At 42.9% G+C, this 115,343-nt stretch carries 104 protein-coding genes and 2 pseudogenes (2 of these 106 cut by a window edge); 65 read left to right on the top strand and 41 right to left on the bottom strand.

Features of this window, described 5'->3' with window-relative positions:
• A protein-coding gene (serB, locus tag Vgang_RS09015; protein WP_105903239.1) for a phosphoserine phosphatase crosses the window boundary here: on the top strand, positions 1-983 show its 3' portion. It extends 1 nt beyond the left edge of the window; 983 of the gene's 984 nt are visible here — the last part of the coding sequence; its start codon straddles the left edge of the window (only 2 of its three bases are visible, at positions 1-2); it ends in the stop codon at positions 981-983.
• A 329-nt stretch (positions 984-1,312) separates the two neighbouring features.
• Positions 1,313-2,695 (top strand): DNA repair protein RadA, encoded by a 1,383-nt coding sequence (gene radA / locus Vgang_RS09010; RefSeq protein ID WP_105903238.1) that lies wholly within the window; start codon positions 1,313-1,315, stop codon positions 2,693-2,695.
• 448 nt (positions 2,696-3,143) lie between these two features.
• On the opposite strand, the gene mtgA is transcribed toward radA, so the two are convergent.
• Entirely contained in the window at positions 3,144-3,833 is a 690-nt protein-coding gene (mtgA, locus tag Vgang_RS09005) for a monofunctional biosynthetic peptidoglycan transglycosylase (protein WP_105903262.1), read from the bottom strand.
• 215 nt (positions 3,834-4,048) lie between these two features.
• On the opposite strand from mtgA, the gene fusA reads away from it, so the two are divergent.
• Positions 4,049-6,139, top strand: a complete 2,091-nt coding sequence (gene fusA / locus Vgang_RS09000) for an elongation factor G (protein ID WP_105903237.1) — start codon at positions 4,049-4,051, stop codon at positions 6,137-6,139.
• 546 nt (positions 6,140-6,685) lie between these two features.
• On the opposite strand, the gene Vgang_RS08995 is transcribed toward fusA, so the two are convergent.
• The 11 genes from Vgang_RS08995 to Vgang_RS08945 form a co-directional block, all read right to left on the bottom strand.
• On the bottom strand, positions 6,686-6,898 hold the full coding sequence (locus tag Vgang_RS08995; protein WP_105903236.1) for a VF530 family protein: 213 nt from the start codon (positions 6,896-6,898) through the stop codon (positions 6,686-6,688).
• A 126-nt stretch (positions 6,899-7,024) separates the two neighbouring features.
• Positions 7,025-8,719, bottom strand: coding sequence for an AMP-binding protein (locus Vgang_RS08990; protein ID WP_105903235.1), 1,695 nt, complete (start codon positions 8,717-8,719; stop codon positions 7,025-7,027).
• A gap of 155 nt (positions 8,720-8,874) precedes the next feature.
• The gene (gene chrA, locus Vgang_RS08985) at positions 8,875-10,080 is read right to left on the bottom strand and encodes a chromate efflux transporter (RefSeq protein ID WP_105903234.1); all 1,206 of its coding nucleotides are present in this window, start codon (positions 10,078-10,080) and stop codon (positions 8,875-8,877) included.
• Between the two features lie 342 nt (positions 10,081-10,422).
• A complete protein-coding gene (locus tag Vgang_RS08980) occupies positions 10,423-11,568 on the bottom strand; it encodes a glycerate kinase (protein ID WP_105903232.1) in 1,146 nt (381 codons plus the stop codon).
• 19 nt (positions 11,569-11,587) lie between these two features.
• Positions 11,588-12,949 (bottom strand): GntP family permease, encoded by a 1,362-nt coding sequence (locus Vgang_RS08975; protein WP_105903231.1) that lies wholly within the window; start codon positions 12,947-12,949, stop codon positions 11,588-11,590.
• 178 nt (positions 12,950-13,127) lie between these two features.
• The gene (locus Vgang_RS08970; protein WP_105903230.1) at positions 13,128-14,264 is read right to left on the bottom strand and encodes a sugar diacid recognition domain-containing protein; all 1,137 of its coding nucleotides are present in this window, start codon (positions 14,262-14,264) and stop codon (positions 13,128-13,130) included.
• 163 nt (positions 14,265-14,427) lie between these two features.
• On the bottom strand, positions 14,428-15,642 hold the full coding sequence (gene pncB, locus Vgang_RS08965) for a nicotinate phosphoribosyltransferase (RefSeq protein WP_105903229.1): 1,215 nt from the start codon (positions 15,640-15,642) through the stop codon (positions 14,428-14,430).
• A 332-nt stretch (positions 15,643-15,974) separates the two neighbouring features.
• Positions 15,975-17,006, bottom strand: coding sequence for a 2,3,4,5-tetrahydropyridine-2,6-dicarboxylate N-succinyltransferase (dapD, locus tag Vgang_RS08960; protein ID WP_105903228.1), 1,032 nt, complete (start codon positions 17,004-17,006; stop codon positions 15,975-15,977).
• Positions 17,007-17,164: 158 nt separating this feature from the next.
• Positions 17,165-17,761, bottom strand: coding sequence for an acetate uptake transporter (locus Vgang_RS08955; protein WP_105903227.1), 597 nt, complete (start codon positions 17,759-17,761; stop codon positions 17,165-17,167).
• Positions 17,762-17,935: 174 nt separating this feature from the next.
• Positions 17,936-18,238 carry a YebG family protein gene (locus Vgang_RS08950; protein WP_105903226.1) on the bottom strand — a complete coding sequence of 101 codons (303 nt, stop codon included), beginning with the start codon at positions 18,236-18,238 and terminating at the stop codon, positions 17,936-17,938.
• Positions 18,239-18,310: 72 nt separating this feature from the next.
• On the bottom strand, positions 18,311-19,222 hold the full coding sequence (locus Vgang_RS08945; RefSeq protein WP_105903225.1) for a LysR family transcriptional regulator: 912 nt from the start codon (positions 19,220-19,222) through the stop codon (positions 18,311-18,313).
• Positions 19,223-19,374: 152 nt separating this feature from the next.
• Here Vgang_RS08945 and recC point away from each other — a divergent pair, with 152 nt between their 5' ends.
• From recC to Vgang_RS08925, 4 genes are all read left to right on the top strand, one after another.
• The gene (recC, locus tag Vgang_RS08940) at positions 19,375-23,004 is read left to right on the top strand and encodes an exodeoxyribonuclease V subunit gamma (protein ID WP_105903224.1); all 3,630 of its coding nucleotides are present in this window, start codon (positions 19,375-19,377) and stop codon (positions 23,002-23,004) included.
• 343 nt (positions 23,005-23,347) lie between these two features.
• Entirely contained in the window at positions 23,348-26,980 is a 3,633-nt protein-coding gene (gene recB, locus Vgang_RS08935) for an exodeoxyribonuclease V subunit beta (protein WP_105903223.1), read from the top strand.
• 5 nt (positions 26,981-26,985) lie between these two features.
• The gene (recD, locus tag Vgang_RS08930) at positions 26,986-29,229 is read left to right on the top strand and encodes an exodeoxyribonuclease V subunit alpha (protein WP_105903261.1); all 2,244 of its coding nucleotides are present in this window, start codon (positions 26,986-26,988) and stop codon (positions 29,227-29,229) included.
• 13 nt (positions 29,230-29,242) lie between these two features.
• A complete protein-coding gene (locus tag Vgang_RS08925) occupies positions 29,243-29,707 on the top strand; it encodes a YhcH/YjgK/YiaL family protein (RefSeq protein ID WP_105903222.1) in 465 nt (154 codons plus the stop codon).
• 83 nt (positions 29,708-29,790) lie between these two features.
• On the opposite strand, the gene argA is transcribed toward Vgang_RS08925, so the two are convergent.
• The gene (gene argA, locus Vgang_RS08920) at positions 29,791-31,128 is read right to left on the bottom strand and encodes an amino-acid N-acetyltransferase (RefSeq protein ID WP_105903221.1); all 1,338 of its coding nucleotides are present in this window, start codon (positions 31,126-31,128) and stop codon (positions 29,791-29,793) included.
• A gap of 424 nt (positions 31,129-31,552) precedes the next feature.
• Between argA and mltA the strand changes: the two genes are divergently transcribed.
• From mltA to csdE, 3 genes are all read left to right on the top strand, one after another.
• Positions 31,553-32,617 carry a murein transglycosylase A gene (gene mltA, locus Vgang_RS08915; RefSeq protein ID WP_105903260.1) on the top strand — a complete coding sequence of 355 codons (1,065 nt, stop codon included), beginning with the start codon at positions 31,553-31,555 and terminating at the stop codon, positions 32,615-32,617.
• Positions 32,618-32,895: 278 nt separating this feature from the next.
• A complete protein-coding gene (gene tcdA / locus Vgang_RS08910; protein WP_105903220.1) occupies positions 32,896-33,723 on the top strand; it encodes a tRNA cyclic N6-threonylcarbamoyladenosine(37) synthase TcdA in 828 nt (275 codons plus the stop codon).
• 244 nt (positions 33,724-33,967) lie between these two features.
• On the top strand, positions 33,968-34,399 hold the full coding sequence (gene csdE / locus Vgang_RS08905; protein ID WP_105903219.1) for a cysteine desulfurase sulfur acceptor subunit CsdE: 432 nt from the start codon (positions 33,968-33,970) through the stop codon (positions 34,397-34,399).
• Here csdE and Vgang_RS08900 read toward each other — a convergent pair.
• The 7 genes from Vgang_RS08900 to Vgang_RS08870 all read right to left on the bottom strand — a co-directional run bounded on the left by Vgang_RS08900 (position 34,396) and on the right by Vgang_RS08870 (position 41,578).
• On the bottom strand, positions 34,396-35,625 hold the full coding sequence (locus tag Vgang_RS08900) for an aminotransferase class V-fold PLP-dependent enzyme (RefSeq protein WP_105903218.1): 1,230 nt from the start codon (positions 35,623-35,625) through the stop codon (positions 34,396-34,398). The genes csdE and Vgang_RS08900 overlap by 4 nt on opposite strands.
• Positions 35,626-35,700: 75 nt before the next feature.
• Positions 35,701-36,582, bottom strand: coding sequence for a 2-dehydropantoate 2-reductase (locus Vgang_RS08895; RefSeq protein WP_105903217.1), 882 nt, complete (start codon positions 36,580-36,582; stop codon positions 35,701-35,703).
• A 142-nt stretch (positions 36,583-36,724) separates the two neighbouring features.
• The gene (locus Vgang_RS08890; RefSeq protein WP_105903216.1) at positions 36,725-37,540 is read right to left on the bottom strand and encodes a nucleoside-specific channel-forming Tsx family protein; all 816 of its coding nucleotides are present in this window, start codon (positions 37,538-37,540) and stop codon (positions 36,725-36,727) included.
• Between the two features lie 273 nt (positions 37,541-37,813).
• Positions 37,814-39,157: an AmpG family muropeptide MFS transporter gene (locus tag Vgang_RS08885; RefSeq protein WP_105903215.1), complete on the bottom strand. Its 1,344-nt coding sequence runs from the start codon at positions 39,155-39,157 to the stop codon at positions 37,814-37,816.
• 132 nt (positions 39,158-39,289) lie between these two features.
• Positions 39,290-39,835, bottom strand: coding sequence for a peptidylprolyl isomerase (locus tag Vgang_RS08880; RefSeq protein ID WP_105903214.1), 546 nt, complete (start codon positions 39,833-39,835; stop codon positions 39,290-39,292).
• Entirely contained in the window at positions 39,835-40,410 is a 576-nt protein-coding gene (locus tag Vgang_RS08875; protein ID WP_105903213.1) for a YajG family lipoprotein, read from the bottom strand. The genes Vgang_RS08880 and Vgang_RS08875 overlap by 1 nt, the downstream gene beginning before the upstream one ends.
• A 4-nt stretch (positions 40,411-40,414) precedes the next feature.
• A complete protein-coding gene (locus Vgang_RS08870; RefSeq protein ID WP_105903212.1) occupies positions 40,415-41,578 on the bottom strand; it encodes a methyltransferase in 1,164 nt (387 codons plus the stop codon).
• Positions 41,579-41,745: 167 nt separating this feature from the next.
• Here Vgang_RS08870 and bolA point away from each other — a divergent pair, with 167 nt between their 5' ends.
• The 13 genes from bolA (at position 41,746) to Vgang_RS08805 (ending at position 56,860) form a co-directional block, all read left to right on the top strand.
• Positions 41,746-42,054: a transcriptional regulator BolA gene (gene bolA, locus Vgang_RS08865; protein ID WP_105903211.1), complete on the top strand. Its 309-nt coding sequence runs from the start codon at positions 41,746-41,748 to the stop codon at positions 42,052-42,054.
• A 390-nt stretch (positions 42,055-42,444) separates the two neighbouring features.
• Positions 42,445-43,785, top strand: coding sequence for a Na(+)-translocating NADH-quinone reductase subunit A (locus tag Vgang_RS08860; protein ID WP_105903259.1), 1,341 nt, complete (start codon positions 42,445-42,447; stop codon positions 43,783-43,785).
• A gap of 3 nt (positions 43,786-43,788) precedes the next feature.
• A complete protein-coding gene (locus Vgang_RS08855) occupies positions 43,789-45,033 on the top strand; it encodes an NADH:ubiquinone reductase (Na(+)-transporting) subunit B (RefSeq protein WP_105903210.1) in 1,245 nt (414 codons plus the stop codon).
• Positions 45,023-45,793, top strand: coding sequence for a Na(+)-translocating NADH-quinone reductase subunit C (locus tag Vgang_RS08850; RefSeq protein WP_105903209.1), 771 nt, complete (start codon positions 45,023-45,025; stop codon positions 45,791-45,793). Before Vgang_RS08855 ends, Vgang_RS08850 begins: the two co-directional genes overlap by 11 nt.
• Entirely contained in the window at positions 45,793-46,425 is a 633-nt protein-coding gene (locus tag Vgang_RS08845; protein WP_105903208.1) for an NADH:ubiquinone reductase (Na(+)-transporting) subunit D, read from the top strand. The genes Vgang_RS08850 and Vgang_RS08845 overlap by 1 nt, the downstream gene beginning before the upstream one ends.
• Positions 46,426-46,430: 5 nt before the next feature.
• The gene (gene nqrE, locus Vgang_RS08840; protein WP_105903207.1) at positions 46,431-47,027 is read left to right on the top strand and encodes an NADH:ubiquinone reductase (Na(+)-transporting) subunit E; all 597 of its coding nucleotides are present in this window, start codon (positions 46,431-46,433) and stop codon (positions 47,025-47,027) included.
• A gap of 28 nt (positions 47,028-47,055) precedes the next feature.
• Entirely contained in the window at positions 47,056-48,288 is a 1,233-nt protein-coding gene (gene nqrF / locus Vgang_RS08835) for an NADH:ubiquinone reductase (Na(+)-transporting) subunit F (protein WP_105903206.1), read from the top strand.
• A 238-nt stretch (positions 48,289-48,526) separates the two neighbouring features.
• A complete protein-coding gene (locus tag Vgang_RS08830) occupies positions 48,527-49,507 on the top strand; it encodes an FAD:protein FMN transferase (protein ID WP_105903205.1) in 981 nt (326 codons plus the stop codon).
• Between the two features lie 12 nt (positions 49,508-49,519).
• Entirely contained in the window at positions 49,520-49,753 is a 234-nt protein-coding gene (gene nqrM / locus Vgang_RS08825; protein WP_105903204.1) for a (Na+)-NQR maturation NqrM, read from the top strand.
• Positions 49,754-50,049: 296 nt separating this feature from the next.
• The gene (locus Vgang_RS08820) at positions 50,050-51,270 is read left to right on the top strand and encodes a hypothetical protein (protein ID WP_105903203.1); all 1,221 of its coding nucleotides are present in this window, start codon (positions 50,050-50,052) and stop codon (positions 51,268-51,270) included.
• 166 nt (positions 51,271-51,436) lie between these two features.
• The gene (locus Vgang_RS08815; protein ID WP_245879963.1) at positions 51,437-53,536 is read left to right on the top strand and encodes a hypothetical protein; all 2,100 of its coding nucleotides are present in this window, start codon (positions 51,437-51,439) and stop codon (positions 53,534-53,536) included.
• A gap of 11 nt (positions 53,537-53,547) precedes the next feature.
• The gene (locus tag Vgang_RS08810) at positions 53,548-56,331 is read left to right on the top strand and encodes a hypothetical protein (protein WP_105903258.1); all 2,784 of its coding nucleotides are present in this window, start codon (positions 53,548-53,550) and stop codon (positions 56,329-56,331) included.
• A complete protein-coding gene (locus Vgang_RS08805) occupies positions 56,318-56,860 on the top strand; it encodes a hypothetical protein (RefSeq protein ID WP_105903201.1) in 543 nt (180 codons plus the stop codon). The genes Vgang_RS08810 and Vgang_RS08805 overlap by 14 nt, the downstream gene beginning before the upstream one ends.
• A 108-nt stretch (positions 56,861-56,968) precedes the next feature.
• Here Vgang_RS08805 and Vgang_RS08800 read toward each other — a convergent pair whose 3' ends face one another.
• Complete coding sequence (locus tag Vgang_RS08800) at positions 56,969-57,175, bottom strand: helix-turn-helix domain-containing protein (protein WP_105903200.1); 207 nt, start codon at positions 57,173-57,175, stop codon at positions 56,969-56,971.
• Positions 57,176-57,267: 92 nt separating this feature from the next.
• Between Vgang_RS08800 and Vgang_RS08795 the strand changes: the two genes are divergently transcribed.
• The 4 genes and pseudogenes from Vgang_RS08795 to Vgang_RS08780 all read left to right on the top strand — a co-directional run.
• Positions 57,268-57,810, top strand: coding sequence for a hypothetical protein (locus Vgang_RS08795; RefSeq protein ID WP_105903199.1), 543 nt, complete (start codon positions 57,268-57,270; stop codon positions 57,808-57,810).
• A complete protein-coding gene (locus Vgang_RS08790; RefSeq protein ID WP_105903198.1) occupies positions 57,804-59,186 on the top strand; it encodes a DEAD/DEAH box helicase in 1,383 nt (460 codons plus the stop codon). The genes Vgang_RS08795 and Vgang_RS08790 overlap by 7 nt, the downstream gene beginning before the upstream one ends.
• A 43-nt stretch (positions 59,187-59,229) precedes the next feature.
• The gene (locus Vgang_RS08785) at positions 59,230-59,535 is read left to right on the top strand and encodes a hypothetical protein (RefSeq protein WP_105903197.1); all 306 of its coding nucleotides are present in this window, start codon (positions 59,230-59,232) and stop codon (positions 59,533-59,535) included.
• A 100-nt stretch (positions 59,536-59,635) separates the two neighbouring features.
• Positions 59,636-59,842 (top strand): annotated as a pseudogene (locus Vgang_RS08780) (transposase); the annotation flags it as partial.
• A 202-nt stretch (positions 59,843-60,044) separates the two neighbouring features.
• On the opposite strand, the gene Vgang_RS08775 reads toward Vgang_RS08780, so the two are convergent.
• The 3 genes from Vgang_RS08775 to Vgang_RS08765 all read right to left on the bottom strand — a co-directional run bounded on the left by Vgang_RS08775 (position 60,045) and on the right by Vgang_RS08765 (position 62,577).
• The gene (locus Vgang_RS08775; protein WP_105903196.1) at positions 60,045-60,839 is read right to left on the bottom strand and encodes an AraC family transcriptional regulator; all 795 of its coding nucleotides are present in this window, start codon (positions 60,837-60,839) and stop codon (positions 60,045-60,047) included.
• Positions 60,840-60,858: 19 nt separating this feature from the next.
• Positions 60,859-61,470, bottom strand: a complete 612-nt coding sequence (locus Vgang_RS08770) for a LysE family translocator (RefSeq protein WP_264923425.1) — start codon at positions 61,468-61,470, stop codon at positions 60,859-60,861.
• 222 nt (positions 61,471-61,692) lie between these two features.
• Positions 61,693-62,577 (bottom strand): DMT family transporter, encoded by an 885-nt coding sequence (locus tag Vgang_RS08765; RefSeq protein WP_211294134.1) that lies wholly within the window; start codon positions 62,575-62,577, stop codon positions 61,693-61,695.
• 108 nt (positions 62,578-62,685) lie between these two features.
• Here Vgang_RS08765 and Vgang_RS08760 point away from each other — a divergent pair, with 108 nt between their 5' ends.
• Entirely contained in the window at positions 62,686-64,020 is a 1,335-nt protein-coding gene (locus Vgang_RS08760) for an aminotransferase-like domain-containing protein (RefSeq protein ID WP_105903747.1), read from the top strand.
• Between the two features lie 486 nt (positions 64,021-64,506).
• Here Vgang_RS08760 and Vgang_RS08755 read toward each other — a convergent pair whose 3' ends face one another.
• Positions 64,507-65,265, bottom strand: coding sequence for a class I SAM-dependent methyltransferase (locus Vgang_RS08755; protein WP_105903746.1), 759 nt, complete (start codon positions 65,263-65,265; stop codon positions 64,507-64,509).
• A 96-nt stretch (positions 65,266-65,361) separates the two neighbouring features.
• Between Vgang_RS08755 and Vgang_RS08750 the strand changes: the two genes are divergently transcribed.
• From Vgang_RS08750 to Vgang_RS08740, 3 genes are all read left to right on the top strand, one after another.
• Positions 65,362-66,132, top strand: coding sequence for a helix-turn-helix transcriptional regulator (locus Vgang_RS08750; RefSeq protein ID WP_105903745.1), 771 nt, complete (start codon positions 65,362-65,364; stop codon positions 66,130-66,132).
• Between the two features lie 373 nt (positions 66,133-66,505).
• Entirely contained in the window at positions 66,506-67,039 is a 534-nt protein-coding gene (locus Vgang_RS08745; RefSeq protein ID WP_105903744.1) for a YbhB/YbcL family Raf kinase inhibitor-like protein, read from the top strand.
• 25 nt (positions 67,040-67,064) lie between these two features.
• Positions 67,065-67,847, top strand: coding sequence for an AraC family transcriptional regulator (locus Vgang_RS08740; RefSeq protein ID WP_105903749.1), 783 nt, complete (start codon positions 67,065-67,067; stop codon positions 67,845-67,847).
• 505 nt (positions 67,848-68,352) lie between these two features.
• Here the strand turns inward: Vgang_RS08740 and Vgang_RS08735 are convergent.
• On the bottom strand, positions 68,353-69,336 hold the full coding sequence (locus Vgang_RS08735) for an integron integrase (protein WP_105903798.1): 984 nt from the start codon (positions 69,334-69,336) through the stop codon (positions 68,353-68,355).
• Positions 69,337-69,688: 352 nt separating this feature from the next.
• Between Vgang_RS08735 and Vgang_RS08730 the strand changes: the two genes are divergently transcribed.
• The 7 genes from Vgang_RS08730 (at position 69,689) to Vgang_RS08695 (ending at position 73,672) form a co-directional block, all read left to right on the top strand.
• Positions 69,689-70,114 (top strand): SgcJ/EcaC family oxidoreductase, encoded by a 426-nt coding sequence (locus Vgang_RS08730; protein ID WP_105903782.1) that lies wholly within the window; start codon positions 69,689-69,691, stop codon positions 70,112-70,114.
• Positions 70,104-70,595: a RidA family protein gene (locus tag Vgang_RS08725; protein ID WP_245879979.1), complete on the top strand. Its 492-nt coding sequence runs from the start codon at positions 70,104-70,106 to the stop codon at positions 70,593-70,595. Before Vgang_RS08730 ends, Vgang_RS08725 begins: the two co-directional genes overlap by 11 nt.
• A gap of 145 nt (positions 70,596-70,740) precedes the next feature.
• A complete protein-coding gene (locus Vgang_RS08715; RefSeq protein ID WP_105903780.1) occupies positions 70,741-71,283 on the top strand; it encodes a DinB family protein in 543 nt (180 codons plus the stop codon).
• Between the two features lie 146 nt (positions 71,284-71,429).
• On the top strand, positions 71,430-72,065 hold the full coding sequence (locus Vgang_RS08710) for a LysE family translocator (protein WP_105903779.1): 636 nt from the start codon (positions 71,430-71,432) through the stop codon (positions 72,063-72,065).
• 137 nt (positions 72,066-72,202) lie between these two features.
• Positions 72,203-72,778, top strand: a complete 576-nt coding sequence (locus Vgang_RS08705) for a hypothetical protein (RefSeq protein ID WP_105903778.1) — start codon at positions 72,203-72,205, stop codon at positions 72,776-72,778.
• Positions 72,779-72,816: 38 nt separating this feature from the next.
• Positions 72,817-73,071, top strand: coding sequence for a hypothetical protein (locus Vgang_RS08700; RefSeq protein WP_105903777.1), 255 nt, complete (start codon positions 72,817-72,819; stop codon positions 73,069-73,071).
• A 127-nt stretch (positions 73,072-73,198) separates the two neighbouring features.
• The gene (locus Vgang_RS08695) at positions 73,199-73,672 is read left to right on the top strand and encodes an HAD family hydrolase (RefSeq protein WP_105903776.1); all 474 of its coding nucleotides are present in this window, start codon (positions 73,199-73,201) and stop codon (positions 73,670-73,672) included.
• 418 nt (positions 73,673-74,090) lie between these two features.
• On the opposite strand, the gene Vgang_RS08690 is transcribed toward Vgang_RS08695, so the two are convergent.
• Entirely contained in the window at positions 74,091-75,245 is a 1,155-nt protein-coding gene (locus Vgang_RS08690) for an IS110 family RNA-guided transposase (RefSeq protein ID WP_105903794.1), read from the bottom strand.
• A 123-nt stretch (positions 75,246-75,368) separates the two neighbouring features.
• Here Vgang_RS08690 and Vgang_RS08685 point away from each other — a divergent pair, with 123 nt between their 5' ends.
• The 7 genes from Vgang_RS08685 (at position 75,369) to Vgang_RS08650 (ending at position 79,664) form a co-directional block, all read left to right on the top strand.
• Positions 75,369-76,046: a class I SAM-dependent methyltransferase gene (locus Vgang_RS08685; protein WP_105903769.1), complete on the top strand. Its 678-nt coding sequence runs from the start codon at positions 75,369-75,371 to the stop codon at positions 76,044-76,046.
• Positions 76,047-76,162: 116 nt separating this feature from the next.
• On the top strand, positions 76,163-76,522 hold the full coding sequence (locus Vgang_RS08680) for a hypothetical protein (protein WP_105903770.1): 360 nt from the start codon (positions 76,163-76,165) through the stop codon (positions 76,520-76,522).
• A 96-nt stretch (positions 76,523-76,618) separates the two neighbouring features.
• Complete coding sequence (locus Vgang_RS08675; protein ID WP_100691932.1) at positions 76,619-76,837, top strand: DUF6500 family protein; 219 nt, start codon at positions 76,619-76,621, stop codon at positions 76,835-76,837.
• A gap of 156 nt (positions 76,838-76,993) precedes the next feature.
• Positions 76,994-77,629 (top strand): LysE family translocator, encoded by a 636-nt coding sequence (locus Vgang_RS08670; protein WP_105903771.1) that lies wholly within the window; start codon positions 76,994-76,996, stop codon positions 77,627-77,629.
• Positions 77,630-77,710: 81 nt separating this feature from the next.
• Positions 77,711-78,418: an FMN-binding negative transcriptional regulator gene (locus tag Vgang_RS08665; RefSeq protein WP_319952073.1), complete on the top strand. Its 708-nt coding sequence runs from the start codon at positions 77,711-77,713 to the stop codon at positions 78,416-78,418.
• 154 nt (positions 78,419-78,572) lie between these two features.
• Positions 78,573-78,989: a GNAT family N-acetyltransferase gene (locus Vgang_RS08660; RefSeq protein WP_170066868.1), complete on the top strand. Its 417-nt coding sequence runs from the start codon at positions 78,573-78,575 to the stop codon at positions 78,987-78,989.
• Positions 78,990-79,145: 156 nt separating this feature from the next.
• Entirely contained in the window at positions 79,146-79,664 is a 519-nt protein-coding gene (locus tag Vgang_RS08650) for a DinB family protein (protein ID WP_319952090.1), read from the top strand.
• 418 nt (positions 79,665-80,082) lie between these two features.
• On the opposite strand, the gene Vgang_RS08645 is transcribed toward Vgang_RS08650, so the two are convergent.
• Positions 80,083-81,237 carry an IS110 family RNA-guided transposase gene (locus Vgang_RS08645; protein WP_105903794.1) on the bottom strand — a complete coding sequence of 385 codons (1,155 nt, stop codon included), beginning with the start codon at positions 81,235-81,237 and terminating at the stop codon, positions 80,083-80,085.
• Between the two features lie 144 nt (positions 81,238-81,381).
• Here Vgang_RS08645 and Vgang_RS08640 point away from each other — a divergent pair, with 144 nt between their 5' ends.
• The 7 genes from Vgang_RS08640 to ltrA all read left to right on the top strand — a co-directional run bounded on the left by Vgang_RS08640 (position 81,382) and on the right by ltrA (position 86,678).
• Positions 81,382-81,687, top strand: coding sequence for an NIPSNAP family protein (locus Vgang_RS08640; protein WP_105903785.1), 306 nt, complete (start codon positions 81,382-81,384; stop codon positions 81,685-81,687).
• A gap of 137 nt (positions 81,688-81,824) precedes the next feature.
• On the top strand, positions 81,825-82,250 hold the full coding sequence (locus Vgang_RS08635) for a nuclear transport factor 2 family protein (protein ID WP_105903786.1): 426 nt from the start codon (positions 81,825-81,827) through the stop codon (positions 82,248-82,250).
• Between the two features lie 40 nt (positions 82,251-82,290).
• Positions 82,291-82,830 (top strand): GNAT family N-acetyltransferase, encoded by a 540-nt coding sequence (locus tag Vgang_RS08630; protein WP_105903787.1) that lies wholly within the window; start codon positions 82,291-82,293, stop codon positions 82,828-82,830.
• Between the two features lie 103 nt (positions 82,831-82,933).
• Complete coding sequence (locus Vgang_RS08625) at positions 82,934-83,284, top strand: VOC family protein (protein WP_105903788.1); 351 nt, start codon at positions 82,934-82,936, stop codon at positions 83,282-83,284.
• A gap of 93 nt (positions 83,285-83,377) precedes the next feature.
• A complete protein-coding gene (locus Vgang_RS08620; RefSeq protein WP_157946062.1) occupies positions 83,378-83,893 on the top strand; it encodes a DUF1993 domain-containing protein in 516 nt (171 codons plus the stop codon).
• Between the two features lie 119 nt (positions 83,894-84,012).
• The gene (locus Vgang_RS08615) at positions 84,013-84,420 is read left to right on the top strand and encodes a GNAT family N-acetyltransferase (RefSeq protein WP_105903790.1); all 408 of its coding nucleotides are present in this window, start codon (positions 84,013-84,015) and stop codon (positions 84,418-84,420) included.
• Between the two features lie 785 nt (positions 84,421-85,205).
• A complete protein-coding gene (ltrA, locus tag Vgang_RS08610) occupies positions 85,206-86,678 on the top strand; it encodes a group II intron reverse transcriptase/maturase (RefSeq protein WP_105903793.1) in 1,473 nt (490 codons plus the stop codon).
• A gap of 121 nt (positions 86,679-86,799) precedes the next feature.
• Here the strand turns inward: ltrA and pdxR are convergent, their stop codons facing one another.
• A complete protein-coding gene (gene pdxR / locus Vgang_RS08605; protein ID WP_105900935.1) occupies positions 86,800-88,176 on the bottom strand; it encodes a MocR-like pyridoxine biosynthesis transcription factor PdxR in 1,377 nt (458 codons plus the stop codon).
• A gap of 153 nt (positions 88,177-88,329) precedes the next feature.
• Between pdxR and Vgang_RS08600 the strand changes: the two genes are divergently transcribed.
• From Vgang_RS08600 to dinB (Vgang_RS08575), 6 genes and pseudogenes are all read left to right on the top strand, one after another.
• Entirely contained in the window at positions 88,330-88,932 is a 603-nt protein-coding gene (locus tag Vgang_RS08600) for an FMN-dependent NADH-azoreductase (RefSeq protein WP_105900936.1), read from the top strand.
• Between the two features lie 106 nt (positions 88,933-89,038).
• On the top strand, positions 89,039-90,103 hold the full coding sequence (locus tag Vgang_RS08595; protein ID WP_105900937.1) for a redoxin domain-containing protein: 1,065 nt from the start codon (positions 89,039-89,041) through the stop codon (positions 90,101-90,103).
• A gap of 80 nt (positions 90,104-90,183) precedes the next feature.
• Positions 90,184-92,352 (top strand): protein-disulfide reductase DsbD family protein, encoded by a 2,169-nt coding sequence (locus tag Vgang_RS08590; RefSeq protein WP_105900938.1) that lies wholly within the window; start codon positions 90,184-90,186, stop codon positions 92,350-92,352.
• A 289-nt stretch (positions 92,353-92,641) separates the two neighbouring features.
• Positions 92,642-93,558, top strand: a pseudogene (locus tag Vgang_RS08585) (IS3 family transposase); the annotation flags it as partial.
• A 216-nt stretch (positions 93,559-93,774) separates the two neighbouring features.
• Positions 93,775-94,836, top strand: coding sequence for a DNA polymerase IV (gene dinB / locus Vgang_RS08580; RefSeq protein ID WP_105900939.1), 1,062 nt, complete (start codon positions 93,775-93,777; stop codon positions 94,834-94,836).
• A gap of 169 nt (positions 94,837-95,005) precedes the next feature.
• Entirely contained in the window at positions 95,006-96,007 is a 1,002-nt protein-coding gene (gene dinB, locus Vgang_RS08575; RefSeq protein ID WP_105900940.1) for a DNA polymerase IV, read from the top strand.
• 72 nt (positions 96,008-96,079) lie between these two features.
• Here dinB (Vgang_RS08575) and pepD read toward each other — a convergent pair whose 3' ends face one another.
• Positions 96,080-97,759 (bottom strand): aminoacyl-histidine dipeptidase, encoded by a 1,680-nt coding sequence (gene pepD, locus Vgang_RS08570; RefSeq protein ID WP_406708262.1) that lies wholly within the window; start codon positions 97,757-97,759, stop codon positions 96,080-96,082.
• A gap of 866 nt (positions 97,760-98,625) precedes the next feature.
• Here pepD and Vgang_RS08565 point away from each other — a divergent pair.
• The 7 genes from Vgang_RS08565 to Vgang_RS08535 all read left to right on the top strand — a co-directional run bounded on the left by Vgang_RS08565 (position 98,626) and on the right by Vgang_RS08535 (position 105,268).
• Complete coding sequence (locus tag Vgang_RS08565) at positions 98,626-99,921, top strand: NCS2 family permease (protein ID WP_105900941.1); 1,296 nt, start codon at positions 98,626-98,628, stop codon at positions 99,919-99,921.
• Between the two features lie 52 nt (positions 99,922-99,973).
• Positions 99,974-100,438 carry a xanthine phosphoribosyltransferase gene (gene gpt / locus Vgang_RS08560; protein WP_105900942.1) on the top strand — a complete coding sequence of 155 codons (465 nt, stop codon included), beginning with the start codon at positions 99,974-99,976 and terminating at the stop codon, positions 100,436-100,438.
• Positions 100,439-100,609: 171 nt separating this feature from the next.
• Complete coding sequence (locus Vgang_RS08555; RefSeq protein WP_105900943.1) at positions 100,610-100,885, top strand: GNAT family N-acetyltransferase; 276 nt, start codon at positions 100,610-100,612, stop codon at positions 100,883-100,885.
• A gap of 58 nt (positions 100,886-100,943) precedes the next feature.
• Positions 100,944-102,188 (top strand): esterase FrsA, encoded by a 1,245-nt coding sequence (gene frsA / locus Vgang_RS08550; RefSeq protein WP_105900944.1) that lies wholly within the window; start codon positions 100,944-100,946, stop codon positions 102,186-102,188.
• An 88-nt stretch (positions 102,189-102,276) separates the two neighbouring features.
• Positions 102,277-102,663 carry a sigma factor-binding protein Crl gene (gene crl / locus Vgang_RS08545; RefSeq protein ID WP_105900945.1) on the top strand — a complete coding sequence of 129 codons (387 nt, stop codon included), beginning with the start codon at positions 102,277-102,279 and terminating at the stop codon, positions 102,661-102,663.
• Positions 102,664-102,858: 195 nt separating this feature from the next.
• Entirely contained in the window at positions 102,859-103,992 is a 1,134-nt protein-coding gene (gene proB / locus Vgang_RS08540; RefSeq protein WP_105900983.1) for a glutamate 5-kinase, read from the top strand.
• A gap of 25 nt (positions 103,993-104,017) precedes the next feature.
• Positions 104,018-105,268: a glutamate-5-semialdehyde dehydrogenase gene (locus Vgang_RS08535; RefSeq protein WP_105900946.1), complete on the top strand. Its 1,251-nt coding sequence runs from the start codon at positions 104,018-104,020 to the stop codon at positions 105,266-105,268.
• A 190-nt stretch (positions 105,269-105,458) separates the two neighbouring features.
• On the opposite strand, the gene lipA is transcribed toward Vgang_RS08535, so the two are convergent.
• The 11 genes from lipA to Vgang_RS08480 form a co-directional block, all read right to left on the bottom strand.
• Complete coding sequence (gene lipA / locus Vgang_RS08530; RefSeq protein ID WP_105900947.1) at positions 105,459-106,424, bottom strand: lipoyl synthase; 966 nt, start codon at positions 106,422-106,424, stop codon at positions 105,459-105,461.
• A gap of 87 nt (positions 106,425-106,511) precedes the next feature.
• Positions 106,512-107,207, bottom strand: a complete 696-nt coding sequence (gene lipB / locus Vgang_RS08525; RefSeq protein ID WP_105900948.1) for a lipoyl(octanoyl) transferase LipB — start codon at positions 107,205-107,207, stop codon at positions 106,512-106,514.
• A gap of 162 nt (positions 107,208-107,369) precedes the next feature.
• A complete protein-coding gene (gene ybeD / locus Vgang_RS08520; protein WP_105900949.1) occupies positions 107,370-107,639 on the bottom strand; it encodes a DUF493 family protein YbeD in 270 nt (89 codons plus the stop codon).
• A 273-nt stretch (positions 107,640-107,912) separates the two neighbouring features.
• Entirely contained in the window at positions 107,913-109,100 is a 1,188-nt protein-coding gene (locus tag Vgang_RS08515) for a serine hydrolase (protein WP_105900950.1), read from the bottom strand.
• 154 nt (positions 109,101-109,254) lie between these two features.
• Positions 109,255-110,040, bottom strand: coding sequence for a septal ring lytic transglycosylase RlpA family protein (locus tag Vgang_RS08510; RefSeq protein WP_105900951.1), 786 nt, complete (start codon positions 110,038-110,040; stop codon positions 109,255-109,257).
• A gap of 4 nt (positions 110,041-110,044) precedes the next feature.
• Positions 110,045-111,166 carry a rod shape-determining protein RodA gene (rodA, locus tag Vgang_RS08505; protein WP_105900952.1) on the bottom strand — a complete coding sequence of 374 codons (1,122 nt, stop codon included), beginning with the start codon at positions 111,164-111,166 and terminating at the stop codon, positions 110,045-110,047.
• A gap of 1 nt (position 111,167) precedes the next feature.
• On the bottom strand, positions 111,168-113,069 hold the full coding sequence (mrdA, locus tag Vgang_RS08500; protein WP_105900953.1) for a penicillin-binding protein 2: 1,902 nt from the start codon (positions 113,067-113,069) through the stop codon (positions 111,168-111,170).
• Positions 113,070-113,075: 6 nt separating this feature from the next.
• Positions 113,076-113,546, bottom strand: a complete 471-nt coding sequence (gene rlmH / locus Vgang_RS08495; protein WP_105900954.1) for a 23S rRNA (pseudouridine(1915)-N(3))-methyltransferase RlmH — start codon at positions 113,544-113,546, stop codon at positions 113,076-113,078.
• 68 nt (positions 113,547-113,614) lie between these two features.
• A complete protein-coding gene (gene rsfS, locus Vgang_RS08490; RefSeq protein ID WP_105900955.1) occupies positions 113,615-113,932 on the bottom strand; it encodes a ribosome silencing factor in 318 nt (105 codons plus the stop codon).
• A 202-nt stretch (positions 113,933-114,134) separates the two neighbouring features.
• Positions 114,135-115,169: a DNA polymerase III subunit delta gene (gene holA / locus Vgang_RS08485; protein ID WP_105900956.1), complete on the bottom strand. Its 1,035-nt coding sequence runs from the start codon at positions 115,167-115,169 to the stop codon at positions 114,135-114,137.
• Positions 115,170-115,174: 5 nt separating this feature from the next.
• Positions 115,175-115,343 carry the final stretch of an LPS-assembly lipoprotein LptE gene (locus Vgang_RS08480; RefSeq protein ID WP_406708261.1) on the bottom strand. The gene runs 521 nt beyond the window's last position, so only the last 169 of its 690 coding nucleotides appear in the window; the start codon falls outside the window, past its right edge — the gene reads right to left on this strand; the stop codon is at positions 115,175-115,177.

The raw sequence follows: 115,343 nt of genomic DNA, 5'->3' as shown, positions 1-115,343 counted from the left end.
TGGACGTGGTAAAACCCTTAAACATTCAGCGCAGTATGTCGCTCATCAAGCGATTGCCTGAATCTCATTTGTATTCCAGTTTAGACAAGCAAAAAGCACAGTGGATTGTATTTGGTGAGCATCTTTCTGTCGGCCTTTTTGACCGTATTGATGTGTTTACTGGTCGCTTTAATCCGGTTCTTGATTCATGGAAAGTCGGCCAATATGAAGTGGCACTCATGGGGGGGGATTTGTTCCCAGAGTTAGTCGAGTTTATTCATGCTTTAGGCGTAGATTGCGCTTCGATTAGCGTACTTCCCGAGCTCACTAAACCAGGTTTGATCGTGATGGACATGGATTCCACCGCCATTCAAATTGAGTGTATTGACGAGATCGCGAAATTAGCGGGCGTAGGTGAGATGGTGTCTGAAATTACCGAACGTGCGATGCAAGGTGAACTCGATTTTGAACAAAGTTTACGTCAACGCGTCGGCGCATTAGCTGGTGCGGATGAAGCCATTTTAGCGCAAGTACGTGAAAATCTTCCTTTAATGCCTGATTTAGCGCAGTTAGTGAAAACGCTGCAACAGTTTGGTTGGAAAACGGCTATTGCATCCGGTGGGTTTACTTACTTCTCAGATTATTTAAAAGATACCCTTGGTTTAGATCATGCCCAATCCAATACACTTGAAATTGTAGATGGTAAATTAACCGGTAAGGTGTTGGGCGAGGTGGTGTCGGCTGAAACTAAAGCGGATATTTTGGTGACCTTAGCCGATGAATACGATGTCGAGCCTCACAATACTATTGCTGTCGGTGATGGCGCCAATGACTTAGTCATGATGGCGACTGCCGGTTTAGGGGTTGCGTTTCATGCCAAACCCAAAGTAGAACAAAAAGCACAAACCGCGATCCGTTATGCTGGTCTTGGTGGCGTGTTGTGTATATTATCCGCCGCGCTTGTGCAGCAAAAGCGTGTTGGGTGGAAGGCGATTCCGCAGTAACAGCAAAAGATTTGTGTCGAGAAGCGTGTTTCGTGTTGCGAGATTCGTGTGTCGAGGACGCTTCGCTCGGGAGTCGAAAAGCGGGATCGTTGTTCGGGTTTTGGGCGTTTCACTACCTATAGTTCGGAAAAAGAGTTTTCAATATATGGAACAGGTTATTTAATCTTTTTCGAGACACGAGACACGAGACACGAGACACGAGACACGAGACACGAGACACGAGACACGAGACACGAGACACAAGAAGCTCTGCGGCCGATCAATCGAGTCACGCATAACCACTTATATCCAATTAACCGATATCTTCAACTAACTTAGGTACCTTCTTCATGGCAACAAAAGCAAAACGAGCGTATGTCTGTAATGACTGTGGAGCGGATTTTCCACGTTGGCAAGGGCAGTGTAATGCTTGTGGTGCTTGGAATACCATTACTGAAGTGCGCTTAGCGGCTTCACCTCAAGTGGCACGTAACGAGCGCTTGTCTGGTTATGCCGGGTCCGTGACTGATGCCAAAGTGCAAAACTTATCAGAAATTGATTTGCAAGAAGTACCGCGTTTTTCTACCGGTTTTAAAGAGTTCGACCGCGTCCTCGGCGGCGGCATTGTTCCCGGTGCGGCGGTTTTGATTGGTGGTAATCCAGGTGCAGGTAAAAGTACCTTGCTGCTTCAAACGGTGTGTCGCCTTGCCGAGCAAATGCCTACGTTATATGTCACTGGTGAAGAATCATTGCAACAAGTGGCAATGCGCGCGTCACGTTTAGGTTTGCCGAAAGACCACCTCAAAATGCTGTCAGAAACCAACGTGGATAAAATTTGCCAAATTGCCGAAAATGAAAAGCCAAAGATCATGGTGATTGATTCTATCCAAGTGATGCATGTGGCGGATGTCCAATCGTCACCAGGCAGTGTGTCGCAAGTGCGTGAATCGGCCACTACGTTAACTCGTTATGCTAAGCAAAATAATGTGGCTGTGTTTTTAGTTGGACACGTCACCAAAGATGGTACGTTGGCGGGCCCGAAAGTGCTGGAACATATTATCGACTGCTCGGTATTGCTCGATGGCAGTGCCGATAGCCGCTTTAGAACATTGCGTAGCCATAAAAACCGTTTTGGTGCAGTCAATGAACTCGGCGTATTTGCCATGACGGGGCAAGGCTTAAAAGAAGTCAGTAACCCATCGGCGATATTTTTATCTCGCGGCGATGAAGAAACCTCAGGCAGTTCAGTGATGGTGGTGTGGGAAGGTACTCGTCCGTTGCTGGTGGAGATCCAAGCATTAGTAGATTACTCACAATTATCCAACCCAAGACGCGTTGCTGTCGGGCTTGAACAAAACCGTTTATCGATGCTTCTTGCGGTATTACACAAACACGGCGGCTTACAAATGGCCGACCAAGATGTGTTCGTTAACGTCGTTGGTGGTGTCAAAGTGGCGGAAACCAGTGCCGACTTAGCGTTATTAATGGCGTTGTTGTCGAGCTTTAAAGACAAGCCACTCCCCAAAGATGTGGTGGTGTTTGGCGAGGTCGGTCTTGCTGGTGAGATCCGCCCAGTACCAAGCGGTCAAGAGCGTTTAATGGAAGCCTACAAGCACGGCTTTAAGAAAGCGATTGTTCCAGCGGCCAACATGCCAAAAGGTGGCATTGCCGGCATGCAAATTCATGGGGTGAAGAAGTTATCTGAAGCCATCGATGCGTTTGATGAGGTGTAGTTTCGATGCCCGGACGCTACGCTAATCGTTGCTCGTAACTCGATGTGTTCTTTCGATAAACGAGCAGCGTAGAGCCCGAAACACGATAGACGAACTTTATCAATCCATCTCTTTCAAATACCTTAATCCAACCGATTTATCTGGGTTTCAATCCAGTCGATACGCTTTTTCGATAAACGAGCAGCGTAGCGTCCGAAACACGATAGACGAGTTCTATCATCCATCTCCTTCAAATACCTTAACCCAACCGATTCATCAGGATTTCAATCCAGTCGATACGCTTTTTCGATAAACGAGCAGCGTAGCGTCCGAAACACGATAGACGAACTTTATCAATCCATCTCTTTCAAATACCTTAACCCAACCGATTTATCTGGGTTTCAATCCAGTCGATACGCTTTTTCGATAAACGAGCAGCGTAGCGCCCGAAACACGATAGACGAACCTATCAATCCATCTTCTTCAAATAACCCAGCCCCAATTGATTCATTTGTGTTTCGATCCAATCCACTCGTTGCCAGACATAAGGGGTCGGGCGGTCGACATGGAATTTATATGGGTTAGGTAATACGGCCGCTAAACGGGCAGCCTGTGACATCGATAAGCGGTTAGCCGATATGCCGTAATAATGTTGACTGGCAGCTTGTACTCCATAAATCCCCGGGCCAAATTCCACGATATTCAAATAAATTTCTAAGATGCGTTTTTTCCCCCACTCAAACTCAACCAATAAACTTAAGTAAGCTTCGATTGCTTTACGGAAGATATCTTGCCCCGACCAAAGAAATAAATTTTTCACGGTTTGTTGAGTAAGGGTGCTTGCACCACGAAAGCGTTCGCCGGAGATCATATCGGCGACGGCTTTTTGGGTGGAAACAAAATCAATGCCGTGATGAGTTGGGAAGCGTTGATCTTCTGAAGCGATCACCGCAAGTTGCATATAGGGCGAAATCTTGTCTAAGTTTACCCAGTTGGCTTTGGTATATTGGCGATATTGTTCAGGTGGAAACCACTCGCGTTGCAGTTGCCAACTCCAAACAATGGGATTGATGTATTTCAGTGGGAAGGTCAACACAACGGACATGACGCCAAAGAAAAGTAACGTCTTAAAGATCCATTTTTTTAGCCGTTTGCCCATTTTCATCCTTTTCCATGTGCAATGAGAAACACCAGAATAGAGCTAACACCGTAAAAATGCGAGAGATTGGCGATAAGAGGCCGAAAAAATGACGTAAATATTGCGTTTGGCCGAGGGAAAAAGATTTTTTATCCAAATGCGCACAGGGGATATCAGTCTTGACAGATTGTGTTATACTCTGCGCGAACTTTATATCCTATTAATAGAGTAAGACAATGACTGACTTATCAAAATACAGAAACATTGGTATTTTTGCCCACGTTGATGCGGGTAAAACGACCACGACTGAACGTATCCTTAAGCTAACAGGTACTATCCATAAAAGTGGTGAGACGCACGATGGCGAATCAACAACTGACTTTATGGAGCAGGAAGCTGAGCGTGGTATTACAATCCAATCGGCAGCGGTAAGTTGTTTCTGGAAAGACCACCGTTTCAACGTTATCGACACCCCGGGACACGTTGACTTTACAGTAGAAGTATATCGTTCTCTTAAAGTTCTTGATGGTGGTATCGGTGTATTCTGTGGTTCTGGTGGTGTTGAACCACAATCAGAAACTAACTGGCGTTACGCGAACGAATCTGAAGTTGCACGTATCATTTTCGTAAACAAACTGGACCGTATGGGTGCAGATTTCTACCGCGTTACTGACCAAGTACGTAAAGTACTAGGCGCAACACCTTTAATCATGACTCTACCAATCGGTATCGAAGATGAGTTTAAAGGCGTAGTTGACGTTCTTGAGCGTAAAGCTTACATCTGGGACGAAACTGGTCAGCCTGAGAACTACTCAATTGAAGAAATTCCAGCAGACATGGTTGACGATGTTGAACAATACCGTGAAGAGCTAATCGAAACAGCTGTTGAGCAAGACGACGAACTAATGATGGCATACATGGAAGGTGAAGAGCCTTCAATCGAGCAAGTGAAAGCATGTATCCGTAAAGGTACTCGTGACCTAGCGTTCTTCCCAACATACTGTGGTTCAGCGTTTAAAAACAAAGGTATGCAACTAGTACTTGATGCTGTTGTTGATTACCTACCTTCTCCAACTGAAGTTGATCCTCAACCTCTAATGGACGAAGAAGGCAACGAAACTGGCGAACACGCTATCGTTTCTGCTGACGAATCTTTCAAAGCGCTAGCATTCAAAATCATGGATGACCGCTTCGGTGCACTAACTTTCGTTCGTATTTACTCTGGTAAACTGAACAAAGGTGACACCATCCTGAACTCGTTCACTGGTAAAACTGAGCGTGTTGGCCGTATGGTTGAGATGCAAGCAAACGATCGTAAAGAACTGACTTACGCACAAGCGGGTGACATCATCGCTATCGTTGGTATGAAGAACGTTCAAACTGGTCACACTCTATGTGATCCTAAGACTCCTGTAACTCTAGAACCAATGGTATTCCCAACGCCAGTAATCTCGATTGCTGTACAGCCTAAAGATAAAGGCGGTTCTGAGAAAATGGGTATCGCGATTGGTAAAATGGTTGCAGAAGATCCATCTTTCCAAGTTGAAACTGATGAAGAAACTGGCGAAACCATCCTTAAAGGTATGGGTGAGCTTCACCTAGACATCAAAGTGGACATCTTGAAGCGTACTTACGGTGTAGACCTAATCGTTGGTCAACCACAAGTTGCTTACCGTGAAACTATTACTCAACAAGTTGAAGATAGCTACACACACAAGAAACAGTCTGGTGGTTCTGGTCAGTTCGGTAAGATCGATTATCGTATCAAGCCTGGTGAAGTTGGTTCTGGCTTCAAGTTCACATCAACCGTTGTTGGTGGTAACGTACCTAAAGAATTCTGGCCTGCAATCGAAAAAGGTTTTGCTGGCATGATGGATAACGGTGTTCTAGCTGGCTTCCCAGTACTAGATGTTGAAGTTGAACTATTCGACGGTGGCTTCCACGCAGTTGACTCATCTGCAGTAGCATTTGAAATCGCAGCGAAAGGTGCATTCCGTCAATCTATGCCTAAAGCAGGCGCTCAACTTCTTGAACCAATCATGAAAGTTGACGTATTCACTCCAGAAGATCACGTTGGTGACGTAATCGGTGACCTTAACCGTCGTCGTGGTATGATCAAAGACCAAGAAGCTGGCGTTACAGGCGTTCGCATCAAGGCTGACGTACCGCTTTCTGAAATGTTCGGTTACATCGGTTCTCTACGTACAATGACTTCTGGTCGTGGTCAGTTCTCTATGGAGTTCGCACACTACGCACCATGTCCAATGAACGTTGCAGAGCAAGTAATTGCTGACGTTAAAGCTCGTAAAGAAGCTGACAAGAAGTAATTCTTCTTAGCTGATTAAAAGCTTGATAAAAACCCGCTAGCGATAGCGGGTTTTTTTATTTTTTAAGACAGTAGAAGTGCTCAGGAAAATAGGATTTGAGTCTCGGTTTTCGGGCGTTTCACTGCTCGTGACTCGAAAAGCGGGTTCGGGGTTCGAGGACGCTTTGCTCGAGAGCCGAAAAGCAGAGCACAGAAATAATAAAATGCGTCATCCTTGAGGCGATGAAGGAGCTATCAGGGATCTAGTGATATCGTGTTCGGTGCTCGGGCGTTTCACTGCTCGTGATTCGAAAACCGGTTACTAGCTTTTATTATCTAGGAAAAGCCGATTCGGGAGGCGAAGCTGCTTTGCTCGAGAGCCGAAAAGCAAAGCACGGAAATAACAAAACTCGTCATCCTGAAAAGCGACGTAGGAGCGCAGTTCAGGATCTCCTAAAGGGAATGTCGGTTAAAAATGTAGAAATATTATTAACATAAGTCGCGCTCATTTTAAACTTTTCTCGCAACTCGCAACTCGCAACTCGCAACTCGCAACTCGCAACAGCGCTTACTTTTTCAAATCAATATAAATCTTCTCAACCTTGGTTCTTGCCCACTCAGTTTTACGCAAAAATTTTAGGCTAGATTTAATGCTTGGATCACTCTTAAAACAGTTGATGTTCACCATCTGGCTGAGCTTTTCCCAACCATAATGTTCAACCAGTTCAGTGAGAAGTTTTTCGAGTGTAATACCGTGTAGCGGGTTATTGGCCTGGCTCATGAGATACCTAATCAAAAAGAATTTGTGCTGAGTATAGCGGAATAACTTTGCAGAAGATAAAAATAAGGCTCAACGATGAAAAATATCGATGAGCCTAAGGGGGCTAGAATTGACTCTATGCGGCTCTTACTCCTCCCAAACCACTAACTGATCTTTTGGCCAGTTAGCACCAGTATCGTGGTATTTTTTCTCCAGTACATGACGTTTGATTTTTAGGGTCGGGGTGAGGATGCCGTTTTCAATGCTCCACGGTTCTTTGATCATCAACACGCCTTTGATTTTTTCATGTGATTCTAAATCGGCATTGATTTGATTGATGATTTTGACCGTTTTTCTTTCATAGCGTGCGCGATCAAAATTCTTAAATTGATGTGGCACCACCAATAAAATCGGTGCAGGTAAACCCAGACCAATCAAACACATCATCTCAACGCGTGAATATTCAAAGATCTTTTTCTCAATTGGCACCGGGGAAACAAACTTACCTTTGGCGGTTTTAAAGGAGTCTTTCTTACGCCCTTCAATCGATAGATAGCCCTCATCATCCAAGCTACCAATATCGCCAGTATGTAGCCAGCCCTCGGAGTCAAAGGACTCTTGAGTGGCTTCATCGTTCTTGTAGTAACCAGAGAACATACCTTGGCTACGCACCATAATTTCTTGGTCTTCAGCAATTTTTAACTCAATACCCGGCCCCGCGTTACCAACGGTGCCGATTTTATCTTGCCGGAATGGGTAATTGATCGTGCTGTAGGCGAAGGTTTCTGTCATGCCCCAAGCTTCAGTAATGTTCATACCAACGCTGTGATACCAACGTAGTAATGAAGGTGAAATAGGTGCAGAGCCACAGCCTAAAACGCGCGCTTTATCTAAGCCAAGGCCTGAGATGATTTTTTTCTTCACAATACCACTAATAAAAGGGATCGAGAGCAAAATATTGAGCTTACGTTGCGGAATTTTATCTAAGATGCGTTGCTGGAATAGGGTCCATAGACGCGGCACAGAGATAAACAAAGTCGGTTGGTGGGCTTTCACATCGTCGATAAAGGTATCTAAGCTTTCAGCAAAACTGGTTGGTACACCGCCAATGATGGAGGTGCCGAGTATATATACACGTTCGGTTATGTGCGCTAAAGGTAGATAAGAAAATAAGCGATCTTCTTCTTGTAAACCAATATGCTCAACAATTCTTGCTGAACTCCAAGCAAATGCGCCATAAGTCAGCATTGCGCCTTTTGGTAAGCCAGACGTGCCAGAGGTATACACCAGCGACATCAGGGTATTGTCGTTGTGCTCTGGGCGCTCTTCGCTTGGTGGATGGCTAGAGACTAATTCTGCGTATTGATGCTGACACTCAGGGACTTTGGCGTAAGGTAAGGCAATTGAAATGAGCTGGCTATGTTTGGCTAGCACTTCTTCTGCGGCGGCATTGTCATCTAATTTACCCACAATGATGGCTTTCGCTTCACTGTGTACCACACAATGCTCAACGGTGTCGCTGCCTGCGGTTGGGAAAATAGGCACGCTGATGTAGTCACCGAGCATCATCGCCAAATCGCAAATAAACCACTCGGCGCAGTTTTTGGAGAGGAGCGCGACTTTATCTTTTGGTTGTAAGCCTAAGCTACGTAAAGCCGAAACCAATCGCAATGCTTGATCTGCCACTTCAAAAAAAGTGAACGACTTGATTTGGCGGTTGATTGGCTGAGTAAGATACACCTCATTCGGGCGCTCTTCAGCCCACTTTAAAATCATCTGGTGCGGATAGGGGGCATTAGCCGTGGCCGAATCGTTGGTCGGTTTTAGATTTAATTCCGTCATAATCTCGCCTTAATTTGTTTTGAATAACAATTTATTAACACTATTAGGCAAGTGTGGGGTAGACCACAATACGACTAAGGTCCAACCAGTTTAATTGTGTGAGCTAAGGCATCCATTCGATTGTAAGCAGATTTGTCTACAGGGAATTTAATAATTCAAAACGACATTAGAACGCCCAATAACGCAAATAAAGCCACTAGACCGACAATGGGTAGGCGAAAATTCCTGATGATCAGTAAGCCGAGCAATACCGCGACAAAATCAACATTGTAGTGGACGGCGCTGATAAAAATGGGTTGATAAAGCGCAGCCAGTAGTAAACCGACTACCGCTGCATTCACCGCCGAGACCATTGGCATGACGGACGGTTTTTGCATCAAACTCTGCCATTGATGAATAAAGCCTATCACTAATAAAAATCCTGGTAAGAAGATCGCGATGGTTGCTACTAATGCCCCAATTATTGGGCTGTTCGGCAGAAGTGCGTAGCCCAAAAAAGTGGCAAAGGTAAACATTGGCCCAGGCATGGCTTGCGCTGCTGCATAACCGGTGAGAAAAGTGTCGCTCGATAACTGTTGGCCTATGCTGGATTGCAATAGCGGCAGAACCACATGTCCACCACCAAACACTAGGCTACCCGTTAAGTAGAAGTCTTTGAAGATGCCGATGATTCCATTGGACTGCGGAACAAACAGCACCAATATAAATAGAATGCTAAAAAGGATAACCGCTGTTTTTGCTGTGAGTGAAAAGGGCGCAGTATTGATTGTGGTCGATGAAGCGTCTGATGAACTTTGTGGAGTTTGTGAGTGTGCTGGACTTTGTGAGTGCATTAGGCTTTGCGAGTGCAGGATTCGGCATAACAGGGCGGCAATCATGAGGCAAAGGATCTGGCTGATTGCCGAGGGCCATAATAAACAAACGCAAGCGGTCATCACGCAAAGCACACGGTGCAATCTGGATTGGCAAAATTGCTTAAACATGGTCAAAGTTGCATCACAAACCACGACCACTGCCAACAATTTTAAACCATAAATGATGCCTTGCATCCATGTGGTACTGAACAGATTTTGGCTGACAGAAGCCAGAATGATCATCAATAGGATAGATGGCAGAGTAAAGCCTAAAAAAGCGATAAAGCCACCAATCAAGCCGTACCTTTGATAACCAATGGCAAACCCAATTTGGCTTGAGCCGGGGCCGGGTAAACATTGACTTAATGCAATTAATTGAGCGTATTGCGCTTCGCTCATCCAATTGAGTTTTTCAACAAAGGTTTTGCGGAAGTAGCCGATATGCGCAGCAGGGCCACCAAAGCTAACCCAGCCGAGGACAAAGAAGATTTTGAACAGTTCGAGCATGACGTCAAAATGATAACGAAAAGGTTAGGGTATATTGGCTATAGTTTATGACAGTAGGATGACGAAGGTTCTCGTTACTCGATTATCGGTCGCTGCGCTGCTCGTTTCTCGGAAAAGATTAGCGGAAATGACTGCATTCTGGCTGGTCATCTCGGAAACGAGAGACGAGTTATCCGGGATCTATATTCAGCGCGCTGTAAATAGATTCCTGCTCTCGCTAATGCTCGGCAGGAATGGCGTATTTATTGGATAGGGAATGCTCCGGGTTAGGGGCTGCACTACTCGTTTATCGAAAAAGCACGAGAGCGGTTCGAACAATGAATACCGAGAAACGAACCCCGTTTAATTTTTCATGCCTAACTTTATCGTTCTCGCCACATTCTCTGCCAAGTTCGCCATGTTGATATCCGCTTCGGCAAACGCGGTCGCGAGGTCAAAAGGTCTTGGAATCGCGGCAAATACGGCATCAATTCCGTGGTCATAAACCGCTTGGTAGTTGTCTCCGACACAACCAGCCAGTGCAATAACGGGTAAATCGAATTTTTTAGCGGCCTTGGCAATGCCAACCGGCGTTTTACCGTGCGCGCTTTGCCAATCAATTCGACCTTCGCCAGTGATGACCAAATCGGCATCTTGTAAGTGTTGGTCAATCGAAAGGGTTTCAAGCACAATCTGAATGCCCGGTTTTAAATTAGCGTTGGTAAATCCTAAAAACGCAGCGCCAAGTCCACCTGCTGCACCTGCGCCTGGGATATCTTTCACCTGTTTGCCAAGTTGGCTATCCATTAAATCGGCAAAGTGGCTCAGCGCGTTATCTAAAATGACGGTGTCTTCTTCGGTCGCGCCTTTTTGTTTGCCAAACGTCGCAGTTGCCCCATGCTCACCACATAATGGGTTATCGACATCACAAGCGATAACGATGTCACATTGCTGTAATTTCGGGTTAATGTCGTGGGTCATGATGGATTCAATTTGCGTTAAGCCAATGCCGTTGCCGGAAATTTCATGGCTATTACTATCAAGAAATTTCACCCCCAGTGCTTCCAACATCCCCATGCCACCGTCGTTGGTGGCACTCCCCCCAAGGCCAATAATGAGTTTAGTCGCACCTTCTTGTAACGCATGAGCAATTAACTCACCCGTGCCGTAGCTGGTGGTTTGTTTCGGATCGCGTTTTTCTGGTGGCACATGATGCAAACCGCTGGCCGCTGCCATTTCAATCACAGCCGTATGACTTAACTTGCCACCCAGTCGGCCATAAAACGCATCAACGGACTGCCCTAAAGGCCCTGTTACTTGGCGCTCAATAATGTCGCCTTGAGTGGCATCGACCAAAGATTGCACCGTGCCTTCACCGCCATCCGCCAACGGAATATGCACATACTCCGCCTGCGGCCAAACACGTTTGAGGCCAGTTTCCATCGCCTGACAGACTTGTTTTGCGGTTAAACTTTCCTTAAAGGAATCCGGTGCAATAATGATTTTCATAACAGGACCTCGGTTAGGGTTAAAGTAAAATTAAGCTTAGCAGGTACACCATGATCATGGCGGTGATGCCTTGTACTAAGGTCGCCATTGTTTGAGCGCGATATGCGAGCCCAACACTCATGCGGCTAAACTGAGATACCACCCAGAAGAAGCTGTCATTCGCGTGTGATACCGTCATTGCGCCAGCACCAATGGCCATTACGGTAAGTACGCGACCCATTTCTGAGTCTAAGCCTAGTTGTGCTAATAATGGTGCGACTAGAGCGGAGGTTGTTACGAGTGCCACAGTTGATGAACCTTGTGCTGATTTGAGCGCGGCTGCCACGATAAATGGCATAAAAATACCGACACCAAGGCCAGACAATGTGGTACCTAAATAATCACCTAATGGTGTGGCTTTAAGTACCGCACCAAATGCACCACCTGCGCCGGTAATCAGCAAAATAGGTGCAGCGGCAACAATACCTTGACTGATGCGTTCGCTAAACTCGGTCATTTTGTCATCGGATTTTAATAGTCGAATCGCCAATAACAAACCAATAAATAAAGCGGTTAAAGGCTGACCTAAGAAGGAGAGAACGGCTTGTAGACTTTCTGTACCAAATGGATGGCTAGGGAAGTTCGCAATTGATGCCAAACAGATCAAAACAATCGGCACTAAGATAGGCGCGAAGGCTTGCCCCGCACTTGGTAGCTTACCGTAAGACGCTTTTAATGCCTGCCAGTCTTGATTGACTTCATCAAGTTGATCGTCTGCGGTGATGCCGTCTGGTTCTACTTGGCTAAAACGGCTTGCCCATAACATACCCGCAATGGCAGCAACCGCGGCAACAAAAATACCGACACCAATCACTAGGCCTAGATTCGATTCTAACCCTAGATTACCTGCCGCTGCGATTGGACCAGGCGTTGGCGGCACAAAGGTGTGAGTGGCATATAAGCCGGTTGCTAAGGCGACACTCATTGCCACACTTGAGGTTTGCATCCGTTTGGCGAGTGATTCTTTGAGCGAGTTTAAGATAACAAAGCCAGAATCACAGAACACAGGAATCGATACCAGGTATCCAATGATCGACATAGTTAATGTTGGGAATTTTTGCCCAAGGCACTTAATCACAGTATCGGCCATAGTGATCGCGGCACCGCTTTTTTCTAAGATCACACCAATGATGGTACCCAGTACAATCACTAAGCCGATGTAACCTAGAATGCCACCAAAGCCTGATGCTATGGTTTTAGCAATAGAATCCGCTGGTAAGCCGTAAGCAAATGCGGCAATAAACGCGGAAATCAGTAAAGCAAGAAATGGGTGGATTTTGAATTTAGTTGTCGCAATGACAATAAAGGCAATGGCTGCCAGTAGGATTAATATCAGACTCATCGTAGGGTAACTCCATGTTTTAATTATTATTGCTATGAGTCTATCGGTGTGCCCGATTTGTTTTATGGACTCATAGCAACAATAGTATTGATGAGTTTGTGCCTAATTACCTTATCCATATCGCCAAATTTTTCTGATTAAATTAACGTCGATTTTGTGCATAAGTACAAAAATGAGGCTAATTTGTGATCTGACATCCAATATAGAGTTCAACCAATCCGTTGAAGTTATGCGGTGAAATCTGCGTGATTTGTTCGATTTTATTCAATCGATAGCGCAGCGTATTTCTGTGGATATACAAGCTATTTGCACAATCAGTAAGATTGCCTTGGTGCTCAAATAAGCGATGTAGTGTTTTGAGAAGTTGACCATTTTTATCGTGATGTTTGAGCTGAGCGATGGCTGATGATAATTGTGCACCTTGCCAATTTTTTTGTAATGGTGACAACAAAACCGCCATGCGCATATCTTGGTATAAATATTTTATCTGTTTCGGTAAATGCTGCTTGCCGAGTTCCAGTACTTGTTTGGCACTTTGGAAAGATAAGGGAATATCCGTCGGGGAAGGGAAGTATTCACCGAGTGCAATGTGCAGCTTGCGAATGCCTTGGTGAGCTAAGTTTTCAATTAACTGATCGATGCGGCGACTTTCTTTTTCGTGATCCCATCGATCGCTTTTGTGCTGGCAAGGTTTTAATACCAAAATTTGATTCATCGCGACAACCGCCACTAGATTGTTACGCTGTGGGTATTCCAGCATATCGACAATTTGGCGCAGGTGATCCATTTGTTTGCTCGGTGAGTCCTCTTGCAATTCAATCAGTACGGCCACTCGCGGCTGGTGAATGTCTATCGAAAGGCGCTGCGCCCAGCTTTGCAACTCTTGCTCACTTAATTCGTTATTAACCCAGCCGGATAAAAACTCTTCGATATGTCTTTTATCCCATTGCAGCTGCTCAATCAGTAATGAGCGCTCGATGATCATTTCCGACGTCATTTTGACTAATTGTGCAAGGTGACGAATGCTGCCGGGATCACCTGTGATCCCAACCACGCCAATCAATTGGTCATTATGTTTTAGTAGTAGGTTGATACCGGGTTTGACGCCTTTGAGCGATTGACTGCTTTGTGCGGTGATTTCAACCGTATCGCCATGTTGAATAGCCAGTAGAGCGCCATCGTGCAGATGACCAATTCGCTGAGGATCACCACTGCTGATAATGATGCCACGATCGTTCATCACATTGATGTTGGTATCAATGATAGCCATGGTGCGATCGACAATTTGCTGCGCAAGTTGAGTATCTAAATACATAAAAAACCGACTAAGAAGTGATGTTAATTAACCTCAACTGCGTTATTGAGTGACTTCTAGTTATCCGCAGCTGAGGTTAATAACACTAACCTAGTCGGTATTTTTGTTCAGGCTTTCATTAATAAATTGTGAGAATGCACAAAATCTAATGTGTTTGTACAGGTTAAGACGCCAGATGAAAGGCTTGTTTGAGTTGTCGTAAATAATCTTCATCTCGACACATGCTTTTACCAGGTTCATCGGAAATTTTTGCAACTGGTTTGCCTTGGCAAGCAGTGAGCTTTAACACGATATTGAGGCTCTCAACGCCCGGTATATCACAGGTTAATTTAGTCCCGATGCCAAAACTGGTTTGAATGCGATGGGCAAAGTGTTGGTATATCTCTAAGGCATTTTCGAGTGATAAGCCGTCTGAAAATACCAGCAATTTTGTTTGAGGGTCGATTCCAAGTTGTTGGTAGTGCGCGATGGCTTTCTCGCCCCACACAATCGGGTCACCACTGTCATGACGTAAACCGACAAAAGTGTTGGCCAAGGCTGGGGTGAAGTCGCGCAAAAACGCATCCATATTGATGCAGTCGGTCAGTGCGATGCCGAGAGAATCTGGGTATTCCTTGAGCCAAGTATGCAGCGCCAATTGTTGTGAATCGGCCAGTTCACCAGACAATTGTTGATGCGCTTGAAACCATTCATGAGCTTGCGTGCCTACGGGTTTCAAGCCTTTTTTAAATGCTAGGTAATAGTTCGATGTGCCATCAAATTGCGGGAAATGTGCCATCAACTTATCGACAATACTTTCTTGCACTGCTTTCGAAAAACGGCGACGAGTACCAAAATCAATCAATGAGAAAGCAGACATATCCAGTTTTGATGATAAGGCATCCACTTTAGCCAGCTTGCGATGAAGGTGCTGACTCGCTTGCTCTGCCGTGGCTTGTGGGTAGCGAGCTTGGCCACGAATTTCACTGATGATCGCCAACAATGGCACTTCCCATAAAATCACATCCAACCATTTACCGCGTAAAGTGATCTGCAATTGATCGCCATCGTTTCTTATTTCAATGGTGTCTTTCTTGAACTGAAAACCCGCTAAGTACTCGATGTAGTCGGTTTTGAAAAAGGGTAGGCTGGTTAAATAGGCCAACTCTTCTTTTTGAAAATTCAGTTGGCAAAGTAAATCGACCTGATCTTGAATCGCTTCAAAATAAGGGCGCAGATCTTCTTCACTTCGACAATGAAACTCGGCTTCAACTTCTACATTTGGGTATTGATGAAATACCGCTTGTTGCATGTGAAGTTTGTAAGCGTCGGTATCCAGTAAAGAAGTGATGATCGCGGTTGTCTGAATGTTGTGATTGGTTTGAGAAGATAAGGTCATAAATCTTGTTGGCAAGTAAGCAATCCGGGTAGTGTACCCGATTTTAGCTTGATTGGAAAAGCATCACAGATTGGGTGTTAATGTGCAGCGTTTAAAGTATTTGGCCTATAATGATCCAAAAGTTTTTAGAACATAGTAGATCTTCCTTATTAGAGATATAAAAAATCCCGACAAAGTGACGGGATTTCAATAGGTTAATCTGTACAGCTTTTTTATCTTGTTAGCTTATGATGCTTTTTACTTACCATAACCCTAAAGCGTTTTAAGCTTTTCTATGTGGTTGGTGCGAGTGGATGCAGTCAACAACGTTGTAAGCTCAAATACGCAGATAATTAGTTGTTTGAGTGCAACTCGCTGTTCAGTTCAACCGCTGATTTGTTGGTTAAGCACTCAATCTTGCCTGTTACCGAATTGCGACGGAATAGAAGATCTGGCTTACCTGCAAGGTCACGCGCTTTCACGACTTCTACTTCTTTACCCGCAGAATCCAGCATAGTGACTTTGGTGCCAGCTGTGATGTAAAGACCTGACTCAACCGTACAACGGTCACCCATTGGGAAGCCAAGACCTGCGTTAGCACCAAGTAGGCTGTTCTCACCAATAGAGATCACGACTTTACCGCCACCAGAAAGCGTACCCATGATAGACGCACCACCACCGATGTCAGAACCTTCGCCGACCATAACGCCAGCAGAAATACGGCCTTCAACCATGCTTACACCAGCTGTGCCCGCGTTGAAATTGATGAAACCTTCATGCATCACGGTTGTGCCTTCGCCCACATGCGCACCAAGACGAACGCGAGAAGTGTCTGCAATGCGAACACCCGTTGGAACAATGTAATCCACCATTTTCGGGAATTTATCAACACAATCGACCGTTAACGTTTCACCATTTAAGCGCGCTTCGATTTGACGCTCTGCTAATTCCGGTAGATCGATCGGGCCTTGGTTAGTCCAGGCAATGTTGTGCAGCAAACCAAAGATGCCATCTAATACGATGCCGTGTGGTTTCACTAAACGATGAGAGATTAATTGCAGTTTAAGGAAACCTTCCGCTACCGAACTTGGTTGTTCGTCACTCGCCAATACAACCAACACTAGCGGTTGAGAAGATTGCGCTGCTTTTTCTGCGAAAGAGGCATTAGCGACATCGGCGTTTGCCGCAAATGCAGTGGCTAATTCACCAGCAAGTTTTGCGTCGATTTCGATGGCTTGGTTGCCTTCAGAGTAGCCAGTAACTTGAGCCACAGCAGACACTAAGCTATCTGATGGGTTCAAAACAGGATGCGGGAAAAAGGCTTCGATGATTTTACCATCACGATTTTTGGTTGCGGTGCCAAAGGCAAGTGCAAAATTAGCCATGTAAACATTCTCTCCATGTAAAATTAGCGGGGCAAATAATCAAACCATTTACCCTGTGAGTATCAAAGATGGTTTCAATCATAATGATTGCTTGCTTGAGTGAAAAGGTTTGAAGTGAAAATAATGTCGAAACAAGACAATTTATACGCCAACTAGGCTTAAGTTCTCGCTTTAAGGTTAAGTTGAGGTGATGAATCATTCACACGCTTTCCTATCGGTAATAGTGAATAGCCGAGTTCGTGATTAAGAATTTTTGCCACCGCTAAATAAAAAGCACTGAGGCCGCAGGTAATGCCGATAAGGCTTGAAAACGTATTGAGAATTGGCATAGGCAAGAATTGTTGTACAGCAAGTAAGTAATAAAGCATTGAGAGCGAAAGAAAAATAATGAAATCAACGTGACTTAATCGTTGCGCGATGATGGTCATCAACGTGGTGAAAATCGCCCACAGTAAGAAGTAACACCCAAGCGCACTGACGGGGGCGGCAATTGGAAATCCAAGTATGGGAAAGAGCGCGATTCCCACAAAGGACAACCAGTAAAGTCCGTAAGCGCAAAATGTGATACCGGAGAAACTGCGTCCCTGTTTGTATTCAAGCAGACCGACAACGAGTTGAGTGGCACCGCCAAAAATTAGCGCCATAGAAATGAGAAGGGCATTAGAAGGAACAAGGCCAAGGCTATGCAAATTAACCAAAATAGCGGTGAGGCTAAAACCGAACAATCCTAATGGGCTGTAATCAATGCGATTCATATTCGTAGAGAACTAATGAGAAATAAAATAACTAATAGCACCGAATATTCAGAGAGTAAATATTTTGTATTTATAATTGTATACAATTTGTGGCGGACACAAAAAAACTGAAGATGGTTCTCCAGTTTTTACAAGGTTAGGCTAAAGATGGTTAAATGCCTTTAATTTTGGTCATTACGCCGCTTCTTCGGAGTCAGACTCTTCAACCGCTTTTGGTGCCGCTTTCTTCGCTTTTTTCTCAGTAGGGCGACGTTTAGCCCCTAACGCATAAAGCACTTCATCTTTGTTTTGAGCAAGGAACATGGATAGCTCTTCTTTTTGCTCATCATTTTCAATCAGTTTGCTTGTTTCTAACAAAGTGAATAGCTCGTCCGCCATATCCAACATTTTGTCATAAGCGTCAGCTTCAGCCTTGGAAGTAAAAGTCATCTTTTCTTCTCCGTTGCGTTCCACCACGTACTTGACGATTACAGCCATGGTTACCCTCTATAAAATCTGCAATAAATTAACTGGGTTTTTATACAGTTCTTATCGTGAGTTGTCCAGTGTTTACGGCTTAGATTGTAACGAGTCGAGCATTTTCCAATCACTACAAAATGACATAAAGGTTTTCAGTAATGGGCTTTGGTATTTTTCTTTATGTACCAGAAGCCAAAAGCGGCGTTTCATATCGAGTGGAATGTCGAGCATCACGACGCGCTTATCTAAAATCGCGGATTGAGCCGCAAGGCGTGATAAACAAGCGAGTCCTAGATTCGCAGCGGTGGCATTGATGATGGCTTCAGTGGTATTGAGTTGAAAGGCTTCATTCCAAATCTCAATACGAGGGGCGACGGTGCGTAGGAAAAATTCACGGCTGCCCGATCCCGCTTCACGCAATAGCCATTGGCTGTTTTCCAAATCACCCGCGCGGATTTGTCCGTGATTGGCGAGCGGGTGCGTCGGCGCACAAATCACACACATTTCATCTTGATTCCAAGGTTGCATGAGCAAATTATCAGACTGAATTTTGCCTTCAATCAGACCGATATCGAGTTCGTAATCCGCCAGTTTTTGACAAATTAAACTGGTATTAGAAATGAACAAGCTCTGTTGATGGTGATTGGTGTTTTGACGAAAATCACGCAGAAGATAAGGCACAACTTGATTGCCGATCGTGTCACTGGCACCAATTTTGAGCTGGCCATTGAGCGCTTGATTGGATTGAAATAAGTTGCTGATGTCTTCGCTGCGGTGTAACAGTTCATCGGCAAGGGGTAATAAACGTTTGCCTTCTTGGTTTAAGATCAAACGATTATTAACACGGTCAAACAAAGCGTGGCCGAGCTGTTTTTCTAATTCACCTAATGACAAACTGACCGCGGCTTTGGAAAGGAACAGTTTCTCTGCTGATGCCGTTAACGTCTTGTGTTGAGTAATGGCGGTAAAGACTTTCAGTTGCCTTAAAGTGATGTTGCTCATTGTTCTCTCACTATTCTCGTATTTTGTCTATATTAACCTATGTTTGATTAGTAGAAAGTTTGATGGTTTAAAATCTCTAAAACCAGACACTTATTCTAACCTGGCACTTATGCTAATCTGGCGACATTCGATCCCAGTTGCGTGAGTGCTTTGTGTTTACTGTCTATCATTCCAATCAAGTTGACGTTTTAAAGTCATTACTCGTTGAGTTAATTCGCTTAAACCCGCTGGAAAACCCATTTCAATCTGAGCAAATCTTGGTGCAAAGTCCAGGTATGTCGCAATGGTTGAAAATGGAATTAGCCAAAGAATTTGGTGTGGCTGCCAATTTGGATTTTCCGTTGCCTGCAACGTTTATTTGGGAACTGTTTACAAAAGTATTGCCGGATGTGCCGAAGCGCAGTGCTTTTAACAAAGAAGCCATGACTTGGAAGTTGATGCAAATCTTGCCTACGCAACTCGACTTACCTGAATTTTCACCTTTGAAGCGCTATTTAGATGGCGATGATGATCAATCCAAACGCTATCAATTATCTGAAAAAATTGCCGATATTTTTGATGGCTATTTAGTGTATCGTCCAGAATGGATTGCCGCCTGGGAAGCCGGGCAAGAGGTTGAAGAATTAAATGGCGAGCATCCTTGGCAACCGATTTTGTGGCAAGCCTTGTACGATCAAACCGTTTCTATGGGGCAATCGCCATACCACCGCGCGAATTTATATGACGAATTCATTGATACTTTGCAGCATTACGTTGGCGATTTAGCAGGCCAGGCGCAGCTGCCGAGTCGTCTCTTTATTTTTGGCATCACTGCTTTGCCTCCCCGTTATATGGATGCGTTGCGCGCTTTGGGTGAACATATCGAAGTACATTTGATGTTTACCAACCCGTCACGCTATTACTGGGGCGATGTGCGTGACCGCAAATACCTCGCTAAATTGGCGGCCAAATCGCGCCGTATTATGCACACAGAAAACACAAGCGAATGGCTGAAGGGCAGCATTGAGCAAAATGAATTCACGGAAGCCCAAATTCTCAATAACGCCGATTTGCATACCCAAGATGCGGTAGGAAACAGTTTATTAGCTTCAATGGGCAAGCTAGGGCGCGACAATTTGTACTTGTTGTCACAACTTGAAGTCAGTGATATTGACGCCTTTGCAGATGGTTACGATGACTCGCTGCTGCATGCGATTCAACAAGATATTTTGGAGTTGCGTGAGCATCAAAATGATCGGCTTTCAGTGATAACCAGTTCTTATAAACCTGTGATTCGTGCCGATGATCGTTCGTTGCAATTGCATATCTGTCATAGTCCAATGCGCGAAGTGGAAGTATTACACGATCGTTTGTTGGCTATGTTTGAAGCCGATCCTGAGCTCAAACCTCGCGATGTGATTGTGATGGTGGCTGACATCAACGCCTACAGTCATGCTATTCATGCTGTTTTTGGACAAACCACTTCCGATCAACGCTTTATTCCGTATTCCATTTCTGATCGCAGTGTGGATCAAGAAAACCCTATTTTGCAGGCATTTATGCGCTTAATGGCATTGCCACAGCGTCGTTGCCAAGCCTCTGAATTGCTCGAATTACTTGAAGTGCCAGCGGTAATGCAACGTTTTGGTATTAATGAAAAAGAGTTTGAACGAGCGGCGCAATGGGTACAAGAAGTGGGTATCCGCTGGGGCTTGGACGAACAAACTGCGCAGCAATTTGACTTGCCGAGCCACAAGCAAAACACTTGGCTGTTTGGTATTGAACGCATGTTGCTTGGCTTTGCTATGCCAGATTCTGCAGGCTTATATCACCATGGCGAAACCATTATTGCTGCCTATGACGAAGTGCAGGGAATGGATGCAGAATTGGCGGGTAAATTAGCCAGTTTTGTCCGTTGTTTGCAGCGTTATCGAGACCGATTGTCTAACGCACAAAAATTTGCCACATGGCAGCGCTATTTGCTGGAAATGCTGGATGAGTTCTTCTTGGTCGAGTTAGAAGGCGAAGCCGTGCTCAGCACCATTCGAGAAAGTGTGGAGCAACTGAGCCAGCAATTGTTGGATGCTGGCTTTGAGCTAGAGGCTGAAATTTCACCTCAAGTGTTAGAACAATATCTACAAAATCATTTGTCCAATGCACGGGTAAGCCAACGCTTTTTAGCCGGCCAAGTGAATTTCTGTACCTTAATGCCTATGCGCTCGATCCCCTTTAAAACCGTATGCTTACTGGGTATGAACGATGGTTTATATCCAAGAAGTGTCGCGCCAGAAGGCTTTGACTTAATTAATGGCAGAACACGCCCCGGTGATCGTTCTCGTCGCGATGATGATCGTTATTTATTCTTGGAAGCCTTGTTATCGGCGCAGCAATCACTCTATATCAGCTACGTCGGACGTTCGATTCAAGATAACAGTGTCAAAGAACCATCAGTTTTAGTGGCGGAATTATTGGAATATTGCCAACAAAATTACGCTTTAGAAGGGGGGCAGGACAAGCCGAGTGATGAATCAGGGCAAGCATTAGTCGCGGCATTGAGCCAAGTGCATCCATTAGTGCCATTCAGTGCCAGCGCATTTGATGGACAAAATGCCGCTTTAGCCAGTTATGCCAAAGAGTGGTTGCCGGCCGCCAAGCAAGCGAATCAAGCGGTTCTCGAATCAAACCCAGCGGAATTTATTCAACCTCTGCCTTCTTATTTACAGCAACTTGAACCAGAAGCGCCGGGGCAATATGGCTTGGAGCTCTCAGAGTTACTGCGTTTTTGGCGTTTGCCGGTAAAATATTTCTTCAATCAACGGCTCAAAACTTATTTAGATATTCATCCTGTTTCGTTGGCGAAAATGGATGATGAGCCTTTTGCTGTGAACAATTTAGACAGTTATTGGTTTGGTGAAAACCTGCTTGCGCAGTGGCAGCAATCTGGGCAAGACAGTGGGCACTTGTCGCTCGAATCGTTTGAGCAATGTGCGCAAGATTATTTGCAGCGTCAGCAAGCACAAGGGCAACTGCCAATGGCCAGTTTTGCTGACATTGCCGCGGAGAGCTTACTCGCGAGTACCAAGCCGATGGCCGAAGCCTTGTTGCCTTATTTATCTGAGCCTAAAGCTGATGTAGAAATTGACCTTGCGCTCGATATTCAATTAGATGGGCAATCTCACGTTATTCACCTTGTGGGCTGGCTTGGAGGGCAATATCAATCAGGCATGGTGCGGTATCGCAGTGGCGGTTTGCATAGCCGATATTTGCTCGGTTATTGGATTGAACACCTGTGCTTAAATGCCTGTAACCTAAAAGTAAGCGCTTTAAATGAGAATGAGCCAACTATAAACAGCTCAGGGATAACCACGCATTTGTTTGGTCGCAGTAAAGGTAAGTTGGAGCAGCTTGAATTTCAGCCGCTTTCTGCTGACGTTGCGAAGCAATATCTACAAACTTTTGTGCAGGCTTATTACCAAGGTATGGATTCCCCTTTGTGGTTTGTGCCTAAGACCGGCTTTGCGGCGATGGAAAAAGGGTTTGATAAGCCGGGTTTTGCTCCTGAGGCGCAGTGGGTTGGTTTTGAGCAAGAAGAAAACAAACAAATCGCCTTGCTCGCTATGCAAAAAGCCTTTATCGGTGATGGATTTTATGTCGACGGCGAAGGGCAAGATGTCTATGTGCAGCGCGTCTGGAAACAATGGACAGAGGAGCTAGCAGACGATTTATTGAGTAAATCTGAAGACTTGCTCAAGCCTTTATTTGATCATTGCCAGGCTATTTCTGAAGCAATAAGAGAAAGGTAAAAGGCAAAAGAAAAGCCGCCAGCAAGTCATTATATGTGTAGGGCGCTTGCTGTGCGGCGGAGAGTTGAGGTAACAGTTTTTTGTTTCAGCCTACTTTGAGGTTTTGTCCTTGTCCTAGGTTTCCTGTTTCAAGGTTTAAGGTTGTGTACAAAACCGAGTAGATCGTTATTAGATTTATGTTTGCATTAAGCCTTTGACTTAGAGTCGGATAATAGGTCGACAAAGTGTAAAAAAATGTGAATCAATTCTCACTCTGTTATTTACAGACGTTGAACTGGCACCAAATGACGCAAAGTGAGAATAAGCTCACGAAATAGTTACGGTATAAATTGGAATAAGATTGATGGCGCAATCACTAAATAGCATGACGTTTCCACTGCATGGAGCACGTTTAATCGAAGCCTCGGCGGGTACGGGAAAGACCTTCACCATTGCCGCGTTATATTTACGTTTACTACTCGGGCATGGTAAGGAGGGGGCGGCTCATCCAGTCCCACTGACGGTTGATCAAATCTTGGTGGTGACATTTACCGAAGCGGCAACGGCTGAATTACGTGGTCGTATTCGTCAACGAATTCACGAAGCCCGCATTGCTTTTGCTCGTGGTGAAACGGATGATCCTGTTTTACAGCCCTTACTGGCCGACACGCCCGATAAACAGTTTGCGATTGAAACGCTTTTGCAAGCGGAGCGCCAAATGGATGAAGCCGCCATCTTCACCATTCATGGTTTTTGTCAACGCATGCTTACGCAAAATGCGTTTGAATCCGGCAGTCGTTTTCAAAATGAATTTATTACCGATGAGAGCCAACTTAAACTGCAAGTGGTAAGTGATTATTGGCGTCGTCATTTTTATCCTCTGCCAACGGTGCTGGCTAAGCAAATTCAATCCATTTGGAGCACACCAGAACAACTTGCTCATGAAATTGGCACTTACCTTTCAGGACCCGCTTTACATTTTCCCAGCATTAATTTGAATGTGGATTTGGTTGATGAATTCCATCAACATCTTGAGCGGATTGAAAAGGTTAAAAAGCTCTGGAATCAAGACAAAAATCAGCTATTCAGTTTGATTGATGGTTCTGGCATTAAGCGTAATCCGTATAATAAAACACGTTTACCAGCTTGGTTAGATGAAGTGCACCAATGGGCAGAGCAAAGCGCGCGAGATGGCAACCTATGCGACAAGCTGATTCGATTTGCACAAAGCACTTTAAATACAGCAACGGACACCAAAAAAGGTGAAGTGGCTCAGCATCCTGCTTTTGTGGCGATAGATGAATTACTGGATAACCAGCCTGAGTTTGATTTGTTGTTTAAATATCGTGCCATTGTGGGGTGTCGTGAGTTATTAGCTCAAGCCAAACAGCGTCAGGCGCAATTATCGTTTGATGATTTGTTGAGCCAGCTGGATCAAGCCATTATTGACGATCAAGATGGCTTACTTACCGAGCGAATTCGCAATTTGTATCCAGTGGCCATGATCGATGAATTCCAGGATACCGATCCGCAGCAATATCATATTTTCCGTGAAATTTACTTAAACCAACCACAAACAGGCTGGTTTATGATTGGCGATCCGAAGCAGGCGATTTATGGCTTCCGTGGTGCCGATATCTTTACCTATATTCAAGCGAGAAATGAAGTCACAGAGCATTACACCTTAGGCACTAACTGGCGTTCAAGCCAAGCGGTGATTGAAGGGGTTAATGGCATATTCAAGTTTGATAAACGCCCATTTTTGTATGATTCCGATATTCCGTTCCTGCCGGTTGCCGCCAGTCCTAACGCAGAGAACATGCACTGGGTGGTGAACGGCGAAACACAACCGGCTATCGGGTTATGGTATTACCAAGATAACCCAGCTGAGCCTGTTTCAGTCACTGATTATAACCAAACCATGGCCAGACAAACGGCCTGTCAGATTCATCATATTTTGACCTCAGCCCAGCAAGGGCAAGCGCAATTTATCGATAAAAAAGGTGCGGCTCATGAAATCCAAGCCAGTGATATTGCGGTATTAGTACGTACTGGCCGAGAAGGGAAATGGATCAAAGATGCCCTGTCTCAGTATGGTATTGCCAGTGTGTATTTGTCTAATCGCGACAGTGTGTTTGATAGCGAGATTGCGGCCGATGTGCTGCGTTTACTCATGGCGTGTGTGAATCCAACCGATGAATATGCCTTGCGTGCGATCCTTGCCAGTGACTTATTGGCGCTAGACGCACAGCAATTAGATCAATTCAATCACGATGAAATCGCATGGGAAAATGCGGTGAATGAATTTGAAAGCTATCAGCAATTGTGGCAACAGCGTGGTGTATTGCCGATGATCCGTGAAGTGATTGGTAAGCGCCATATTGCTGAGCGTTGGTTGTTGGAAAGTCATGGTGAACGAAAGTTGACCGACTTGCTGCACCTGTCTGAATTACTCCAACAAGCGAGCTTAACCTTAGAGGGTGATAATGCCTTGATTCGTTGGCTTGCCGATAATCTTGAACAGCACGATGGAGAGTTGGCGGAACAAACGCAACGCTTAGAGTCGGAAAGAAACCTTGTTCAAATCATCACCATTCATAAATCCAAAGGTTTGGAATATGACTTGGTCTTCTTGCCGTTTGCCAATAATTTTAAAGCGGCCAAGGTGGCTAAGTACAATTTAAAGAGCAAAGATGATGAGTCAGAGCTGCAACAGACGATTTTGGATTTATCTAAACCAGATGATGGTATGGCTTTGGCTGAAAAAGAACGTTTAGCCGAAGACTTACGTTTGCTCTATGTGGCGCTTACTCGTGCCGTATACGGCTGCATTATCGGTCTTGCGCCATTGAAAAAAGGCAATAGCAAGAAAGATGAATCGACCGCACATTTATCGGCTATCGGCGCGATTTTGCAACACCATGAACCGAAAGCCAGCGCTGAACTATTGAAAAGTTGTAAAAAGTTAACTCAACTTACTCCGAGTGTCGCGCTGATGCCATTTGCAGAGGAACCAAGTGCACGTTATGTGCCTACTGAGCAGCAATCAGTCGAATTGAATGCCAAAGCGTTTACCGGGCGTATTGATCGCAATTGGCGTATGACCAGTTATTCGAGCTTAGTGAAGCAATCTCATCACGCTGAACAGGTTGTGTTTGATGCGGCGGTAGACGTGGAAAAACCGCTCGATTCCGATGCGCTTGATGACATCAACATCAATATGGATTTGGAGACTGAAATGGTTGCCGATCCTTGGTCTATGTTTGAATTTCCTCGCGGCGCACGCCCGGGTACTTTTTTGCATACGATTTTTGAACAAATTGAATTTACCGAGCCTGCCGACAGCGATAACAATACCCGTATTATTGAAAATCTCTTGCAACGTGAACAATACGATTTGCAATGGCTGCCAGCGATTCAAGCCATGATCACGCAAGTGATGACGACCGTATTAGATGGTGGCTCCTTGCGCTTGGGGAATAAAGGCCCTGACCAGCGTTTGGTTGAAATGGAGTTTTTATTACCCGTGGAATCGTTGGCACCGAGTCAATTGAACCCGTTGCTACAAAGCCATGATGAATTGTCACAGTTAGCGGCAGGGCTGGACTTCTACCCGGTAAAGGGCATGTTGAAAGGTTTTATCGATTTGGTGTTTGAACATCAAGGCAAATATTACATTCTGGACTGGAAATCGAATCATCTCGGCCACAGTGTGGAAGATTATCACCCAGATAAATTAAGCCAAGCCATGCTCGAACACCGCTATGATTTTCAATATCAGATCTATGCGTTGGCACTGCATCGCTTCTTAAAAAGCCGACTCGCCAATTACGATTATCAGCAGCATTTTGGTGGAGTTTATTATCTCTTTTTACGTGGATTCGCGACATCTAAGCCGGAAGTGAAAGCGGTTAAAGAGGGGAACTATGGTGTATTTCATGCCAAACCAAGCCAAGCATTTTTGCAGCAATTTGATTTGTTACTAGAGGGGATGTGAGCCAAATGAATTCACTTAATATTCATGATAGGGAACACCCGTCTCAAACGTTGGCTTGTTTGCAGCAGTTGGAAAAATTGGGAGTAATACGAGCCATTGATGTTCAGTTTGCTTGGTTTATCCATCAACAGGTTTCTTCTCATTATTCGGGCGATATGGCGTTACTGGCGTGCTTGCTAAGTAGTGAGTTAGGGCGCGGTCATATCTGTTTGAATCTTGAACAATTAGAGGTTGAACACGCTTTATCGCTAGGTTTCTTATTGCGCCAGCATGCCGAAAAACTGAGTCCATTCTCAGCGTTATTGGATGCTTGGGCGCAAAAAAATTGGCTTGAGACTGCTCAGCAATATGCCAAGCAAGATGATTCGATTGTTGCTCATCAAGCGTTGGATCATAACTCACCATTAGCCCCCTTACCGATGACTCTGGAGGGAAACCGACTCTATCTCACTCGCTATTGGTATTATGAACAACAGGTTGCAAAAGGCTTGGCTGAACGAGCGAAGACTTTGCCAATGACGTCTACCTCCATTCAAGCAGCAAAAGCGACGTTAGATAATTTGTTTGCTCGTGATTACACCTATTTATGGCAAGCGCTACAAACAGGGCAATATCACCATTTGGCACAGCGACAATGCTTAGTCTGTGAAATGTTAGATGTGGAAGAAACAGACCAACTGGATTGGCCTCGTATTGACCAAGCACTAATGAGCGCTGAAACGGTGGCTGATCTGGCTCAGTTAGATGAATTAGTGCCAATGTCTGTGTGTTTGAATTGGCAAAAAGTGGCGGCATCAGTGGCGCTTACTCGTCAATTTGCGGTGATTTCTGGTGGGCCGGGAACAGGGAAAACGACCACAGTTGCCAAGTTGTTAGCCGCATTCATAGTGCAAGCCCAGCAAGAAGCCGTGGGACAAGCGGCTCCAGTGATTAAGCTGGTGGCGCCAACCGGTAAAGCGGCTGCGCGGTTAACTGAATCGATTGGTTTAGCGATTGCCCAGCTCCCTGTTAGTGATGAGGTGAAAGCCTTGATGCCTGCCCAATCGAGCACTATCCATCGCTTACTTGGCGCACGCCCGAATACGGTGGAATATAAGCATCATCGTGGGAATCCATTGCATTTGGATATTTTGGTGGTTGATGAAGCCTCGATGGTCGATTTACCTATGATGTTCCGATTACTTCAAGCGTTGCCGAAACAGGCGCGTTTGATTTTACTCGGCGATAAAGACCAATTAGCCTCAGTGGAAGCGGGCGCTATTTTGGGGGATTTATGCCAATTTTCTTCGATTGGATATCAACCAGAATTTCATCAATTGCTCACGAAGATGACAGGTTTTCAGACTCTGCCGAAAGTGGCGTCTAAATCTCAAGGTCTTCGAGTGGCTGACAGTTTGTGCATGCTACAAAAAAGTTATCGATTCCATGCGCGTTCAGGTGTGGGGCAATTAGCGAAAGCGATCAATTCAGGCAAATCTCAAGAAGTTGAACAGGTGTGGCAGCAAGGCTTTGCTGATATCCAGCTGCATTCCATCCCATCACGTCTGGAGATGGGGCATGGTGCCAATATTCAAGATACTCATACTGCGATTGCTCGAATGATGGAGCAAGCGTATCAGCCATATTGTGCTTTATTGCCGTCTCATACCAAATCGCAGACCACGCAGTTGGCTTCGATGACCGTCGTTGAGATGGAGCAAAAAGCACGAACGATTTTACACGCTTTTTCTCGTGCACGCTTGCTGTGTGCGGTGCGAGAAGGTGAATTTGGCGTTGAGAGAATGAATCAATTGATAGAAAAAACATTGAGCGCCAATCACTCGATTGATCCTCAAGAAAATGTCAATTGGTACATTGGGCGTCCAGTCATGGTTACTCAAAATGACAGCGCACAAGGTTTGCATAATGGCGATATTGGCATCTGCCTGCAGGATCAAAGTGATGATGACGGGCATTATCGAGTGTATTTTGAAATGCCCGATGGCCGAATTAAAGGTGTGTTACCGAGCCGAGTGCCTCAGCATGAATTGGCGTTTGCCATGACGATTCATAAATCACAAGGCAGTGAATTCAGCCATACAGTGATGGTTCTACCGAATCAGATGAATCAAATTTTAACCAGAGAGCTGATTTATACCGGGGTAACTCGTGCCAAAGATAAACTTGATCTATTTGCAAATCCTTCAATTTTGGCGCAAGGTGTTGGCATAAAAACCCTACGTTCTAGCGGGTTAAGTGAAAAGTTATAAACAAAGGTGAACTATGTTTTTTGGTAATACTGAACGCTTGGAATGGAGCTCGATTCTTCCTGAGTCTTTTATTGGCTACATTCAACAAGCATTAAAAATTGCGCAAGATAATCAAGAAAATGGTCGTTATGATATTGATGGCGATAAGGTTTTTTGTTTTTTAATGACACCTGAAACCGAATACGCAGACGCGCGAAAAACAGAAATTCATCGTGATTACTTAGATATCCAAATCATTTTAGAAGGGGAAGAAACGTTCGGTTATTCGATCGAAACCCCACAAGCCTTGTTGGATAAACCAGAATATGAGAACGATGTATTGCTGTTTAATGAAGTAAGTAACGAAAGTTTTATTTCATTACGTGCGGGTGATTTTATTATTTTCTACCCAGGTGAAGCTCACCGCCCACAATGCGCCACTCGTGAGCCAATGCAGGTAAGAAAGGCAGTGGTTAAGGTGCATAGGGATTTGATATAGCACGTTACGCGGAAAATACGTGTCTCGTTACTCGATAGGTTAAGTGAAACCTCGAGTAACGAGACACGAGAATCCGAGACTCGCTAAACCTTCAACACCAATATCTTCGACTTACGTTGATAGTTATACAACCCGCGCTTTTCCATTGGTAGTGACTCTACGCCCACTTCTTCAAAACCTTGCTCTCTAAACCAGTGTAGGCTGTGAGTTGTCAGTACGAATAATTTACTGATACCCATGGTTTTGGCTTTTTGTCTCATGTGATTCAGTAGCATGACACCACGATCACCATCACGGTAGTCAGGGTGGATGGCTACACACGCCATTTCAGCCATTTTATCGTCGATATACGGATAAAGTGCCGCGCAGCCAATGATTAAGCGATCTTTTTCTATGATGGTGAACTTGTTGATTTCTTGTTCGAGTTGCTCACGCGATCGACGAACTAAAATGCCTTGTTCTTCTAATGGCTGAATCAAGTCTAAAATGCCGCCAATATCATGGATTTCAGCATTACGCGTTTGCTCCGCACTGGCCATCACTACTTGTGTGCCGATACCGTCAAACGAGAATAACTCTTGCAGTAATGCGCCATCTTCTTTGTAACTCACCAAATGGCAACGTGGAACGCCCGCTCGGCAAGCAGTCAATGCGCCACGTAAAAAGCGATAGGTACCGCTGGTATAACCGCTTTCGGTGTCTTGTTTGTCTTGGATTTGTTGTAATAATTTTTCCGCGCAGGTGGGGAATAACTCAGGAATGACGCGGCCATCTTCGGCCAATATGCCCTGCTCAGAACAAAAGCCAATCAGTTTGTAGGCTTTTAAACGAATGGCGGTTTGAGTGGCAACATCTTCATACATCAAATTAAAACTTTCACCGGTCACCGAGCTTGCGATTGGGCCAACGACCACAATAGAACCCATGTCGAGCATGCGATTAATGGCTTCACTATCAATGCGACGTACTTTACCGCTGTGACAGTAATCGACACCATCATCGACACCCAGCGGTTGAGCAATAATGAAATTGCCGCTGACTACGTTCAACTGAGTGCCTTGCATTGGTGTGTTGTTTAGGCTCATCGACAAACGTGCTGTCAGCGCTAATTGCAAACGACCAGCAGCTTGCATGGCGAGGTTTAATGCTGATTCATTGGTGACTCGAATGCCTTTGTGATAGTGCGATTCACAATGATTATTATACAGGTTGTCGTTGATCTGCGGCCTTGCGCCATACACCAAAACAATGCGTACACCTAGGCTGTGCAGCAACGCAATATCATTGATGATGTTATCAAAATTGGGGTCGGTGAAGACTTCACCACCGAGCATAATCACCATGGTTTTACCACGATGAGCATTGACATAAGGGGCGGATTGGCGAAAACCTTTTACTAAAGCTGTACTACGCAATTTCACGTTCCTTTCCTTGGAATGGATTGGTGGTTTTTTATGTTGAAATAATGACTAAAAATTCATTCTATGGCAATCGATATTTTTTATAAACTAAGTGAATATACCCACGTAATCTCAATACGGGAGTTTCAGCAAGATTAAAACACGTTTTAGGCAAGGCAAATTGAAGTCACTTGAATATAAAGTGAAATTTTTATGGATTTGTTGCAACGCTGACATATCGTCGCCACACTCGAGTATGTTGTGTGTTATTAAATATGTTTCAAAGCATGGTTTATGTCTTGTGTGACAACAGGATTTTTGTCATTCTTCGCTTTGATTTTACTATTTCAAATGGATGATTTCAGTGTTCAATTCCCGTGTTTTTTCTCACTCTCCGGTTTCTTTACCAGTGTTTTCTATTAAGCCATTTTTGACTCGTTCACTGATGCTCGCTTCTGCTGTTGTTCTTTTTGGTTGCGCGCAGCCGACGGAGCGAGGTCAGCAATATTTAGATGGCAAACTTGATACGACTTTAGAGCATACCGATCGTGCTGAAAGTGATGCCCCACGAGACTTTAATACTTTTGCCGCACAAGCTGAGAAAGTAGAAGAAAAATCGCCATCTTTAAAAGCGAAATATCAGAATTTATATGCGCAGTTAAATGTGTGGGCGCAGGAGAGTGGCGATCCTAAAGACTTAGCAAAATATGGTGTTGATATTGAACAGCTCGCGGGCGCTGATAAAAAAGGCAATATTTTATTCACGGGTTACTTTTCTCCTGTGATTGAAATGCGCCATACGCCGGATCATTTATTCAAATATCCAGTTTATGCTAAACCAGAATGTGGCTCTGTATGTCCAACCCGCGCTCAAATTTACGCTGGTGCATTAAAGGGTAAAGGGCTTGAGCTTGGCTATGCCTCTAACATGATTGATCCATTCTTGATGGAAGTTCAGGGGAGTGGATTTGTGCATTATGCCGATAACGATGAATTGGACTATTTTGCTTATTCAGGTAAGAACAACCATCCTTATGTCAGCATTGGCCGCATTTTGATAGAGCGAGGCTTAATTCCTAAAGAAAAAATGTCGATGAAAGCCATCAAAGAATGGGTGGCGGAAAACGATCCTGAAACGGTGAAAGAATTGCTGGAGCAAAACCCATCGTATGTATTTTTCCAACGTCAGCCGGGTGCCGAAGTGGTAGGCTCTGCGGGTATTCCACTGTTACCAATGGCCTCAGTAGCTGGCGATCGCAGTATTTTCCCAATGGGAACACCAATTCTAGCGGAAGTACCTTTATTAGATGCGCACGGTAAATGGACGGGCGTGCATGTACTTAAACTGTTAATTGTGCTTGATACTGGCGGTGCAGTAAAAGGTGGTCACTTAGATTTGTATCACGGCATGGGGGCTCGCGCAGGTATTGCCGCAGGTCACTATCGTCACTTTGGCCGTGTGTGGAAGTTAGGTTTGACCGCGCCACCAATGCAGATTCCGGGGAATTAGTAGCGCGTTACGAGTCGTGGGGACGCTGACGCTCGAGATCCGAAAAGCGGTTAGGTAGATCGATGCTCGGGCGTTTCACTGCTCGTTGCTCGAAAAACAAGATCGTCACTCAAATTAGAGCATCCTAAGTATAGTGACGCTCTTTTTATCTTTTTCTAGTAACGAGAAGCGCAGCGAGCCGAGCAACGAGTCACGTTTCGTTTCTATATAACGTATCCTAGCGACGTGAAACGCGATCGGCTATAATGCGCCTCTTTTGAATTTTGCGGTAACTTTCCATGAAAACACTTCCTCCTGCATCTGCACTTGCTCCTGCATCTGATAGCTATGATCAACGTTTTGGTGGCACGCGTCGCTTATACGGACATAGCGAAGTTGAGATCTTGCGTGCCGCGCATGTTTGTGTGGTCGGCATTGGTGGTGTCGGTTCGTGGGCGGTGGAAGCGTTAGCGCGTACTGGTGTTGGTGAATTAACCTTGATTGATATGGATGATGTGTGCGTGACCAACATCAACCGTCAAATTCATGCGTTAAACGGAACGGTTGGGCAAAGCAAAATTGAAGTGATGGCCGAGCGTGTTGCTTTGATTAATCCTGAATGCAAAGTGAACTTGATTGATGATTTCATTACGCCAGATAACGTGCGTGACTACATCAGTAAAGAGTTTGATTACGTGCTCGATGCGATTGATAGCATTAAACCGAAAGCGGCATTATTGGCTTATTGCCGCAGTAATAAGATCAAAGTGATCACAACCGGTGGGGCTGGCGGCCAAACCGATCCGACGCAAATTCAAATTGCCGATTTAACCAAAACCATTCAAGACCCTTTGGCGAAAAAGCTCAAAGATACGTTGCGTCGTCATCATAATTTCAGCAAAAATCCACAACGTAAATTTGGTATTGATTGTGTGTTCTCAACGGAACAGCTTAAATACCCACAAGCCGACGGCTCGGTGTGTGGCGTGAAATCTACAGCCGAAGGCCCTAAGCGTATGGATTGTGCCAGCGGTTTTGGTGCAGCAACGGTGGTGACGGCGACCTTTGGGTTTGTGGCAGTATCGCGAATTGTTGAGAAGTTGATTCAGAAGTATAAGGTTTCCTAGTTTCTAGGGGGGCGTTTCTCGAAAGCTCGGGCGCTTCGCTGCTCGTGGCTTGAAAGAGCTAAAACCTACGGGAAATGAAAGTTATCATTTAAAAACACAATATTTATCGTCATCCTGAAAAGCGACGAAGGAGCGCAGTTCAGGATCTCCTACCTCGATTTGAGACTTAAAGTGCTGTAGGAGATTCCAAACAGTTCGTGCCTCACTTTTGGAATGACGGTCTGTAAAATACGAGGTCGAATTTATGTCCCATCCCTTTGGTAATACCATCACAGCGCAAGATATCATCGAGACCATGTCTGGCTTTACAAGCTGGGAGGAGCGTTATCGTCAGGTGATCATGTGGGGTAAACAATTACCGAAAATGGAGGAAGCATTAAAACAGGAGCAGTTATTGGTCTCTGGCTGTGAAAGTAAGGTGTGGCTAGTATCGGAATTTGATGGCGAGCACTGGCACTTTCAAGCTGATTCTGATGCGCGCATTGTGCGAGGTTTAATTGCGCTAGTGCTGGCAGCCTTTGAAGGGCAAACAACTCAAGTGATTCGTGATTTTGATGAGCAAGCCTATTTCGATCAGCTTGGCCTAATCAATCATTTAAGCCCATCACGCGGTAATGGGCTGAAAGCGATTGTTGAACAAATTAAGCAAGCCGCCGAAGCGAAAAATAAAGACTAGAGCAAATCTATCGCTTTAGCTAACGCAGTTAAAAACGCTTCAATATCTTGTGTGTTGTTATAAATCCCTAACGAGACCCGTACAGTGCCATTAATTCCTAAGGCATCCATCAATGGATGAGCGCAATGATGTCCAGAACGTACGGCAATATTCTGTTGGTCAAGCAAGGTTGCAACATCGTTATGATGAATCCCCTCGCCATCGAGTTCGACAATAAAACTCACCACGTTCGCATTAGCTTGTAAACCAATAAGTTTAACGCCATCAATTTGACGTAACCCTTCCACTAACAGCGAATGTAATTGATGGTAATGCGCCTCGATTTGTTGAGGATCGAACTCTTGTAGCCAATCAATGGCGGTAGCAAGCGCAATTGCCCCGGCCACATTAGGGGTGCCCGCTTCAAACTTACCAGGCAGCCCAGTAAATGAGGTTTTCTCAAAGCTGACTTTGTCTACCATTTTTCCGCCACCATGCCATACAGGCATCGCGTTGAGTAAGGCTTGTTTGCCATACAACACACCGATACCGGTTGGCGCATACAATTTATGGCCAGAGAAAATATAAAAGTCGCAATCGAGTGCCTGAACATCCACTTTTTCATGCACGATGCCTTGCGCGCCGTCAATGACAACAATGGCATCCACTTGATGGGCGAGTTGAATAATATCCTCAATAGGCTGGCGAGTAGCGGTGACATTAGTGATATGCGCTGCGGCAACAATTTTGCACTTGTTGGTCAGAAGATTTTGATAAGCCGTCATATCCCATTGGCAATTTTGCGTCATAGGGACTTTGATGAGTTTCGCGCCTGTCTGCTCTGCCACTATTTGCCACGGCACAATGTTGGCGTGATGTTCCATTTCACCCACTAGAATTTCATCGCCTGCTTGTAGTGTGCTGCGTGCATAAGTTTGCGCGATTAAGTTGATGGCTTCGGTAGCACCGCGGGTCCAGATGATTTCTTTACTGGATTGAGCATGAATAAATTGCTGTACACAGTCGCGCGCAGCTTCAAATTGCGTTGTGGCATTGGCGGTTAAGCTATGACTTCCCCGGTGTACATTGGCATTTTGTTTGGCGTAATAGTCACTAATCGCATCGATCACACACTGCGGCTTTTGCGTTGTCGCGGCGCTATCAAGGTAAACTAACGGCGAATCATTATGAATAAAAGGGAACTGCTGGCGAACAGCCTGAATGTCAAAGTGAGTCGGATAAGACATTAAATAAACCTTGCTATGCCAATGAAGTGGGCGAAGTATAAAACATATTAGAATGGGCTTAAACGTTTCTCGGCCCTAGACTTCCAATCGTTTAATTTGTTGATACAAGCGTTGGTGATTGGGTACTTCTATTCCATATTGCTGCGCTTTTTTGAGTAAGAAGCCAGTAATAAAGTCGATTTCCGTAGGACGCTGGTGGTGTACATCTTGATACATTGAAGAATAATTCTGAGCTGTCGCTGTAATCACTTGGCGGATAAATGCTGTCAGCTCATCAAGATCTGAAGTTTGCCCATCGGCGCGCATCACTTGATGACATTCTTGAATTAAGGCACGTAATTGATCTTGATATTGCGCTTGTGCGATTTCTCCATTTTTACACTGGTACAGGGCTGTCATTGGGTTGATCACACAATTAACAGCAAGCTTTTTCCATAGGGCTGCTTGAATGTTGTCATCCCAATTCACATTCGGAAGTGCGGCATTAAGTTGAGTAAGAATGCTTTCCGAGAGTGGTTTGCAATGGTGGTGATGCGGCCCAATCAAAGTGTTGCCGTAACCGGTGTGATGAACCTGAGTTGAACTCGATTTGAATGCCGCCTGTGTTGTGGTGGCAAGGTAGAGTGGTAACGCCTGCCACTTAGTTTCCAATATGTCTACCGCTCCCATACCGTTATGCAGAAAAATAACAGGCACAGCAGGGTTTAGGAGAGAAAATAATGGCTCGACAGCAGTAGCTACTTGTGTGGATTTTACTGTGATAAGAACAACATCACAGCTTGCCAGTTGCTCGGGTTGATTGGCACTTAGTTTGATTGCTGGCTGTACATCAAGTTGTAATGTTAGTTGAGTTTGTGATGGAGCACGGGTAAAGCAAATAACCTGATGACCATGTTGCTGTAATTGGGTTGCCCATAATGAACCAATGGCACCGACGCCAACAATTGCTACTTTCATACTGAACCGTTTCTATATTGCTAAAATGCGAAGGTTAGCATAACGCAAAAAACAAAATGGTGCAGATTGAAGCTCAATCTGCACCATTGTATTTGAATCAAAGTAACGATTCGAATCAAAGCAACTTATGCGTTGCGAGTGATTAGAATTTGTAAGTTACGTCGAAGTAGTGGGATACACCTGTTGATTCTAGTGCATCGCTATCTTTAATGCCGTATACGTTGTAGTAAGCTTTTAAGCCGTAACCGACTGCAAAGCGCTCATTATGCCAGTAAAGGCCGTTGAACATTGCACCACCATTTGATGCCGTTGCGTACTCATCTTTCATGCCAAATTGGTAATCAATGTAGCCTTGGTATGCGATGAAGCTACCGTTGCTGAATGAGTAGAAAGGCTTGAACCAGTTAGTCGAAATTTGGTAACCATTCCAGTCATTTTTGTTTGAATCGTAAGTCGCGTATAGGTTTAAGCCCATTTTGCCAAACCAAGGCATATTGATGTCAGAACCTAGACCAATTTTTTGAGTGTTAACACCAAAAGTCGTGTCACGGCCACCATCCCATTCAAATAGTGATGCTACATATAGCTCTTGCACAGGGCCGAATGAAAGATCGTAACCCGTCATAGCATCGATAGACATACGAGGCGCAAATTTCATGAAGATCTTGTCTTTTTGACCATTTGCTTTATCGGTATCGTCAGCATCATCGTTGCTTAATAGGTTGAATACATCTACGTAACCGTATAAGTCGAAAATTCCTGAGCGACCACCAAATTCCATCTCTAAATAATCGTGAGCGTTTGAACCTGTGCTGGCTTCTGGTTTTTCACCAACAGAATACATTAGGTTAAAGTTTACGAACTTATAGTCGTTCTTGTGGATGTCGTCTGAGTAGTCCGCAGCTAATACTGGCGCCGAAGCAGCAACAAGACTAAGAGCTAAAAGTGTTTTACGCATGAGTTGGGGCTCTCTTTTTATCTAAATTTAAAATGTATTTACACCGATTATCGATGTGGGCTTTCAAAGTGGTGCAGATAATATCTGTTCCCCTCTCATTTGTAAGTGACAAAACCTGCAAACTGTAAAATAAATTGTGATGGTAATCACGTTAATGAGATCTTTGATGGAACTTGTTACTAAAAACTGTATAGATTTTTGAGTTTAGAGCAAAAAACACCCAAGGCAACCGCTTGCCTTGGGTGTTTTTTATGCGAATGGATTTAGTGAGGATTACTCTTGGTTTCGCGCTTTTTCGAGTAAATTGTGGAAATAGTGACGCAGTGAGTACAACATGATCAAGCTTGGGATCACCATTAAGGCGGTAATCACGAAGAATAATGGCCAGCTGTTGAGGCTATCGGCAAGTTCACCGCTGAAAGAAGCAAGGGTGGTGCGGCCAAAGTTGCCTAACGAGGCAAGTAGTGCATATTGGGTGGCGGAAAATGCCTGTCCGGTGAGCACGGTTAGGAAAGACACAAATGCGACGGTCGAAAAGGCGGTGGTGAAGTTGTCGACTAATACGGTAGCAAGCAGGAGATGTTCATTCGGGCCAACTGAGGCAATCCAAGCAAACATCAAGTTACTGCTCGCCATCGCAATGCCACCCATCATCAAGCCTTTAACGATACCAAAGCGCACGTTAAACATACTGCCCACAAAGGTAAATAGCATAGTTGCACCCCAACCAATTAATTTGGAGTATTCGCCAATTTGCTCGTTACTAAAGCCAATCTCTTTGTAAAACACAATCGACATTCGACCTAAGAATGCTTCACCGATTTTGAATAAGAAGACAAACAATAACAGTGTGACGGCGACCCCAACCCCGTTGCGACGGAAAAAGTCTAAGAAGGGTTCAACCACGGTCACGGTAAGCCAAGCGGCGACTTTGGAGTTGACCACTTTTGCATGACGTTTTTCAGCTTGTTGCTGTAATTCATCGCGATGAGTTTCAGGTTCACCGGTCAGCAAAGTGAACAACATTAATAAAACAATGACCACTGTCATCCCGTAATACACGGTGTTCCAGCCATAAGCATCGGCATTGGAAAATGCCAGGTAGCCAGGTAACGAATAACCCGTCCACCAACCGATCACGGCCATGGCTGACGCTTGTGGTAGTTTGCTGTTGTTACTTTTAGGAAAGGTATCAATACGAAAAGCATCAATGGCGATATCTTGTGTGGCTGAAGCGGTCGAAATGGCGAGCGCTAAAGCAGAAATAAGAATCAAATTATTTGCAGGGTGTAAACTCGCTAACAAAAACGTGCAGGCCAACATGATGGCTTGGCATAACAAAATCCAACTGCGGCGCTGACCTAGCCACGCATGCAGCAGGGGGATTTTGACTCGGTCAATCAATGGTGCCCACAGAAAGTTAATCGCATAAACCGCAAACACGGCGCCAAAATAACCAATGGTTGAACGAGTGAGACCGGCATCCGCAAGCCAGCCTGACATATTTGAGCCGATTAATACCCAAGGAAAGCCGCTAGAACAACCTAACATGAATACCCACAGTAGACGTTTATCTAGGTAGGTTTGTATGGTTGCCTTCCAGGTCATAGAGGCCATGAATTTACTCCTTGGTAACAATCGATAGTTGGGGTTCAGTCTGTTGGCTATAAAACTCAGCCATCACTTACTCAGTCATCATAAGCGATGGCTGAGTAAGTGATGAGCAAAGTCGATGAGCGTAAAGAGGCTTTACTTCTGCACGGTTACTTTGGTGATCATGATAGGAGTGACGGGCACATCTTTCATCATACCCATGGATTGGGTTGGCTTACGGGCCATAGCGCGCACTACATCAAAGCCTTTGGTGACTTTACCAAATACCGCATAACCGGCTGGGTTACGTGAATAATTGAGAAAGTCATTATCGGTTAGGTTAATGAAAAACTGACGCGTTGCAGAGTTTGGGTTATTGGTGCGAGCCATGGCAATAGTCGCGGTTAAGTTTTCTAGACCATTACTGGCTTCGTTACGGATCGGTGCATAAGACGAGCGTTCGTTCATGTCTTTATCAAAACCGCCACCTTGCGCCATAAATCCAGGGATAACACGGTGGAACTGTGTGCCGACATAGCTACCGTCGTTAACGTATTTCATAAAGTTTTCGACCGTAACTGGCGCTTGTTGCTGATTCAGTTCAATGGTAAAACTGCCTAAGGTGGTTTCAAATTCTACGGTAGGTGCCGCAAAGCTGGTGGCACTAAAAAGCATTAATAGGCCGAATAAGATTTTTTTCATTAGAAGTTACTCTTCATGTACTTAGTTAATTCAGTGTCTTTTGCAATTGTGGTTAATACGCGGCTTGAAACGCGGTTAATCACTTCTTCGATATCTGTTTTATCGGCATTGAAAGAGCCAGATTTTGTGCCAGAGCCGGTATAAGTACGAACAAACTTACCGTTTGGTGTTTCTGCTGTGATTTTAAGAGTCACTTTGCCTTCGATATCATATTTCATCGGAGTTTGCGTGACGGTGGCTAGGGCATCAACAACTTGTAGGTTAACAATGTTGTTGCTGTTTTTTGTCATGGTAAAACCTTGAGAGAAAAACTGCTGATATACCGCTGTTTCATAAGCCTTACGTACGTTTTGTTTCGCATGCATTGGCTGAACTTGTTCTTCGCCTTCTTGTTTGATCACAGCAATAAACTGGGCATTGCGGACATCTTGACTTGTTAGTGTGAACGCTAATCCGTCAGCGACTTTACTTGAGCTTAATGTGGAAGAAGGGGTGAGATTAATCAAATCAGTTTGAGAAACGCTAGCACAAGCCGTTAATACTAATGCGGCACAGAGCATAATCAGCTTTTTCATACTTTTAGTCCTTTTGTGTTTTCTTGTTTAAGTCGTTGTTTTTGACTGCTTCAATAATGACAAATTTATTATTTTCAGCAACGATTGTCACTTGCTGTGAACCAAATAACCGAGCTAATTTTCTCGGATATTCTAAGTGTCGATTGCCTACGACCAATAATTTGCCGTTATGGTTCAATGCATCTTTTGCATCACAGAACATTTGCCAAGCAATATGATCGGTGATGGTGTTGTTTTGGTGAAAAGGTGGATTACACAATATCAAGTAGCTGCTGTTGTCTTTCATGCCATCAAGGCAGTTATTGGCGATGACTTGAATGTTCCGTTCTGTTCCAAGATTGCGCTCTAAATTTTTCTTCGCCGATGCCACCGCCATAAAACTTTCGTCCACACTGGTAATGCGAGCATGTGGGTTAAGTTGTCCCGCTTTGACAGATAACACTCCATTGCCACAGCCCAAATCGATAATGTGACGCAGCTCAGGATCGACTGGAATGTGTTTGAGCATGAAACGTGCGCCTAAATCTAGGCCCTCACCTGAATACACATTGGCGTAATTGGAAAGGTAAATATCTTCTTCATCCACCTTCCATTCACATTCTGGTGCAACTGGAATAATGGCCTCACAATCGGGAGTTGAAAAGACTAAGCGATGTTTTTTCCAAGCCAACGAAGTGGTTGTCGTACCGAGATACTTTTCAAATAGATTTAAAGTCGAAGTATGGATTTCTTTGGTCTTATTTACCCCAATAACTTGGATGCCATTTTTTAACGCCCCTCTAAGCATTGATAGCTGCCAAGTAAGTAAGCGATTACTTTTAGGGATCTGCATTAATACCAAGTCGATATTATCTGGGATGTCATCTAGGCAATTGAGAAAGGTGACTTTTCCGCAACGGTTACGTTGTAAATTCTTGAGTGTGCCTTTGTGTGAAATGAATGAGTCACTCATCATGGTCACGTTGTGATCTTGCGAAAACCAACAAGATAGGGCACCAAAGTTGTCATTCAAAATTAATATATTGAGACCAGAAGGTAAGCCTAATTCAGTGATATGGTTAATGAGATATTCATCACCGGCATCCCAAGCTTGCAGTGTTTCATTTGCACGTTTAGGAAAGCGTGACAAAGTTAAGGTTCGGTCATGTAAGGTTAATTCGGTTTTCATGTTTTATCTTTATTCTTGCTTACAGAGATTTTTGTATTGCGCATTTAGGCGCTATTGTCGCAGAAGGTGTCACAACAAGATAGTTATCTCTATAGATAAACGCACCCTATTGAGTTTGTCGCACTTTTCATGCATTTTGGTTTGATTACATAAAAAGGAGCAAGTCTATGATCCAAGATTTAATCGAAAGGAAATTGCAGTCTGCATTTACTCCCATCCATCTTGAAGTGCTAAACGAAAGCTATATGCACAATGTGCCGCCGGGATCGGAAAGTCACTTTAAAGTGGTATTAGTCAGCGAATCTTTTGAAGGCAAGAGACTGATTGCAAGACATCGAGCGATCAATGAAGTGTTGGCTGATGAACTTGAAAATCATATTCATGCACTATCGATACATACATACACAGAAGTGGAGTGGAATGAGATTAATGGTGCATTTCCATCTTCACCCAAATGTGCGGGCGGTGGACAGTAATCGATGGATACATATTGCAACAAAATGATTACTCGCAGTTAAAATCATTAAAAAAAATGTGGTTAAGTGTGTTATCATCTTGATCAATTCATTACGATTCATGTTTTATAGAATTGTGCTGCGCCTCAAAGATATCAATTTTTTGTATTTAAACCCCCTAACTTCACGTTAAAAAATGCCTGAATCCGGCTAATCAGAATGGCAAGAGATTCTAAAAAGATGTTAGAATACGCCACCTAGAAAAGCTTATTGATTAATTTAGGCCTTTTTAAATGGATGTTACGTTCTCGATTTTTCCAACAAATCTAGAGCGAACACAAAAAAGTCGTGTCTTTAAGTTACGCAATTAAAAGAATCTTATTTTCCCTAAATAAAGTAGTGCAAGTGCGTATGATTACAATAAAAAAGGGCTTGGATCTTCCTATCTCAGGAGCTCCTGCTCAGGTGATTAATGACGGTAAGCCCGTCAAAACTGTCGCCTTGCTTGGCGAAGAGTACGTGGGTATGCGTCCAACTATGCATGTTCGCGTTGATGATGAAGTGAAAAAAGGTCAAATTCTTTTTGAAGATAAAAAGAACCCTGGCGTGAAATACACTTCACCAGCATGTGGTAAAGTTATCGAGGTTAACCGTGGTGCTAAGCGTGTGCTTCAATCTGTTGTGATTGAAGTAAGCGGCGATGACCAAGTAACTTTCGAAAGCTACACAGCTGACCAACTGGCAACACTTGATCGCGAAGTGATTAAGTCGCAGCTGGTTGAATCAGGTATGTGGACTGCATTGCGAACTCGTCCGTTCAGCAAGGTTCCTGCTATCGACTCAACCACTCAGGCCATTTTCGTTACTGCGATGGATACCAATCCGTTAGCAGCTGATCCTGCTGTGATTATTAATGAGCAAGCGGAAGCATTCAAAGCCGGTCTAGACCTACTTTCAGCTTTAACTGAAGGCAAGGTTTATGTATGTAAAGCTTCTGTTGAACTACCAAAGTCATCTCAAGCGAATGTTGAAGAACATGTGTTTGCTGGTGTACACCCTGCAGGTCTTGCAGGTACACACATGCATCACCTGTATCCTGTCAATTTAGAAAATGTAGCTTGGAGTATTAATTACCAAGATGTGATTGCATTTGGTCAATTGTTCCTAACAGGTGAAATCTTTACTGACCGTGTTGTTGCGTTAGCAGGTCCTGCAGTTAAAGAACCTCGTTTAGTTCGTACTCAAATGGGTGCTAACTTGGATGCGGTAACTGAAGGTGAAGTGTTACCAGGTGAAGTGCGTGTTATTTCTGGTTCAGTTTTAACCGGTACTCATGCAAATGGTCCTCATGCTTACCTTGGCCGTTACCATTCACAAGTTTCAGTGCTACATGAAGGTCGAGAAAAAGAGTTATTTGGCTGGGCAATGCCTGGCTCACATAAGTTCTCTGTGACTCGTTCTTTCCTTAGCCACTTCTTCCCAAGTCGCGTATTTAATATGACGACTACCACCAATGGTAGTGATCGTTCTATGGTGCCAATCGGTAACTATGAGCGTGTAATGCCACTTGATATTGAGCCAACACTGTTGCTACGTGACTTATGCGCGGGCGATTCTGACAGTGCTCAGCGTCTAGGCGTATTAGAGCTAGATGAAGAAGATTTGGCGTTATGTACCTTTGTATGTCCAGGTAAATATGAATATGGCGAGTTACTTCGCGATTGCCTAGACAAGATCGAGAAGGAAGGTTAATTCATGGGCCTTAAGAAATTTATAGAAGATATTGAACCGCATTTTGAACCAGGCGGGAAACATGAGCGTTGGTTTGCTTTGTATGAAGCAGCTGCAACGCTTTTCTATACGCCTGGTACAGTAACAAAAGGTCGTTCACATGTACGTGATAGCGTGGATTTAAAACGCATCATGATCATGGTATGGCTAGCGGTATTCCCGGCTATGTTCTGGGGTATGTACAACACGGGTCATCAAGCGATTGTTGCTTTAAACCATATGTATTCTGGTGATCAGCTTGCGTCTGTCATTGCAGGTGATTGGCATTACTGGTTTACCGAAATGCTGGGCGGGACGATTTCTGCTGATGCAGGTTGGGGCAGTATGATGCTGCTTGGTGCGACTTACTTCCTACCTATCTATGCTGTGGTTTTCGCAGTGGGTGGTTTCTGGGAAGTTCTGTTCTGTATGATCCGTAAACACGAAGTCAACGAAGGTTTCTTTGTAACCTCAATCTTGTTTGCGCTTATCGTTCCACCAACACTACCTCTATGGCAAGCGGCACTAGGTATTACCTTCGGTGTTGTAGTTGCTAAAGAAATCTTTGGTGGTACCGGTCGTAACTTCTTGAACCCTGCACTTGCCGGTCGTGCATTCTTGTTCTTCGCATACCCAGCGCAAATTTCTGGTGATGTGGTATGGACAGCTGCAGACGGCTTCTCTGGTGCAACGGCATTAAGCCAATGGGCGCAAGGTGGCCACGGTGCATTAGTGAACACGGTTACTGGTCACTCTATCACTTGGATGGATGCGTTCATCGGTAATATCCCTGGCTCAATGGGTGAAGTATCGACACTTGCACTTATTCTTGGTGGTTTGATGATCGTATACATGCGCATAGCGTCTTGGCGTATCATCGCAGGTGTTATGATCGGTATGGCTGCAGTATCGACATTGTTTAACTTGATTGGTTCTGATACCAACGCAATGTTTGCTATGCCATGGTACTGGCACCTTGTGTTAGGTGGTTTTGCATTCGGTATGATCTTCATGGCAACCGATCCAGTATCGGCTTCATTTACCAATAAAGGTAAGTGGGCATACGGTGCATTGATCGGTGTAATGTGTGTGCTTATCCGTGTGGTAAACCCAGCTTACCCTGAGGGTATGATGCTAGCGATCCTATTTGCTAACTTATTTGCACCTCTATTCGATTACTTTGTCGTTGAGAAGAACGTCAAGAGGAGACAAGCTCGCTATGGCAAATAAAGACTCCATTAAAGGTACGCTAGTTACCGTTATTGCACTGAGCCTTGTGTGTTCAGTTGTGGTATCAACGGCAGCGGTACTATTAAAACCAAAACAAGTAGCGAATGCTAAACTTGATGTTCAGAGCAACATCGTAGCGGTTGCTGGTTTTGATGCTAAGAACGCTCAAGATGTTCAAACCATCTATAAAGAAAACATCGAACCACGTTTGATTGACTTTAATACTGGTGAATTTGTTGAAGGTGATGCGAGTAAATACGATATGCGTGCGGCGTCTAAAGATCCTGCGCAATCGACTAAACTGTCACCTGAGCAAGATATCGCTAAGATTTTGCGTCGTCCAAATAAAGGTCTTGTTTACTTAGTCAAAGACGGTGACAACGTTAAAGAAGTGATTCTTCCAATTAACGGTACTGGTCTTTGGTCAATGATGTACGCTTTCGTAGCGGTACAAACTGACGGTAATACAGTTAATGGTATTACTTACTATGAACAAGGTGAAACCCCTGGACTTGGTGGTGAAGTTGAGAATCCTAAATGGAAATCTCAATTCGTAGGCAAAAAGTTATTTGATGAAAATAATAAGCCAGCAATCAAGATCGTAAAAGGTGGTGCACCACAAGGTTCTGAGCATGGTGTTGATGGTCTTTCTGGCGCAACGCTAACCAGTAATGGTGTTCAACATCAATTTGATTTCTGGTTAGGCGATATGGGTTACGGACCATTCCTTGCAAAACTACGTGCAGGAGAACTTAACTAATGGCTAGCGTAAAAGAATTTAAAAAAGCGGTTATTGCTCCGATTTTCGACAATAACCCAATCGCGCTGCAAGTATTGGGCGTATGTTCTGCTCTAGCAGTAACAACTAAGTTAGAAACCGCGTTTGTAATGACGTTGGCCGTAATGTTTGTAACGGCTTTCTCTAACTTCTTCGTATCTTTGATGCGTAATAACATTCCTAGTAGTGTTCGTATCATCGTACAAATGGCGATCATTGCATCGTTAGTAATCGTGGTAGACCAAGTACTTCGTGCTTATTTCTATGATATTTCAAAGCAACTTTCAGTATTCGTTGGTTTGATCATTACTAACTGTATCGTAATGGGCCGTGCTGAAGCATTTGCAATGAAAGAAGCACCGATCCCATCATTCATCGATGGTATCGTGAATGGTCTAGGCTACGGTTTTGTGCTTATTGTTGTTGGTTTCTTCCGCGAGTTGCTAGGCTCAGGTCGTCTTTTTGGTATGCAAGTATTGCCTTTAATTTCAGATGGCGGTTGGTATCAACCAAACGGTCTGATGTTATTAGCACCGTCTGCATTCTTCCTAATTGGTTTCTTGATTTGGATTATCCGTACTGTGAAACCAGAACAAGTAGAAGCTAAGGAGTAATCGCAGTGGAACATTATATTAGCTTACTGGTTCGTTCGATTTTCATTGAGAACATGGCACTGTCTTTCTTCTTAGGCATGTGTACGTTCCTGGCGGTATCGAAAAAAGTAAAAACCTCAATCGGTCTAGGTGTTGCGGTTGTTGTGGTACTGACTGTTGCAGTTCCAGTAAACAACTTAGTTTATACCTACTTATTGAAAGAAGATGCTTTAGTGCAAGGTGTGGATTTAAGCTTCCTTAACTTCATTACCTTTATCGGTGTTATTGCTGCATTAGTACAAATTTTGGAAATGGTACTCGACCGTTTCTTCCCACCTTTGTACAACGCACTTGGTATTTTCTTGCCGTTGATCACGGTTAACTGTGCCATCTTTGGTGGCGTGTCGTTCATGGTTCAACGTGACTATAACTTCGCAGAGTCAATCGTCTACGGCTTCGGTTCAGGTTTAGGTTGGATGCTCGCCATTGTTGCGTTAGCAGGTATCCGTGAAAAGATGAAGTATTCTGATGTGCCTCCAGGTCTACGTGGCCTAGGTATCACATTCATCACAGCGGGTCTTATGGCGTTAGGCTTTATGTCTTTCTCTGGTATTCAACTGTAGGGTAAACGCCCAAAATAAGGAATAAACAATGGATACAAATGTTATTCTCCTTGGCGTCGGAATGTTTACTCTGATCGTTCTAGCGTTAGTTTTGGTGATTTTGTTCGCTAAATCTAAACTAGTTCCAGAAGGTGACATTACGATTTCTGTAAATGGCGATCCTGAGAAAGCCATTATTACAAGCGCGGGTAGCAAACTACTAGGTGCACTTTCAGCTTCAGGCATTTTTGTGTCTTCAGCTTGTGGTGGCGGTGGTTCATGTGGCCAATGTCGCGTAAAGATCAAATCTGGCGGTGGTGATATTCTACCAACAGAATTGGATCACATTACTAAAGGTGAAGCTCGTGAAGGTGAACGTCTTGCTTGTCAAGTGAACGTGAAAACCGACATGGAGATTGAATTGCCTGAAGAAATCTTTGGTGTGAAAAAATGGGAATGTGAAGTTATTTCTAATAATAACGAAGCGACCTTCATCAAAGAGTTTAAGATTGCGATCCCAGATGGTGAATCTGTACCATTCCGTGCAGGTGGTTATATTCAGATTGAAGCTCCACCCCATCATATTAAATACTCAGATTTCGATATTCCTGAGGAATACCGTGAAGATTGGGAGAAGTTTAACTTGTTCCGCTACGAGTCAAAAGTGGAAGAAGAAACCATCCGTGCTTACTCGATGGCTAACTACCCAGAGGAAGAAGGCATTATTATGCTAAACGTGCGTATCGCTACGCCGCCGCCTAATAATCCAGATGTACCACCAGGTATCATGTCTTCTTACATTTGGTCATTGAAACCAGGTGATAAGTGTACGATTTCAGGTCCATTCGGTGAATTCTTCGCGAAAGAAACCGATGCAGAAATGGTATTCGTTGGTGGTGGTGCAGGTATGGCTCCTATGCGTTCTCATATCTTCGACCAACTTAAGCGTCTGAAGTCTAAGCGTAAGATGAGCTTCTGGTATGGTGCTCGTTCTAAGCGTGAAATGTTCTATGTTGAAGATTTCGATGGCCTAGCGGCAGAAAATGATAACTTCGAATGGCACTGTGCATTGTCTGATCCACTTCCAGAAGATAACTGGGAAGGTAAGACTGGCTTTATTCACAACGTTCTTTATGAAAGCTACTTGAAAGATCATGAAGCACCAGAAGATTGTGAATACTACATGTGTGGTCCACCGATGATGAACGCAGCCGTTATCGGAATGTTGAAAGACCTTGGTGTAGAAGACGAAAACATCCTATTGGATGACTTTGGTGGCTAATCACTAAGTTACTGATAAAAATGGCTGACTTATCTAAGTCAGCCATTCTTTTTTAAAATAGACAGAGATTGAAGAATTATTGAGTCATAGATTCTGGCGATGTAATTAAGTCAAGTTACTAAATTGCTCGTGTTTATTACCAATCATTTTCGTTATATCGCAAAGGAGTAAGCAAGTGCAGAGAAAAGCCGTTCAACTTGCTAGGTCGTTCAAAATTGGGGTTCTAGGATTTGCCACTATGATGTTCTTGGCAGCCTGTTCTAAGCCCGCAGAACAAGTTCATATTTCCGGTCCTACGATGGGCACGGGCTATAATGTGAAGTACATCGTTCAAAAAGGCCAACCGACCCCTGAAACTTTACAAGCTGAGATCGATAAAGTGCTGGAGAAGGTGAATGATGAAATGTCGACTTATCGTCCAGATTCAGAGTTAAGCCGCTTTAACCAGCATAAGAGCAGTGAGCCGTTTGTAGTTTCAAAGGACACCGCGACTGTAGTTCGTGAAGCGTTGCGTATTAACAAGCTCACCGAAGGCGCAATGGACGTTACTGTTGGACCTATTGTGAATTTATGGGGCTTTGGACCAGAAGATCGCCCCGATGTCGTTCCAACACCAGAAAAATTAGCGGAACGACGTGCAATTACAGGTATTGAGCATCTTAGTGAAACCGGTGATGCGCTGATTAAAGATATTCCTGAACTGTATGTCGATCTTTCTAGTATTGCGAAAGGCCGTGGTACGGATGAAGTGGCAGATTACCTTGAGTCTATTGGCATTCACAATTACATGGTAGAAGTCGGCGGCGAAATTCGTGTGAAAGGGAAAAACCGTGATGGTGTGCGTTGGCGAATTGCGGTAGAAAAACCGGTTGTTGATCAGCGTTCTGTTGAAAATATCATTGAACCGGGTGATATGGCTATCGCGACTTCAGGGGATTATCGTAATTACTTTGAAGAAGATGGCGTACGCTATTCACATATCATTAATCCGAAAACCGGCACACCAATTAATAATAAGGTCGTGTCTGTGACGGTTTTGGATCCATCCAGTATGACTGCTGACGGCTTATCAACAGGTTTGATGGTTCTCGGTGAGGAAGAAGGGCTACGTATCGCCAACCTTCACAATATTCCTGTATTGTATATTGTGAAAACAGAAAATGGCTTTGAAGAATTCAGTTCAAATGCGTTTAAACCGTATTTGAAAGACAAACAATAATCGGGGTGCTTTATGGCAACTTTTGGTATTACATTTTTAATTTTTGTGGCTGTGATTGCTGCGATGTCAGTGGGCTACATCTTTCAAAAGAAAGTGGTCAAAGGCAGCTGTGGCGGTCTTGGTGCCGTTGGTGTCGATAAAGTGTGTAACTGCCCGGAACCTTGTGATGCGCGTAAAAAACGTGAAGCAAAAGCGGCGTTACGTGCTGAAAAATTAGCAAAATGGGAAGACAAACGCATTATGTAAGCGTGGTTAGACCTAGTGAATATAAGTACCTTAGTCTTCGGATTAAGGTATTTTTTTATCTAGAGAAAACGTATTACTTGGTATAAGGGTAATTTAGCGCTATCATTTAACTGTGTTTTTATACAGTATTGTTGTGCATTTTTTTGTGCGGTGTTGGTTTATGACTGAGCGTAAAATTATTCATGTTGATATGGATTGTTTCTTAACTCGCAGGTGTTAATTTTTGGAAAAATTTGTAAGTTAAATAATGCCTACTATATTTAAACCTTAAGGTGATAATGTTTGGGTGAAAATGTATGCAGCGCATTTGCGATAAGTTACATAACGGTCATTGGATTTATCTTTATGATGACGATGTTCCTATTCTTCTGCCTTGTCTCTATTGTCGATACACGCATGTGACTGGCCTTTCGGTCATCCATGAAAAAAAACGTGTTGAAGTTACTGGTGTCTTTGAGTTCTTACTCAAAGAGGTGGAAATTGGAGGTTATGCTCAATACGAACGTGGTCAACAACTTGGCCTGTTCTTAGAGTGGGTAGAGGAATACGGCCACCCTTCAGTTACCCTTGCTTGGCACACAGCCCTTCCAGCCGAGTTTATTAATGAATACATTAATGAATATCTAATTGTAAAACTGCAAAAAAGTGAAGTAGTCGTCCACAAGGCTATAAACTCTCTGCGTAGCTATTACAATTGGCTGACCCATTTTTTTGATAATAACTATAAGAAAATATTTGTGTTTGCTGAATATAGGGCGTTAGCAAGATCGAACAACAAATCTACCCTCATTGTTAAATACCTTCTTCCTGCAACAAGGGAGCTTCTTTATAGGCATACTGATAGTTTGTTAGAGGAAATCGTTCTTAGAAATGGTGGTGAACTCGGCTGTCGAACCTCCGAAAATAAAGGGTTTTACCTAGATGATTTTCAGGCTGATGGCAAAAAGCGCGAGGGCTTGCGGAGTTTATTTAATAAACTGAGAGAATCACCGGATAAAGAAGAGTTTGAGTATCACCTTCCATCATTTGTTGCGAAATACGGTTCCGCACGAACACTCTATATATCTCGTGCACATCTGTTATTGATGGGGCGTTACTATAATACAGAACGTCCAGAATCAGTTTCAAATCATTTACTTGTTTCTAATTCAACTAATCACACGAAAGGCGAAGTTATTAGCAAAAGGTATGGAAGTGCCACTTTTTCTAAGACACTCAAAAAGCTGTTGAAGGTGATGAGTGAAAATCCAGAGGCTTACACAGGTTACCAAACGTTAGATGAGGCAAATGTTTACCATCATTTAAGGCATTCGTTTGGGACTGATATATTTTATGACTTATGTGTTGCTGCCAAAAAGAATTTCGAGTCAATTACGACAGAATCAAGAGTTTACATTGAAACCGCTCGGCGTCTTGGTCACAAGGTCGACGGTAAGCATGGTAACCAAACAACAAAAATTTATATCCATGCTTGTGGGGAGCGAGAAGCATTGCTGAGGGATGTTGTAAGTGCGTAACAGTGACTTAAACAATCTTCAACGACCACTAAGAAGCGCGGAAATCGAAAATTTACTTGCAGACGAGTTCAAGTCAAATAAAGCAATAATACCACTAGAGCAGCCGTATAGTACGACGTCTCTTTTCGTACCTCAAAGTTGTAACAACTCTGAGTATACTATAACTATGACGGACTGGTCTCAGTTAGATAAGGTTGTGATCTACAAGGCGGTGATTGCTGCATATAACTATGCTTTCTTTGATAAAGAAGCTTCAATAAGTTCCAAAGAAATTTTTTCAAAAGGGGCTCGTTTTTTTATTGAGTGGTTGAATGAATACCCTATTGAAAATCGTTATGAAATTTTGAAGCGGTATGAAGCTTATCGTATGGATAAACTGGGGAATCATGGTGGCAATAGCCCGTTAAATTCGGTCATGACAGTTTTGAACTACGCGATAGAATCGGCTGATTTTCGAGTTGAGGTTAGCTTAGATGATTACGAATATATAAGGGAGTTGAGAAAAACGAAGGTAAGTCCAAACCTAAATAAATCTCAGAAATCAATTGCCAGTTATTTTGGTGAGCTAGACTGGTTAAGACGCGATGATATTGGAGTTGGTAAAGATATCTATTCCGCGCTTGCTTCGCCTAAGTTAGCGGTAAATTCTCTGAACTTGACTGCTGCAACTGTGATTCTGGAATTGAACAAATATAAATTCGCGTTAAGTGTCTTGATTCAAAAGGCTCTTCCTGAATTGTCGCAATGGTTATGGGCTGATTTTTCATCTTTAACAAGATCAAAAAAACAAGAATATATGGGTAATATCCTATATCACACCATCAGTACATACCATCAAAATGGTGATAATTCGAAATTATCAATAGGCGCTTTAGATATGTTGCTGTTATCCGGAGCTTCTAGCGAAAAGGCTTATTCTTTGTTGTTAGAAACACTAACCTCTCAAGAGGCGTGTGATGCCGTATTCCTAAATAAGGTAGTTAACAAACGGAAGGTTAACTGTGAGGTTTGCAGGTCCAATGTCACAGTTAATAGAAGCTGTTTGTTTTCACTGGAAATATTGCGTTCTTTATCGCATGGTGAGGTACAGGCAATCACTGATGTGGAAAACATGATGTTTGGCTGGTTAATGGCGAGCCTGACAGTTCAGCCTTACGATATTCCAAAATTGACTCCCGAATCCTTTAGAAAAATTCGTGTGGGGGGACGAGTCACTCAGATTGAGTGTGAGTATTTCAAAGGGCGAGCTAGAGTTTTTCATACCACTCGCTCTCTTTCCTCTAGAGAAGTTGAGGGGCAGGCATTGCTGTCTTATCTCGATGGAATGCCAAAGGAAGCACAACTATACACTCAAGTTGAGCAAACTATTTCTATAGGAATGCGCTCACTTACAGGCAAGTTCAGATTATTACTTCAGTGTGATGGTATTAATACCGCTTTAAGAGTGACGCATAGCAAAAATAATACCCCCTTTATCCTACCTTCTGTGTACTGTTCACTGATAAAACATGGTCTTCATTCGGAGAATGTCATTGAAAACCCGAAAAAAGCCCCGTTGAAGGAGAGGATTGAACTAGTCGGGAAATCTGAGTCCCCCTGTCAAAAGTCGCTATTTGGTCTACAAGCGATTAAAAATAGCGCAGTTCATGCGTTTAGTGACCCTTATACCTACCATTATCTGACTAATCGTAATTCGCATACCAATAGAACAGAAAAAATCAATTATCTCACGGAGGATAACGAGGAGTGGATGAATAGCGCCGGACGTATTACGCGAGAAGTGATGTTCGACTTGATCCAAAACGTTTTCACTTTGGACTTCAATCAAGAGAAGGGCGAAGAGCAGAAAAAAGAGGTCGCAGCATTTAACAGTGAGTTTATGACTGTATCTGAGGGTATTTCATACAAGAGTGAAGAAATGAGTGCAAGGCTGCGCTTTGTTACAGGACGTGCCCAAGGCAAGGTGAATGAGGTTGGGGTCCTCGCCTTAAGTGATAAAATTGATGAGCCTCTAGCCCCAATTTATGTCTTAGATAGTCCGTTAACCGTGCTCAGGATGCTCAACTACCTTCATGAGTTTAAAAAGAACTATAAAAAACTGCTCTCAACCAACCCTGACTTACTTTTTAAAACGGTGATGCCAACGGTCGAGTGGATGGAGGTCACATTAGGAAAAATGAGTAAGCACTCTCAGAAGATTGGTAGAAAGCAATTTGATGAAATGATTAAAAATGGCGTGGTGATTAGCGTCTTTCATTCATTATGATAGGGGGGGGAATGGTATTAACAGTATTAAACAATCAGATTGATTCATTATGGCATGACCAGAATCAGAAGTTGCTGGCGAACCAGTTCTTCATGAGTAAACGTGGAGATTATTATGCTGATGTATGGTATTTTTCCGATGGAAAAAGAATCACTCCAATTGACTTTTCAGTTTTCGATTTACCAATTTTTAACCTTGATTCCCCCGCCATCTTTAAAAAGAACGAAAGTGAATGTGTATTGAGTAGTAAAGAGTATGCAAAACTGTTTTGTTCAGGTGTGTTGACACCGAAAAGCTCACAATCTGTACAGCCTGCTTATCAAATGGTGATGCAAATTTTTGCTTACCTTAAAGAGAACCATGAAATAGCGCTGAGAGTATCTTCTCTCGATAACTTCTGGACGTCGTTCATGGCGAGATCAATCAATGAAAATGGTTTCTTTAATCGAGTATCGGCACCTTCGTATCTAGGTTCCATTAGACCGGTGAAATTACCAAAATTGAGGAACCAATTATTGGCCATTGGTGTTGTTGGAGTGATTGAACAGAATCTTACACAGAAGAAGGTTGAAAAGAGCTTAGATGAGGTGTGTCAATCGCAATACTGCATGACGTTGACTGAGTTTAAAAAGGGAGGTAGTTACAACTTTTTAGGGTTAGAACTAGGGCAGTATTATGTGGATTACTTGAACCATGTTTACCAGACTAATTTTCTTTATACCGTAGTATGTAAAAAAGCAATCAGTGAGGTGGTCGAGGTAATAGACAAGGCTGAAATCTCGGATTCCGCATCGAGACATCGACTTATCAAAGCTATGTTTACTGGCGTCTTAGGTGGTGACTTGGATATGTCACGGATTACAACCAATGGTATCTATCATCAAGAGCTAAAGGCTTTAACAGAGAAAGCGCTTGTTGCCAGTTATGGTAAACACTTCGAAGCGATTTGCTCATTGAGAGATAAAAATATTGAATCGTTAGTGATAGAGCTAGGTTTAAGCGCTCGATTTGATGCTGTTGAGGTTATTCGAGTTCTGATGTTGAAAAAATATCTGGGGCTACAGGGACACAAATCGGCAGACGACGTTTGGAATGGTTATCTGTCTTCACTAGATAAATCATTTATTGATAATCAGTTGTTAAGTTCGATTAGTGTGGAGGATGTTTACGCCAAGATGCAATTTAAAGTGAACCAGCAAAGACTAACTGATAAGGAATGCCTGACCGAAATTCAGCAGTGGGCTACAGGGTTGATGGCGACCTCAGTCTTTAAGACCTATAAATCGCTTAAGTTTTTGCTAAATACGCAACTTCACGCTATGACGGCTCTTGTAGTCGCATGGACAGGGTATAGAGAATCTGAGTACGGGTTTCCCTTGAGCGCCATAAGGGCAGAGCCAAATCTGGATATTCTAGATAATGCCTATGTTCCTTTTCGATTCAAGTTAAAATGGCTCGTTCCGAAAACTAATGGCGGCACAAAAATCGACAGGGAAGTGACCTCACAATGCTATCAGGTTGCGGCGCAGCTAAATGAATTATTTGGACATGAACATGATGAACCCTGTCTTTACGCCCATAAAAGCTCAAGGAAGAAAGAAAAAACCTATCAATCAGAAATGTACATAGAAAACAGAGTTACGGCAAATTGGGTGGGGTTTGTCAATAATTATCAGCCCTTCAAGGAGATTGTTCGATTAAATGGGCTGCTACACAAGAGTGGCGAGTTGACGTGCTTAGAACAAAAGGAGGTTGATGCTTTATCATTGAAGTATCCAGTTGGCAGCGCACGCTATCGACATCTATTATCTTCGGTAAAGGAAGTAAGAAGAGACTGGCTTCGTTTGTCCCATACATCTTTTGCTGGAAGTGATGCCCAACAAAAATTTAAACAATCTATAGTGGCGTACTCTCAAGGTAACCCAGTTCAGAATGATGAGCACCAAGCAATTATCGATAGGTATTTATCGAGTGAAACGAAGGAATTGCTTCAGTCAGGTACGGTAAACTTTGAAGATCTTAAAACTATGCGAGATATAAACTCTGAGGTATTGGAAGGAGTACGTTTCCCATCGCCTCACGCCTTTCGCCATATTTGGGCAGAGGCAGTATTAACTCGCTATCAGGGCGATGTAGGCGCTGTCATACGTCACCAATTTTGCCACTTGGATAACTCGTTCTTCATGGCGTACTTGCGAGATAAGGATGCCAGAGGTCTGGTAGCATCTGCAAAACAACGCTATTTAAACTCAATTATTGAACTGCTAATTATTGAATCGGAACAGTTTGATGAGCAACACTCAGGAGGGTTCTCTCGGTTTGTCAAAAAGGCCACCCGGCTGACTCAGGTTAAAACTGAGAGTGAGTTACGAGCGTTGCGAGAAAGTATTGCTGGACGAATCATCGAAATCCAGTCCAGTCGGTTTGCAGTGTGTATTCCCCGTGATGGTGGGGAAAGTCGTGCTAAGTGCGCCAAAATGGGGAGTTTAAATCCACAGGATGCAAAGCTTGAATTTTGTTTAGATTGTATCAACGCGTGGATTACAAAAGGGCATATCCGAGGTATTTGGCAAACGATTCAACCAATGGTTAAAGAGGCAATGCAACCTAACGGGATTGGATTTTTACTGGAATCACATCTTCCAGCTTTGACGTCTAGTTGGAGGCGAATCAAAGAGCTCAGAAGTAGTCGAAACGGAGAGAGTGTAGATAAAATACTGTCAGCCATAGAGGAAGCCGTTGATTCAATACAACACAAAATGGCAGTGGAGGCAGAACAATATGGCTACGAATGAACTTGATGAACTATTCACTGGTGATTTCCTTGATTCGTTGGATGGTGATTCAACGGTTGATCAGAGTACTACGCCCTCTTGGGTGGTTGATGATAAGGAGCATACCACTTACAGAGCTTACCATGCGATCCTTGAACTGAAGGTACAAGCTGAGGCTGCAATTAAGGATTTTGGTGAGGTCGAAACCAAAAAAACGCCGAAATTCTACCAGTTGAAGAAGTCTAATGTTAAAAAAAAGGTGGGCGTTTCAGCACAAAGTATTTTTAATACCTCATCTTTCAGTTCTCATATTCGAGCTTTTTTTGATGAGGTTAACGATGAGCTTCTAACGTTGCATCAAGTCGAACAAAAGAAGCAATTACAACGAAAAAAAACTGGTCTCAGAAGGAAAAAGAAAGAGGCGGTAGTTGTGAGCCACCAAAGTCTTGAAAAGAAATACAACACCCTTAAATTACTCACAACTAAAGAAGTGCTAGACCTGTCAATTGAGAGAATGCCAATTGACCTTAAAGCAAATCTGGGCTTTTAAACAAAATCACACACGAGCAATAATTATTATATTATCGACGTAAACTAATAAACTAAATGATATCGCTTAATGTTTACTTCCATTCAATAAACCATGGGGTTACTGCTATTAAGGCAATAAATCTCGCACATCGCAATCAAGAATACTTGCCAACTGGTAGGCTTTTTCCAGGGTTATATTAACCTCTCCTCTTTCGATTCGACCGACATAACTTCGGTCGATGTCTGCTGAATTAGCAAGTCTATCTTGAGATAGACCTTTGTCTTTACGCATTGCTCGTAAGTTTTCTCCGAATTTGATTGCTAGGTCTTTCATTTCTATGGATTCTCAAAATGAAAGACTATCCTGTATTGCGGATCATATAACCACGGATTATAATCCGCATTTTGGTTTAACTTTGAACTCTTATGACGAATAAAACAGTACTTAATGAATATATCTATACCCTACTCATAGAAAAGGGACTTGATGGGTTGACGGTACCCTGTTTACGGGATGAACTATTAAAAATAACTGGAAAGTTCAAAGACGTCGTAGAAGCACGTAAATTTCTTTATCGCAATCTATTACTGTTAGAGCAAAAAGGATTGCTTCAGACCAAAGGTCAAGGACGCAATAAAACCTATCACAAGTCAGAAATGTTCAAGGCGACTGAATTTAAGCCCAAAAAACGAAAGTCACAAAAGATAAAAGCGGTAACAAGTAGCCGTGATAAAACTCTTAGTCTTGATGAGCTTGTTCTGGAAAGACGAAAATATGAAGCTGAATTAGCGATAGCTTTAGCTGAGATTGAGGAATTTCAACTATTGTCTGAAAGGTTACCCTCACAGAAATCATCATTGTTAAGACTCTCAGAAGAAACCAGAGAAAAGTCTGTCAGATATCTTGCCAAGATTAATGTGCTTAATCAGGCTATCAAACTTACTAATAATGGAAAATCAGAATGTTAAGGCTATGGCAAGAAGAGTGTGTTGAACTGGCTTTAGAAAAATATCTCGCTGGACATTCACATTTTCAGGTTCAGGCCACTCCTGGGGCTGGAAAAACGGTAACCGCTGCCGAAATCGCTAAAAGGTTGTACGACTTAGACAAAATAGACCTAGTCCTCTGTTTTTCTCCATCATTAACGATTGCTGAAGGTATCAAAAATACCTTTTCATGGCGATTGGGATGCTCTTTTACCGGAGGGCTCGGTTCAATAGGTGCATCGTTTACTTATCAGAGCATGAAATACCTTAGAGATAGCTTTTGGGAAACGATAAAAAAACACCGTGTACTGGTCGTGTTTGATGAGATTCACCATTGTTCAGGTGATGAAGTTGAAAATGCCAATGTATGGGGAGAGCAGGTTCTGAGACAGATTCAAGGAATTGCTGCGTTTACATTGTCCCTATCAGGCACTCCCTGGCGGTCAGATTTACTGCCAATTACATTAGCACAGTATTCTGACGTAGAAGGCCGTATCCAGTGTGATTACCAATATGGTTTAAAGCAAGCGATTATAGATAAGGTCTGTCGCTCACCTAAAATTGTATTAATCGATAACGATCATCTGTCTATTTTGGAAAGCGGACAATCGAAGTCATTTTCGTCCATTCCTGACCTTTTAAAACAGTCAGCAACTCCTTATCAAAGCATTTTGCAGAATGTTGATGCAATGACTTATGTACTTGGTCTTGGTTGCAAAAAACTTGCAGAAATACGTATAGATAACCCTAATGCCGGTGGTCTGGTTGTTGCTTCATCTGTCGGACATGCAATCGAAATTCAGAAAGTTTTGGCTGAGACATATGAGCAAAGCACAGAGATAGTCACTTACTATCATGAAAATCCATTAGAGAAAATCAATGGGTATCGGAACGGAACGACTCAATGGATTATCAGTGTCGGAATGATTAGTGAAGGGACGGATATTCCGCGCCTACAAGTTTGTTGCCATTTAAGTTATGTGAAGACAGAACTTTATTTCAGACAAGTCTTAGGACGAATTTTGAGAACTAATGAATCCTCGAATCAGCAGGCATGGTTGTACACATTTGCTGAAGAAAGTCTGGTGAGTTTTGCAGAGCATATCGAACAAGATATTCCGGACTCATGTTTGTATATTAAGCCAGATAATTTGCAAGATAGACATCAAGTTTCTGTTTCGTCAGATCGAGCTTATTTCTCTGATCAACAAAAAAGAAAAACTGATATTGGGAAAATACAGCTTAGTTGGGATAAAGAACGTTCGGAACAACAGTCAACCATATCTGCGTACTCAGCTTCTTCTGGGCAGTTGAACTTAGGAAATTTCAGAGAGCGTGTAATCGCTGCATTTCTGTAATAAATATTTTTAATATTAGACAATACGTTAGCGAGGTCTTGATATGTTCTATATCGGTGTTAGCCATTACTATGCGACGGGTGAAGGCGTCACAATTTATGTAGCTAGCGGTAACGAAGAATCAATATGTGCAGCCATTCCAGAGTATTTTCATCAAGGACTCACAATTTTACCCCCCTCTGAGTGGCTAAAAGCCGCCGCCGAGGACTGTGAGGATGTATACCACCAATCGGATGCGAAAGTTCTTAAGAATTATTTGCCAATATTATGGAAGCAAATTGAGGAAAGAGCTCTAGAAAGAGTATGTCATCTGGATTTTTTCATGAAGCACTATTTTAACTATGCCTAATAAGGACTAAGTGGTTTCAGTGAAGTGTAAACATCCCCTAAAATAGGTGCATTTCCATTTAGAGTTCTCGCGTTTAAACTGACTTAAACGGAGAACCATTATGAAAAAGTCACGTTATACAGAATCACAAATCGTTAAGATCTTAAAAGAAGTGGAAACCGGCCGGAAAGTATCGGACGTTTGCCGTGAATACGGTATTGCTGACGCCACTTATTATAATTGGAAATCGAAATACGGTGGCATGGAAAGCTCTGATATCAAGCGGCTAAAAGAGCTTGAGGAAGAAAACCGCAGATTAAAGCAGATGTGAGAGAGTAATAAAGTCTAATACCAAGTAATAAAGATTCATACTGAGTATTAAAGTATCATACTAAAATGGCAGCGATCGCAGTCGATACGCTGCCATTCCTAAATCAAAAATGCCCCAAACTGTGCTAGAGCATACAGCTACAGTGTTTCCACAAAGATGTCTTTGACTTAATTTTAGTTATCGGAAAATGACATTTTCCTTATTTTCTGTATTCGGCAGGAGTGGCCGCAACGAGTCTCTTAAAGTTGCGATGAAAATGACTTTGGTCATTGAAACCAAGTTCACTCGCAACAGCCGCAATATCTTGTCCTTTTTTCAACAACGCTTTAGCTTCATTAATTCGCATAGAGACTTGCATTGCATGAGGAGTTATCCCGTACGACTTTCTAAATGCGTGGATGAGGTGGTATTCACTTAACCCAGAGTTTCGAGCAATATCTTTGACTGAAATGCATTTTTTGAAGTTATCACAAATATAATTATACGCCTTTACAATATTTATTCTTGGTATCGGTTTGTTTAGTGCGCCTGTGTTGGTCTCATGGAATAAACGGGAGAAGAACATAATGCATTCTTCCTCTATTCTCATGTTCTCGGTGTTGGCGATAATGGAGCTTGCTAGGGATTGAAACTGCCTGTAGAGCTCAGGGTCGTCAGTATGTATTTGAGAAAATGGAATAAAGTTTTTTGACGGGTTATCTACCGTCATTGTTTGAATGTAACCTAACCATTTCGGGCATACGTAAAGCATTTTATAACTCCAATCCGTATCTAGTGCTGGATTACATGAATGAACATCCAGTGGATTCACGATGACAAGAGAACCCACACCAATCTGCGTCTCGGTATTGGTGTTAAAATAGACGCTATGTCCTCCATCTACTGAACCAATAGAAAATTCGTCATGAGTATGCTTGCCGTAGCACGCCTTAGTACCTGTGGAGCAGCGTAGTTCAACAGGTACTACGCTTGAACGATAGAACTGTGGCTTCACTTTATTAACTGGCTCTTTTTTAGCTAGACGTAAAAAAAGTATATAGAACAGTTGTCGCTAGTAATAGTCCCATAGAAAGGTTGAATAGCCTCAACTGTGAAGGAGTTTCTAACACTGTACGAATAGTAACTCCAAGTAGCGCCCAAACAGAAATCGACGCATAACAGATAACAAAAAATATTGCGCAAAACTGGAGTAGCACGGTTAATTTTAAATCTTGGCCAGTATAAAAAACCGAAATGCCAGCGAGAGAAACAATCCATGCTTTTGGGTTGAGCCACTGGCACATCATACCCTGTAAAAATGAAGGGGCAGCACTGTTTAACTCAGTATCTTCATTTTTTGTTGTCGGTTTTTGGCTAGCCACTTTATAGGCAAGGTACAAAAGAAAACTTCCACCTAAAAATGTCATGCTTTCCGACAGATAAGGGATCTGGGTGATGAATTTAGACAACCCAAAGCCCAATAAGAAGAGAATAGAAACAAACCCGAAAGTCGCTCCAGTAATATGCGGCATTGTACGTACATAACCATGATTTGCTCCAGTTACGGTTGCCAATATGTTGACTGGGCCAGGAGAGATCGAAGTGCTCAAGGCGAAGGTCCCCATTGCTATAAGTAATGTCGTCATTACGTAGTCCATTTGTATATTTTAGTTACACAATAACGATTCATTGAGCGTGATGATTGTACAAAATTGTTGTTTTTACGAGACGAAGCGATTCAGACAGACTAGGCTCCGAACTGAGCGACCTTCCCATACCAATTTATCTAATGTTCAAAATAGGATCTGCTGACAATATTTAGCCCGATGTGGGCTAAATATTAAATTTGTTATAGGGAAATACCACTATCAGGCGAATTTGCGAGACCCAATTACACACAGAATTACCCCGAGAGTGATAAGTATCATTACAGGACTGACACTTTCATGCAGTAGCATTGCTGACAACCCCAACCCAAAGAATGGTTGTAAAAGCTGTAATTGACCGACAGAAGCAATACCTCCAATAGCTAATCCCTTGTACCAGAAGATAAAGCCAATCAACATACTGAACAGTGAAACATAGCACAGCGAGAACCAAGCTGTATTACCAATACTTTTGAACGATTCTGGCATCGTTAATAAAGAGGCAATCAACATAAAAGGTAAAGATATAATCAGTGCCCAGCTGATTACCTGCCATCCCCCCAGAACACGTGTCAGTCTAGCGCCCTCAGCATATCCTAATCCGCAGGCAATGATGGCTGAAAGCATTAGCAAATCACCGACAGGTGAAATAGACGTGCCCTGAGATAGAGCGAATCCTATAACCAGTGCACTGCCTATTACAGAGAATATCCAGAAAGCTTTTTGGGGCTTCTCACCACCACGTAAAACACCAAAAATAGCAGTTGTAAGTGGAAGGAGACCCAAGAATACAATTGAATGTGCGGATGTGACATGTTGTAACGCCATAGCAGTGAGCAGAGGAAACCCAACCACTACGCCTAGTGATACGACTATTAGAGACAACATTTGTGACGTATGAGGGCGCTGTTGTCGAAACCCGAAGATTAGAATCGTCGCAAGGAGACCTGCAATGGATGCTCGCAGGAAGGTCAAGAAAAATGGATTTATGTCGATTACGGCGAGCTTTGTTGCTGGTAACGAACCACTAAAAATGATCACTCCCAATAATCCGTTTAGCCAACCAGAAACCGAACCAAGATTTGCTTTATATGTATTTAAATTCACCACTAGACCTCACTTTTTATACAGATAGCTCGTAGACTTGAGCGCTAAGTAGGCTGATGGTAATCTCAGTAATTCATTACAATCAAATTATTGTCATGGATACAATTAATGAAAGCTAGGTACAAAAACATTGTTGATAAGCTAGCTGAACTCATCCGTTCGGGAGAAATACCGGCGGGAAGCCGGCTACCAACTCATAGAAAACTTGCTGCTCAGGAACACATATCTCTAGCTACGGCAACGAGGGTATACAGTGAGCTAGAAATTATGGGCTTAGTTAGTGGAGAAACTGGGCGGGGAACGTTCGTCAGAGAGATATCTTTGCCCTATGGTCATGGTATCGATCAGCATGCAGTAGCAACAGATGTCCTTGACCTAAATTTTAATTACCCATCTTTACCGGGGCAGGGAGAACTGTTACGCGATGCTCTTAGAGAAGTATCTTCAGTTGGTGATATTGAATCACTTTTGCGGTACCAACCTCATGCGGGCAAGCTAGCGGAACGAGAAATTATTGCTGAGCACTTATCGAGCCAAGGACTACAGCCATCTGTAGAGAATGTGATAATAGTTAATGGAGCACAGCATGGATTGACTATCTCAGTAATGGGGCTGCTAAAGCCCGGAAATGTAGTGGCTGTGGATGCGTTAACCTATCCGGGGTTTAAAGCATTGGCAGAATTGTATCATCTCGAACTAGTCGCAATACCAACTCTTGCTAATGGCCCAGATTTCAACACCTTAAAACAAATGTGTATAAAAAGGCATGTTAAAGCGATATACACCATGCCGACACTACATAATCCACTAGGTTGGGTACTAAGTCATAAACAAAGAGTAGAGTTAGCAGAGATTGCTCGGGAACATGATCTCTTAATAATCGAAGATACTCCATATGCCTATTTATCCCTCAAGCCACGACGACCGATTGCGTTCTTTGCTCCTGAGCGTACCGTCTATGTGACTGGATACTCAAAGAATGTAGCAACAGGTCTTAGAGTTGGTGCTGTTGTCTGTCCTGACTCCTATAGAGAAGCACTTGAAAGAGCTGTCAGAGCAACCACATGGAATACTCCTTCAGTGATGACCAAATTAGTATGCAATTGGATAAAAGATGGAACAGTGGCTCGTTTAGAAGAGTTGAAGAGACGTGATGCAAGAAAACGACAAACTATACTCAGAGACAGCCTAGGAGATATTCCATGCATTTCCCATCCTGCATCATATTTTGCCTGGATTCCTTTACCGGAAGAGGCAAGAGCTGAGCGGATAGTGAAGGAACTGATGAATATCAACATTTCCGTGTCTACCGCAGAGCCTTTTAGTGCGTCTCAGTCTGTCACCCAAGCTATTAGAATAGCACTTGGTTCAGTTTCTATAGATGAACTACGTATTGCGCTTAGTAAAGTTCGAGAAGCTATCGAATTTGAGCTAGCGAGATAGTCAAAGACAATAATTAGCTATCTACAATATTGTTCGAAAACACTTCATGGCGGGCACTTCTAGCTTAGAAATGCCCCATTCGAAGTTACGCTTGATTAAGGCACTAATTCAGAAAGCTGCTTTTTGGATTACTTTTATTCATTTTTGAACGAAATAAGAAACAAGTAAAAACTAGCCCTTCTTAACTCTCAATAACCTAAGTTCGAATCAGTTAAAACATGACAAAGCAAGAGTGAGTGGGTAACTCACTCTACTTTAAAGGGGTACCCAAAACCTAAAAACGATTAGCTAGATAGTAAATGTAAAGTGAGTTGAGCAATTATCAATGGGTTGCCTGAAACTCAGTGTATTGTTTAAGTATCAATCAACATAGGGTAGCCATGTCTTCTCACTGAATTAAGCAACAAAGCCACTGTGATTTGGAATGGATTTAAAAAACGAAGACATCGCACATTCAATCTGTGCGATGTACTTGGCCTCATTTAGTTATTGCGCGACCCAGAACATCGACTGCAATGTAAAATCTCCTTTATCCGTCACCTTAAAGTAATCACGAACCGTATTGCTTGCTGACCCCATTAACGAATGAATTGCGACAACACGCTCTTCAGGTGTCTGCATTCGTTCAATCCAAGATTGGAAATCTAGAACAATGGGAAACTGATCACCACTAACCACATTAAAACCCGCCATCGACAGACCATAAGCCCATTGAGACACCGAAAAATCACGAACATGAGAGGGATCTCGGATTACTTCTATTGTCTGTAACCAACTGTCAAGCAAAGGGTGATCAGATGAAATAATATCAATCACAATAAACGTCCCTCCAGGCTTTAAAACCCGCCGGCATTCACATAAAGCTTTTTGCCAATCAACCCAATGATGAGCACTATAACGCGTCACAACATAATCGAAGGAATCATCAACAAAAGGAAGTGACTCAACACTTCCTTGCTGTGTTGAAACACTCAAACCGCGTCGGCTCGATTCATCCTGTACAACATCCAACATAGACTGCGATAAATCAAATGCCACTATTTCACCAACTTGAGCAGCCAACTGAAAACTAACATGCCCCCCACCACATCCCATATCTAAAACCCTGGCCTCAGGATTCTGGCCAACCAATGCAACGAGTTTTTGTAAATCGATCCCATTAGCATGCACAGCACTCTTTAAATAAGCGTCTGCTTGCGGATTAAATTGATTTTGAATGAGTTCGTTCTGTTCATAAGTAGGCATGCGTTTTCCTCTAGTTAGCAAACATATGATGATTTTTATCCTATATCATCTAAAGAGCTCTACCAGATCAGTAAAGATCATGGTATAAAAAGTAACATGCAAGATTTGACACATAGACTCGGACAATTCATACGTGCGCACAGGGAGCAGCTACCTGCTCCCAATTGCTCAGCAGGCAAGCGACGCACACCAGGACTACGTAGGGAAGAATTAGCCCAGGCGGCTGGTATCAGTACGACATTAGTGACATGGCTCGAGCAGGGTCGCCATCAAACAGCATCTCCGGTCACTTTGGCCCGACTTGCTCAGGCACTCCAGCTCAATAAAGCTGAACGTGGAACTCTATTCGAATTGGCTGAAAAACGCGATCCATATATAAATGATGTACTAGAATCTGAGGTTCCGGCTACAATTTCCGCGCTTGTAGAACAATTCTCAGGTCCTTGTTATATTTTGGATGCTCGCTGGAATGCAAAATGTTGGAATTCCCCTGCCGAGCAACTATTTCTAGGCTGGCTAGACTCAAAAGATAGTGAACACAACCTACTTCGTTATACTTTTCTATCGGCTAAAGCAAAACAGCTTATAACTAACTGGTCATCACGAGCACAAAGACTGATCGCAGAATTCAGAGTCGACTTCAACCGCATCGCCAATGATGGAAAAGCACAGCAATTAATTGAAGAATTATGTGAGCAGAGTCCTTTGTTTAAAGAGTGTTGGCACCAACAGAATGTTAGTTATCGAGATGGGGGAAAACGCTATTTTACGCATCCTACATTAGGAGAATGCTGTTTTGAGCAAACTACCTTACTGATAGCCTCTGCCCCGCAAATAAAACTCGTCTGCCTGACCCTAATCACATAATCCACAACGGCCTATAGTCAGAATATGAGGTCTAGAAGGTCCATACAGTATTTTGGTAAATACACGTAGGCCAACAGTCATACCCTGAGACTAAACCGCATTTTTGGACAAAGGTGCATTTGCCCTGCTCGGCTCAGTGTTATCACTAAGCGATTCGGTAGTACCGGGATGAGGTCAAACAAGCTCGTCAATAGGCACACTTGTGCTATGTAATACCGCAATATCTATCAAACAATCATTCGTATAAACTGTTTACTAAAAACTATAAGTATCAATAAATCATTGAAAAAACATTTTATGATACTTATTGATCGTCCAATTTTTGGTAAGAGGCATATAATTATGCCCCGAACTAAAGAAAAGGAACACTTCAATGAAAGTAATCAGTACGTCGATATTGGCACTAAGCTTGACAACGCTGGGATCAGCACAAGCCTTTGAATTAAAAAGTAAAGACATTCAAGAAGGTTACCCTATGGCTAAGACCTTTGAATATAATAGCTGGGGTTGTAGCGGTGATAACCAGTCACCTCAACTAAGCTGGAAAGACGTACCATCAGGCACTAAGAGCTTTGCAATCACAGTTTACGATCCAGACGCCCCCACTGGTAGCGGCTTTTGGCATTGGGTTGCATTCAATATTCCAGCTTCTGTCCACCAACTACCGAGAGGGGTAAATATTAAAAATTTAGGTGGTATCGAATCTCGTATCGATTATGGTTCCACTGGCTTTGGTGGTGTCTGTCCTCCTAAAGGGCATGGTATGCACCGTTATCAATTTACTGTGTGGGCATTGCCTACAGAAAAACTGGAATTAAGCGAAAATACGACAGCGGCCGTGGTCGGCTTTACGCTAAACAGCATCGCTTTAGGCAAATCCAAGTTAACCGCTACTTATACACGTTAAGCCAAGGTAACAAAGAGGGGGAATGATGAACCAACAGTATCAAGTTACGATATTCCGAGCAGAGCAACTTCAAAAGCTCAGAAACGTAAAACTTCCTTCCCCAAGCATTATTCAAATTATGACTGGTAGTAAACGTCTATTTTGGAGGGAATCGACCATCGACGTTTCCCATTCAGAATTGTTACTGTGTGAGGCTTGCGAGTCATTGAGCTTTGAGAACCTACCACAAAAAGGGAATTTCCTTTCCAGAGTGTTCAGTTTCTATAGCCTACCGAATGACTCAAAAATTGAGCTAAGTAAAAGTAACAGTGGTGCCAAACAGCCACCCATAGTAGAAGCTAGTGACGCGTTACAAGTTACCCTTAATGCACTTTTCTCATTCAACCAACAAAGTATGAGTCAGGAGACCCAATATTATTGGGTACAGGGGCTTTATCAACAATTGGCGGAGCATGGCGTATTACATTGTCTGTTCACTGATACCAATACGACATTTAGTCAGAAATTAAGCCACTATCTAGCGAAAAATCCAAGTGAAGAACATTGTCTGGACACGGTGGCACAGCACTTTGCTATTAGCCGTTCAACAATGATTAGAAAACTTAAGCAAGAGGATACGCAGTATAGAGAAGTGCTGGCAGAAGTCCGATTAAATCATGCATTAAACTTAATGCAGACAGGCCACAATAACGTCGCAATGCTGGCTCTTTCATGTGGCTATCAATCCGAAGGACGTTTTAGCCAACGATTTAAAGGCAAATTTGGACTAACACCAAGTGATTATATTAAAACTTTGTCTATTCAATGAATTATTCACTCAGAAGGATACATACAAGTCTCTTTCTCTAAAAATCGAAATGCACCTAAAAATACTTATAGTGTTAATAACTACTACGGTTTGACTATTACTATTTTCATATACTTTGTCGCATTATAAAAAATAGGTCAACTAGTATCTAATTTGCAGAATGCATGAGTTGTATGTCATATCTTTCAGCATCAAACTCGTTTTTATCTAGTAGATGACACCTGTTACCAAGTGTCGTCCCTCTAAGATGTATGGACTCCCTCCCCTCGGGGAACTACGGTTGAAGTTGACCAAAACCTAATGTGAGAGAGTAATAAAGTCTCATACCAAGTAATAAAGATTCATACTTAGTATTAAAGTATCATACTAAAATGGCAGCGATCGCAATCGATACGCTGCCATTCCTAAATCGAAAATGCCCCAAAGCAATTTAGATTGTTTACTCCACTCAAGTATCTGTTCCAAATAAGCCCTAATTTTTGTTATGTTTGGTTCATGGCAAGGATCATTGGTTTTCCTTATAGTTTTCAATAAAGATTTTATTTAGTGGGCTTACAGTACCCGCAAAATGTTCGCCAATAACATGGGTATAGATTTGTGTCGTCGCTACATCTGAATGTCCTAATAGCTCTTGGACTGTACGAATATCTTGCCCCGAGCGCAGCAGTTCGGTAGCGAAGCTATGACGGAAGGTATGGCATGTTATTCGTTTATTAAAGATTTTAGCCTGTTGCACCGCTCGTTTGAGAGCCTTTCTTGGTGCAGAATCGTGTAAATGATGCCGACAAAGCTGATTAGTCAGTGGGTGCCGACAGATGCTTAAAGAAGGAAAGATAAACATCCAAGCAATTTGTTTAAAAGCGTTCGGGTACTTTTTACCAAGGGCGTGTGGAAGCGAGGGACCGATGCCTTGTTTGATATCTTCTTCTTGTATTTTTGACGCTTTCTGAATTTGCAATTGAAGAGAACCAATTAACGTTGGGCTAAGTAAAGTTACGCGATCTTTTTTCCCTTTCCCATCTCGCACGGTTAAAGATAGGTTTTGTAAATCAAGATCTTGAACTCTAATTCTCAAACACTCATTAACTCTAAGTCCAGAACCATACAACAGAGAAAAAATGATGTGATTAACACCAGAAAGGTGTGACAGTATCAGTTGGACTTCATTTGGCGTAAGTACGCTCGGAACCTTGCGCTGCTTTTTAGCATAAGTAAAACCTAGATCACCAAGCGGTCTTTGTAAAAACTGGTTGTAAAGGAACGCAATCGCATTAAGCGCGACTTTTTGAGTGTTGATAGCGACGTGTTGTTCATTAGCAAGATAAGACAGATAGGCTGTTACCTCAGTCGTTCCCATATCTTGAGGATGCTTTAGCTTATTAAAGCGAATGAAGTATTTTATCCAGTATATATAGGCCTTTTCTGTTTTGAGGCTATAGCCTCGCATTCGCATGTGTCTACGGATTTCTTCAATGAATTTGCTTGCCATTTCCCACCTCCCAAAACTGTTTTTTTATACAGTTTATTGGTGTTAGAAGGAGTTTGAGTATGAAAAATGGCTTGTTTTATCAGGAGTAGTGGCTCATTTTGTCGGCAGAGCAATTAGTAAGTCGTTGTTAATAGGTAAGTTGAATCAAGAACTCCCCAAGATAACATGCCACGTAAAAAGTGATAACAGGCCGGCTCGTTTTTATGTGAAGGTAAAATAATAAAATTTATGTATATTCTTTATTTTTTAATGGTTTATGTTAGATTGATTGTAAGTTAGGTTGGAGGGAAAACGAGCCGGCCTGTTATTAAGAATGTTAGGCTGCCATGCGGCGCGACAAGAGTTCAAGTATATGAGTAAGATAAATAAGCCAGAAGATATTCCAGTTGCATTTCAGGAGGCATGGAATGTCCACGATATGAACGCACTTGGTAACTTATTTAATGAAGAAGCGACTTTTGTGAATCGCTTTGGGCACTATGTTCGCGGTGTTAATGAAATAGTGAACCTCCACGTTCCCATTCACGAAACTATCTACAGCGACTCAACGCTAAAGAACGAATTAATTGATGTTTCTCATATTGCTACTGGAGTTGCAGTAATACATTTCTGGAGTCGTTTGGCTGCAGGTGTCGCTCATCCAGCAGGTCCTCATGAAGTCGATACATTAATTCTCGCAGTAATAACAAAGCAAAATGAAAGTTGGCTTATACAAGCACTTGAAAATGTTACTCTTACAAATCCAAGAACCGGCGAGGTCGTTTTGCGTGAAAATTAAAATGCCTAACAAGGCGGTCAAAATCCGTTCCGCTTCGCTCCACTGGACGCGCCTGTCGGCGCGCCTTTTACCGCGGCGTTATGGCTTAGAGGGAAATATGAAAAAATCGATAGTACCAGATGAATTTAGGCATTACTTTGATGATTGGCATTTCTCGCCAGTAATTGAAGCTGATGGCACTGTATATTTGTCAGGCGTTACTGCTGCTAGGAAGGGTAAGCAAATAAGTACGAACCCAGAAGAACAGTTCCATGACGCTTTTTATAAGCTCGGGGTTTACCTTAATGCGGCAGGGTTAACTTACGACCATATCCTCGAAATGACGACATTCCACATTGACTTAAAGAAGCACATAGACGTGTTTTCAAAAGTAAAAGATGAATATGTTAAAAAACCTTATCCTGCTTGGTCAGCTATTGGAGTGTCAGAATTTATCCCAGAGAACGCACTTGTTGAAATGAGAATAGTGGCTAAACGTTAGCATCGCCATAACAAACTGTTCAAGAGGGATTCGCAACGCGTGGCATTTTCACTATGCGTTGGTTTTAGTGTTTAAGGTGGTATGCGGCGACTTCGGTATTGCGTTGCTCACCCCTTAACAGGGCGTTATGTACTTTGGAGGTCAAATGGATTTATCCTCAAATTTCAGGATGTTGGCGCTGTACAATCAGCGAATGAATAAGCAGTTACTTGATGTTTGCAGTAAGCTGACGCATGAGCAGTTGCATCAAAATACTAGCTCATTTTTCCCGACAATTATGGATCACTGGAATCATATCTTGTTCGGTGACTTAATCATGCTTCAGCGTCTTGTAGCAAATGAGTTGGTATCAGTTGAACCTACAGTGCTAGAGAAGTTACCCGTTTCTAAGTCTGTTTCTGATACTTTCGCTTCAAATCTGAATGAACTCGTTGGATTACGAGAACTTGTAGACTCAATCTATATTGAAATCACTAATCAGTTTTGTGCCGGTAGTTGTAACCAAGTAGTCAGGTATACGACAACCGAAGGGCAGGTGATTGAACGTACGGTTGGTGAGTTTTGCCAACATATTTTCAATCATCAAACGCACCACAGAGGTCAGTTAACCTGTTTGTTAAGTCAGTTTGGTTTAGATTTTGGTTGTACAGACCTACCTATGATCGTGCCAGAGGGAGCAAGTACATAACAAGGCGTTTAAGACGGATTCACAACGCGTGGCATTTTCGGTTTGCTTTGAATTTAGTGTTTACGGCACAATGTTTTAGGTTTGGTGGTCGCGTTGTTCACCACTTAACGCGGCGTTATATTTTTTATTGAGTAAAGGAGTATTCAATGAGCTTAGAAACTTGGGCTATGTTTTTTCTAGCCTATCTAGTTGTGACCTTATCCCCCGGGCCAAATGTACTATTGGTAGTTAAGAATAGTGTTCAATATGGATTTTGGTCAGCATTATCAGCTGTCTTCGGTAACCTCTTCTGTCAGCTAATTATCGTTGGGTTGGTTGCGATAGGTGTTGGAGAAATACTAGCTCGTTTGCCTATATGGTTTACTATCATGAAATGTGTGGGTGGCTTTTACTTGATTTACCTTGGCATCAAGAGTTTTAGGCAAGCGAGAAAAAGTAGTTTTGAGTTAACAAAGTCAAAATCTATAAGTACTAAAATGAGTTCACAGCTCCTATTTAAAGAAGCCTTTCTTATCTCTGCTAGCAACCCCAAAACGATGATTTTTTTGTCTGCATTCCTACCACAGTTTTTGGATACCAATCATCCTTATGTCGAGCAATTTGCAATAATGTATCTGTCAATTTGCTCTATTGTGCTGGGTGTTCATTTAAGTTACGCATTCATTGCTCGCTATGTAGGACAAAAACTCAGCACTAAAAACTTCGAAGGTAAGTTGGCAAAAATGACTGGAGGTTTGTTTATTGGCATGGGTAGTGGAGTACTTTTAAGCTCAAAGTCTTAAATATAACAAAACATTTAAGAGGGACACAAAACCTTTAGCATTTTTAGTTTAAAATCGGTTTTAGTGATTACGGTGGCACAATTTAGTTTTGTGGTATTTTGTGCCCCTTAATGTGAAGTTAGCATACAAGGTGAAACATGGATGATTTTTTAGCCAAAATATATCTCGAACAAGCTAAGCAAGAGTGCGAGAGATGCTTTCATTCCATTCAAATAATGAACGCAATCACCCAAAGAAAAATAGATGACGATTTCTTTCAGCATGCTCTTGATCTGATCCATCATGCTGCCGCCGTTTCTCGTATTTTTTGGCCACCTGGTGGAAGAAATAAACAAAGCACGAAGCGAGCTCACCGCAGAGGTCAGGCGCTTAGAGATATGCTTCAGCTTCAAAGTGGCCATCCAGTTCAAAATCGTTCTCTACGAGACCACTTTGAACATTTCGATGAGCGTTTAGATGATTGGGCAGAAAACAGCAAAAATAGAAATATAGTTCATCGTCTTTTTGGGCCTCGGTCAGCTATTGGTGGTGACTCTATACAAGACTCTGACATCATTCACCATTTCGATCCTGCTACAAACATATTTGGCTTCAGGGGTGAGCACTACAATATCCAAGAGCTCGCTACTGGACTTGATGAAATTTATCAGAAGACAGTAGCAAAAATTGAAGCACTCGATGCTAACAAAGCATTTCAGCGGACAAGCCGCTGAATGCGGCGTTATGCGACAAGAAGAAGGAAATTAAATAGATGCAGTACCTAGAGGTAAATGTTAAGACAGCGATAATCGTTCATGGATATGATGAAAACAATAATGAAATTGCAGAAGCGGTGAATGAAGAGAAGTACGTAACAAAGCTGGTTGCAATAGAGAGGCTGCAGTCGGTTAGTGAGCAGTATCTTTTAGTTACTGGGTCGCATGGCCGTGTGATGTACTGGGAGTATGACGAGTCAATCGACTCCATCCGGAAAAAACTGGAAGCGGTCGGTGCACCTGTCGCATAACAAGCAGCGGCAGAGCGACAGCCAACGCTACGCACCTTTTGTGTTACTCGCTATCGCTCAAACATTAATACAAAATGCGCTCCGCGCTGGCTGCGCCTGCGCTGAGCGTTATGTACATGGAGGGAAAATGAGCAAAGTGTACTTATTCGATTGGGGCGATACGCTGATGGTCGACTTCCCAGATCAAGTAGGGAAAATGTGTGATTGGGAAAGTATACAAGCTGTGAACGGTGCTCTGGAAACTCTAGCAATACTGTCGAAACACCATCAAATTTATGTTGCTACTAATGCTGCCGACTCAACAGAAACTGATATCAAATTGGCTTTCGACCGAGTAGGTTTGTCACCTTTTATCTCAGGTTACTTTTGCAAAGCTAACCTTGGTATTGGTAAAGGCGATCCGGACTTCTTTCATCGTATTATCGACACCTTAAACGTTGACCCCAAATCAGTGGTAATGATAGGTGACTCATACGACAAAGATATTGAGCCAGCAGTCATAGCAGGTATTGAAGCAATCTGGTTTAATCCTATGGGCAAGGTTGTTAAGAAAGGCCGCGAAGAAAAAGAAGTCAGGCAGTTGTTGGAACTTTGTACATAACAAGCATTTAAGTGTGATTCCCAACGCTTGGCATTTTCAGGTCAAGGTTGGGTTCTGTGTTTACGGCGCAATACTTTAGTTTGAGGGGCAGCGTTGCTCACACCTTAATGCGGCGTTGGTATGACTCCCACTGTCAAGTAGAGCGCAAAAATTCTACCCAGTTATTTTGGGCATTTTTCTTTAAAAAAGAGATAGTGTTAACGCATTGCTCAAGCAAGTACTTTCGTCGGTTATCATGCTGGTATTCGTAGATTACTCACTCTAAAGTGAGCAGAGCTTACCTTACTTATTCCGTCGTGGCACCTGTCTGCAGTCTATGCTCGTGGTTCAATAGCCGTTAGGCTATTGCCATCCTAACGCCGTCGGAGTTTATGCCACACCCGATGCTTAATGCGTTGCGCTAACACTAATTTATTATTCATACTGGTAACCTTGATATTCTTTGGCGTGGATCAATCGGTATGATTACCACCTCCCGAGCAATCGCCCAAATAAATGCGACCATTTCACGGGCTATCGCTGTGACGACGACACTGCGGTGCTTTCCTAAAAACATTAATCGTTGGTAGCGCCGACATAACCGAAGCTGAGCTTGCCAAGCAATATCAATAATTTCTTTTGATAAGTCTTCTTGTCGTATTTGCAGCTCTGCTGAGATATTGGGTTTGTGTTTATAAGTATGTGCACTTTCAACTAATAATCGTCGAGCTCGTTTATTGCCACATTTTGTAATACTGCCTTGTCTTCGTTTTTGTCCACTAGAGTGCTCAGATGGGACAAGCCCAAGGTAGGACATGAGCTTTCTCGGGTGGTCAAAACGCCTTAAATCCCCCAGTTCAGCGATGGTTCCTAATGCCACGAGTAAACGAACGCCTCTCATCGCTTGAATCGCTTTTACAACAGGGTAGTAACGCCAGTTTTTAACTTGATATAGCAGCTCATTATCGAGCCTTTGTAATCGTTGCATTCGTTCCGAGATGATTTGAATCATCTCTTGCAGCACAATTTGTTGGCTGTGATGAGGGAGCACTAATTCTGTTAACCATCTTAAATGTTTTTTAGACCAGTTATCTTTGACCGTTGCCGTAATATTATTTCGTAGTAAGAAGCCTTTGAGTTGGAATTTGGCATCTTTTAAATCTTTCATTGCCGTTTCTCGTGCGCGAGATAAATCACGTATAGCTTCATCTTCTGCTTCAGGTACATAGATGGCATTGAGTTCATCTGCTCGAAAAAGGCGCGCTAATTTGGCGGCATCTCTTTTATCGGTTTTGATTTTATCGCCAGGCGCTTTGGGGATTAAAGATGGCGCAACAATGTAGCATTGGTGTCCAATGCTTGTGAGCAATCGATAAATCCAATATCCACAAGGACCAGCTTCGTAAATGAAATTCAGGGTAGCTTTAGGAAATTGGGATTGGAGTGTTTGGCTGAGTTTTATAAATGCTGATTTAGTTGATTGAATACGACTGTACGATGAAGGGGCTTCTCCACGTTTATCTTTTAAAAGTGCGACTTGGGTGAAGGATTTATGGGTATCTAACCCAATAAAAATAGTGCTATCGTTATTCATGCTAGCCTCCTAATTTAGTTCTTTAGCAAACTAATTATGGCTCTGGCTTAGCTAACCCACGATATTGGAGGCTAGCACCTTCATGGGAGTCATTATGTCTATACAGACTAAGGAGAGTCAGATTTGAAGTTAACCAATGTAGTCCCGTGGGGCCGATCTTTTGAAGAGTATCAGGCGATGTTCGGATTATCCGAGAGTGACCTGAAAAAGCGTATCCTTGGTTGCGGTGATGGCCCCGCAAGCTTCAATGTAGAGGCAACAGGCCGTGGGTGCCAAGTCACTTCCTGTGATCCGGTTTACCAGTTTCAGGTCAACGAAATACGTCGCCGGATTGATGAAGTGTACCCGGAAATCATGACTAAGATGCGGCAGGACGCAGACAAGTATATTTGGGAGTCACTGAGTAGCGTCGAGCATCTTGGCGAGATCCGTATGAATGCCATGTCGAGGTTCCTTGGCGACTTTGAGGCGGGGTGTCAGCAAGGGCGTTATGTATCAGCGTCTTTGCCTTCGCTGCCGTTTTCCGACTCTGAGTTCGATTTGGCACTCTGCTCCCACTATCTTTTTCTATACAGCGACCATGTGGATGGGGCAACTCACCTCGCATCAATGCGGGAGCTATGTAGAGTGGCGACCGAAGTCCGTGTCTTTCCAGTTGTATCCTTAGACGGAGAGGTCTCGAAGCATTTGGATCAGGTAATGACCGCATTATCTGCCGATGGGATTGATGTCTCATTGCAGCCTGTTAGTTACCGGTTTCAAAAAGGTGCTACTGATATGTTGGTGGTAAAGTCCGTATAACCAGTGGCTGTTGGCGGACGCGCCTACGCTGCGCTCCGGCACGCCGCAAAGCCAAGCGTTAGCTGTACGAAACCTCAGCCTCGGAAAGTGCTGAAAATCCAATCAAGGAGAAAATTATGCAAGAAATAATCAAAAAAACCTTTGGCGGCCTTTCCGCTCAATACTATATCCGCCAATTATTCTTTGGATCCCTATTTGCAGCCCTGATAATTTATGTAGTAATCAACGGTGGAAAGCCTATTCAATTCAGCATGATTGCGCTGCTTGCAATCAACACACTTCTTTATCCTTACTCGCGTTTTGTCTATGAGAGCGTTGTCGGCTTTATCATGGGAAATAACGTGTTCTTTGTAAATGCCATACTCATGATCATCGTGAAAATATTTACAATGCTGCTTTGCTGGAGCTTTGCAATATTTATTGCCCCTATTGGGCTAGCCTACCTTTACTACCACCACAGCAAAACCGCCAGCTAACAACTGGCTCAAATCGTTCGCTTCGCTCACTGGGACGGGCTAAAGCCCGCCCCTTAGCCAAACGTTATGTGATCAGCCCAACGAAGGAATACTGCTTTGCGGAAAGAACTTAGAGAAAAGATTATCGAAGTATGTGATCTAAAAATAGAGAAAAAAGGCGCGGCGGTGGGGCTTTCGTTTTACGCATTTTTTAAGAACAAAAACGATCAGCCGGAGGTTCTCATGGAAGCGGCTCGGTGGTGGATAGAAACTCACAAATTGGATCACTTCGAAAAAGCAATAAAGATCAAAGATATGGTCAAAGCCGGTGTTTAGCTTTGGCTTCACATCACATAACAAACGGCTGTTGTCACCCCTTCGGGGCTGGGACGGCCTTTTCGCCGCTGCGCGGCTACAAGTCCGCCCCAAAGCCGGGCGTTAGCCGTCTTTATCGACATTGAAGTCAATCAATAAAAAAGGAATTTAATTTATATGGAATTACATAATATATTGACATTTATTATAGTCGCTACGTTGTTAGTGATTTCGCCTGGACCAAATGGCTTTCTTATTGCTAAAACTGTTTCACTTTCTGGTCGTAAAGCAGGGTTTGCGAATGTTTGGGGCTTCGTAACTGCCTTTTATGTTCATGGAACACTATCAATATTTGGTATTTCAGTCTTCTTGCTTCATTGTACGGAAGCGTTTTACATATTGAAAATAGTCGGCGCAGCCTATCTGGTGTGGTTAGGAATAAAATCCTTATGTAATGTATCGAAAGTCAGCGAGATAAAACAGAATAGCAATGGTGAAAATTCTCAAAAAGAGATGTCAGTTCGTAAAGCGTATATCGAGGGGTTTTTAACTAATGTATTAAATCCCAAAGTATCTATTTTTTATTTGGCCGCTTTCCCTCAGTTTTTAACGGTGAATGATAGCGCATATAATGCTTATGCTTTGGTGAGTGCGCATGCAACAATTAATTTTGTATGGTTTTCGGCGATGGTAATGTTGCTATCAAGCGTTAAAAAGGCAACGAGTAATATTAAATTTAGAAAATGGCTGAATTCAATAACAGGTGTGATTTTTATTAGTTTTGGCGCTAAATTGGCATTCTTAAAGCCATAAAATCCGGCTAACAAGTTGTTAAAGTGGGACTTGCAACGCGTGGCATTTATAGTATGCAGTGAGTTCAGTGTTTAAGGTGTTGTGCAGACAGTCATTTATTGCGTTGCTGCGCCCCTTAACAAAGCGTTAGCATTCAAGGAGAGAAATTTGTATATTCCAAGGAAGTTTAAACAGGAAAATATTGAAGAACTCGTGGGGTTGATACGCGAATATCCATTCGCAACAATCATTACTTTATCTGAGTCGGGGATTGATGCTAATCATCTTCCGTTATGTCTGATGGAATTGGATGGGGAATTATATTTAAAAGGGCATATAGCTAAGGCTAACTCACTTTGGCAAACCACGGAGCCACTATCCGAAGCACTAGTGATTTTTAATGGCCCCAACACCTATATATCCCCGAACAATTATCCGACTAAGAAAGAAAATGGTAAGGCTGTTCCCACGTGGAATTATGTTGTTGTACATGTGAAAGGAAAAATACGGTTCATTCATGATCCTCAGTGGATAGTTGGAATTCTTGAGCAGTTAACTTCCGAGCATGAGAGAGAGCAGGTAATTCCGTGGTCGATGTCGGACGCTCCTGAATCATATATTCAGAATATGCTATCAGCGGTAGTTGGTATTGAAATTGCCATAGACTCCCTCAGTGGTAAGTGGAAGTTGAGTCAGAACCAGTCAGAGATAAATCAAAAAGGTGTTGTCGATGGTCTATCATCGAAAAGTGATACCAATTCGCAAACCATCGCTTCAATGATGTGCGCTAATCTTCAGCAAAAATGCTAACAAACGCCTCAAGAGGGACTGTCAACGCGCGGCGTGTCCAGTCCCATTGAGCCGAAGTGGTTACGGTTGTTGTGTTTGAGTTTTGTGTTAATGCATTGCCAGCCCCTTAGGCGGGCGTTATGTGCTCAGAGGAAAATCGGTAGTGATAAGAGAAATGGATATCTCAGATTACTCGCAAGTAATAGGCTTGTGGTCAACAACAGAAGCGATGTTGTTACGAGATGCAGATTCAAAGGAAAACATAGGTAAGTACCTAAAACGCAATCCAAACCTTAGCTTCGTTGCATTGGATGGTGACGATATTATAGGTGCTATTTTAGTTGGGACTGATGGTCGTCGAGGTTATGTGCAGCATCTGGCTGTTGATTCGACTTTTCGAGGTAAAGGTGTTGGTGCAAAGCTCATATCGTCAGCAGTGGAAGCTCTATCGAAAGCAGGCATAGCCAAAACGCATCTATTTGTCGCAAATGATAACATTAATGCGCAGTCTTTCTACGAAAAACTAGGTTGGTTTCCTCGCGACGAAGTTCGTATGTTTTCTTTCAATTCTTCTAACAGTGGCAACGTTTAGTACGCACATAACAAACTGCTCAAGAGGGATTCGCAACGCGTGGCATTTTTACTATGCGTTGGTTTTAGTGTTTAAGGTGTTATGCGGTGGCGTCTGTATTGCGTTGCTCACACCTTAACAGGGCGTTAGGTGCAGCTTGAGCTCTTCAGCTCTCAAATGAACAACAATGGAGAAAAAATGGACTTTTCTAAGGCATTTCAATATAAAAAGTGGGCAAATAACGAATTGCTTGATATTGGAGAACAACAGTTCTCAATACTTCCAGAAAGTGATGCTACCTTTTTCGTTAGAATCTTAAACCATACAACAGTCGTTGATAGTCTCTTCATCAGTCGAATTATGGGTGAGCCTGAAAAATATAGTGGTGACAATACCGTTGAGACTCCAACAATATCGGAGCTTCGAGAGACAATGAATCAAAACGACTCATGGTTAGTTCAGTATGTGTGCGCTGCAACCAAAGAAGATCTAAAAAGAGTTGTTTCATTTAAGTTTATTGATGGTGACACAGGGCAGATGTCAATCGAAGAGATTCTGCTCCATTTGTTAACTCATGGCAGTAACCACCGTGGTATGGCATCTAGGGTACTAGCAGAAAACAATCTAGAGCGTCCTAAAGACACATTTACACGCTATCTTCATCAATTAGAGCCTTCAAGAAGAGTTGGGGGCTAGCACCTAACAAACATTTAAGAGTGATTCACCACGCTTGGCATTTTTGGGTTTAGTTTAGTGTTTACGGTGTCCAAATTGAGTGTCGTGGTAGCGTGGCTCACACCTTAATTGGGCGTTGGTATGACTCCCACTGTCAAGTAGAGCGCAAAAATTCTACCCAGTTATTTTGGGCATTTTTCTTTAAAAAAGAGATAGTGTTAACGCATTGCTCAAGCAAGTACTTTCGTCGGTTATCATGCTGGTATTCGTAGATTACTCACTCTAAAGTGAGCAGAGCTTACCTTACTTATTCCGTCGTGGCACCTGTCTGCAGTCTATGCTCGTGGTTCAATAGCCGTTAGGCTATTGCCATCCTAACGCCGTCGGAGTTTATGCCACACCCGATGCTTAATGCGTTGCGCTAACACTAATTTATTATTCATACTGGTAACCTTGATATTCTTTGGCGTGGATCAATCGGTATGATTACCACCTCCCGAGCAATCGCCCAAATAAATGCGACCATTTCACGGGCTATCGCTGTGACGACGACACTGCGGTGCTTTCCTAAAAACATTAATCGTTGGTAGCGCCGACATAACCGAAGCTGAGCTTGCCAAGCAATATCAATAATTTCTTTTGATAAGTCTTCTTGTCGTATTTGCAGCTCTGCTGAGATATTGGGTTTGTGTTTATAAGTATGTGCACTTTCAACTAATAATCGTCGAGCTCGTTTATTGCCACATTTTGTAATACTGCCTTGTCTTCGTTTTTGTCCACTAGAGTGCTCAGATGGGACAAGCCCAAGGTAGGACATGAGCTTTCTCGGGTGGTCAAAACGCCTTAAATCCCCCAGTTCAGCGATGGTTCCTAATGCCACGAGTAAACGAACGCCTCTCATCGCTTGAATCGCTTTTACAACAGGGTAGTAACGCCAGTTTTTAACTTGATATAGCAGCTCATTATCGAGCCTTTGTAATCGTTGCATTCGTTCCGAGATGATTTGAATCATCTCTTGCAGCACAATTTGTTGGCTGTGATGAGGGAGCACTAATTCTGTTAACCATCTTAAATGTTTTTTAGACCAGTTATCTTTGACCGTTGCCGTAATATTATTTCGTAGTAAGAAGCCTTTGAGTTGGAATTTGGCATCTTTTAAATCTTTCATTGCCGTTTCTCGTGCGCGAGATAAATCACGTATAGCTTCATCTTCTGCTTCAGGTACATAGATGGCATTGAGTTCATCTGCTCGAAAAAGGCGCGCTAATTTGGCGGCATCTCTTTTATCGGTTTTGATTTTATCGCCAGGCGCTTTGGGGATTAAAGATGGCGCAACAATGTAGCATTGGTGTCCAATGCTTGTGAGCAATCGATAAATCCAATATCCACAAGGACCAGCTTCGTAAATGAAATTCAGGGTAGCTTTAGGAAATTGGGATTGGAGTGTTTGGCTGAGTTTTATAAATGCTGATTTAGTTGATTGAATACGACTGTACGATGAAGGGGCTTCTCCACGTTTATCTTTTAAAAGTGCGACTTGGGTGAAGGATTTATGGGTATCTAACCCAATAAAAATAGTGCTATCGTTATTCATGCTAGCCTCCTAATTTAGTTCTTTAGCAAACTAATTATGGCTCTGGCTTAGCTAACCCACGATATTGGAGGCTAGCACCTTCATGGGAGTCATTATGTCTATGCGTAGATCACAAAGTTAAGTAATTAGAAGGAATTAATATTTATGATCACTTGCTATGTCAGGTATGTAATAGATCCAAAGAAGGCTAAAGAGTTCGAAGAATACGCGAAAATGTGGATTCCACTTGTTGAGAAATTTGGTGGTCAACATAATGGCTACTTTCTTCCATCCGAAGGCGCAAACAATGTAGCTTTGGCACTTTTTACGTTTGAAAGTTTGTCAGCTTATGAAGACTATCGCAATAAGTCTCTAAATGATCCTGAATGTATTAAAGCTTTCGAATTTGCTGATAAAGTGGACTGCATTGTTAGCTATGAGCGTAGCTTTTTTAGACCTGTGCTTGGCTAAACAAACTACGCATAACAAAAGCGTTCAAGAGCGATTCCGCAACGCGTGCCAGTTTCGCTTCGCTCAAGTTTGGCACACATCGCGTCACGCCTTAACGTGGCGTTATGCGTCAGAGTAATATGGATGTAAGAATAATTATGGAAAAAGACGATTTAGTTGAGCTAGTAGTTAAGTATTTCGAGAAAGTAGATGCGGGTGATCCTAGTTATCTGGATCTATTTTCAGAGGATGTTGATTTTTTCTTTCCTAAATTTGGACAGGCGAAAGGAAAGAATGCCTTAGTGGAGTTTGGCAATAGAATTGGTAGCTCATTGAACAGTATCTGGCACGACATAAACGGTTTTCAAATAACAACAGCTGGAAACAAGGTTATTGTTGAAGGACAGGAAGGAGGTGTAATGAGTGACGGTACTTCCTGGCCAGACAACAATGTGTCCACTGGTCGTTTTTGTAGTGTATTTGAGTTTAGTGGAAAATTAATAAGTCGTATGTACGTGTATGTAGATCCTGATTTTCCGAGCAGAGATTTACAAAGAATTTCTGTGCTGTCAGATGGAAAGTAACGCATAACAAACTGTTTATGTGCTTATGAGGAAAATCGACATGGAAGTGGTTGAGGCCAATCCTGATTTGGCTCCAATATTAGTGAGTTATGCGAAAGAATGCTTAGATTCGGGTATCCCAAAATATTCGGGTGTAGAGCAAAATCCAACAGCTTATTTGTCAGGTTTGATCGAACGTTCTAAGGCAACTTCCGAGTTACCAAACGGATATTTACCCAGCACAACTTACTACTGTGTATCGAACTCTGAAATTTTAGGCGCAATCCGAGTTCGCAAAGGTACTAATGCCAACGTAGAAAATGTCATTGGTCATGTCGGCTACGAAACTAGACCGTCAGCTCGTGGTAAGGGTGTAGCCTCATTTCTGCTTGCTTGGGTGCGAGATCACGTTGTCTCTGACTCAGTCATTGTTACTTGCTCAATTGACAATCCCGCATCTCAAAAGGTCATCGAAAACTGTGGTGGTGAATATCTCGGTAACTACACAGATGACAGTGAGGGTACGGTAAGGCGTTACCGTCTAGCACGCACATACAAAGCGTTTAAGAGGGATTCTCAACGCTTGGCAGTTTTGGTTTAAAGTTTAGCTTTTGTGTTTATGGCACAATAGTTTAGGTTGAGTGGCATCGCGTTGTTTACCCTTTAACGCGGCGTTAGAACACAATAGACACTTTGGAGGCACAGTGAAAGTTCGCCGGATTGTTACCAACATCGACAGCAAGGAACTGAACAAGGCCGAGGCGTTCTACGGGGGCTTCTTGGGCTTGAATCTCTTAATGGATCACGGCTGGATTAAAACCTTCGGCTCCAACGAAGAAATGGCTTTGCAAGTCAGCGTGGCTTCCGAAGGCGGTTCCGGCACGGCTGTACCCGATCTGTCTATCGAGGTTGATGATCTGTCTTCCGCACTTCAAAAGGCCGAGGAGCTTGGCATCCCCGTAGAGTATGGCCCGGCAATCGAACCGTGGGGAGTGCGTCGCTTTTACGTGCGAGATCCGTTTGGCAAACTGGTCAACATCCTTCAACACCAGTAGCCCCGCTGCTGGGCTTGTGTTCTAACAAGTCAATGCAGCGGACGCGGTACCCGCGCCGCTGATTTCTGTCGTTAGGTGTGAATAGGAGTAGTAGTGAGAAATAAGCACATAGAAATTTTCGTTGGTTATATTGATCTATTGTCGGCTACCGTTGAAAAAATAGAGGCACACTTTGGAGGTGATGAAAGTATTCTCGAAGCGCGTCTAATCGAAGATATGTTTCCGCTGTACATTCAAGCGGAGATCGTAGCAAGTTTCGCCTTAAGATCGTGCTGTCCAATTGCTGGCGTGGAAGTCGTATCGTTTGTGAAACTCGAGAAGTCTTTCTCAAACTTGAAGGCTCAACTACAGGACACAGTTGAATACTTGAACAGTTTGGACTCAGTAGAAAATAATCTAGAGGTAGTAATCCAAGATATGGCTGGCCCAGCCCCAGTATCTATGAATGCAGGGGATTTTTTAGTACGGTTTGCATACCCAAACTTTTACTTTCATTTAAGTATGGTATACGCGATAGCTCGTTCTAAAGGGGTTAAATTAACCAAAGGAGATTTCGACGGGCTTCACCAGTATCCGCCAGGATTTTCATTTGAGGGTGGCGGCACCTAACAAGGCTATCAAATTGACGGCTTTTCCGTCGCTTGTTTTGTGGTTAAACGCTACGCTACCACAAAACAATCAACTCCAAAGCCGCAATTTATAGCGGCGTTATGTGACAGGAGGTCAAAATGAGCTTAGAAGTACAATTTGAGAAAGGACTTGAACAAGATGAAGTTGTGTCTTTGTATCAAGCCAATGGTTGGTCATCTGCTGAAGTTCCAGAAAAGCTGATACCTGCTTTAAACAACTCTGATAGCTTAGTAACAGCCAGACTCGATGGTGTTTTGGTCGGTGTTGGTAATGCTATATCTGATGGATTTTTAGTAGTCTATTATCCTCACATGTTGGTTCATCCAGATTTTCATGGTCAGGGTATCGGCAGAAAAATGATGGAGCTAATGCAAACCAAATATGGTTCTTTTCATCAACAAATGCTCACAGCGGATGGTGAGGCTGTAGATTTCTATAAGTCTTTAGGTTTTGAGCGAGCAGGCAAAACAGAGCCTATGTGGGTTTATGCAGGAAATGACCACTAAGGTGCATAAAGTCACATAACAAAGCATTTAAGAGTGATTCAGCACGCTTGGCATTTTTGGTTTGGGTTAAATTCAGTATTTACGGTGGTAAAATTAAACATCGTGGTCACGTGCTTCACACCTTAATGCGGCGTTACTTTCCCATACTTCAGTTAATCCGTTACCTCCTAATTTACTAAAATATATAACTCGTTTTTGTCCGTGCGACCTGAAGTCGTATGAAGCGTTGTTCACCACGATAAGAGTGAACCATCTGTATCACCAGATGACCCTAGGATTCTGAATAAAGCAGCGAATCCGACAATGTAACGAAACTCGGTTGTTAGACTGAGTGGGAACTGAATCGTGAGAGAACGTTCCTCCTGATAACCACAAATCGGGTAAGTGCTAGGGTGTCAGTATGATGAACGTAAGTGAATCCATGTAAGGCGCGTTATACGATGAAGCAGCGGAAGTGGTTTGTACGCTGTGGCCAAAAAGGCAATGAGAGCCGGAAAGAAGTTGGACAGTACTCTTTCGTGATCGATGTGCTCTCCGCACTATAGTGGGCATCTAACCTGATATTTTGCGCGACATACGGAACAGGGTAAGCCTGTATATCTCCCTTCGGGAAAGCAGTCTGCGAAGACTGCCGATAGGTATGCAGGTAAAGGAGGTTAGAAAAAGCAAATGCCACTTTGTAATGAAGTGGATACAGGTTTATATCTGGCGCGAAAGCGAGCTGACTTCTAACTGGTCTCCCGTTGCAAGATGATTTGAAGAACTTTATTTAAGGAGAAACGCAAATGGTGGCTTTATTAGAAGTTAGTGCCTCTCCTAACAGTATTCAATGGCAATCCATCGATTGGAAGGCTGTCGAGTTGCACGTATTAAAGCTTCAAATGCGCATTGCAAAAGCAACCCGAGAGGGAAAACACAGTAAAGCGAGAGCTTTGCAGTGGATCTTAACACACTCAAGATCAGCTAAATTACTGGCTGTGAAGCGAGTGTCTCAAAACAAAGGCAGTAAGACACCCGGAATAGATGGAGTCATCTGGAATACAGATGCTCGTCGAATGACCGCAGTAGATCAATTGAATCGTAAAGGTTATCGAGCCAAACCACTCAGACGCATCTACATCCCGAAAAAGAACGGCAAACTTAGACCTCTAGGCATTCCATGCATGATAGATAGAGCGCAACAGGCGCTGTATTTACTTGCTTTGGAGCCGATATCGGAAACGATAGCTGATCCTAACAGCTACGGTTTTCGTCCGAATCGCAGTACTGCTGACGCTATAGCACAATGCTTTAAATGTTTGTGTCTTAAGCGCTCAGGTAAATGGGTTTTGGAGGGGGATATTAAAGCTTGCTTCGACAAAATCGGGCATGAATGGCTAATTGAAAATGTTCAAATAGACAAACGAATGCTAAAGCAGTGGCTAGGCTCAGGCTATATTGATAAAGGTTTGTTTTACCGAACATCGGAGGGAACTCCGCAAGGCGGAATTATCTCACCAACACTTATGTTACTGACACTTGCGGGCTTAGAAAAGCTTGTAAAGGAAGTAGACAAGAGCTCGGGAGAACGAGTTAACTTCATCGGTTATGCGGATGATTTTATAATAACCGGATCATCAAAAGATGTTCTTATCAATGAAATCAAACCTCGGTTAATTGGTTTTCTAAAAGAAAGAGGGTTGGCACTCTCTGAAGAGAAAACACACCTTACTCATATAGATGATGGCTTTGACTTTTTAGGTTTTAACCTCAGGAAGTACAAAGGTAAATTGCTCATCAAACCGAGTAAAACTAACGTTCTCTCTTTCTTGGGAAACTTGCGTGAACTCATCAAGAAGCACGCAACAATGCCAGTCAATGATCTTATCAGACTATTGAATCCTAAATTGAAAGGTTGGGCGAATTATTATCGTCACTGCGTTGCAAAACGAACTTTCGGCTATCTCGGTCATCAAATCTTCTGGCTTCTGTGGCGATGGGCGGTTAGACGCCATCCTACTAAGCCAAAAGACTGGGTCAGGCGCAAATACTACATGAATAGAAGTGGTGGTTGGCAATTTCACGGTTGGCAGAAAATTGCGAACATGGACTGTCATTACAACTTAGTTCAAATAGCGAAAACGCCGATTAAAAGACATGTGAAGATCCGAAGTGCGGCTACACCGTTCGACCCCCAATACCAAGATTACTTGGCAAAGAGGAAATCGAAAAAGGAAAGTCGTCACTCATGGTTGGAGCCTGCTTTAACTGCTATCTAGGTTGCTGGGTAAGGTAATACGCCTTAGTGGAGGCTTGAGCCGTATGCAGTGAAAGTTGCACGTACGGTTCTTAGGAGGGCGGCACTTGGTAACAGGTGTCGCCTATCCGACAAAACCATTTTTATAATCCCATTAACACCGCTTTGAAACGAGAAGCTAGTTCATAGCATTCAGATTTATCTCGGATATTAGTGAAACTTAAAATGATTCCTGGTTCACACGGAGATGAAGCCCATTGCGATAATCCGTGGGCAAATAAACCAGACTCAATCATTTGGTTGGCTAATGTAAGATCATTAATGGATTTATTGTTGAGTCGCACAATCAAATTCATTCCACCGGGCTGTGGATTGATGGTGATTGCGGGGCCTAAAACGTCTTGAAATACCGTTGTCATCATGTCGCGACGTTCTTTATAAAGTTTTCTCATCCGCTGAATATGACGTGAGAGGTGGCCTTCTTGTATGAAAGACAGTACCGAGGCTTGAGTTAGTGCCGACACATTGCCCGCAAAAAATTCCGATGATTGTTCAAAGGCGGTCACCTGGCTTTGTGGCACGACTATGTAGGCCATTCGTAAACTCGGGAACATGACTTTACTGAACGTCCCAGAATAAATCACTCTATCTTGTGTATCGATGCTCTTTAAGGCCGGTAAAGGGAGCCCTGTATGTCTATATTCACCATCATAGTCGTCTTCAATGATCCAGCGTTTATTGCTTTCCGCCCAATTGAGTAACGCTTGCCTACGTTCTAAAGAAAGGGATACACAAGTTGGGCTTTGATGAGCGGGAGTCACCACAACTACATCAGCTTTTGATTTGGGGTCAAAGATAATGCCGTCTTCATCAATCAGCATTGGGAGTGGGGTTAAACTGTTGTTCAGCAGCAGTTGACGCGTCAGAGGATAACCGGGATCTTCCATGGCTACCGAAGCGTGTTTTTTTAATAACACATGGCAAATCCAATTAATGGAATTTACATATCCTGAAGTAATAAACACTTGTGAGGGCTCACATTGAATACCACGTGATAACTGTAAATATTGAGCGATAGCAATTCTAAGTTGTGGGTTACCATAAACTGATGGGTAAGCGAGATCATCAGTTGTCATATTTCTCGCGCACCTTGCGGTCATTCGAGCCCAAACTTGTTTTGGAAATTCATCCAAAGCTGGAATGCCTAATTGGAATGGTAAAATTTGGGATAATTCGATTTCTGGTTGAAATCCGGGTTGGCGTGCGGCAGTTGGTTTTTTTAGTATTCGCGGCTGAGTATGCAACTTGTCACTGACGAGTGTTCCTGCTTGCCCTTTTGATTCGATATAGCCTTCTGCTTTTAACCGAGCATACCCTTCCTCGACCGTTCCTCTTGATACACCCATCTCTTTTGCTAATGTTCGAGCAGAAGGAATTCGTTCACCAGGCTTCAATATACCTTGTAAAATAGCGCTATGAATTCGTTGGTAAACTTGTTTGTAAGCTAAGAGTTTAGCCATTAACATTTCCGCCTATTATGGATTCAAAATATGGTCTATTAAAATAGTTAATTTATGGCACTTATTGTACACCATATTGGGCTGTATTATACCCACCTTAATGATGAAACCAGATTGGTTAGTCATTCCGAAAAATAACCATTTGAGAAAAATATGAACGTATTATTGGTTAACGCAAGCCCGCAGAAAAACCTATCATCTACGCAGCACATAGCCCAAGCTATGGTGAAGACTTTAGCGGAACGTTCTGAGGTAAACATTGATACTCTCGATTCAACAAAATTGCCTCATATTGATCAACATTATGCGCAAGTTTTATGTGGTGCAGCAAGCTCACAGACTCAATCAGCCAGTCTAGATTTGTCAGATGAGCTCATTGTTTCTCTTGATAAAGCTGACCTAGTGATCATCACTTCTCCAATGCATAACTATACTTTACCTTCTAGCCTGAAATGTTGGCTAGACCATGTGGTTCGTGCGGGGAAAACCTTTGAAATCACAAGCACCGGAAAGCAGCCATTATTAGAAGATAAACCGGTTTATATATTGATTTCATCAGGAGGGGTATTTTCTGGTGAACAGGTTTACCAACCAGATTTTTTCACGCCATATATGAAAGAGATCCTTTCAACAATAGGATTAACTAAGTTGCACTTCTTTTCTATCGAAGGAACGGCAGGTGAGCAACAGGTTGTCGAGCAACAAATACAAAAAATTCAACAACAAGTATGTGAGCATTTAAGTTTGAATGTTTGATGCTTCTTTAATTTTTTCTGGTTTTTATCCTTGTATCTAGCGCAAAGCAGTACAAACACGAGAAGTCAGAAATTTTCTAAATTTTCAATATAAATAGGATAATGTTATGTCAATACGATTGTTTCATTGGATGAAAACACCATTAGTAACACTGGTATGCTCACTTGCTTTTATGCAGCTAGCTCATGCAACCGATGATTATTCTGCTGATGGTGAACGTAGAGCAAAATCAGCAGGTGAAGGCTTGGTTGGTACAGCCGCTCCTCAAATGACAGTAAAAACGATTGATGGCAAAGTGATCGATTTAGCGGAAGTGTATGGTAAGAAGCCGGTATACATTAAATTCTGGGCAACATGGTGTGTTCCTTGTCGTGAACAAATGCCTGGATTTGAAGAGATTTACAAGAAATATGGCGACCAAGTTCAAGTGATCGCGGTTAATACTGGTATCAGCGATAATGTAAAATCAGTAACGGCATTTCGTGAAAAAATGGGCTTAACCATGCCAATTACCATTGATAATGGTGAATTAGCACGTGCTTTCCATTTGCGTGTTACGCCTCAACATTTGTTGATCGATAAAAACGGCAAGTTCGCTTATTTTGGTCATGTTGATGACAAAGAATTCCACCAAGCGTTAGATAAAGTGGTAGCAGAAAAACCAAGTCAAAAAGCGGTGAAAAATCCAACCTTCGTTGATGATAATTCAGGCTATCAAGTAGGTGATAAAGTGTCAGACATGACGTTTTCCACCATTGATAACACCAATATTGATGTGAAATTTAATACCGCAACTAGCAAAAAAGTCGGCGTGGTTTTCTTCGGCCCTTGGTGTGAATGGTACTTAGAAGAAACCGAACCAACGACGTCTAAAGCGTGTACTCAAGTACGTGAATTATTAGAGAAAAAATCAAAATCATCAGAAGTACAATGGGTGACAGTATCGACGAACTTATGGTCTTCAGTGAATGATCTTAATGATTATCGTAAAAGCTATGGCACCACGCTACCTATCGTGTTTGACCAAGATGGTTCGTTATTCAAACAGTTTGGCGTGAACCAAGTTCCAACCATCACCTTAATCAATCCAGACGGGAAAGTGACCGTGAAGTCTTCCATTCAAGATGATGACTTTAATCAGGCACTAGACACCATTTCATCATTTAAATAACTGGCAGCTTGTCAATAAACGATGGCTTTTGACTAGCCATCGCTTTTAACCATGTAATGCTATTTAAAAATAGGCGCGCAATGACATCATCTTTACTACGTTCATTGAAAGAATGGACAGCTTGTTTTAATTCGGTCAATTCATTTAAGCCGAATGCTTTTTTAAAACAAACACTTTTGTTCGTTCTTTTAGCATGTTCATCACATGTGATGGCGACTGAGCAAGGTGAAACTCAGCGCCTATTATCAGTTTCTATGATGACAGAATCAGGGTACTTAGCCTCTGACATGACGCAAGATGTTGCCCTGATCATGACACCTCAAAAGGGTTGGCATGGCTATTGGGTTAACCCGGGTGATGCTGGGTTTCCCACCAGCTTTGATTGGCATTTGCCAAAAGGTGTTGAAGCAGGTGAAGTAAAATACCCTGCGCCAAGTCAACTTGTGACCAGTGATATTATGAATTATATCTATCACGGTCAGTATGTGTTGTTTGCTCCAATGATAGTTAGTAAAGATATTGCGGTGGGAACTTCGATACCGATCAAAGTCGATATGAGTTATTTGGTTTGTAATCCGACAACTTGCTTGCCAGAGCAACAAACAGTAGAGCATACGTTTATCGTTGGTGAAGACCACCAGCTGTTATTGGATAAAGGTTCAAATAAAGAGCAGTTTGATCAATGGCGTCAAAAGCTGTCAAAACCAATGGCAGCAGAGGGGCGTTTTTCGGTCGATAAAAGTAAGTTAACACTCTCATTACCACTGCCAAGTAGCGTGGATATTGAAGGTGCGCATATTTACCCCGTGAACAATGGCATGATTGTTAATAATGCCAAGCAAACTTTGCAGCACAAAGGTGATAAGCTTTTGATGCAAACTCAAGTTGGTGACAATCTAGAGCCTGTTTTTAAAGGCGTTCTGGTATTAAAAAGTGGTATAGGTCTCAGTTTTGACGCGAATAAAACGGACACTATCGCTTTTGCTCCTGCAACTGATAGTTCGAAAAATATTGATAATGCCAAGGATACGGATCAATCCAGCTCATGGTGGTTAGGCATTACTGCGTTATTAGGCGCAATCTTAGGTGGTCTGTTGCTTAATATTATGCCGTGTGTGTTTCCTATTCTTAGTTTGAAAATACTGAGTCTTTCCCATCAGAGTTCAGAAAAAAGAGCCAAAACTGGCGCGATTGCTTACACCTTAGGTGCGGTATTGGTATGCCTTGTTCTTGGTGCGGCTATTTTGAGTTTACGAGCCTTGGGGCATCAAATCGGCTGGGCATTTCAACTGCAAAGTCCGATAGTGATTTCGGTGCTGATCACCTTAATGAGCGCAATAGGGTTTAATCTTGCAGGCTTGTTTGAAATTGGCACTTTAACATCTGGCTCGAAGTTACAAGATCAAAAAGGTCCAATGGGCGATTTTTGGACAGGTGTACTCGCCGCCTTTATTGCCACGCCATGTACTGGCCCATTTATGGCAACCGCGCTAGGGGCCGCACTAGTATTACCGATGAGTATTGCACTGCTGATCTTTGCCGGATTAGGTTTTGGTATGGCGCTGCCGTTTCTTCTCGTGAGCTTTATACCGAAACTAAGAACACGTTTGCCTAAGCCCGGTGGTTGGATGATAACCGCTCGTAAAGTGCTTTCTATTCCGATGTTTATTACCGCCTTAGGATTGGTTTGGATCTTATTACGTCAATCAAACGATACTTATGTGATGATGATTCTCGCAACGAGCATGTTATCGGCATTTGGATTATGGATAACCGGAGCATGGCAACAATCTCAACATAAAGGAAGATGGTGGCCTGCGCTTCTATTAACTTTAATTCCTCTGTTACTTGTCATTTATCTCGTGCCAAGTACGGGCGAAATAGCGAGTCGTTCAGTTAATGAAGAAGAGACGCAAGTACTCAACTTTGATCAAGATAAAATCGCTGAGCTACGCACTAAACAAGATATGTTTGTGTATTTCACTGCGGATTGGTGTTTAACCTGCAAAGTAAACGAGAAAACGTCAATTGATCGTGATGAAGTGCAACAAGCATTTAAAGACAATAATGTTGCGGTGATGGTGGGAGATTGGACCAATGGCGATAGCCAGATCACCGAATTTTTATCACAACAGGGCCGATCAGGTGTGCCACTTTATTTGTGGTATAAAAAGGGTGTGGATACTCCAGTGATATTACCGCAAGTCCTAACACCGTCAATATTAATCGGCTATACAAAGCAATACTAAAACCAATATCAAAATACTACGACTTTAAAATACTTTTACTAATCTGATAGAAGCCATTTATTGCAATTTACTAAATGGCTTTTGTCCATTTCCGAGTTACGATACGGATTTTCAGTGTGTGATCACCGAGCGATTCTGTCGTACCAGTATGATACTTTAATACTCAGTTTTAGCTCAATTCAGACTTCGTAATAGCATTTAGTATGGATCTTTATTTCTGGTCACATTTATTCTAATAACGGTACGAACAGGGTTACTTGTCTGTTTAGTATGAAACTTTATTCCTTTCCTACAGCAGATGTATGCCGATTTGAGTTTAGATCATTCTATTCTCAAAGATGTTATTGAAAAAAAGCTGTAAAGCCATCGGTTCGCCGTGAGCTCGTTGGTTATGTGCGAAAAGCACATAATGTCAGCTTACGCAGAGCTTGCCGAGTTGTTGACATTAGCGACTCAGTTTATCGGTATCAATCAAATCCTCATCGAGATGATGAAATCATTTGTGCTCTTCAAAAGGCAGTAGAGCGCTATCCTGCTTATGGCTTTAGTAAGTTATTTAAAACACTGAGGCGTTGGCAGCATAAATGGAATCACAAACGTGTACACCGAGTGTACCGCTTATTAAATCTAAATTTGCGTCGCAGAGGTAAAAAACGATTACCAAACAGAAACCCTGCATCACTCTGCGTTCCAGAGAAAGCTAATGTGTGCTGGTCTATGGATTTTATGAGCGATTCATTAATGTGCGGTCGACGTTTTCGTACTTTTAATCTGTTGGACGATTTTAATCGTGAAGCGCTCGCAATAGAGATTGATTTGAGCTTACCCACAACTCGTGTACTTCGAGTCCTTGATCGCGTTGTTGCTTGGCGTGGTTATCCAGAAAAGATAAGAATGGATAATGGCCCTGAATTTATTTCAGTTCAATTAGCTGATTGGGCAGAGCTCAACGGTGTTGAGCTCGAGTTTATCAAACCAGAGAAACCAACACAGAATTCATATATTGAACGCTTTAACAGAACATACCGAGATGCCATTTTGAATATGTATGTCTTTAAAACATTAAATGAAGTTCTCGAATTAACGGAAAATTGGTTAAATGAATATAACCATGAACGGCCACATGACTCATTGAATGATTTAACTCCATGGGAGTATTTAGCAAAATCACAGCAACGAGAAAACTCTAATTTTGAATGCCACTAAAAAAGGGATGTTTACAAAGTCTATACAATTTCATCGTTAGTCCTTCTTTTCAATTTAGTTAGATTTCATTCTAGTCCATCTGTAGTCCCCTTTTTGCGAATTTACGGCAGGACAAATATTATTTTTTAGTGCATGTTATATTAGTATTTACTATACTGTGTTTATAAACAGTGTTCTGATGGGTGTTTGGATCACTAAGCCTATTTTCTGAATGATATGAATCGTAAAATTATTCACATAGATCTTGATTGCTACTTTGCTGCTGTTGAGATGAGAGATAATCCTGAATTTAGAACAATACCTTTAGCAATCGGTGGTTCTCGGGAGCGGCGTGGAGTAATTTCTACATGTAACTATATTGCTCGGGAATATGGAGTTCGCTCAGCAATGGCTACAGCTCAAGCCTTGAAACTATGCCCAAATCTCAAAGTTATCCCTGGAAATATGGAAAAATATAAAGCCGTATCCCAGCAGATTCATGAGATCTTCTCTCGCTATACTGATCTTATTGAGCCCCTGTCTCTTGATGAAGCCTATCTAGATGTAAGTAATTCAAGTCTGTTTAGAGGTTCAGCAACTCTAATCGCACAGGATATACGTAAGTCTATTGAATCAGAGCTAAACCTGACTGCAAGTGCAGGGGTTGCTTCAATTAAGTTTGTGGCGAAGGTTGCTTCAGATATTAATAAACCTAATGGGATCTGTGTCATTACACCTGACGAACTAGAATGTTTTGTTGATGAATTAGACTTAGGAAAAATACCAGGAGTTGGAAAGGTAACTCTTGATAAATTAAATGCTCTAGGCTTGTATAAAGGTATTGATGTAAAAAACTATGATCAACGCATGCTACTTAAGCAGTTTGGTAAATTTGGCAATTCTTTATGGGACCGTTGTCATGGCATTGATAGAAGGGAAGTTAATCCTACAAGAATAAGAAAGTCGTTGGGAGTAGAAAGAACATTCGCTCAAGATATCCAGACTGAGCAAGAATGTTTAGAATCTATTGAGTTTTTGTACCAAGAACTTGAAAGGCGATTTAATAATATTGCCCATGAAAAAACAATAATACGTCAAGGAATTAAGCTTAAGTTTGATGATTTTCAGCAAACAACGGTTGAACATAAACAAATTGGTCTTGATAAAACATTTTTTTCTATTTTATTAAAAGAAGCGTTGTCGCGCTCCAAAGGGCGAGGGATACGTCTTATTGGGTTATCTGTTGGCTTAGAGCACAAGGAATTTCAGTTAGATACACAGATGAGTTTGAATTGGTAAAATTTGTAAGTAAATTAGTCCCAATATTTTGGCATTTTTTCAGATTTTTTTGTAAGCGGAATATGTAAGTTTATTTTTATTTTTAACTAATTGTTATAAAAATAAAATAGTTATGTATACGAGTTTAATTACACTTTATACCCGTTAGTTTTGCGATGCTGCAGTGGAGATGCGAGATTTTCCCGAATATCGCCATGTTCCACTTGCGGTAGGGGGGAATAGCAAGCAACGTGGTGTGATCAGCACTTGTAACTATATCGCGAGAAAATATGGCGTGCGCTCTGCTTTACCTACTGCAAAAGCCTATCAACTTTGTCCTAACCTTGTTTTAGTGCCGGGACGAATGGATGTGTATCGACAAGTGTCACATCAGATCCGAGAAATATTTTCCCGTTATACGCATTTGATTGAACCCTTGTCATTAGATGAAGCGTATTTGGATGTCACCGACAGCACCATGTTACATGGCTCTGCCACTTTAATTGCTCAAGCGATACGTGCTGATATCGAAAGAGAACTCAATCTGACAGCATCGGCTGGCGTTGCCCCTTTGAAGTTCTTGGCCAAAATCGCTTCAGATATGAATAAGCCAAATGGTTTGACCGTTATTACCCCTGATAAGGTGCAGCAAACCATTGATGCTCTGCCATTAGAAAAAATCCCAGGTGTCGGTAAAGTGAGCATTGAAAAGCTGCACCAAGCCGGGCTCTATACTTGCCTTGATGTGCGCCAGTCTAACTATGCGGAATTATTACGCCGATTTGGTTTACAAGGAGCATCTTTGTGGAAGAAAAGCCATGGGATAGATCTTAGGGAAGTGGTGGTTGAGCGAAACAGAAAGTCTGTTGGGGTAGAACGAACCTTTAGTGAAAATATTTCGACCTTTGAAGAATGTTGGCAGGTTATTGAACAAAGGCTCTATCCAGAGTTGGAAAGACGGTTAATTAAAGCGTCGCCGCAAAAACAAATTACGAAACAGGGCATCAAAGTGAAATTTGCCGATTTCCAACAAACCACGATTGAGCATAACTTTCGTGTCTTTAATCTCGACGATTTCTATCCTTTGTTACAAGAAGTATTGAAAAGGCAAAAGGGAAGGGAGATCAGATTGTTAGGTGTGAATGTGATGTTAAAGCCTGAAGAGCTAGAAAGGCAGCTGTGTTTGATATAACGATATTCGGTTGTCGAATCTCGTTTCTCGAATTGGGAGCGAGAAACGAGAAACGTTAGCCGAGAGACGTGATTACGCTTTTTCCGGAATATTCTCTAGAACTGCAATCATTTGTTCCCAGTAAAGGCCAACACTGGCGATTTCGACTTTCTCATCAGGCGAGTGTGGGAATTTGATGGTTGGTCCGAAAGAAATCATATCCATATTAGGGTAAGGCTTCTTAAATAGGCCACATTCTAAACCCGCATGAATGACCATAATGTTTGGTTTCTTGCCGTAAATACCTTCATAAACATCGCGGAAAATATGCATGATTTCAGAATCAGCATCTGGCTTCCAACCAGGGTAAGCCCCATCGAACTGGATGTGTGCGTTAGCAAGCTGAGCCAATGACGTCAATGTACCTTCAACCTGCTCGCGACCTGAATCAATTAAAGAGCGGATCAAACAAAGAATGGTCAGCTTATTTTCTTCCGTCGTAATAACACCAACGTTTAATGACGTTTCAACCACGCCTTCAATGTTATCATCCATACGGATCACGCCGTTTGGACAAGCATTCAGTGTGGCAATAAAGCGCGATTGTACTGATTGGGTAAACGGCGAGAATGGAGAGCTTGCATCGCTGATTTGAGAAGTCAGGCCTGTTTCCACTTTACCGAGTTCTTGTTGTACTAATTGTGTATATTGCTCAAAGGCTTGTGCTAATGCTGATTGTTGAGCCGTTGGTACAGCGATAATGACAGATGCTTCACGTGGGATGGCATTGCGAAGGCTGCCACCTTGGAATTCAATCACACGCAGGCCAAATTCATTCGCTTGATTTGCAAGGAAACGAGCTAGAAATTTGTTGGCATTACCACGGCCAGTGTGAATATCACAACCAGAGTGGCCGCCTTTTAGACCTTTTACGGCAAGTTTAACGACAGTATGATCGGCTGGCATAGCTTCACGTTCTAGGTCAAAAATGATGGATGCATTTACGCCGCCAGCGCAGCCCATGTAAACTTCGCCTTCTTGCTCTGAGTCGGTATTTAGTAGAATGTCAGCATCTAACCAGCCCTCTTTTAGTGCAAATGCACCTGTCATACCGGCTTCTTCGTCGATGGTGAGTAAAACTTCAAGTGGGCCATGTTTGATGTCTGTTGAGGCTAGAACGGCTAAACAAGACGCCATGCCCATGCCATTATCAGCACCTAGAGTTGTGCCTTTCGCGGTAACCCATTCGCCATCGATATAAGGTTGAATAGGATCTTTAGTGAAGTCATGCACGGTGTCTTCATTTTTCTGAGGCACCATGTCGATATGAGCCTGTAATACCACTTTTTTCTTATTTTCCATACCCGTTGTCGCTGGTTTTGAAATGAATACATTACCAGCGTCATCACGTTTTACAGGTAGGTTCTGAGATTGAGCCCATTCAACGATGTATTGCGCAAGTGCTTCTTCATGCTTTGATGGGTGTGGAATAGAGCAAATTTTATCGAAGAATTGCCAAACTGGTTGGGGGGACAGTTGGCTGAATACCACTTTTTTCTTATTTTCCATACCCGTTGTCGCTGGTTTTGAAATGAATACATTACCAGCGTCATCACGTTTTACAGGTAGGTTCTGAGATTGAGCCCATTCAACGATGTATTGCGCAAGTGCTTCTTCATGCTTTGATGGGTGTGGAATAGAGCAAATTTTATCGAAGAATTGCCAAACTGGTTGGGGGGACAGTTGGCTGATTTCAGAAGGTTGATTAGACACAAGTGACTCCTAATAGAATGAGATGACCGTTTATTGAGTGTAAAAGCCAAGCAGACGATAGTGGCAAATTATCATCTCAATAAAGTGTTTAGAATTTAGGTAACGCTAAAGTCTGATTAGGGCGTAATAGCGCTGTACTTTATATGAATAGAATAATGCTACTTCATTGGCAAGATGTACAGCAGGAAGCTGATATTTCTATGGTAATAAAAAGTCGATTCATCGGTACGAGGAATAGATTGAAACCTTATATTTGGTAATTAAACTACCAAACAATGTGATCGCATTGGGTTTTTGTGCGTATTTTTGGCTTTAGTAGAAATATAGGTTGTAATTAAATTACCATTTGTGTATTATCTCATCACTTCTTGAGAATCATGGCACACATTGATTTTTTCTGAGGTCAACAGGTTTTGTGTTTTTGTTGTTGATGAGTTTGTAACAATCACTCTCCAAGAAGAACTACCTTTTGTTTTCATTACCCCCTTTTGTTGAGAATTTTACTGCCTACTTTGGCAATATTTCTACCGCCACCTACTGTTTAGGTGGCGTTTTTTATTTTGGGGTAATGAAAATGGTGTTCGTAGCTTTAAAAATCTATATTTATAATATTATTAATAACTTAGCTTGCAATGTCCGATTGGCAGCATGAGCTGTCCAATTTGCCTTGCTTAAAGCTTGTTTTATTCCTGCTGAACTTACATCTTGAAGTTGCTTGGATATAGACGGTAAATAGATAAATAAATGCGTGTTTTGAGTAGATTCAGATTGCTTTCGTGATCAGAATTTGGAAAACTACACGCCTTTTTATTCAAACGATTGCGCAATCGTTTAAAATTGCTACACGCACACTTTAGGAATACATCATGTTAGAAAAATTATTTAAGTTATCGGAGCACGGCACCAACGTGAAAACCGAAGTCTTAGCCGGCGTTACGACGTTTTTGACGATGGCTTATATTATTTTTGTTAACCCAGCAATTTTGTCACAAGCTGGTATGGATCATGGTTCAGTTTTTGTTGCGACTTGTTTGGCCGCAGCGATTGGCTGTTTCATCATGGGCTTTTATGCAAATTACCCAATTGCTCAAGCACCGGGTATGGGTTTGAATGCATTTTTTACCTATACCGTTGTACTCGGTATGGGGCACACATGGCAAGTCGCACTGGCGGCAGTATTCTGTTCTGGTGTACTTTTCATTATTTTAAGCCTATTCAAAATCCGTGAGTTGATTATCAATTCTATTCCTATGTCATTACGCTTAGGTATTTCAGCGGGTATCGGTTTATTCCTTGCGCTTATTTCACTTAAAAACGCAGGTATTGTAGTTGGTAACCCAGCAACACTGGTTGGTGTGGGTGATTTAACCTCTCTTCCTGCTATTTTAGGTGCGTTAGGCTTCGTATTAACCATCGTATTGGTACACCGTGGCTTTAAAGCAGCAGTTATGATCGCCATTCTTGCTATTACCGCGATTGGTGTTATCGCTGGTGATGTCGCATACCATGGTATCGTTTCTCTTCCACCAAGCATGGCTCCGACTTTCTTACAGTTAGACTTTTCATCTATCTTTGATGTGGGCTTGATTTCAGTTGTATTTGCGTTCTTATTTGTCGATTTGTTTGACACAGCCGGTACTCTGGTTGGTGTAGCAAATAAGGCGGGCTTTGTGGGTAAAGATGGCAAAATTCCTCGTTTAAACAAAGCGCTTTTAGCTGACTCAACGGCAACGTCAATTGGTGCATTATTGGGTACATCAAACACAACGTCTTATGTAGAAAGTACAGCGGGTGTAGCTGTTGGTGGCCGCACTGGTTTAACTGCAGTTGTGGTTGGCATTTTGTTCCTTCTTGCTTTATTCTTCTCGCCATTAGCGGGTATGGTGCCAGCCTATGCGACTACCGGTGCATTATTCTACGTGGCAATCTTGATGCTTTCAGGCTTAGTGAACATTCAATGGGATGACCTAAGTGAAGCGGCTCCTGTTGCTGTGGTTTGCTTATTAATGCCACTGACTTTCTCGATTGCAGAAGGTATTGCGATGGGCTTTGTGACTTACGCAGCTATCAAATTATTGAGCGGTAAGGCACGCGATGTGCATCCTGGTGTTTGGGTATTGGCTATCGTTTTCTTGTTGAAATTCATTCTTACAGGTGCTTAATAGCCAAAGTGCTGTTGCATCTTAGAAACAAAAACAAAGCAGGTTTTATATTATGAGTAACAAATTCATTATCACTTGGGACAACATGCAAATGTATTGTCGTCAATTAGCGGCCAAGCAAATGCCAGCTGAGCAGTGGAAAGGTATTGTTGGTGTGAGCCGTGGTGGTTTAGTACCTGCTGCGATTTTAGCGCGTGAACTGGGCATCCGTTACGTTGATACCATTTGTATCTCAAGCTACGACCATGATCATCAACGTGATATGCGTGTGCTTAAAACTATCGAAGGTGATGGTGAAGGTTTCCTGATTGTTGATGATTTAGTCGACAGTGGTGATACGGCACGTCATATTCGTAAAATGTATCCGAAAGCGAAATTGGTGACAGTTTGTGCAAAACCGGCAGGTCAAGAGCTTGTGGATGAGTACATCGTTGATATTCCTCAAGATACTTGGATCGAGCAACCTTGGGATATGACGCTTCAATTTGAAGAGCCAGTGAATCGTAAGCAAAAGTAATCTCTCGCCAAGCCTTTTGGTTATAGATGATTAATTTGATTATATTTAAACCCTGTACCCATATCGGTGCAGGGTTTTTTATTGGTAAGATCAAACCGATTCACGCTATTCTAGTGAGGTTAACTAACAATCGTCGAACGAGTTGATTTGATGACTTTACAGGAGTAGATAATGGCGAACTTTAAGCATGATTCATCTTTATGTCGTTATGAGGTGGAAGTGGCCGATAATTTTTGGGCACATTTAGATTATCTAGAAAGTAATGGGGTTCTGACCATCACTCATACTTTTGTTCCTGATGAATTGCGTGGCCAGGGTTGCGGAAAGGTATTAATGGAAACGGTGCTGTCGGATGTAGAAGCACAAGGTAAAAAAGTACGCCCTGTGTGCAGCTATGCTGTGGTGTATTTAGATCGTCAAACACAGTGGAAGCATTTGATTGCTTAACTTATCATTTCCAATTTCTTAGATTCTGTTCTTTTGACACCAGCAGTGGAGATATCTCTTGGAGCCAAGCAGCAAAAATTTATCAGAAAACTTATTCAAGAAACACCAGCATGCTGAAGAGACCTCGAGCTTGATTGGGTATTTGTCTGAAAGCCAAGCTTTACTAGAAGAAAATCAGCAAAGAACGAAAAGCGCCTGGTATCGAGCGCTGAGACGCATGCAGTGGATTTGGCAAGGGCTTGATCCCATCGAAATTGAATCTGTTTTAGCGCGGATTGCCAGTTCAGGGAATAAACATAATCATCCTGATTGGCTTGATACGGTGGCTGGATATCGACCGGGAAACTGGGCTTATGAATGGACGCAACAAGGTGTTTCACATCAGAAAAAAGCTTCGTTAAAAGAAGGCGAGGCGGCATCGGATGAGCTCTACTTAGCGAGCTTATGTTTCAGCGTGGCTAGTTACCCGCATTTGAAAGGCGATAATTTATCGATCCAAGCTCAAATACTTGTCAATAAAGTTTATAAAGAAGCAATGGAACTGAGCCCATATGTTACTAAGGCTCTAGAAATTCCATACAAAAATAACAAGATCATGGCAACGTTGCATGTGCCTCATACTGAAAAGTCTTTGCCTATCGTGATGGTGAGCGCCGGTATTGATAACTTGCAAACGGATATGTGGCGATTGTTTCGAGATTATCTCGCCAAGCATAACATCGGTCTATTAACGGTTGATATGCCTGGGATTGGTGCTAATGCGCATTGGACGCTTACAGAAGATTCAAGTTATTTGCATCAAGCGGTACTGAACGAGCTGCCGAATATTCCTTGGGTTGATCATCATAACGTTGGCTTATTGGGTTTTCGCTTTGGCGGCAATGTGATGGCGCGTTTGTCTTTTATTGAGCAAGACAAAGTTAAAGCCTGCGTTGCGCTTGGGGCACCGATTCATGATTTACTATCCAGCTCAGAAAAATTTGGCATGATGCCGAAAATGTATTTAGATGCATTAGCGTCACGCATGGGTAAGAAATCCGTCGATATTTTCAGCTTTTCAAAACAAGTTCGAGCTTGGTCATTGAAGTCGCAAGGTTTATTGGCTGGGCGCGCAACGCCTGTGCCGATTTTGGCGCTGGGATTAGAAGGGGATCCTGTGGGGTCGAAAAAAGATAATCAAAGCCTTGCTATGTTTAGTCAAGGTGGCAAGTGTTTGGAATTGAAAACAAAGTCACTTTCACAAGGGTATGATCAAGCGCTCACTTCCGCGGTTGATTGGCTGAAAAGTGCGCTAAATAAGTGACAATTGTGATCAAATAGTTAACTATGGTGTGCGGGGTGAATGGAATGAATGCTCCCCGCTCATTGTAATTATGCTATGGAGAATCATAATGACTGAACCATCTGCACCGACTCACTATCGTTTAATGACATCCTTAAAAGCCATTGGTCCTTATCTGCGTGAAGGCGAATGTGAAGCGGGCGCGTACCTATTTGATTGCTTATCTGTTTGTGTGAATGACAAAAAGTCACCTGAAAAACGTGAATTCTGGGGGTGGTGGCTACAATTAGAAAAACAAGATGATACTTTCATTGCCAATTACACACTGGGTCAATATGACGAGAAAGGCAACTGGCTTGACATCGCTATTCCAGAAAAGGCACAACAAGAAGTAGAAAGAACTTTGGAAGATTTTCATCAGAAATTAGTCAAAGTGTTGTCTGGTGATTATGACTTTACCGTTAGCCTGCACAAGAATTCTGTTGATACTTTGTAAACCAAGCCACTTCAGCATCATTTTCTTTCAACAAAATTGAAATTAACCGAAAAACTCAGGCGTGTTGGCGGATAATCCCTAACACGCCTTATCTTTTACTTGTGAAATAGCTCCCGTATTGATACAACAAGTGGATATTTTTACTATTACTTTTTTATCTTTGACAGGAAACTCATGTCGGCTCAATCCTCTTCCATGCAAAGTGATATCCACCAACATAAAGCATCACAAACTATTGTTGTAAAACTTGGCACTAGCGTGCTAACGGGTGGCACTTTAGAAATCAATAAAGTAAGAATGGTTGATTTAGTTCGTCAGTGCGCTGAACTAAAAAATCAAGGTCATCAAATTGTGATTGTATCTTCTGGTGCGATTGCGGCAGGAAGAGAGCACCTAGGTTACCCCGCATTACCTAACTCGATGGCAAGTAAGCAACTATTAGCGGCGGTCGGGCAAAGCCGTTTGATTCAAGTATGGGAATCCTTGTTTGAGTTATACGGCATCAAAATCGGGCAAATGTTGTTAACACGTGCCGATCTGAAAGATAGAGAACGTTTTTTAAATGCACGAGACACCATTAATGCGTTAATTGAACATGGCATTGTGCCTGTGGTGAATGAAAACGATGCGGTTGCAACCACCGAGATTAAAGTCGGTGATAACGATAACTTGTCTGCACTTGTCGGTATTTTGTGTGGCGCGGATAAATTATTGTTACTGACCGATCAATCCGGCTTGTTTACTGCCGACCCACGTAAAGACCCGAATGCTGAACTGATCCGAGAAGTTAAAACCATTGATGAAACGCTGCGTAAAATTGCTGGTGGTAGCGGGACAACATTAGGTACGGGAGGCATGGCAACTAAGTTGCAAGCGGCCGATATTGCACGACGTACTGGCATTGAAGTGGTGATTGCGGCGGGAAGTAGCCCAAATGTGATTGTTGATCTCGTCAGTGATAAACCTCAAGGCACCCGTTTTATTGCGCTAGAAGAGTCACTGGAAAACCGTAAGCGTTGGATTTTAGCCGGTCCAGCTTCTGTCGGTGATTTAGTGATAGATGATGGGGCGGCTGCCGCTGTGATCGAGCGTGGCAGTAGCCTACTTGCGAAAGGCATTACGCAAATCAAAGGCACCTTTTCTCGCGGTGATGTAGTACGTATTCGAGATCAACACGGTATGTTGTTGGCAAAAGGAATCGTCAGTTACTCCAATACCGAATTAGAGCTCTTGATTGGAAAGCACAGCACCGAGATTGAAGCCACTCTTGGCTATGAATATGGTGCGACGATTGTCCATCGCGATGACCTCGTGGTTATTCAAGAATAAAAAAGAAAGCATAAAGGAACATATTGTGGATTTAACATTAATGGGCCAAGCGGCAAAACAAGCCTCTTACCAATTAGCCACCGCTTCGACAGCACAAAAGAATCAAGCATTATCCATCATTGCTGACGAGCTAGAAGTCAACGCGAAAGCGATTTTGGCAGCCAATGCTAAAGATATCGAACTAGGCCGTGAAGCCGGTTTGTCAGATGCCTTATTAGACCGTTTGTTGCTTAATGAGCAACGATTAGCTGGCATTGCAGCTGATGTACGTAATGTGATCAGCTTAAATGATCCTGTTGGTAGTGAAATGGACAGCAAGGTATTAGAAAACGGCATGTCGCTTGCGAAGCGCCGTGTTCCACTTGGTGTGGTGGGGGTGATTTATGAAGCACGCCCGAATGTCACTATTGATATTGCCGCGCTATGTTTAAAAACGGGGAACGCCAGCATCTTACGTGGTGGTAAAGAAACCTTTTTCTCTAATATGGAGCTAGTTAAGGTCATCCAAGTTGCCCTTGAAAAAGCGGGATTGCCAGCGGCATCGGTACAATACATTGAAAAGCCAGATCGCGAGTTGGTATCCCAGCTGCTTAAATTGGATGATTATGTCGATATGATCATTCCTCGCGGCGGTGCTGGTTTACATAAAATGTGTAAAGAAAACAGCACGATTCCTGTGATCATTGGTGGTTTTGGTATTAGCCATATTTTTGTGGATGAAACCGCGGATCTTGAGCGTTCAATTCATGTGATTGAAAACTCAAAAGTTCAACGCCCATCTGCGTGTAACTCGTTAGATACGTTACTGGTTCATGAAAAAGTCGCAGCGCAATTATTACCGCAGTTAGCGAAGCAGCTTGGGGATAAGGTTACTTTGGTGGCTGAACCTAAGGCAAAAGCTTTGTTGCAAGGTGTATCTCAAGTTCGCGATGCGCAAGAGGGCGATTTTGATACGGAATGGCTAAGTTATACGCTTGGCGTAAAAGTCGTAACTGACATTGCAGAGGCCATTGATCACATGCAGGTTCATAATGCGAGCCATTCAGATGCGATCATGACAGAATCGCTGCGTAATGCAGAGTTATTCATTAATTCTGCTGGCTCGGCAGCGGTCTACGTAAATGCCTCGACACGCTTCACTGATGGCGCTCAATTTGGTTTGGGGGCAGAAGTGGCGGTATCAACACAAAAACTTCACGCACGCGGCCCTATGGGCTTAGAAGAGCTCACGAGCTATAAGTGGGTGGGTAAAGCCGATTATTTGATTAGGTCATAACAGCCGAATCTCGTGACTCGGAAACTCGTTGCTCGAGGTTGTACCTGTAGACGAAGTTACTAGAAACAAAAAAGATCGCGATTGAAACCGCGATCTTTTTTATGCTTATCTCGAAACTCGAAACTCGAAACTCGACCTTTCCCTTTCGAGTTACAAGCAGCGAAGCGCCCGATAAACGAGCTCCGCCTATTTATTTAATCTCAATCCCTTGTGCTTGCATATCCGCATGATACGAAGAACGAACAAACGGGCCACAAGCGGCATGGGTAAAGCCGAGATCTAAGGCGATTTCTTTCAGTTCATCAAACTCAGAAGGTGGCACGTAACGCTCTACTGGTAAGTGGTGACGGCTTGGGGCGAGATATTGGCCAAGGGTCAACATTGTCACGCCGTGAGCACGTAGATCTTTTAGCACTTCGATGATTTCTTCTTTGGTTTCACCTAAACCCATCATCAAGCCTGATTTGGTTGGAATATGCGGGTGCTGCTCTTTGAATTTTTGCAGCAATTGCAGTGACCATTTGTAGTTTGCACCTGGTCGTGCGCGACGGTACAAGCGAGGTGCGGTTTCTAGGTTGTGGTTGAATACATCTGGTGGGTTATCTTTCAATAGCTCCAACGCGACATCCATACGGCCACGGAAATCTGGAACCAGTGTTTCAATCTTGATATGTGGATTTTGTTCACGAATGGCTTGGTTACAATCGGCAAAGTGCTTGGCACCACCATCACGTAAGTCATCTCGGTCAACAGAGGTGATCACCACGTATTTCAACTTCATGTCTTTGATAGTTTGAGCCAGCTTTTGCGGTTCATCAGCTTCAGGCGCATTCGGACGGCCATGGGCAACATCACAGAAAGGGCAGCGACGAGTACAAATCGCCCCTAAGATCATAAAGGTAGCGGTACCGTGGTTAAAGCATTCAGCAAGGTTAGGGCAAGAGGCTTCTTCACAAACGGAGTGAAGGTTATTCTTACGCATAGCGGCTTTAATGTCTTGAATTCGCTGACTGTCGCTAGGTAGTTTGATTTTCATCCACTCAGGCTTACGCAGTATTTCACTTTTCTCTACCGCGATAGTTTTGGTGGGAATCAATGCCATTTTGTCTGCGTCACGATACTTAACGCCTTGTTCCATTTGGATTGGTTTGCTCATAACTTCCTACTATTTATAGCGATACTTCGATAAAGACTAAGGTCATTACCGAGGTTCTTTATTAGACACTCTCTTTTGGGGAGATTCTTAATGACTAAGCTGTTCAGTGATCTCAACTTGGGTGTATCCAAGCTGTTGAGTAATTTGTTGCATCAGTGCGCTTTCAACCGTGTGAACACAATCTGGCCCATTAACATCTTTGACTTGCACCATTTCCATTCCGGCATAACCGCATGGATTAATGCGCAGAAACGGCGATAAATCCATATTGACGTTCAGAGCTAAGCCATGAAAAGAACAGCCCTTACGAATTCGAAGACCCAGTGAACATATTTTTCTTGGCCCGACATAAACCCCAGGTGCATCAGGGCGAGCCGCTGACTCGATGCCGAATGCTTTTAATGTTCCGACTACGATATTTTCAATATGTGTGACTAATTCACGTACGCCAATCTTCTTACGGCGTAGATCAATCATAAAATAAGCCACAATTTGGCCTGGTCCGTGATAAGTCACTTGACCACCACGGTCGCTTTGTACGACAGGAATATCGCCGGTATTGAGGAGATGTTCGACTTTACCTGCTTGGCCTTGCGTAAAGACGGGGTTGTGTTCAACCAACCAAATTTCGTCAAGGGTCTGAGCGTTTCGCTCATCCGTAAAGCGGTGCATGGCTTGCCAAACGGGTTCATAGTCTTGTCGGCCTAGTTGTCGGATGATGACATGTTCAGGAGAGGCGACGTTGAGCTCCAAAGTATCGACTAATTCTGATTGACTATCCATGCACAGAGTCCTAAAGCAAAAATGTGAGAGTAGCGTTGTTTCGATTGAAAGGATCAGGCCAACAGTATAAACCGAATTCAGCTGTGTAAATACGGAATCAATGTAAGGATATTGGCGCTGATCCCATTATTGCTTATGCTGTATTACCATATCGTTGCGGTATTACAGCACCATTCGTACGATTTCGATTTCACCAAGCTCTTTATATAAAGTTTCAACTTGCTCAATCGATGTCGCCGTGATGGTCACAGACACTGAGTGGTATGTGCCTTTGCCACTCGGTTTCACATTTGGAGAGTAGTCACCTGGGGCGTGTTGTTGAATGACACCTAACACAAGATCTGGCAATTCTGGTTTCGCATAGCCCATCACTTTGTAAGTAAACTGGCATGGGAATTCAAGTAAGTCTTTTAGTTTTGGTTGCTCTTGCATACCATACTCCTGCGGGGAAAAGTGCGATAAAGCGTGCATAGTAATGGGATCGGTGCTGGATCTCAACTCTCTCATTCTATCTATATCGCATAGATTATTCGGTTTGGTTGTTTATCGATAGGTGGGGTTAAAAGCGAGTATTTTAAACTGTTTGATATGTCTATCTTTTCTTCCTTATGGGAAAATTTCACTTTTTTAGAGCGACACATATCAATTAAAAACAAAAAGCCGCACACTGGCGGCTTTTATGACTGAGTCAGTTTGAATTAAAACTTAGAACCAGCTTTTAAACAATAGAACAATGTAATCGATCAAGCGGCTGAAGATACCACCTTCTTTCACATCTTCTTGAGCGACAAGTGGGTATTCTGCTACATCTTTACCATTTAATTGGTAGAACAGTTTACCAACCACTTCACCTTTACTGATTGGCGCTTTTAGCTCTTTATCAAGAACAAAGCTAGCCGCTAGGTTTTTCGCTTGGCCACGAGGAACGGTGACGTAAGTATCTTCCTTTACGCCAAGAGAGATTTCGCTCTTGTCACCCATCCAGATTTTTTCTTTAACGAACTCTTCGCCCGCTTTATGTGGTGCAACAGTTTCAAAGAAACGGAAACCGAAGTTAAGCAGCTTTTTACTTTCGGCTTTACGTGCGTTTTCACTTGCGGTGCCCATAACTACAGAAACAAGACGCATGTCGCCTTCTGTTGCTGAGGTTACTAGGTTGTAGCCTGCACCACTGGTGTGGCCGGTTTTAATTCCGTCAACGTGCATGCTCTTATCCCACAATAAACCATTACGGTTGTATTGGGTGATGCCGTTGTAAGTGAATGATTGTTGAGAGTACAGTTTGTATTCTTCAGGCACATCGCGAATCAATGCTGCACCTAAAATAGCAAAGTCATGTGCAGTCGAGTAGTGCTCATCGTTATCTAGGCCATGAACATTGACAAAGTGTGAGTTTTTCATGCCAATTTTTTGTGCCCATTGATTCATGAGATCGACAAATGAATCTTCTGAACCAGCAATGTGTTCTGCCATTGCGACACAAGCATCATTACCTGACGTTACGATGATGCCTTGGTTCAGCTCATCAACAGTAACGGTTTTGCCCACTTCAATGAACATTTTTGATGAATCAGGGAAGTTTTTCGCCCATGCGTTTTCGCTGACCACGACTTCATCGTTACGAGAGATGCTACCAGATTTGATTTCTTGACCGATAACATAGCTAGTTAACATTTTGGTTAAGCTCGCTGGGTGGCGACGCTCATCCATGTTCTTTTCAGCAAGGATTTTACCTGAATGGTAATCCATAAGAACGTAGCTTTGTGCTGCAATTTCTGGTGCGTTAGGCACGACGATAGGATCCGCCGCCGATGCGTTGACAGAAACTAGTGATGCAGAAAGTGCTAATGATGGAACTAGCAAAGTTGTGAGATATTTAGCCGTATTTTTCATGTGATAAATGCAATCAATTTTGGGTGAACGAATATTTTCCGTATTCTATCAGAAACTTTTCTATAAATCAGATATGGATCAAAAGTCTACGAAAACTGGCAATATCGTTTAACCGTAAGACGATAAAGGGCTGAAATTGTTAACTAATAGCGATTTATTTGCGAGTTTGGTGCTTCATAAACGCTGATGGGTAACCATTTTGTTTAAGTTTAAGTAAGACTTCATTAGCACTGCTTTGATCTTTCCATGGACCAAGCATGATGCGGCTCATTTTATTTTGTTTTTGCACACTATATTGTGCCGAGTACTTTTGACCAAGGTTGACCGCTAAAGTTCGCGCTTTTTCTTCATCGGAAACAGCGGCGACTTGGATAAGATATTCTTCTCTAGAATAGGCATGGTCTACTTTGGTTTTACTGACCGTAATGTAATCAATCTTTACTGGGGCCGTGCCATGTTGATAGACACCGAGCTTATAAGCGGCTGCGTAGCTTAAATCAATAATTCGACCATCATGAAATGGGCCTCGGTCATTGATTCGTACAATCGCGGTTTTACCATTGGCGGTGTTGGTCACTTTCACGTAGCTAGGAATCGGCAAGGTTTTATGCGCGGCAGACATAGAATACATGTCATACACTTCACCATTTGAGGTTAAGTGGCCGTGAAACTTTTTGCCATACCAAGATGCGTAACCGGATTGGCTGAACCCAGTCGGATTTTTTACGATTTTATAGCTTTTTCCACGTAAGGTGTAATCGCTATTGCCTCCCCGGCTGAATGGCTCATATTTTGGATGAGCATCTTCAATATTGGCAACCGAAATAGGATCTTCTGGTGCCACATCGTCTGAAATTTTGTAGCGTTCATCAGGAGAAGAAGAACAGCCGGCTAAAATCATAAAGGCCATCCATAGGCCATAACGGTAACATTTTTTCATCAATCTAATTCGCCTTTGAAAGCATTTTTCTATGAGTGTGAATTGACATAAGGATACCGAAACCCGCCAATAGCGTGATCATGGATGTGCCACCGTAACTAATTAGCGGCAAAGGTACACCTACGACAGGCAAAATGCCACTCACCATACCGATATTTACAAAAACATACACAAAGAAACTGAGGACGACGCTGCCGCCCATCATACGGCCAAATGCGGTTTGTGCTTGTGTTGCGAGGTAAAGCCCACGCGCAATGATGAATAAGTAAACAGCCAGCAATAATGAGACGCCGATAATACCCCATTCTTCAGCAATCACTGCAAAGATAAAGTCAGTATGTCGTTCTGGCACAAATTCTAATTGAGATTGTGTTCCGTGAAGCCAACCTTTACCGGTTAGCCCGCCTGAGCCAATGGCAATTTTACTTTGAATAATGTGATAACCCGCTCCCAGTGGATCTGACTCTGGGTCAAAGAGTGTTCGCACGCGAGTTTTTTGGTATTCATGCATTAAGAAAAACCATAATACCGGAATAAATGCACCAATGGCCGCTGCGGCAGCAAAGATGATCTTCCAACTGATGCCGGCGAGGAAGATAACGAAAATACCCGATGCCGCGATCAGAATTGATGTGCCGAGGTCGGGTTGCTTCGCTATCAGTATGGTTGGTAAACACACTAAAATTAATGAAGCCGCTAACACGCGAAATGTGGGCGGTAAAGGTTGCTTGCCAATGAACCGCGCTACCATTAATGGCACTGCGAGTTTAAGAAACTCAGACGGTTGAAATCGAGTAAAACCAACATCAAGCCAACGCTGGGCACCTTTAGAGGTTTCACCAAAAAACAGCACGCCAAAGAGCAAGATAACCCCGACGATATACATGCTGGGCGCAAAGGCTTCCATGGTGCGTGGGTTAATTTGAGCAACCGCGATCATCACGCCGAGGGAAAGTAACATGCGTAGTGCTTGTTGATCCATGCGCTCCATGTCTTGACCACTGGCGCTGTACATAATGACCAAGCCCATTGCCATTAACAGTAAAATGCCGAGCAATAGTGGCAAGTCAATATGGAATCGCTCGAAGTAAGCCCGATTTTGCCCGGTCGCAGGATCCATTTTCATACTACTTTTTATCCTCGCTATTTTCTTTCTGCTTTGACTTGACTAACACATGGTCAAAAATTTCACGGGCGATAGGGCCACCTACGCCTGAACCGCCACCTGCATTTTCCAATACCATGGCGACAATTAACTTAGGATCTTCCAGTGGTGCAAACCCCATGAGCAGTGCGTGGTCACGTAAATGTTCTGCCACTTCATCGGCGTTATATTTTTCACCTTCTTTCAGGCCATAAACCTGAGCAGTACCTGATTTGACCGCGGCTTCATATTGAGCACCATAGAAAGCTCGTCTCGCGGTGCCTCGGGAGCCTGTCGCCACTAAGTGCATACCTTCTTCCGCTAGGGCCCAATCGGAATCTTTTACGTTTTCAATCGGTGGGAAAGTCTTAATCGGGCTTAATACCGGCGTTTGATTCGGTTGTTCCTTATCAATGGTGGCTCGCAATAGATGAGGCGCACGTCGTTTACCATGAGAGACTAACACCGATAATGCTTTGGCGATTTGCATTGGTGTTGCCGTCCAGTAGCCTTGTCCTATACCAACAGGAATGGTGTCACCTTGATACCAAGGCGTACGGTGGCGAGCCATTTTCCATTCGCGGGTTGGCATGTTAGCGCTACTTTCTTCGTGAATATCGATGCCAGTGTATTCACCAAAACCGAATTTGTTCATCCAAGTTGATAAGCGGTCGATACCCATATCAAAAGCAACTTGATAGAAGAAAGTATCAACAGACTCTTCAATTGCTTTTTTCACATCAACCACACCGTGTCCCCAGCGGCTCCAGTCTCGATAGCCTTTATGATTTCGAGCATGCGGAATGTACCAAATACCAGGGTCATTCCGAGTGGTTTTAGACGTTATTACACCTTCAGTTAACGCTGAAACCGCAATAAATGGCTTCACTGTTGAGGCGGGTGGGTATATGCCTAAGGTTGCACGGTTCACTAGCGGGCGATTGGGATCATTCAGTAAATCTCGATACGCCTCACCGCTGATTCCATGAACGAAAGCGTTTGGATCGTAACTTGGGCTGGATACCATCGCGAGGACACCATTGTCTTTTGGATCCAAAATAATGATCGAACCACGGCGATGATTCATCAATCCAAAAGCATATTGTTGTAAGTCAATATCTAGGTTCAAGACGATGTCTTTACCTGGAATAGGTGGCACGTATTTCAGCGTACGAATAACTCGACCACGGCTGTTAACTTCAACCTCTTTATAGCCAGATGTGCCGTGTAAAACATCTTCATAATAACGTTCAATACCTAATTTACCGATATCACGGGTGGCTTGGTAATTAGAGACTTTACCTTCTTCGGTGAGACGCTGAATATCACGGTCGTTGATACGAGACACATAACCTAGAACATGAGTTAAGGTTTTTCCGTATGGGTAATAGCGCTTGAGGGCAGCCGTGACTTCTACGCCAGGGAAGCGATATTGATTTACCGAAAACTTGGCCACATCTTCATCGCTTAACTGGGTCATCAATGGCACAGGTTTGTAGTGGCGAATGTGAGTGCGCTCTTTTTGGAATGTCTCAATTTGTTCATCAGTGATTGGTAGTATTTTACGTAATTCCGCAATGGTCTTATCTATATCTTTCACTTTTTCTGGTGTGATTTCTAAGCTAAAGACAGGGCGGTTTGAGGCTAATAGCTTTCCATTGCGATCGTAAATAAGCCCTCGGTTTGGGGCAATCGGGACAATTTTAATTCGGTTATCGTTAGAGCGAGTTTTGTAGTCTTGGTATTGTTCAACTTGAATGTAATAAAGGTTCGCCAGCAAAATGCCGACCAAAACAATGATGCCCGCAAACGCAACAATAGCGCGTCGCGTAAACAATTTGGCTTCCGCGGTGTAATCACGTATTTGGCTACGTTTACGTCTCATTCTTTATTATTCTCGGTGGTACGGGTGGTTAGTTGTGACGCTCCAGGCGCGATATAGACTTTCAGCCATGATCACGCGAACCATTGGGTGCGGCAGAGTTAATGGAGATAAAGACCAGCTTTGATCGGCCGCCGCTTTACAGGCTGGGGCTAACCCTTCAGGGCCACCAATTAAAATGGACACATCACGGCCGTCGAGTTTCCAAGCGTCTAATTGACCAGCGAGTTCGTTGGTATCCCAGCGTTTTCCTGGGATATCAAGCGTCACAATGCGATTACCTTTAGGGACGGCGGCCAGCATTGCTTCGCCTTCTTTTTGTAAAATTCTCACAATGTCAGCATTTTTTCCACGCTTGCCTGCAGGGATCTCAATCAAGTCAAAAGGCATATCGCTTGGGAAGCGCCGTTGATATTCACGAAAACCTTCTTCAACCCATTTGGGCATTTTGGTTCCGACCGCGATTAGTTGAATTTTCACATTTCTCTCCAGTGTACTTCTCGGCTGCTTGCTGGCTTATTTCGCATTTAAACTTGTGACTGAGAGGTTTATCCCCAAAGTTTCTCTAATTGGTAGAGATCTCGTGGTGCTTCTTGCATGATGTGAACCATGACAGAGCCCATGTCAACGACAACCCATTCACCTTCGGTTTCACCGTCAATACCGAGTGGTTCGATGCCGGCGATTTTTGCTTCTTTCGCTACGTTATCGGCGATCGAGGCAACATGACGTTTTGATGTGCCAGTGCAGACGATCATGTAATCTGTGACACTTGATTTTCCTTTCACATCGAGAGTAATGATGTTTTCCGCTTTCATATCATCTGCTTTATCAGCAAGAAAATCTTTTAATTCATTTAATTGCAAAGTATTGCCTCTTAAACTGGTTTATAGGTTGTTAAATGATGTATTTGTTTCTTTATGGTATGTAGAAACTGAGTTTTTGAAAAGGACAGCTCAACGTTATTTACACTCTGTCTGTGTTATTTACAAGATGATTGCCATTTATACCCAAGTGACAACAAGCGTGCCGCTTTTTCCTAATGGATTGTTATCTATATGCCTAGTCTCACAATGGTGCAGAGAGAGGGAGCCGAACATTGGGCAGGCATAACTCAATCGATAGTTGGCTGATTTTGGGCCACGGATCTTGGTCAAAGGTGGTTTTGACTGATAATTCAAGTGCGCACAAGCTATGAACTTGACGTTTGATTTGCGACAAAGTTAACCGTTGCAGCGCAGCGCTGTACAATGGGCGCTTATTTTGCCAGATTCGATGCTGGTCGAAAATCTTGCCCAACGCTTGGCCTTGTTCAAAAGCCATTCGCATTTCAATTAAAATAATTAACTCTTTTTGCAAGGTACGAAGCAATATAACCGCTTCCTGTCCTTCCGCTTGCAGTTGACGCAATATGCGTTGTGCACGTTTGGCTTGTCCTGCAAGGAGAGCGTCTGTCCATTGAAATGGCGTAAAATGGTTATGGCGACTTAACGCAGCTTCGACTCTTGGCATGGTAAGTTTGCCATCAGGGTAGAGTAGTGCGAGTTTTTCTAAGCTTTGTGCTAAGGCGAGCAAGTTGCCCTCATGCCACTGCGCAAGCATTTGTACCGCTTCTGCATCAGGAGTCAGTTTGAGCTTTTTGCAACGTTGTTGTACAAATTGTGGCAATTGACGTAGCTCTGGGCTGTTGCAACTGACAAGTAAGCCATTTTGATGCAATGCCTTAAACCATTTGGTGCTTTCTTGAGCGCGTGTAAGTTTGTTGCCTATCACGACGAGCAAAATATCCGGATTGAGCATGGTCGATAGGTTGACTAGCTCTTTGCCTGCTGCGGCTGAAACTCCGGCTTCGGGGATCTCGAGCTCAATGATTTGCTGGTTAGAGAACAAACTCAGCGCCTGGCAGCAATCAAAGATGTCATTCCAATCGACTTGTTTATCTAATGTGAAACGTTGCTTATCTAAGAAACCTTGCTTTTTGGCTTGCTGGTAAAGCATATCTTTGCTTTCTTGCAGCAATAGAGGTTCATTCCCCATTAATAAGTAAACGGGGAACGAGTGTCGAGATAGATTGTCAGCCAGTTTGTCAGCAAAAATTCGCATGAGCGTTATGGTGTCTCTGTCTCAGATGCTGTCGCTGATGAGTCTTTACTATCGGCTGATACTTCGTCCGTAGTAATAGTTTGTTGTACACCATCGCCCAGATCTGTGGTTTCAGTTTGAGTATCCACATCGGTTGGGAAGTCTTGCATCTCATTATTTTCAGATGGCGTCACC

It is taken from the genome of Vibrio gangliei (assembly GCF_026001925.1).
Taxonomy (GTDB): Bacteria; Pseudomonadota; Gammaproteobacteria; order Enterobacterales; family Vibrionaceae; genus Vibrio; species Vibrio gangliei.
Note: the sequence above shows the minus strand (reverse complement) of the source record. Positions and strands in the feature narration are given on the sequence as shown.

Coding starts and splice junctions, on each gene's coding strand:
- radA (WP_105903238.1), top strand. CDS start 1,313: ATGGCAACAAAAGCAAAACGAGCGTATGTCTGTAATGACTGTGGAGCG.
- mtgA (WP_105903262.1), bottom strand. CDS start 3,833: ATGGGCAAACGGCTAAAAAAATGGATCTTTAAGACGTTACTTTTCTTT.
- fusA (WP_105903237.1), top strand. CDS start 4,049: ATGACTGACTTATCAAAATACAGAAACATTGGTATTTTTGCCCACGTT.
- Vgang_RS08995 (WP_105903236.1), bottom strand. CDS start 6,898: ATGAGCCAGGCCAATAACCCGCTACACGGTATTACACTCGAAAAACTT.
- Vgang_RS08990 (WP_105903235.1), bottom strand. CDS start 8,719: ATGACGGAATTAAATCTAAAACCGACCAACGATTCGGCCACGGCTAAT.
- chrA (WP_105903234.1), bottom strand. CDS start 10,080: ATGCTCGAACTGTTCAAAATCTTCTTTGTCCTCGGCTGGGTTAGCTTT.
- Vgang_RS08980 (WP_105903232.1), bottom strand. CDS start 11,568: ATGAAAATCATTATTGCACCGGATTCCTTTAAGGAAAGTTTAACCGCA.
- Vgang_RS08975 (WP_105903231.1), bottom strand. CDS start 12,949: ATGAGTCTGATATTAATCCTACTGGCAGCCATTGCCTTTATTGTCATT.
- Vgang_RS08970 (WP_105903230.1), bottom strand. CDS start 14,264: ATGTATTTAGATACTCAACTTGCGCAGCAAATTGTCGATCGCACCATG.
- pncB (WP_105903229.1), bottom strand. CDS start 15,642: ATGACCTTATCTTCTCAAACCAATCACAACATTCAGACAACCGCGATC.
- dapD (WP_105903228.1), bottom strand. CDS start 17,006: ATGGCTAATTTTGCACTTGCCTTTGGCACCGCAACCAAAAATCGTGAT.
- Vgang_RS08955 (WP_105903227.1), bottom strand. CDS start 17,761: ATGAATCGCATTGATTACAGCCCATTAGGATTGTTCGGTTTTAGCCTC.
- Vgang_RS08950 (WP_105903226.1), bottom strand. CDS start 18,238: ATGGCTGTAATCGTCAAGTACGTGGTGGAACGCAACGGAGAAGAAAAG.
- Vgang_RS08945 (WP_105903225.1), bottom strand. CDS start 19,222: ATGAGCAACATCACTTTAAGGCAACTGAAAGTCTTTACCGCCATTACT.
- recB (WP_105903223.1), top strand. CDS start 23,348: ATGGCGCAATCACTAAATAGCATGACGTTTCCACTGCATGGAGCACGT.
- recD (WP_105903261.1), top strand. CDS start 26,986: ATGAATTCACTTAATATTCATGATAGGGAACACCCGTCTCAAACGTTG.
- Vgang_RS08925 (WP_105903222.1), top strand. CDS start 29,243: ATGTTTTTTGGTAATACTGAACGCTTGGAATGGAGCTCGATTCTTCCT.
- mltA (WP_105903260.1), top strand. CDS start 31,553: ATGCTCGCTTCTGCTGTTGTTCTTTTTGGTTGCGCGCAGCCGACGGAG.
- tcdA (WP_105903220.1), top strand. CDS start 32,896: ATGAAAACACTTCCTCCTGCATCTGCACTTGCTCCTGCATCTGATAGC.
- csdE (WP_105903219.1), top strand. CDS start 33,968: ATGTCCCATCCCTTTGGTAATACCATCACAGCGCAAGATATCATCGAG.
- Vgang_RS08900 (WP_105903218.1), bottom strand. CDS start 35,625: ATGTCTTATCCGACTCACTTTGACATTCAGGCTGTTCGCCAGCAGTTC.
- Vgang_RS08895 (WP_105903217.1), bottom strand. CDS start 36,582: ATGAAAGTAGCAATTGTTGGCGTCGGTGCCATTGGTTCATTATGGGCA.
- Vgang_RS08890 (WP_105903216.1), bottom strand. CDS start 37,540: ATGCGTAAAACACTTTTAGCTCTTAGTCTTGTTGCTGCTTCGGCGCCA.
- Vgang_RS08885 (WP_105903215.1), bottom strand. CDS start 39,157: ATGGCCTCTATGACCTGGAAGGCAACCATACAAACCTACCTAGATAAA.
- Vgang_RS08880 (WP_105903214.1), bottom strand. CDS start 39,835: ATGAAAAAAATCTTATTCGGCCTATTAATGCTTTTTAGTGCCACCAGC.
- Vgang_RS08875 (WP_105903213.1), bottom strand. CDS start 40,410: ATGAAAAAGCTGATTATGCTCTGTGCCGCATTAGTATTAACGGCTTGT.
- Vgang_RS08870 (WP_105903212.1), bottom strand. CDS start 41,578: ATGAAAACCGAATTAACCTTACATGACCGAACCTTAACTTTGTCACGC.
- bolA (WP_105903211.1), top strand. CDS start 41,746: ATGATCCAAGATTTAATCGAAAGGAAATTGCAGTCTGCATTTACTCCC.
- Vgang_RS08860 (WP_105903259.1), top strand. CDS start 42,445: ATGATTACAATAAAAAAGGGCTTGGATCTTCCTATCTCAGGAGCTCCT.
- Vgang_RS08855 (WP_105903210.1), top strand. CDS start 43,789: ATGGGCCTTAAGAAATTTATAGAAGATATTGAACCGCATTTTGAACCA.
- Vgang_RS08850 (WP_105903209.1), top strand. CDS start 45,023: ATGGCAAATAAAGACTCCATTAAAGGTACGCTAGTTACCGTTATTGCA.
- Vgang_RS08845 (WP_105903208.1), top strand. CDS start 45,793: ATGGCTAGCGTAAAAGAATTTAAAAAAGCGGTTATTGCTCCGATTTTC.
- nqrF (WP_105903206.1), top strand. CDS start 47,056: ATGGATACAAATGTTATTCTCCTTGGCGTCGGAATGTTTACTCTGATC.
- Vgang_RS08830 (WP_105903205.1), top strand. CDS start 48,527: ATGATGTTCTTGGCAGCCTGTTCTAAGCCCGCAGAACAAGTTCATATT.
- nqrM (WP_105903204.1), top strand. CDS start 49,520: ATGGCAACTTTTGGTATTACATTTTTAATTTTTGTGGCTGTGATTGCT.
- Vgang_RS08820 (WP_105903203.1), top strand. CDS start 50,050: ATGCAGCGCATTTGCGATAAGTTACATAACGGTCATTGGATTTATCTT.
- Vgang_RS08815 (WP_245879963.1), top strand. CDS start 51,437: ATGACGGACTGGTCTCAGTTAGATAAGGTTGTGATCTACAAGGCGGTG.
- Vgang_RS08810 (WP_105903258.1), top strand. CDS start 53,548: ATGGTATTAACAGTATTAAACAATCAGATTGATTCATTATGGCATGAC.
- Vgang_RS08805 (WP_105903201.1), top strand. CDS start 56,318: ATGGCTACGAATGAACTTGATGAACTATTCACTGGTGATTTCCTTGAT.
- Vgang_RS08800 (WP_105903200.1), bottom strand. CDS start 57,175: ATGAAAGACCTAGCAATCAAATTCGGAGAAAACTTACGAGCAATGCGT.
- Vgang_RS08795 (WP_105903199.1), top strand. CDS start 57,268: ATGACGAATAAAACAGTACTTAATGAATATATCTATACCCTACTCATA.
- Vgang_RS08790 (WP_105903198.1), top strand. CDS start 57,804: ATGTTAAGGCTATGGCAAGAAGAGTGTGTTGAACTGGCTTTAGAAAAA.
- Vgang_RS08785 (WP_105903197.1), top strand. CDS start 59,230: ATGTTCTATATCGGTGTTAGCCATTACTATGCGACGGGTGAAGGCGTC.
- Vgang_RS08770 (WP_264923425.1), bottom strand. CDS start 61,470: ATGACGACATTACTTATAGCAATGGGGACCTTCGCCTTGAGCACTTCG.
- Vgang_RS08760 (WP_105903747.1), top strand. CDS start 62,686: ATGAAAGCTAGGTACAAAAACATTGTTGATAAGCTAGCTGAACTCATC.
- Vgang_RS08755 (WP_105903746.1), bottom strand. CDS start 65,265: ATGCCTACTTATGAACAGAACGAACTCATTCAAAATCAATTTAATCCG.
- Vgang_RS08750 (WP_105903745.1), top strand. CDS start 65,362: ATGCAAGATTTGACACATAGACTCGGACAATTCATACGTGCGCACAGG.
- Vgang_RS08745 (WP_105903744.1), top strand. CDS start 66,506: ATGAAAGTAATCAGTACGTCGATATTGGCACTAAGCTTGACAACGCTG.
- Vgang_RS08740 (WP_105903749.1), top strand. CDS start 67,065: ATGAACCAACAGTATCAAGTTACGATATTCCGAGCAGAGCAACTTCAA.
- Vgang_RS08735 (WP_105903798.1), bottom strand. CDS start 69,336: ATGGCAAGCAAATTCATTGAAGAAATCCGTAGACACATGCGAATGCGA.
- Vgang_RS08730 (WP_105903782.1), top strand. CDS start 69,689: ATGAGTAAGATAAATAAGCCAGAAGATATTCCAGTTGCATTTCAGGAG.
- Vgang_RS08715 (WP_105903780.1), top strand. CDS start 70,741: ATGGATTTATCCTCAAATTTCAGGATGTTGGCGCTGTACAATCAGCGA.
- Vgang_RS08710 (WP_105903779.1), top strand. CDS start 71,430: ATGAGCTTAGAAACTTGGGCTATGTTTTTTCTAGCCTATCTAGTTGTG.
- Vgang_RS08705 (WP_105903778.1), top strand. CDS start 72,203: ATGGATGATTTTTTAGCCAAAATATATCTCGAACAAGCTAAGCAAGAG.
- Vgang_RS08700 (WP_105903777.1), top strand. CDS start 72,817: ATGCAGTACCTAGAGGTAAATGTTAAGACAGCGATAATCGTTCATGGA.
- Vgang_RS08695 (WP_105903776.1), top strand. CDS start 73,199: ATGAGCAAAGTGTACTTATTCGATTGGGGCGATACGCTGATGGTCGAC.
- Vgang_RS08690 (WP_105903794.1), bottom strand. CDS start 75,245: ATGAATAACGATAGCACTATTTTTATTGGGTTAGATACCCATAAATCC.
- Vgang_RS08680 (WP_105903770.1), top strand. CDS start 76,163: ATGCAAGAAATAATCAAAAAAACCTTTGGCGGCCTTTCCGCTCAATAC.
- Vgang_RS08670 (WP_105903771.1), top strand. CDS start 76,994: ATGGAATTACATAATATATTGACATTTATTATAGTCGCTACGTTGTTA.
- Vgang_RS08660 (WP_170066868.1), top strand. CDS start 78,573: ATGGATATCTCAGATTACTCGCAAGTAATAGGCTTGTGGTCAACAACA.
- Vgang_RS08650 (WP_319952090.1), top strand. CDS start 79,146: ATGAACAACAATGGAGAAAAAATGGACTTTTCTAAGGCATTTCAATAT.
- Vgang_RS08645 (WP_105903794.1), bottom strand. CDS start 81,237: ATGAATAACGATAGCACTATTTTTATTGGGTTAGATACCCATAAATCC.
- Vgang_RS08640 (WP_105903785.1), top strand. CDS start 81,382: ATGATCACTTGCTATGTCAGGTATGTAATAGATCCAAAGAAGGCTAAA.
- Vgang_RS08635 (WP_105903786.1), top strand. CDS start 81,825: ATGGAAAAAGACGATTTAGTTGAGCTAGTAGTTAAGTATTTCGAGAAA.
- Vgang_RS08630 (WP_105903787.1), top strand. CDS start 82,291: ATGGAAGTGGTTGAGGCCAATCCTGATTTGGCTCCAATATTAGTGAGT.
- Vgang_RS08615 (WP_105903790.1), top strand. CDS start 84,013: ATGAGCTTAGAAGTACAATTTGAGAAAGGACTTGAACAAGATGAAGTT.
- ltrA (WP_105903793.1), top strand. CDS start 85,206: ATGGTGGCTTTATTAGAAGTTAGTGCCTCTCCTAACAGTATTCAATGG.
- pdxR (WP_105900935.1), bottom strand. CDS start 88,176: ATGGCTAAACTCTTAGCTTACAAACAAGTTTACCAACGAATTCATAGC.
- Vgang_RS08600 (WP_105900936.1), top strand. CDS start 88,330: ATGAACGTATTATTGGTTAACGCAAGCCCGCAGAAAAACCTATCATCT.
- Vgang_RS08595 (WP_105900937.1), top strand. CDS start 89,039: ATGTCAATACGATTGTTTCATTGGATGAAAACACCATTAGTAACACTG.
- Vgang_RS08590 (WP_105900938.1), top strand. CDS start 90,184: ATGACATCATCTTTACTACGTTCATTGAAAGAATGGACAGCTTGTTTT.
- dinB (WP_105900939.1), top strand. CDS start 93,775: ATGAATCGTAAAATTATTCACATAGATCTTGATTGCTACTTTGCTGCT.
- dinB (WP_105900940.1), top strand. CDS start 95,006: ATGCGAGATTTTCCCGAATATCGCCATGTTCCACTTGCGGTAGGGGGG.
- Vgang_RS08565 (WP_105900941.1), top strand. CDS start 98,626: ATGTTAGAAAAATTATTTAAGTTATCGGAGCACGGCACCAACGTGAAA.
- gpt (WP_105900942.1), top strand. CDS start 99,974: ATGAGTAACAAATTCATTATCACTTGGGACAACATGCAAATGTATTGT.
- Vgang_RS08555 (WP_105900943.1), top strand. CDS start 100,610: ATGGCGAACTTTAAGCATGATTCATCTTTATGTCGTTATGAGGTGGAA.
- crl (WP_105900945.1), top strand. CDS start 102,277: ATGACTGAACCATCTGCACCGACTCACTATCGTTTAATGACATCCTTA.
- proB (WP_105900983.1), top strand. CDS start 102,859: ATGCAAAGTGATATCCACCAACATAAAGCATCACAAACTATTGTTGTA.
- lipA (WP_105900947.1), bottom strand. CDS start 106,424: ATGAGCAAACCAATCCAAATGGAACAAGGCGTTAAGTATCGTGACGCA.
- lipB (WP_105900948.1), bottom strand. CDS start 107,207: ATGGATAGTCAATCAGAATTAGTCGATACTTTGGAGCTCAACGTCGCC.
- ybeD (WP_105900949.1), bottom strand. CDS start 107,639: ATGCAAGAGCAACCAAAACTAAAAGACTTACTTGAATTCCCATGCCAG.
- Vgang_RS08515 (WP_105900950.1), bottom strand. CDS start 109,100: ATGAAAAATACGGCTAAATATCTCACAACTTTGCTAGTTCCATCATTA.
- Vgang_RS08510 (WP_105900951.1), bottom strand. CDS start 110,040: ATGAAAAAATGTTACCGTTATGGCCTATGGATGGCCTTTATGATTTTA.
- rodA (WP_105900952.1), bottom strand. CDS start 111,166: ATGAAAATGGATCCTGCGACCGGGCAAAATCGGGCTTACTTCGAGCGA.
- mrdA (WP_105900953.1), bottom strand. CDS start 113,069: ATGAGACGTAAACGTAGCCAAATACGTGATTACACCGCGGAAGCCAAA.
- holA (WP_105900956.1), bottom strand. CDS start 115,169: ATGCGAATTTTTGCTGACAAACTGGCTGACAATCTATCTCGACACTCG.